General features: G+C 41.4%; 81 protein-coding genes, 6 tRNA genes and 4 pseudogenes. 55 read left to right on the top strand and 36 right to left on the bottom strand.

Annotated features, from left to right (window positions below):
• Nucleotides 1–151: 151 nt before the first annotated feature.
• Entirely contained in the window at nucleotides 152–478 is a 327-nt protein-coding gene (locus ABMY41_RS01980) for a hypothetical protein (RefSeq protein ID WP_251598695.1), read from the bottom strand.
• Between the two features lie 281 nt (nucleotides 479–759).
• Here ABMY41_RS01980 and dcd point away from each other — a divergent pair, with 281 nt between their 5' ends.
• Together dcd and ABMY41_RS01970 are read left to right on the top strand one after the other, a co-directional pair.
• The gene (gene dcd / locus ABMY41_RS01975) at nucleotides 760–1,347 is read left to right on the top strand and encodes a dCTP deaminase (protein WP_055021131.1); all 588 of its coding nucleotides are present in this window, start codon (nucleotides 760–762) and stop codon (nucleotides 1,345–1,347) included.
• 130 nt (nucleotides 1,348–1,477) lie between these two features.
• Nucleotides 1,478–3,973, top strand: coding sequence for an EAL domain-containing protein (locus ABMY41_RS01970; RefSeq protein ID WP_349274018.1), 2,496 nt, complete (start codon nucleotides 1,478–1,480; stop codon nucleotides 3,971–3,973).
• Here ABMY41_RS01970 and ABMY41_RS01965 read toward each other — a convergent pair.
• Nucleotides 3,939–4,715 (bottom strand): CLCA_X family protein, encoded by a 777-nt coding sequence (locus ABMY41_RS01965; RefSeq protein WP_332393159.1) that lies wholly within the window; start codon nucleotides 4,713–4,715, stop codon nucleotides 3,939–3,941. The two genes, ABMY41_RS01970 and ABMY41_RS01965, sit on opposite strands and share 35 nt — an antisense overlap.
• Nucleotides 4,715–5,314, bottom strand: coding sequence for a tRNA-uridine aminocarboxypropyltransferase (locus ABMY41_RS01960; protein WP_349274016.1), 600 nt, complete (start codon nucleotides 5,312–5,314; stop codon nucleotides 4,715–4,717). Before ABMY41_RS01960 ends, ABMY41_RS01965 begins: the two co-directional genes overlap by 1 nt.
• Nucleotides 5,315–5,443: 129 nt before the next feature.
• On the opposite strand from ABMY41_RS01960, the gene ABMY41_RS01955 reads away from it, so the two are divergent.
• Both ABMY41_RS01955 and ABMY41_RS01950 read left to right on the top strand, forming a co-directional pair.
• Nucleotides 5,444–5,788, top strand: a complete 345-nt coding sequence (locus ABMY41_RS01955) for an Hpt domain-containing protein (RefSeq protein ID WP_251598701.1) — start codon at nucleotides 5,444–5,446, stop codon at nucleotides 5,786–5,788.
• Nucleotides 5,789–5,881: 93 nt separating this feature from the next.
• On the top strand, nucleotides 5,882–7,099 hold the full coding sequence (locus ABMY41_RS01950) for a pyridoxal phosphate-dependent aminotransferase (protein WP_054552951.1): 1,218 nt from the start codon (nucleotides 5,882–5,884) through the stop codon (nucleotides 7,097–7,099).
• A 25-nt stretch (nucleotides 7,100–7,124) separates the two neighbouring features.
• On the opposite strand, the gene ABMY41_RS01945 is transcribed toward ABMY41_RS01950, so the two are convergent.
• From ABMY41_RS01945 to ABMY41_RS01930, 4 genes are read right to left on the bottom strand one after another with little or no spacing between them, the layout of a single operon-like run.
• Entirely contained in the window at nucleotides 7,125–7,592 is a 468-nt protein-coding gene (locus ABMY41_RS01945) for a glycine zipper 2TM domain-containing protein (RefSeq protein ID WP_055021127.1), read from the bottom strand.
• Nucleotides 7,593–7,604: 12 nt separating this feature from the next.
• Nucleotides 7,605–8,216 carry a penicillin-binding protein activator LpoB gene (lpoB, locus tag ABMY41_RS01940; RefSeq protein WP_054561262.1) on the bottom strand — a complete coding sequence of 204 codons (612 nt, stop codon included), beginning with the start codon at nucleotides 8,214–8,216 and terminating at the stop codon, nucleotides 7,605–7,607.
• 10 nt (nucleotides 8,217–8,226) lie between these two features.
• Entirely contained in the window at nucleotides 8,227–8,652 is a 426-nt protein-coding gene (locus tag ABMY41_RS01935; RefSeq protein WP_054552954.1) for a YcfL family protein, read from the bottom strand.
• A gap of 8 nt (nucleotides 8,653–8,660) precedes the next feature.
• On the bottom strand, nucleotides 8,661–10,025 hold the full coding sequence (locus ABMY41_RS01930; RefSeq protein WP_349274015.1) for an adenine DNA methylase: 1,365 nt from the start codon (nucleotides 10,023–10,025) through the stop codon (nucleotides 8,661–8,663).
• 137 nt (nucleotides 10,026–10,162) lie between these two features.
• Between ABMY41_RS01930 and ABMY41_RS01925 the strand changes: the two genes are divergently transcribed.
• Complete coding sequence (locus ABMY41_RS01925; protein WP_349274013.1) at nucleotides 10,163–11,032, top strand: DMT family transporter; 870 nt, start codon at nucleotides 10,163–10,165, stop codon at nucleotides 11,030–11,032.
• On the opposite strand, the gene ABMY41_RS01920 is transcribed toward ABMY41_RS01925, so the two are convergent.
• From ABMY41_RS01920 to ABMY41_RS01890, 7 genes are all read right to left on the bottom strand, one after another.
• On the bottom strand, nucleotides 11,019–11,699 hold the full coding sequence (locus ABMY41_RS01920) for a M15 family metallopeptidase (protein ID WP_349274012.1): 681 nt from the start codon (nucleotides 11,697–11,699) through the stop codon (nucleotides 11,019–11,021). The two genes, ABMY41_RS01925 and ABMY41_RS01920, sit on opposite strands and share 14 nt — an antisense overlap.
• Nucleotides 11,696–12,826, bottom strand: coding sequence for a succinyl-diaminopimelate desuccinylase (gene dapE, locus ABMY41_RS01915; protein WP_166340707.1), 1,131 nt, complete (start codon nucleotides 12,824–12,826; stop codon nucleotides 11,696–11,698). Before dapE ends, ABMY41_RS01920 begins: the two co-directional genes overlap by 4 nt.
• Nucleotides 12,826–13,170 carry an ArsC family reductase gene (locus ABMY41_RS01910; RefSeq protein ID WP_054561266.1) on the bottom strand — a complete coding sequence of 115 codons (345 nt, stop codon included), beginning with the start codon at nucleotides 13,168–13,170 and terminating at the stop codon, nucleotides 12,826–12,828. Before ABMY41_RS01910 ends, dapE begins: the two co-directional genes overlap by 1 nt.
• 5 nt (nucleotides 13,171–13,175) lie before the next feature.
• The gene (locus ABMY41_RS01905) at nucleotides 13,176–13,619 is read right to left on the bottom strand and encodes a PTS glucose transporter subunit IIA (RefSeq protein ID WP_244269382.1); all 444 of its coding nucleotides are present in this window, start codon (nucleotides 13,617–13,619) and stop codon (nucleotides 13,176–13,178) included.
• A gap of 57 nt (nucleotides 13,620–13,676) precedes the next feature.
• The gene (locus tag ABMY41_RS01900) at nucleotides 13,677–14,069 is read right to left on the bottom strand and encodes an ACT domain-containing protein (protein ID WP_054552960.1); all 393 of its coding nucleotides are present in this window, start codon (nucleotides 14,067–14,069) and stop codon (nucleotides 13,677–13,679) included.
• Nucleotides 14,070–14,278: 209 nt separating this feature from the next.
• The gene (gene pta / locus ABMY41_RS01895) at nucleotides 14,279–16,435 is read right to left on the bottom strand and encodes a phosphate acetyltransferase (RefSeq protein WP_349274011.1); all 2,157 of its coding nucleotides are present in this window, start codon (nucleotides 16,433–16,435) and stop codon (nucleotides 14,279–14,281) included.
• A 4-nt stretch (nucleotides 16,436–16,439) separates the two neighbouring features.
• Nucleotides 16,440–17,654: an acetate kinase gene (locus tag ABMY41_RS01890; protein ID WP_175081776.1), complete on the bottom strand. Its 1,215-nt coding sequence runs from the start codon at nucleotides 17,652–17,654 to the stop codon at nucleotides 16,440–16,442.
• A gap of 290 nt (nucleotides 17,655–17,944) precedes the next feature.
• Here ABMY41_RS01890 and yfbV point away from each other — a divergent pair, with 290 nt between their 5' ends.
• Nucleotides 17,945–18,391 (top strand): terminus macrodomain insulation protein YfbV, encoded by a 447-nt coding sequence (yfbV, locus tag ABMY41_RS01885; RefSeq protein ID WP_130166284.1) that lies wholly within the window; start codon nucleotides 17,945–17,947, stop codon nucleotides 18,389–18,391.
• On the opposite strand, the gene ABMY41_RS01880 is transcribed toward yfbV, so the two are convergent.
• The 3 genes from ABMY41_RS01880 to xthA are packed head-to-tail and all read right to left on the bottom strand — an operon-like array spanning nucleotide 18,388 to nucleotide 20,638.
• A complete protein-coding gene (locus tag ABMY41_RS01880) occupies nucleotides 18,388–19,185 on the bottom strand; it encodes a putative RNA methyltransferase (protein WP_175081777.1) in 798 nt (265 codons plus the stop codon). The two genes, yfbV and ABMY41_RS01880, sit on opposite strands and share 4 nt — an antisense overlap.
• On the bottom strand, nucleotides 19,182–19,832 hold the full coding sequence (locus tag ABMY41_RS01875; protein WP_175078162.1) for an energy-coupling factor ABC transporter permease: 651 nt from the start codon (nucleotides 19,830–19,832) through the stop codon (nucleotides 19,182–19,184). Before ABMY41_RS01875 ends, ABMY41_RS01880 begins: the two co-directional genes overlap by 4 nt.
• Nucleotides 19,829–20,638 carry an exodeoxyribonuclease III gene (gene xthA, locus ABMY41_RS01870; protein WP_054552965.1) on the bottom strand — a complete coding sequence of 270 codons (810 nt, stop codon included), beginning with the start codon at nucleotides 20,636–20,638 and terminating at the stop codon, nucleotides 19,829–19,831. Before xthA ends, ABMY41_RS01875 begins: the two co-directional genes overlap by 4 nt.
• A 243-nt stretch (nucleotides 20,639–20,881) precedes the next feature.
• Between xthA and ABMY41_RS01865 the strand changes: the two genes are divergently transcribed.
• The 4 genes from ABMY41_RS01865 to rluB all read left to right on the top strand — a co-directional run bounded on the left by ABMY41_RS01865 (nucleotide 20,882) and on the right by rluB (nucleotide 23,631).
• Nucleotides 20,882–21,313 carry a hypothetical protein gene (locus tag ABMY41_RS01865; protein ID WP_054561271.1) on the top strand — a complete coding sequence of 144 codons (432 nt, stop codon included), beginning with the start codon at nucleotides 20,882–20,884 and terminating at the stop codon, nucleotides 21,311–21,313.
• 206 nt (nucleotides 21,314–21,519) lie between these two features.
• Nucleotides 21,520–22,041 (top strand): EF-hand domain-containing protein, encoded by a 522-nt coding sequence (locus ABMY41_RS01860; RefSeq protein ID WP_349274010.1) that lies wholly within the window; start codon nucleotides 21,520–21,522, stop codon nucleotides 22,039–22,041.
• Nucleotides 22,042–22,171: 130 nt separating this feature from the next.
• Nucleotides 22,172–22,762: an SMC-Scp complex subunit ScpB gene (gene scpB / locus ABMY41_RS01855; RefSeq protein WP_251598724.1), complete on the top strand. Its 591-nt coding sequence runs from the start codon at nucleotides 22,172–22,174 to the stop codon at nucleotides 22,760–22,762.
• Nucleotides 22,759–23,631: a 23S rRNA pseudouridine(2605) synthase RluB gene (gene rluB / locus ABMY41_RS01850; protein ID WP_055198703.1), complete on the top strand. Its 873-nt coding sequence runs from the start codon at nucleotides 22,759–22,761 to the stop codon at nucleotides 23,629–23,631. Before scpB ends, rluB begins: the two co-directional genes overlap by 4 nt.
• A gap of 94 nt (nucleotides 23,632–23,725) precedes the next feature.
• On the opposite strand, the gene ald is transcribed toward rluB, so the two are convergent.
• A complete protein-coding gene (gene ald / locus ABMY41_RS01845) occupies nucleotides 23,726–24,847 on the bottom strand; it encodes an alanine dehydrogenase (protein WP_349274009.1) in 1,122 nt (373 codons plus the stop codon).
• A gap of 142 nt (nucleotides 24,848–24,989) precedes the next feature.
• Between ald and lrp the strand changes: the two genes are divergently transcribed.
• The 7 genes from lrp (at nucleotide 24,990) to ABMY41_RS01810 (ending at nucleotide 33,225) form a co-directional block, all read left to right on the top strand.
• Nucleotides 24,990–25,469, top strand: coding sequence for a leucine-responsive transcriptional regulator Lrp (gene lrp, locus ABMY41_RS01840; protein ID WP_130051721.1), 480 nt, complete (start codon nucleotides 24,990–24,992; stop codon nucleotides 25,467–25,469).
• A 141-nt stretch (nucleotides 25,470–25,610) separates the two neighbouring features.
• The gene (locus tag ABMY41_RS01835) at nucleotides 25,611–28,103 is read left to right on the top strand and encodes a DNA translocase FtsK 4TM domain-containing protein (protein ID WP_289097644.1); all 2,493 of its coding nucleotides are present in this window, start codon (nucleotides 25,611–25,613) and stop codon (nucleotides 28,101–28,103) included.
• Nucleotides 28,103–28,729 carry an outer membrane lipoprotein chaperone LolA gene (lolA, locus tag ABMY41_RS01830; RefSeq protein ID WP_349274008.1) on the top strand — a complete coding sequence of 209 codons (627 nt, stop codon included), beginning with the start codon at nucleotides 28,103–28,105 and terminating at the stop codon, nucleotides 28,727–28,729. The genes ABMY41_RS01835 and lolA overlap by 1 nt, the downstream gene beginning before the upstream one ends.
• 3 nt (nucleotides 28,730–28,732) lie before the next feature.
• Complete coding sequence (locus tag ABMY41_RS01825) at nucleotides 28,733–30,070, top strand: replication-associated recombination protein A (protein ID WP_349274007.1); 1,338 nt, start codon at nucleotides 28,733–28,735, stop codon at nucleotides 30,068–30,070.
• On the top strand, nucleotides 30,063–30,449 hold the full coding sequence (crcB, locus tag ABMY41_RS01820) for a fluoride efflux transporter CrcB (RefSeq protein WP_082389253.1): 387 nt from the start codon (nucleotides 30,063–30,065) through the stop codon (nucleotides 30,447–30,449). The genes ABMY41_RS01825 and crcB overlap by 8 nt, the downstream gene beginning before the upstream one ends.
• A 9-nt stretch (nucleotides 30,450–30,458) precedes the next feature.
• On the top strand, nucleotides 30,459–31,763 hold the full coding sequence (serS, locus tag ABMY41_RS01815; RefSeq protein ID WP_349274006.1) for a serine--tRNA ligase: 1,305 nt from the start codon (nucleotides 30,459–30,461) through the stop codon (nucleotides 31,761–31,763).
• 139 nt (nucleotides 31,764–31,902) lie between these two features.
• Nucleotides 31,903–33,225, top strand: coding sequence for an AarF/ABC1/UbiB kinase family protein (locus ABMY41_RS01810; protein WP_289097649.1), 1,323 nt, complete (start codon nucleotides 31,903–31,905; stop codon nucleotides 33,223–33,225).
• A gap of 29 nt (nucleotides 33,226–33,254) precedes the next feature.
• Here the strand turns inward: ABMY41_RS01810 and ABMY41_RS01805 are convergent.
• Together ABMY41_RS01805 and ABMY41_RS01800 are read right to left on the bottom strand one after the other, a co-directional pair.
• Nucleotides 33,255–33,331: transfer RNA gene (locus ABMY41_RS01805), tRNA-Pro, on the bottom strand.
• A gap of 105 nt (nucleotides 33,332–33,436) precedes the next feature.
• A complete protein-coding gene (locus tag ABMY41_RS01800; protein ID WP_062565175.1) occupies nucleotides 33,437–34,054 on the bottom strand; it encodes an arylesterase in 618 nt (205 codons plus the stop codon).
• Between ABMY41_RS01800 and ABMY41_RS01795 the strand changes: the two genes are divergently transcribed.
• From ABMY41_RS01795 to ABMY41_RS01705, 19 genes and pseudogenes are all read left to right on the top strand, one after another.
• Nucleotides 34,055–34,774, top strand: coding sequence for an ABC transporter ATP-binding protein (locus tag ABMY41_RS01795; protein ID WP_054561283.1), 720 nt, complete (start codon nucleotides 34,055–34,057; stop codon nucleotides 34,772–34,774). It abuts the gene before it with no gap.
• On the top strand, nucleotides 34,764–37,265 hold the full coding sequence (locus ABMY41_RS01790; protein WP_289097711.1) for an FtsX-like permease family protein: 2,502 nt from the start codon (nucleotides 34,764–34,766) through the stop codon (nucleotides 37,263–37,265). Before ABMY41_RS01795 ends, ABMY41_RS01790 begins: the two co-directional genes overlap by 11 nt.
• A 158-nt stretch (nucleotides 37,266–37,423) precedes the next feature.
• Nucleotides 37,424–37,948, top strand: coding sequence for a crossover junction endodeoxyribonuclease RuvC (gene ruvC / locus ABMY41_RS01785; RefSeq protein WP_289097713.1), 525 nt, complete (start codon nucleotides 37,424–37,426; stop codon nucleotides 37,946–37,948).
• Nucleotide 37,949: 1 nt separating this feature from the next.
• Complete coding sequence (ruvA, locus tag ABMY41_RS01780; RefSeq protein WP_175081791.1) at nucleotides 37,950–38,570, top strand: Holliday junction branch migration protein RuvA; 621 nt, start codon at nucleotides 37,950–37,952, stop codon at nucleotides 38,568–38,570.
• A gap of 7 nt (nucleotides 38,571–38,577) precedes the next feature.
• Entirely contained in the window at nucleotides 38,578–39,582 is a 1,005-nt protein-coding gene (gene ruvB, locus ABMY41_RS01775; RefSeq protein WP_054553011.1) for a Holliday junction branch migration DNA helicase RuvB, read from the top strand.
• Nucleotides 39,583–40,578: 996 nt separating this feature from the next.
• Nucleotides 40,579–41,283: a protein TolQ gene (gene tolQ, locus ABMY41_RS01770; RefSeq protein ID WP_217874263.1), complete on the top strand. Its 705-nt coding sequence runs from the start codon at nucleotides 40,579–40,581 to the stop codon at nucleotides 41,281–41,283.
• Nucleotides 41,270–41,695: a protein TolR gene (gene tolR, locus ABMY41_RS01765; protein ID WP_287244028.1), complete on the top strand. Its 426-nt coding sequence runs from the start codon at nucleotides 41,270–41,272 to the stop codon at nucleotides 41,693–41,695. Before tolQ ends, tolR begins: the two co-directional genes overlap by 14 nt.
• Before the next feature lies 1 nt (nucleotide 41,696).
• On the top strand, nucleotides 41,697–42,635 hold the full coding sequence (tolA, locus tag ABMY41_RS01760) for a cell envelope integrity protein TolA (protein ID WP_287244026.1): 939 nt from the start codon (nucleotides 41,697–41,699) through the stop codon (nucleotides 42,633–42,635).
• 9 nt (nucleotides 42,636–42,644) lie between these two features.
• Entirely contained in the window at nucleotides 42,645–44,003 is a 1,359-nt protein-coding gene (tolB, locus tag ABMY41_RS01755; protein ID WP_289097716.1) for a Tol-Pal system beta propeller repeat protein TolB, read from the top strand.
• Between the two features lie 35 nt (nucleotides 44,004–44,038).
• The gene (gene pal / locus ABMY41_RS01750; protein WP_130051703.1) at nucleotides 44,039–44,578 is read left to right on the top strand and encodes a peptidoglycan-associated lipoprotein Pal; all 540 of its coding nucleotides are present in this window, start codon (nucleotides 44,039–44,041) and stop codon (nucleotides 44,576–44,578) included.
• Nucleotides 44,579–44,590: 12 nt separating this feature from the next.
• Entirely contained in the window at nucleotides 44,591–45,352 is a 762-nt protein-coding gene (gene ybgF, locus ABMY41_RS01745) for a tol-pal system protein YbgF (RefSeq protein ID WP_289097720.1), read from the top strand.
• Between the two features lie 168 nt (nucleotides 45,353–45,520).
• A tRNA-Lys gene (locus tag ABMY41_RS01740) sits at nucleotides 45,521–45,596 on the top strand.
• 63 nt (nucleotides 45,597–45,659) lie between these two features.
• Nucleotides 45,660–45,735: transfer RNA gene (locus ABMY41_RS01735), tRNA-Lys, on the top strand.
• Nucleotides 45,736–45,791: 56 nt separating this feature from the next.
• Nucleotides 45,792–45,867, top strand: a tRNA-Lys gene (locus tag ABMY41_RS01730).
• Between the two features lie 51 nt (nucleotides 45,868–45,918).
• A tRNA-Lys gene (locus ABMY41_RS01725) sits at nucleotides 45,919–45,994 on the top strand.
• A 129-nt stretch (nucleotides 45,995–46,123) separates the two neighbouring features.
• Nucleotides 46,124–47,164, top strand: a complete 1,041-nt coding sequence (gene nadA / locus ABMY41_RS01720) for a quinolinate synthase NadA (RefSeq protein WP_054561293.1) — start codon at nucleotides 46,124–46,126, stop codon at nucleotides 47,162–47,164.
• 148 nt (nucleotides 47,165–47,312) lie between these two features.
• Nucleotides 47,313–47,400: transfer RNA gene (locus tag ABMY41_RS01715), tRNA-Ser, on the top strand.
• 589 nt (nucleotides 47,401–47,989) lie between these two features.
• A complete protein-coding gene (locus ABMY41_RS01710) occupies nucleotides 47,990–48,817 on the top strand; it encodes a hypothetical protein (RefSeq protein WP_289098743.1) in 828 nt (275 codons plus the stop codon).
• Nucleotides 48,818–48,921: 104 nt separating this feature from the next.
• A pseudogene (locus ABMY41_RS01705) lies at nucleotides 48,922–49,143 on the top strand (AraC family transcriptional regulator); the annotation flags it as partial.
• 27 nt (nucleotides 49,144–49,170) lie between these two features.
• On the opposite strand, the gene ABMY41_RS01700 reads toward ABMY41_RS01705, so the two are convergent.
• Both ABMY41_RS01700 and ABMY41_RS01695 read right to left on the bottom strand, forming a co-directional pair.
• Nucleotides 49,171–49,569 (bottom strand): DUF2750 domain-containing protein, encoded by a 399-nt coding sequence (locus ABMY41_RS01700; RefSeq protein ID WP_054561299.1) that lies wholly within the window; start codon nucleotides 49,567–49,569, stop codon nucleotides 49,171–49,173.
• 85 nt (nucleotides 49,570–49,654) lie between these two features.
• A complete protein-coding gene (locus ABMY41_RS01695) occupies nucleotides 49,655–50,236 on the bottom strand; it encodes a TetR/AcrR family transcriptional regulator (protein WP_062565206.1) in 582 nt (193 codons plus the stop codon).
• A 121-nt stretch (nucleotides 50,237–50,357) separates the two neighbouring features.
• Between ABMY41_RS01695 and ABMY41_RS01690 the strand changes: the two genes are divergently transcribed.
• The 7 genes and pseudogenes from ABMY41_RS01690 to ABMY41_RS01660 all read left to right on the top strand — a co-directional run bounded on the left by ABMY41_RS01690 (nucleotide 50,358) and on the right by ABMY41_RS01660 (nucleotide 61,611).
• Nucleotides 50,358–51,401, top strand: coding sequence for an alkene reductase (locus ABMY41_RS01690; RefSeq protein ID WP_289098746.1), 1,044 nt, complete (start codon nucleotides 50,358–50,360; stop codon nucleotides 51,399–51,401).
• Nucleotides 51,402–51,453: 52 nt separating this feature from the next.
• A pseudogene (locus tag ABMY41_RS01685) lies at nucleotides 51,454–51,560 on the top strand (alkaline phosphatase family protein); the annotation flags it as partial.
• A 268-nt stretch (nucleotides 51,561–51,828) separates the two neighbouring features.
• Nucleotides 51,829–52,041: pseudogene (locus ABMY41_RS01680) on the top strand (alkaline phosphatase family protein); the annotation flags it as partial.
• Nucleotides 52,042–52,181: 140 nt separating this feature from the next.
• Nucleotides 52,182–55,526 carry an exodeoxyribonuclease V subunit gamma gene (gene recC / locus ABMY41_RS01675; protein WP_289098747.1) on the top strand — a complete coding sequence of 1,115 codons (3,345 nt, stop codon included), beginning with the start codon at nucleotides 52,182–52,184 and terminating at the stop codon, nucleotides 55,524–55,526.
• Nucleotides 55,513–59,088 carry an exodeoxyribonuclease V subunit beta gene (gene recB, locus ABMY41_RS01670; RefSeq protein ID WP_289098749.1) on the top strand — a complete coding sequence of 1,192 codons (3,576 nt, stop codon included), beginning with the start codon at nucleotides 55,513–55,515 and terminating at the stop codon, nucleotides 59,086–59,088. The genes recC and recB overlap by 14 nt, the downstream gene beginning before the upstream one ends.
• Nucleotides 59,085–61,169, top strand: a complete 2,085-nt coding sequence (gene recD, locus ABMY41_RS01665; RefSeq protein WP_289098751.1) for an exodeoxyribonuclease V subunit alpha — start codon at nucleotides 59,085–59,087, stop codon at nucleotides 61,167–61,169. Before recB ends, recD begins: the two co-directional genes overlap by 4 nt.
• Complete coding sequence (locus ABMY41_RS01660) at nucleotides 61,156–61,611, top strand: GNAT family N-acetyltransferase (RefSeq protein ID WP_289098752.1); 456 nt, start codon at nucleotides 61,156–61,158, stop codon at nucleotides 61,609–61,611. Before recD ends, ABMY41_RS01660 begins: the two co-directional genes overlap by 14 nt.
• Here ABMY41_RS01660 and ABMY41_RS01655 read toward each other — a convergent pair.
• Together ABMY41_RS01655 and ABMY41_RS01650 are read right to left on the bottom strand one after the other, a co-directional pair.
• A complete protein-coding gene (locus ABMY41_RS01655) occupies nucleotides 61,608–62,237 on the bottom strand; it encodes a trimeric intracellular cation channel family protein (RefSeq protein WP_062565213.1) in 630 nt (209 codons plus the stop codon). The two genes, ABMY41_RS01660 and ABMY41_RS01655, sit on opposite strands and share 4 nt — an antisense overlap.
• A gap of 129 nt (nucleotides 62,238–62,366) precedes the next feature.
• Nucleotides 62,367–63,656 (bottom strand): amidohydrolase, encoded by a 1,290-nt coding sequence (locus ABMY41_RS01650; protein WP_055198688.1) that lies wholly within the window; start codon nucleotides 63,654–63,656, stop codon nucleotides 62,367–62,369.
• 54 nt (nucleotides 63,657–63,710) lie between these two features.
• Here ABMY41_RS01650 and ABMY41_RS01645 point away from each other — a divergent pair, with 54 nt between their 5' ends.
• From ABMY41_RS01645 to ABMY41_RS01625, 5 genes and pseudogenes are all read left to right on the top strand, one after another.
• The gene (locus ABMY41_RS01645) at nucleotides 63,711–64,373 is read left to right on the top strand and encodes a Crp/Fnr family transcriptional regulator (protein ID WP_289098754.1); all 663 of its coding nucleotides are present in this window, start codon (nucleotides 63,711–63,713) and stop codon (nucleotides 64,371–64,373) included.
• 88 nt (nucleotides 64,374–64,461) lie between these two features.
• The gene (locus tag ABMY41_RS01640; protein WP_175081805.1) at nucleotides 64,462–64,965 is read left to right on the top strand and encodes an Mpo1-like protein; all 504 of its coding nucleotides are present in this window, start codon (nucleotides 64,462–64,464) and stop codon (nucleotides 64,963–64,965) included.
• A 21-nt stretch (nucleotides 64,966–64,986) separates the two neighbouring features.
• Nucleotides 64,987–65,775, top strand: a complete 789-nt coding sequence (locus ABMY41_RS01635; protein WP_054561314.1) for an SDR family oxidoreductase — start codon at nucleotides 64,987–64,989, stop codon at nucleotides 65,773–65,775.
• Between the two features lie 178 nt (nucleotides 65,776–65,953).
• Nucleotides 65,954–66,955 (top strand): annotated as a pseudogene (locus ABMY41_RS01630) (branched-chain amino acid aminotransferase); the annotation flags it as partial.
• Between the two features lie 161 nt (nucleotides 66,956–67,116).
• Nucleotides 67,117–69,270 carry a prolyl oligopeptidase family serine peptidase gene (locus ABMY41_RS01625; RefSeq protein ID WP_251598798.1) on the top strand — a complete coding sequence of 718 codons (2,154 nt, stop codon included), beginning with the start codon at nucleotides 67,117–67,119 and terminating at the stop codon, nucleotides 69,268–69,270.
• 68 nt (nucleotides 69,271–69,338) lie between these two features.
• Here the strand turns inward: ABMY41_RS01625 and ABMY41_RS01620 are convergent, their stop codons facing one another.
• Nucleotides 69,339–70,430: a DUF481 domain-containing protein gene (locus ABMY41_RS01620; RefSeq protein ID WP_349274003.1), complete on the bottom strand. Its 1,092-nt coding sequence runs from the start codon at nucleotides 70,428–70,430 to the stop codon at nucleotides 69,339–69,341.
• 101 nt (nucleotides 70,431–70,531) lie between these two features.
• Nucleotides 70,532–71,827, bottom strand: a complete 1,296-nt coding sequence (locus tag ABMY41_RS01615) for an anti-phage deoxyguanosine triphosphatase (RefSeq protein ID WP_055021046.1) — start codon at nucleotides 71,825–71,827, stop codon at nucleotides 70,532–70,534.
• A gap of 214 nt (nucleotides 71,828–72,041) precedes the next feature.
• On the opposite strand from ABMY41_RS01615, the gene ABMY41_RS01610 reads away from it, so the two are divergent.
• The 6 genes from ABMY41_RS01610 to ttcA all read left to right on the top strand — a co-directional run bounded on the left by ABMY41_RS01610 (nucleotide 72,042) and on the right by ttcA (nucleotide 76,895).
• Nucleotides 72,042–72,860, top strand: coding sequence for a glucosaminidase domain-containing protein (locus tag ABMY41_RS01610; protein WP_349274001.1), 819 nt, complete (start codon nucleotides 72,042–72,044; stop codon nucleotides 72,858–72,860).
• The gene (locus ABMY41_RS01605; protein ID WP_349274000.1) at nucleotides 72,853–73,521 is read left to right on the top strand and encodes a DUF2987 domain-containing protein; all 669 of its coding nucleotides are present in this window, start codon (nucleotides 72,853–72,855) and stop codon (nucleotides 73,519–73,521) included. Before ABMY41_RS01610 ends, ABMY41_RS01605 begins: the two co-directional genes overlap by 8 nt.
• A gap of 496 nt (nucleotides 73,522–74,017) precedes the next feature.
• Nucleotides 74,018–74,911: a polyphosphate kinase 2 gene (ppk2, locus tag ABMY41_RS01600; RefSeq protein WP_082665603.1), complete on the top strand. Its 894-nt coding sequence runs from the start codon at nucleotides 74,018–74,020 to the stop codon at nucleotides 74,909–74,911.
• Between the two features lie 11 nt (nucleotides 74,912–74,922).
• Nucleotides 74,923–75,237, top strand: a complete 315-nt coding sequence (locus tag ABMY41_RS01595) for a hypothetical protein (RefSeq protein ID WP_175078211.1) — start codon at nucleotides 74,923–74,925, stop codon at nucleotides 75,235–75,237.
• A 196-nt stretch (nucleotides 75,238–75,433) separates the two neighbouring features.
• Nucleotides 75,434–75,775 carry a hypothetical protein gene (locus ABMY41_RS01590; protein WP_287244400.1) on the top strand — a complete coding sequence of 114 codons (342 nt, stop codon included), beginning with the start codon at nucleotides 75,434–75,436 and terminating at the stop codon, nucleotides 75,773–75,775.
• A 226-nt stretch (nucleotides 75,776–76,001) separates the two neighbouring features.
• Entirely contained in the window at nucleotides 76,002–76,895 is an 894-nt protein-coding gene (ttcA, locus tag ABMY41_RS01585; protein ID WP_054561325.1) for a tRNA 2-thiocytidine(32) synthetase TtcA, read from the top strand.
• A 48-nt stretch (nucleotides 76,896–76,943) separates the two neighbouring features.
• Here the strand turns inward: ttcA and uspE are convergent, their stop codons facing one another.
• The 10 genes from uspE to ccoN all read right to left on the bottom strand — a co-directional run bounded on the left by uspE (nucleotide 76,944) and on the right by ccoN (nucleotide 85,870).
• A complete protein-coding gene (uspE, locus tag ABMY41_RS01580; RefSeq protein WP_287245809.1) occupies nucleotides 76,944–77,867 on the bottom strand; it encodes a universal stress protein UspE in 924 nt (307 codons plus the stop codon).
• A 102-nt stretch (nucleotides 77,868–77,969) separates the two neighbouring features.
• A complete protein-coding gene (locus tag ABMY41_RS01575; protein ID WP_054553050.1) occupies nucleotides 77,970–78,704 on the bottom strand; it encodes an FNR family transcription factor in 735 nt (244 codons plus the stop codon).
• Between the two features lie 38 nt (nucleotides 78,705–78,742).
• A complete protein-coding gene (locus ABMY41_RS01570; protein WP_054561327.1) occupies nucleotides 78,743–79,414 on the bottom strand; it encodes a sulfite exporter TauE/SafE family protein in 672 nt (223 codons plus the stop codon).
• Entirely contained in the window at nucleotides 79,407–79,574 is a 168-nt protein-coding gene (gene ccoS, locus ABMY41_RS01565; RefSeq protein ID WP_054553052.1) for a cbb3-type cytochrome oxidase assembly protein CcoS, read from the bottom strand. The genes ABMY41_RS01570 and ccoS overlap by 8 nt, the downstream gene beginning before the upstream one ends.
• Nucleotides 79,571–81,946: a heavy metal translocating P-type ATPase gene (locus tag ABMY41_RS01560; RefSeq protein WP_349273999.1), complete on the bottom strand. Its 2,376-nt coding sequence runs from the start codon at nucleotides 81,944–81,946 to the stop codon at nucleotides 79,571–79,573. Before ABMY41_RS01560 ends, ccoS begins: the two co-directional genes overlap by 4 nt.
• Before the next feature lie 9 nt (nucleotides 81,947–81,955).
• On the bottom strand, nucleotides 81,956–82,447 hold the full coding sequence (locus ABMY41_RS01555; protein ID WP_054561329.1) for a FixH family protein: 492 nt from the start codon (nucleotides 82,445–82,447) through the stop codon (nucleotides 81,956–81,958).
• Nucleotides 82,448–82,596: 149 nt separating this feature from the next.
• On the bottom strand, nucleotides 82,597–83,562 hold the full coding sequence (ccoP, locus tag ABMY41_RS01550; RefSeq protein WP_054561330.1) for a cytochrome-c oxidase, cbb3-type subunit III: 966 nt from the start codon (nucleotides 83,560–83,562) through the stop codon (nucleotides 82,597–82,599).
• On the bottom strand, nucleotides 83,559–83,744 hold the full coding sequence (locus ABMY41_RS01545) for a cbb3-type cytochrome c oxidase subunit 3 (RefSeq protein ID WP_054561331.1): 186 nt from the start codon (nucleotides 83,742–83,744) through the stop codon (nucleotides 83,559–83,561). Before ABMY41_RS01545 ends, ccoP begins: the two co-directional genes overlap by 4 nt.
• Before the next feature lie 5 nt (nucleotides 83,745–83,749).
• Complete coding sequence (gene ccoO, locus ABMY41_RS01540) at nucleotides 83,750–84,424, bottom strand: cytochrome-c oxidase, cbb3-type subunit II (protein WP_054561332.1); 675 nt, start codon at nucleotides 84,422–84,424, stop codon at nucleotides 83,750–83,752.
• A gap of 12 nt (nucleotides 84,425–84,436) precedes the next feature.
• Complete coding sequence (gene ccoN, locus ABMY41_RS01535) at nucleotides 84,437–85,870, bottom strand: cytochrome-c oxidase, cbb3-type subunit I (RefSeq protein ID WP_036967883.1); 1,434 nt, start codon at nucleotides 85,868–85,870, stop codon at nucleotides 84,437–84,439.
• A 346-nt stretch (nucleotides 85,871–86,216) separates the two neighbouring features.
• On the opposite strand from ccoN, the gene ABMY41_RS01530 reads away from it, so the two are divergent.
• On the top strand, nucleotides 86,217–86,636 hold the full coding sequence (locus ABMY41_RS01530) for a hypothetical protein (protein WP_062565226.1): 420 nt from the start codon (nucleotides 86,217–86,219) through the stop codon (nucleotides 86,634–86,636).
• Nucleotides 86,637–86,704: the final 68 nt, after the last annotated feature.

The following is an 86,704-nucleotide window of genomic DNA, read 5'->3' as shown; positions in this document are numbered from 1 at the left end:
GACGGTATGTCAGGCACCAAGAAAAGGAAGAGGTGCAAGAGCAGGCGCAGTTAACACTGCAGTAAACAACGCCCCCTTCTAGGGGGCTAATGCAAAGCCACCTTCTTTAGAAGGTGGATCTTTTACTTTAAATCTGATAATTAAGACGTTTTTAAAGAGGCTTCTTGCGATAAAGTAAGTAGCCAAAAAAATAGCAGAAAATAGCAATGCCAGGATTAATTAATAAATTAGGCATGAACACAATATCGGTTTCACCAAAACAGTAGAAGTAAAAGGCAATAGTAAGTAATGAAGGTAGCGGGAAAAAGAACGTTTCGTTAGCAACTAAGCCCACCACCGACCAGCTAGTTAATAGTAGTGAACCGACAAAAACGAGAAAGCCATGCCATAAATCGTGCTTTTTAGCATAGTGTTTGGCTATTAAAATTGCGACAACACATGCTGGCAATGTTATTACGGATAAAATAATGTAATCCATAACAACTTATCCTCATTCTCCCTGTAATCGCGTAATTAAAACAAACCTTAGCATCTCAGTTAAATCAGAAATCACTGATCTTATAACCTGAGATGACTTACCTTATTTTGTTGAGAATAATTCGCGCAACACGCTGATGATTTGTGTAATATATGCCACACTATATCCACTCCATTTGGCTTTACTGATTCACACTCGACTTTTGTTGTGTTTCAACTAGAGCTTAGCGTGTTTTTTCAGCTTAAAATCATATGTTTAAGTTGTTTTAGGTAGAATAATAAATGAGATTATCAGATACCCATATTCAGCAGTATATTGACGAAGGCCGCATTGTTATTGAGCCAACACCGAGTAAAGAAATGATTTCAGGTGTGACGGTAGACTTGCGTTTGGGCAACAAGTTTCGAGTTTTCCAAGATCATACCGCAGCCTATGTTGACTTAAGTGGTCCAAAAGATCAGCTTAACAAGGCGATGGAATCAATTATGAGTGATGAAATTGTGCTTGCTGAAGAAGAAGCATTTTTCCTTCACCCAGGTGAATTGGCACTGGCTATCACCCACGAAAAAGTTACATTACCAGCAGATATTGTTGGTTGGTTAGATGGTCGCTCATCGTTAGCACGTCTTGGTTTGATGGTTCATGTAACAGCACATCGTATTGATCCAGGCTGGTCTGGTAATATCGTGTTAGAGTTTTATAATTCAGGCAAATTGCCATTGGCTTTACGCCCAATGATGAAAATTGGTGCTATGAGCTTTGAAACCATGACAAGTCCTGCTGAAAACCCATACAACGTTCGTAAAGACGCAAAATATAAAGATCAAAATTCGGCAGTAGCGAGCCGTATTAGTGATGACAATAAATAACTCCAGTTTATGTGGCCTTAGTGCCACATAATATATTTTCGAACTTTTTACCTAATTTAGTTCACTATAATTGGCAATTTAAGCTTATCGGTCCCATACTTTTAGCTGGTGTTAAAAGCACGGAGCTAAAATGCACATTGTTGGCAAGCAAGTTAATTGGATTATCACAAAGCTGCTCATAATATTGAGTTGTGTATTGATACACTGCACCAGTGTTTTTGCTGCCAGTGATGATTTGTCTGTTTGGTTGCTTGATTCAGAACAACCACTTGCCAAACTTAGCCAATCTCTTGAAGTATCGTTACAAAGCGCAGAAAAACTAAATGCGCTTGAAACAAGCTCGGTCCGCCTTACAGCTAAAACATCCCATTGGCTAGTCATCGATTTATACCAACTACCCGAAAATAAAAACTATGTTGTTTTTCTTGGCGAACCCAATTTAAGCTGGGCTAAGTTTTATCTTTTAGATGAAAACTTTCAGGCTACTAGTAATCAACGACTCGCTTCACTAGAAAGTTTATCGAATGTTCGTCCTCATTGGTTGATTGAGCATAGCCAAGGACATCGCTGGGCTTTAGTTAACTTTGTGCATGATAGGGCACTGACGATAGAAGTTGGGGTGGTCTCTGCTAAAACTTTTGAAACCAATTTACATCAAATAATTTTAAGCTATGGCGCAATTTTAGGCGTGCTAATTTTATGCATGTTCGTGTGCGCAGTATATTTCTTTGTCTCTCAGCAACTAAAGTATATGGTGTTAAGTGCCTACTTTTTGCTTGTTACGGTCGGATTTCTCATAGATAACGGTTTAATCAACTATCTAGTTGATGGCTTAGAATGGGAAGCAAAATGGCCGGTTAATGAATTTGCACTGTGTTTTGTTAGCTACTTTTTATATCATTTTTTAGCCATTCATACATACAAACCTCTTTTTCAAAAAGCATGGCAAGCAATGATTGCATGTTTGCTAATTGCAGCTTTACTTTCATCAATTCAACCACAGTTCAATCACCAGTGGTTATTTATCGTTTCTTGCGTTGGATTCTTGAGTTTTGCTGGTGCTCTATTTTTTAGTTTAATGGGGCGTAAAAATAGCCGAACCCACCTACGTGTTTTTATGCTTTTAACTATTGTTATTCAAGTGCTGAGTCTAGTTATTTGGAATGGATTTGGGATTGGTTATCATGGTGTCCATAACACCATATTGCTGCTCACTTCGTTGGCGATATGTTCCGTACTGTTGTTAAAAGATCGCCAGCAAATATCAGCATTTAATTATTCTATGCTGCATGATGCAGATACTAAACTGCCAAATAAGCAATTTTTGCTCGCGCAGATAGTGAAAAAAGTTTCGCAGAAACAACACTTCTCAGTTTTATTATTTAAGGCTCATGTACTTTCAAATGCCCGTTCTACCTTTGGCTTTGAACAGGCCAATATTTGTATCAATGAAAGATTAAGTATCTTAAATACTCAGTTGCAGAGTATGAATGCACTAAAACTTGAAATCCAAACCAGTAGAAGTGCTTGGCTTGCACATGTTGATGATAACACATTTGGTTGTCTAATAATGGGAGAGCTTGAACTAAGTCACATTGAGCAGTTTGCATGTTTGATCCATGGTGTGTTTGAAGAAGGGCTCACCCATGAAGAAATTAATTTAGTCGACAGTGTTGATATCGGCGTTGCTTATTACCCAATGCACGGTAATACCGCGAAACAAATTTTCCAATGTGCGATACAAGCAATGTCTGAAAAGCGTTTACAAGGTGAGCGTTGGCGCATGTTTGATTCAGAAACTGCACGCCTGTCTGAGCAAAGGTTATCGATTGCTGCTGCGCTCAAAACTGCGATTGATGAGAACCAACTCAGCTTACACTTTCAGCCACAGATTTGCTTAAAAGCAGGCAAAGTTGTTGGCTGTGAAGCATTACTGCGTTGGCAGCATCCCGTATTTGGTGCAGTAAGCCCTGATGTGTTTATTCCAATTGCAGAGTCAGCCGGTGTGATCAATCAGTTAACTGAATGGGTTGTTGAAAGAGGCATTGAGTGGCAAGCAAAGTTTTGCAAACTGATACCCGATCACGTTATTTCTATTAATATTTCAGCAAAAGATTTATTAAATAAAGACTTACCCGTGCTGTTAATCACTATTTTAAATGAGCAAAAAGTAGCGGCTGAATCTGTGATGTTGGAGCTGACAGAATCAGCCACTTTAGAAGAAAGTAAAAAAATTAAAGCGACACTTGATGACTACCGTTTAATCGGCTTAAAGCTTGCAATTGATGATTTTGGTACTGGCTACTCATCGCTTGCCTATCTGAGCCAGCTAGGCTTTGATGAAGTTAAAATAGATAAACAATTTGTGTTAAACCTGCCATTTTCAGTTAACGATCAGAGTATCTGCCGGGCTACCTGTGATATCGCCACTACTTTGGGTGCACATGTTGTTGCTGAGGGTATTGAAGATGAGCAAAGCCTAGCAATGCTGCAAAGTTATGGCTGCCAATTTGGACAAGGGTATTATTTTTCAAAACCGCTTTGTGCAGATGATTACTTAACTTGGATAAGCGAGGTGCAGAAAGTTGAAATTAGCCTTGATGCAACAGCGAACCTAACTGATTAAAGTAATTCAGCAGTGCTGAAAAGCAGCGCATTGTATGCTGCTCATCTGGGTAGATTAAGCCACTTGTCGATAACCCACTCACTAAAAAGCTATTTTTTATATCAGGGTGCATGGCAATGCACTTTTCAAAACAGCGAGCCGCTAGTTCTTCAGGCATACTCATATAAAGTTGCTTTACTTGCCTATCAAAAGCGATAGATTGCTTCACGAACGCATTTGGGTTTTCACCTGAGGAGTCTAAAAATACCTGATGATAAAACTCATTTAAGCGCTGATTAAGTGGATGGCTTAAATCCGGTGATTGTTCGAGCCACAGTGCTGAGCAAAATTGCATACTCTTTCTGCCTTTGAATAAATGCTGACAAATATGGTGATCAAACGCATGAAACCATTCATGGGCGAGAGCGCCTCCGCCGGCATTTTTTGCAAGCGCAAGGGTTTGGCTGTGAGCATTGTAATGAGCCTGCACACCTTTTTGGCCACCATGACCAAAGGCAAAATTAAGCTTACCCCTAAGGCCAATTGCCGTTGGGGGTAAAGCCAGTATTTGCGCAAGATCAGCTAAGGCATCGTAAATTAAATTCGCCGCTAATAGCCGCTCTTGCTTATTAACCCAATTGCCAACCACCATGGTACGAAAACCAAAGGTATCGCGAATATCGACAAAATCAACCTGATCATCAAAGCGATAATCTGGTCCTTGACGATGAAAACCCGCGCTAAGTCGTTTTGATACACGCATTATAGATAGCGTGCCTTAACATCATCTGGCATATGCTGGGTTTGCTTATCGACCAGTGCTGCTAATAATTTGTATAACGGTGTTACATCAAGGCTTTCAATTAATTTAAGGCTATGAGCAACAGCTTCTAAAGTTGACAAACTATCTGCTCGAGGTGCTTTACGGATGACGTATTTGTTTTGTGGTACTTGCTTAAAACTCACGGCTTGAAATGCGTGGAGGCTAGGAGTTAATTGCAGCATTTTGTAGGCTTTTTTCCATGTACCATCTATCACGATTAAATGAGTTAAAGACTGTTTGAAAGCATCTGTAGTGGCCGTGTGTTCATCTAAACATAATGCATTATCAGCAGGATAGAGTACCGCTGTTGTTTCTTTTGGCAATGTTGCAAGCTGTAAAAAGTCTTGTTCTGACTCACCCGCAAGGATCTGGCAATTATCTAAGCCTAAATTCAGTAAATTAGCGGTGTTTTTAGTAACTTTTTCCTCATTAGGGTGGCGTAATATAATGATTTTTAGTCTATTATTGATTATGCTTATTGAATCACATAAACAGGTTTTAACTGAAAAGCCACAATGTGAGCACAATTCTCTAGCCATACGAACTCAGGTGTAAATCAAAACTATGCCTAGTATACATGAGCTTAACTCGCAAAGCAGGTTTGCTTTTTAGCTATGAACGGCTAAAGTTGCGATTTATATAATTACGTTTTTGATTAAGGGATAAAGATGACGACAATCACAATTGATGAGAGTGCACTTGAAGGGATGGAATCACTTTTAGGTGACCAATTTGCCGACACCTTGACCTTTTGTTGTAGTGAATTTCAGCGTTTAGGTTCTGAAGTACTTGCAAATCTTGGTTCAGATAACGAAGCAGCTGCAAGGCATGCACACAGCTTAAAATCAAATGCGGCTCAATTTGGTGCCGCGAGTTTATCATCGCTTGCTCAAGAAATTGAACTGACCCTAAACCAAGGCGATGTATCTACTGCACAAGAAAAATCACAAACCCTTGATGAACAAGTTTCAGGTTCTGTAGAAAAATTACAAGCTTGGTTCGCTACTCGCTAAAAACTTGAATTTATTTCAGTTATAACCGCAAAAATCCTCTGGCATGGTACCCCTTTACTGGGGTAGTCTTAAGGCTAATTAGTAGAGGTAACCATGTCACAAATCAAAAAGAGTCACAAACTAGACGGTGTCTGTTATGACATACGTGGGCCTGTGCTTGCACAAGCTCGAAAAATGGAAGACGAAGGGCAAAAAGTATTAAAGCTAAACATTGGCAATCCAGCTGCCTTTGGCTTTGATATGCCTGAAGATATGCACAAAGATATCATCCGTAACTTATATTCAGCCCAAGGCTACTGTGACTCTAAAGGCCTCTACTCAGCCCGTGTGGCTGTCTATCAACACTATCAGCAACGCGGATTATTTAATCTTGATGTCGATAATATTTATATCGGCAATGGGGTCAGCGAATTAATTCAAATGACCACACAAGCATTACTTGATAATGACGATGAAGTGCTTATTCCTGCACCGGATTATCCGCTATGGACTGCATCGGTTAAATTAGCAGGGGGTAACCCTGTGCATTATCTATGTGATGAAGAACAAGATTGGTTCCCTGATATTGCTGATATTAAATCGAAGATCACCTCAAAGACCAAAGCGTTGGTGCTTATAAACCCGAATAACCCAACAGGGGCGGTGTATAGTGATGATCTGTTGATGGAACTTATCAATATTGCTCGCGAGCACAAGTTATTGTTACTGAGCGATGAAATTTACGAGAAAATCTTGTATGACGGTGTCAGCCACAGCTCGATTGGTGCGCTGTGTGATGATGTGCCAATTATCACCTTTAATGGCCTAGCAAAAACTTACCGCGCTGCGGGATTGCGTATGGGCTGGATGGTGTTAAGCGGTCGTACTAGCATGATGGACGACTTAAGCCGTGGCCTAGATATGCTGGCATCAATGCGCTTATGTGCCAATGTGCCTGCTCAGTATGCTATTCAACAAGCTTTAGGCGGTGTGCAGTCAATCGATAACTTGATAAACCCTGGTGGTCGATTGTATGTGCAGCGTGATATTGCATGGCGTGGTTTAAATGCCATTGATGGTATTAGCTGTAAAAAGCCTAAAGGGGCACTTTACGCTTTTGCGAAAGTGGATACGGCGCACTTTAACATTAAAGATGATGAGCGCATGATTTTAGATTTACTCAAAGCTGAGAAAATCTTATTAGTGCATGGTCGCGCATTTAATTGGCCTGATCCTGATCATTTCAGATTGGTATTTTTACCAAACAAAGATGATTTAACAGAAGCCATGAGTAAGATGCAGCGATTCTTCGCTGATTATCGACAAAGCTAAAAAAAGCGAGCCGAGGCTCGCTTTTTTAATAAGCTTTATCAACACGCACCGTGTTATCGGTGAGGTAGACCAAACGTACTTTATCACCTTGGTTAAACAGCATTTGGTTGTCTTTATCTTGCACAACCATAAATTGTTCGCCGCTTTCTACTTTGATCATTAATTCAACGAGCTGATACTGTATAACGCGACTGTTTTGTTGGCGGTTGTGGGCAACAGAGCCACCAATCATCGAACCTAAAATGGTTGCTACAGTGCGGCCACTGCCGCCACCAAACTGATTACCGATAACACCGCCAATTAGCGCACCACCAAACGTTTCCCAGCCGTTGGTTTTATCTCTGACCAGCTCTTGTTCAGTAATTGTTCGCACTGACTGTACTGAGCCAAACAACACCTGTTGTACAGGTACTGCTTTGTTACGCTGATAGTCAGCATAACTTGGCGAGCTAAGTAATAAACAGCTTGCTAGGATTGCTACTAGGTATTTCATAAACCCTCCTGACTACCAGCCAAAAGTTGATTTCTCACGTGTTTTACGGATTTCAGTTTCATCAGCCCACTCAACTAGGCCGCTTTTTAAATCCATTAAACGCATAGTGAATTTATAATACACATCAGCCTTGTCAGCATTTGATTTAACAATGCTCGATAAGTTGCCGTATAACATATATTGCGCACCAACTTGCTGGCCAAAGGCAATAGCGGTATTTGGATTTACAAGTGGGTCAACGTTTTGGAAATTAAGTTGCTCGCGCACAGCTTCAACGCGGGTCATATCAACAAAGCGGAACTTACCACTGCGTAATAACTGTGTTGAGATTGAATCAGTAATAGATTCAGTATCAATATGCTCGCTCGTTTTGTTTTTAATACGCTCAACAAACACGATAGGGCGGGTATTTGCTGTCATGGTGCCAACCACAGGTGAAGCAAGTAACGAGTCTGTCATTTGGCTTGCTACTTTTTGTAGATCCGTTGAGCCAAAGTTGATATCTGTGGTTTCAACAGCTTGCGCATCACCATAGCTAACAACGGCTTTATTAGCACAACCAGACAGCAATAAAGCGCTTGTCATTGCAACGGCCGCAGCCGACTTAACAGAAAGTAATTTCATTGTAGTATCCTTAATCTTCAAATTCTTGTGCTTCTGTTGACACTTCACGCACTGCAAGCGAGAAGGTGACAGCATTTGCTGTCGGGGCTAGGCCCGGTAATTGGGTCTTAGCAAATCCAAATAATGTAATAGGTTGCCAAGGTGAGTGGTTGCCGCGAATAACAAAGCCATCAGCGTCATACCAAGTAAATTGATACTGTAAGTATTGAGACTTTTTGTACTGGCTTGCCAGTGTCACAACAACATCTGTTAAGCCATTTGTTTGGCGTGTTTTTACATCTGTAATGGCTAATTTCTTGCCAAGTTCAGGGTTATTAACAATCAGTTGTTGGTTATACTGTTGTGATGCCTGCTCAACACCAATGCCAGAAGTGGTAGGGCGTGAGGAGCAAGCCGCAACAAGTAAAATGGTTAATAGTGGCACTAAGTATTTCATCATTGCTCCTAGAGTTGTACGACATGTGTGTCGTAGTAGTTATTTATAGAGGTTAGAAAAATCAAGGTTAACCCTTGCTTACTAACCGTAAAATCAATATCGCCATGCCCTGGCACGGTTAAAGCGTGCTGACCTGCTGGCATCGCGTGCTGAGCAATACTCAGTTGACTTGGTAAAGTCGACCAGCTTCGCGTATCAGCCTGCTCTGATGCAATGTTATAAATATTCGCTAAAATATTACCGACATCGCCGCCGCTTCTTGCCAATTCTGCGCGCATCTTTTCTTTTGCTACCAAACGCATTACTTGGCGGGTTATTCTGCCAGCACTTTGATCTTTTAACGTCTTTGCAGCCAACGCTTCAAGCCTAACAATGGGCGTCAGTGGCAAATTTTCCCCGCCGAGACTCACGGTTTTATCACTGCCCGCATAAGGCGCATCGCGATAAACTGGCATGGCAATACTGTAAAAGCGAGCATCACCACGGGAGGTATAAATGGGTAATCGTAAATGAAACTCTTGCCTTGCTGGTATCAACCCTTGCTCTGCAATTACAATTACTTGGCCCGTGTTTGCTTGAGTCTGCTTTAGCTTGCCAAAGCGTTTGCTAAATTCTTCAAAGTCCTGATCAAACCCTTGTTTTTTGGCAAGGCGTAACACTGTTTGCTGTAAGTAGCTATTTTCGCTATTTATTTCGAGTGCTTTTTTATAATCGATATAGGCATCATCAAACTGTTTATCTGCCTCATAAAGTAGGCCAGACAAATAAAACGTAAAGGCATTTTGAAAGCCATTTTTGACATTACCAATTAGCTCGGCCATATCAGGGTAGCCTTCGGCTGCCTTTTCTGCTTGTTCATCAAGTACAGCTTGGTTGTCTTTTAGTGCATCTTCTTGCACTTTATTAGCACGCCTAACTTCAACTAATGCAGATTCAAGTTGTTTATTAAATACATAACTCAGTGCTTTGTAGCTATGCAGCATGGTCATTTCATAGGCTGCTGGCTCATAACCAATCACTGAGTCATTGGTTAATAATGAATTTGTTTGCTCAAGGCCTGCACTTAGCTGTACTTTGGCTGCTTGGCGCTTTTTTTCCATATTTTGATAAACAGCTTCAAAGGTCTCATTGGCCTGAGAATTTTGTTTAGCCAAAAACTCAAGACGGGCCGTTTCAAGCTGATTTAACAAATAGTTACTATGGCCTCGGCTGTTACTTGGCAAAAGCTGCTGAGCACTTGCTATGTTATTTTGAGAAACAGCTTGGCGCACAGGTCTTAGCTGCGTCGCATAATCTTGGAATAGATCAGTAATACCTATGGTACTGCAACCAGATAACAGTAAAGCAGCCCCAATAAATAAACGTCGATGCACTGAACACTCCTTTTAAACAATGTACTGAGATTAGCATACGAGGCTTAACCTTCTATGATAAATTATGTAAAAAATCGTAAGTTAATTGTCTAATTTTAGGTCTTATCTTTTTTAAAACCAAAAGGATAACTCATTTGTTGAGCACCATACTGTATACCTTGATTGCACTTTGTGCGTTTGCAGCTAACTCTTTGCTGTGCCGGATGGCATTACAAAGTGGTGATATTGATCCGTTAAGTTTTACTGCTATTCGCTTAGCCAGTGGGGCATTTATGTTGCTTGGCTTACTTTTATGGCAAACAACTTTATTGAGATCAAAATCACAATCAGCACAACCTTTAACCGATAAAGGTAACAATATCAGTGCCCTTAGTTTATTTGTTTACGCGCTGTGCTTTTCAGTTGCCTATGTTGATTTAAACACAGGCACAGGCGCACTTATCTTATTTTCAGCAGTACAGTTAACCATGATAGGCCATAGTGTTTTAAATAAAGAACCACTCAGTAAAGTGCAGTGGGGGGCTTTGTTTGTTGCTTTTGCGGGTTTTATTTACTTAATGCTGCCCTCAGCCACAGTGCCTTCTTTCATACCAGCAATGCTTATGGCGTTAAGTGGCGTGGCATGGGGTATTTACAGTATTCGCGGAAAATCATGCAGCTCACCGTTGCAAGCAACCAGCTTTAACTTTCTAAGAAGTTTAATACTCGTGCCAATTTTAGTGTTTCTAGCCGTGGTTGATTGGCAAGGTATTACTGCGAGTGGGGTTTATTTAGCGATAGCCTCTGGAGCGCTTGCATCTGGGCTTGGCTATAGCATTTGGTACATTGCACTACCTAGGCTTAAAAGTAGCCAAGCAGGGGTAGTGCAGCTAACCGTGCCTGTGCTTGCCACATTAGCTGGGGTGGTGGTTTTAGATGAGCAATTAACAGCGCGTTTAGTTTTAGCCAGCGCCTTAATTCTTGGCGCTGTACTGGTGTTTTTAATGGCTAAAATTAGGACGTATTAATATTTAATACGTAGCGTTCATACAGAGTGTTAAGTTCAGCTAGTATCGCTTGCTTGCCGCTAAGCTCACTTTGTTCAATACATTGCTGTAATGTTGCAACTGACAAATGCTCCATCATCTTTGCAGATACACCAATATGGCTGATATGCCAAGGCTCAGGGGCAACCCCACCTTTGTAATCTTTATAAGGGCGATAAAAACCATACTTTTCTAGGTTATCGTCAAGCCATGCAGCAAGCTTGGCAAAAGGCCCTGTGGGTGAATACTCATCAGGCGTTAATTGCAGCTGGTAATCATCGTCAATAGGGCGGGTATCGTAAATGTCGAGGTCGGTACCAAAGTGGTGTCTGCTTGCCCCTGGAAGTGCCGAGTAAAGCATAATAGCATGGCACTTTTCAGTATCACTTAGGCTTTCTAAATCTACCGTTTGTTGCTCAAGGGTGTAAACCGGTCGAAGGCCCTGAAATTTAGCATTCCAAATAGCACTTTGACGATGAAAGTCACGAAAGCTTGAGGCAATTGTCAGATCGATACCAGCTTCTTTTGCTCCTTGCTGCAGAGCTAAAAAATCATTAACAATATCACGATGCAAGCGATGATTTTGTAGCTCAACTAAATGTGAGCTACTTAACCCCGTGGCGCATTGTTTAAGCTCGGTTTGGTTCATGTAAGCAGTTGCTCTAAAATGACTTCGTAAATATCAGCTAGTTGAATTAAATCATCCGTGCTAACACATTCATCTACTTTATGAATAGTTTCATTACGCGGACCAAGCTCAATGACCTTGGCACCCGTTTGTGCGATAAAACGACCATCAGAAGTACCGCCGGTGGTTTCAAGAGCGGTGTCGCGTCCCGTCACCTGCTTAATAGCGTGCACGGTGGCATCAACTAACGGGCCATGATCGGTTAAAAACGGCAGTCCATTGACAATCCAATTTAGCTCGTAATTCAGGTTATGTTTCTCAACAATTTCTACGACTCGCTGTTGTAGCTGTTGGTGAGTTACTTCGGTGCTAAAGCGAAAGTTAAATTGAATTTCAAGCTCACCTGGGATCACATTACCGGCACCAGTGCCACCGTTAATATTCGAAACCTGAAAGCTCGTTGCAGGGAAAAATTCGTTACCTTGATCCCACTCGGTTTGACTCAGCTCAGTTAACGCAGGAGCAGCTAAATGAATTGGGTTTTGCGCTAAATGCGGGTAAGCAACATGGCCTTGCACACCTTTAACAGTTAAAAAGCCAGTTAAAGAACCGCGACGACCATTTTTTACTACATCGCCAAGTACATCACGTGAAGATGGTTCGCCAACTAGGCATAAATCAATCTTCTCACCACGTGCTTCAAGAGTGTCGATAACACGGGTTGTGCCGTTGATAAACGGGCCTTCTTCATCAGAAGTAATTAAAAACGAAATTGACCCTTTATGATCTGGGTGTTTAGCCACAAAACGCTCTGTGGCAACCACCATAGCAGCTAAAGAGCCTTTCATATCGGCTGCGCCGCGACCATGTAACATACCGTCTTTTACCAGTGCAGAAAAAGGCGGGTGCTGCCAATTTTTTTCAGGACCTGTTGGTACAACATCAGTGTGACCAGCAAAACAAAAATGCGGTGACGCATCGCCCTTACGAGCCCAAGTATTCAAGGTATCAGTGAAAAACAGTGATTCAATATTAAAGCCTAGTTTTTCAAGGCGTTCGTTCATTAACGCTTGGCAACCAGCATCTTCAGGCGTTACTGATTCACGCTGAATAAGCGCTTGAGCAAGTTCAATAACAGGGTGAGTCATTAGGCAAAGATCTCATCGTATTGAGCTGCTTTAAAACCTAAGTGGTATTGGCCGTTATGCACAAGTACCGGGCGCTTGATCATCGCAGGTTGCTCAACCAGTAATGCTAATGCAGATTCTTTATCTAGGTTTTGCTTTTGCTCATCAGATAATTGACGGTAAGTTGTGCCGCGTTTATTAACTAAATCTTGCCAATCAATGTGCGCTGCAAATTCGTTAACTAGCTCAGCACTAATGCCGTCTTTACGGTAATCATGGAAAGTAAATTCTTGATTGTTATCAGTTAAATATTTCTTGGCTTTTTTGATTGTATCGCAATTGCTGATACCGTACATGATAGTCATAAATTCTACTTTTTAGTTACAGTGAGTAATGTGTCTACCCCAGCAGTGACCTGAGATAGTGAATAATATAGGGGTCCAAGGTGTTGGCTATTGAGAACGCACAGTGTGCCAAGCATAGGGCTGCTCAGCTCGCGTAAATCAAAATAGGCTAATCGTTCACCTTTGCTAATTTTACTGCCGTTTAATTTAGCAATATTGGTGTGATTGATATGTTCTTCAACCGATGAAAACGATAAGTTTAATAAAACTTTTAAACCGTTTTTTGCCTGTAAGATGTATTCTTTACCGGCATTTTTAACTTGTAATAGGGTGCCATCGAATGGCGCGATGATGTTGTGGCTAGTTAGTTCAACACTAATGCCTGGGCCAAGGGTGGCAAAACGAAAAAATGGCTCAGGATGCTCGTTAATGCTTTTTACACGCCCGGTAAATGGGCTTTTAATGGCCATGCAGCGCGCTTTTCTGAGGCTGCGTTCGGGTAAGTATTGAACTTCGTTAGTCATGACTTATTTAACATCACCTAGCACATGGTAACCGTCTTTTTTCAGGGCTGTAATAGCTTTTGCCATACTTTGCTTTTTCACCAATACATAATCGGTATCGTAGGTTGATAAAGCAAAAATCGAAATCGACGCTTTTGCTAGCACGCCAGAAATATTCGCCATAATACCAGTTAACGAAAAACCAAGTGGGCCAATGACTTCCAGAGCTTGCCAGTCGGTTTCTTGATCAAGACTGTCGAGTTGGAAACTACTAGGGCAGACAATAGACAGCTCATCAGCCGTTTTTGCAATAAAGAAAATAGCTTGTTGGAGTAAGGCAGGATCAATTGTCGCATCGACATCTAAACTATGAATGGTAAGTTCTTCACTATGAAGTTGTAACGTTTGTTTTGACATCTGCGATCCTATCTTTGAAGCCTTTGAATTTATAGTATAGGTAAACAAAGTTAAGATAAAGCGCAATAATTTTGATTGCTGAGGTTTTACTCAATATCGCTGTTGAGGTTGTCCACAGAATCTGTGGATAAATATGGGAATAGGTCAGTATAAAGAAGCTAATAGGCTAATTTATAAAGGTTTTATAAATTAGCCTAAATTTTGAAGGGTTAATTTTGTAAGCTTTCAACTTGCTTAGCTTGAATCGCTGTAAGGGCAATGGTGTAAACAATATCGTCTACTAATGCACCACGACTCAAGTCATTTACTGGCTTACGCATACCTTGCAGCATTGGGCCAATACTAATTAAATCGGCACTACGTTGTACGGCTTTATAAGTTGTATTACCGGTATTTAAATCTGGGAATACAAACACTGTTGCTTTACCTGCAACCGGGCTGTCAGGTGCTTTTTTAAGTGCTACGTTTTCCATAATTGCAGCATCATACTGAAGCGGGCCATCAATTACTAAATCTGGGCGCTTTTGCTGGGCAAGCTTAGTGGCTTCACGCACTTTTTCTACATCAGCACCTGAACCCGAGGTACCCGTACTGTAGCTTATCATTGCAACACGAGGTTCAATACCAAACGCGGCCGCTGAATCCGCTGATTGAATCGCGATATCGGCCAGTTGCTCTGCTGTTGGATCAGGGTTGATAGCACAGTCACCGTATACCAGAACTTGATCAGGTAACAACATAAAGAAGACTGATGATACCAACGATGAACCTGGTGCAGTTTTAATTAACTGTAGCGGTGGGCGAATCGTGTTGGCTGTAGTGTTAACAGCACCCGACACTAGGCCATCTACTTTGCCTTGCTCAAGCATCATAGTACCAAGCACCACGTTATCAAGTAATTGCTCTTGGGCAACCACTTCTGTTAAGCCTTTGTTTTTACGAATTTCGACCATAGGCGCAACGTAGTCGTTGATCACATCACCTGGCTCAATAATGGTTACATTATCGTTTAGCTCAACACCTTGTTGCTCAGCAATTCGTAAAATCTCTTCTTTGTCACCAAGTAGGATTGTTTTTGCAATGCCACGTTGACCACAAATTGCTGCGGCTTTAATCGTGCGCGGCTCATTACCTTCAGGTAAAACAACCGTTTTCTTCGCTTGACGGGCTTTATCTGTCAGTAAGAAGCGAAACGCTGGCGGAGACATTTTACGAGTACGACCAACACTTTTTGCAAGGCTGTCTAACCAGTCAGAATCAATGTTACTAGCGTTGTGATCTTTTACTTTATCGATACGTTGGTCATCATCACACGGTACTTCCATATTGAAGTTGTGCAGTAATAAAGACGTGCGCCATGTATCTTCTTGTGTTGCCAGAATCGGCAGGCCGGTATTCATAGCTTGTTCGCACAATTTCATGATGCGATCTTCAGGCTTAAAGCCACCGGTTAATAAAATAGCCCCAAGCTTGGTACCATTCATAGCCGATAAACAAGCGGCAACGAGTACATCAGAGCGATCGCCCGGAGTGACCAGTAATGCACCTGGGGTAAAGTGGCTTAAAATATTCGATACAGTACGAGCACAGAAAGTAACGCGACGTAAACGACGGTGAGCCATGTCGCCTTCGTTAATAACTTCAGCCTTTAGGTATTCACATAAATCACGCACACGTGGCGCTACTAGGTCGAAATCCCACGGGATTGAACCTAATAACTTAAATGGGTGTTTTCTGAAAATAGGCAGTGATGCTAAACGGTTTAATTCGTTTTCAAGTTGCTCAGGCTCATGGGCTTCAACAAGGTCTGCACGTGCGCGACCTTCGTCATCTAAAGGTGCATTAACTTTGTTGAAAATACAGCCTAACACGCGAGGGTGGTTAACACCGCCATAGTTGCCTGAGGCAATTTCTAAACGGTCTTCAATTTGGTCGTTGCTATCGTTACTAGGCGTTAAAACAAAAACAATATCAGCACCCAGTGTTTGCGCGATTTCACGGTTTACACGGCCTGCATAAGGCTGGCGGCGTGTTGGCACCATACCTTCGATAATAGCAATTTCGTCTTCTTTAATGGTGCTTTCAAAGCGCTCTACGATTTCTTCTAGTAAATCGTCGCCTTTACCATCACCAATCATTTGCTCTGCATAGCTAAGCTCAAATGGTGTCGGCGGATTAATTGGCGAGCCATGGGTGACAATTTGCGTCGACTTTTCAGGACCTGTATCGCCAGAGCGTGGCTGTGCAATTGGCTTGAAAAAGTTCACTTTAAGCGCTTTTTGCTCAAGCGCACGCACTAAACCAACAGATACAGATGTTAAACCAACCCCAGTCGAAATAGGGATCAACATAATTCTACGTGCCATTTACTTAACCCTCCTTTGCAATGCGGGCTGCATCGTTAGCAATAACCCATTCTTCGTTAGTCGGGATCACAAACGCTTTAGCATGCGCTTGGCCTTTTGAAATTAAGCCTTCTTTACCAAAACGTGCCGCTAAGTTTGCAGCTTCGTCACACTCAAGGCCTAAAAAGCCTAATTGAGTGATTACTTTGTCACGAATGATATCTGAGTTTTCACCAATTCCACCGGTGAAAATAAGTGCATCAAGGCGTTGTACTGGCACCAAGAATGCGGCGATTTGTTTTGCTAAGCGGTAGCAGAAAATATCGAGTGCAAGGTTCGCTTGTGGGTGGCCCTCAACGGCGGCTTCTTCAATAGTGCGACAGTCATTTGATAATTCACTAATACCTAACAAACCACTTTGCTTATTAAGTAAATCATCAATTTCTTGCACTGAATAATTTAGTTGCTGAGTTAAAAACGTGAATAAACCCGGGTCGATACTACCACTGCGGGTACCCATCACTAAGCCTTCGAGCGGTGTAAGGCCCATACTGGTATCAACACTCTTACCATCTTTAATCGCACATACAGAACAGCCATTACCTAAATGTGCACTGATCACATTGGTTTGCTCGCGCTCTTTGCCTAATAATTTTGCAGCTTCACCTGCAACATAATAATGGCTCGTGCCATGGAACCCATAACGTCTTACGCCGTGCTCTTTATAAAGCGAGTAAGGTAGGGCGTATAAGTAAGCAAGATTTGGCATGCTTTGGTGAAATGCCGTATCAAACACAGCAATTTGTGGCAGCGCTGAGAACGCTTGCTGTGCAGTACGAATGCCCAATAAGTTGGCAGGGTTATGAAGTGGTGCAAGTGCCGCTGTTTTTTCGATAGCTGCAAGTACATCATCGTCAATAAGCACAGATTCAGTGAAATGCTCACCACCGTGCACAACACGATGACCCACAGCAATTAAATTATCTGCAAGGTCTAGCTCATTAACTAGCTTCACAAGCTCAGCAATTGCTGCATCGTGGGCTTGGCCCTTTGCAAGCTCAATAAGTTGTTTTTCACCATTATATTTATATTTGATTGAAGGCGTATCTGAGCCAAGGCGCTCAGCTAAACCAGAAATAACTTCGTCAGAAGTGGCGGCATCTAAAATGGCAAATTTTAAACTTGAACTACCACAGTTAAGTACTAAAACATGTTGTGGTGAGCAAAGGGGCGTCGACATAGCTAGGTCCTAAAAGTACGATATCAGTCAGTGTATATTAAGGCTTGATAATTAGAATTCTTTGCCAGTATAGTAAATAAGTATTTTGTTGCTACACTTAACAAAGCTAGGCTGTAATTATACTAAAGTCTGGTTGACTTAAGCCGATAACATTTTATCTCATTTAGACTTTAAACGTTAGTCTCCTAACCATTAATTTGGTATTAAAACTAGGACAGGTTTTGCAGGGATTGTATCCGGGAGTGTGTTACACTCGGTTGTGAAACAAGTTGAAAACCCTAGGAGTGATGATGCAAAAAGGTGTCATGTCACAAGTGCAAACAGGTCGTCAGTACGCTAAAAAATGGCCGATGCGACAAGAGCTCGCTCCATTGTTTGCCGAATTTAGAGTGATCAAGGCCACTGAACTGGCAATTACAGTGATGCCAATATTGGCAATGCTGACCGTTTTTATGCAAGTTAATTACTTAGGTAGTGATTATTTTCCACAAGCTATCACTATCGCGCTTTTCTTTTTATCACTACCACTTCAAGGTTTGTTGTGGCTAGGCCGCCGTGCAGAAACCCGTTTAGAGCCAGCAATGCTAAGTTGGTACACAGAGCTGCACAGTAAAATGAAGGCGCATGGTTATCAGTCACAATTAACGACTGAAAAACCACGCTACACTGACTTAGCTCAATTATTAAAAGATATGTTCGAAAAAATGGATAAAGCCTTCACTAAAGAACACTTCTAATTGCGAACAAACTGGCTCACATAAAACGATAACGTTACTTTTTGTGGGCCTTGTTGCTCTATCTGCTGCCAATGCTCTGGGCGAAACTTCCACGCAAACGGCGTCATCATAATTAAATGTTTTATCTCATCGACAGACAACAGCACTTGTTGCTCTAACAAGTTTATCGACTCTTTGCTAAAGCCTGCTGGTGGTTCTATCTCTGTATGCGGTTTTACATCGGCATAAATAAACGCTTTTAACTCTTTAAGATGCCAAGGGCCAGGGCTTGCAACAATTAAACTAGCTTGCGGTTTGGCAAGGCGAGCAAGTTCTTGTGCAAATAAAGGGGCAAACACACTAACAAGCACATCAGCCTGCGCATCTGCAAAAGGGGCTTGGCTAATCGACGCGACACTAAAATGCGCATTTTCGTAACGCTTAGCGGCGTATTTTACCGCGGGCTTAGAAATATCAACACCATATACATCGGCACTCGACTGCGCTGCAATAGCTTGCGTGTAAAAGCCTTCACCACAGCCTAAATCAATCACTGAACTTGGTTCGAGAGAGGCCACTAGCTCTGCTAAAGCTTGCTGTAAAAACAAATAGTGCCCGGCACTTAAAAATGAGCGGCGTGCTTGCACCATTTCAAGGTTATCGCCCGGTTGTTTCGACTTTTTATTTTGCACGGGAAGTAAATTGACATAACCCTCTTTGGCGATATCAAAACTGTGGTTGTTGTCACAACGGTAAGTTTTGTCGTTTAGAGTAAGTTCAAGTTTGCAAAGCGGGCAGTGATAGTGAAGACTCATGAGTCTAAATAGTCCTTATCATAAAAGGTTTTAACCCAATGAGGGCGATAGGTGATCATCAAGGTAATGGCCATGCCATTGAGCATTGCTTCAGGAAACCAAATTATGGCACACAGGATCAGATAGTTTTCTGAAATCTCAATAAAACTGTAATCACCAAGCAAGTAATAAAACACACCGCTGGTAAGTATTTTAATACAGGCGATAACAGCAGCGGTTAAAAACGCGCATAAAAAGATATAAATAAAAAAGTGTCTCGGCAGGTAGCTATAGCAAAGCACAAAACACAAATAGCTCAATGTTATTGGTAAAAAAGCAGTAAACAATAAATGCACTGGCAGTATTGATACTGGCAACTGAGCGACTAATACCAAGAGTAAACTTGCAAGAAGGCTTGCAAAAATTGCCAGTCGCCAACCTAAAATTAGGGTCACTGCAGTGACCCCCAAAATATGCAATTCGAGGCCAGGTAATATCCCCGCTTTAATGCGCCACAGTACCGCAAGTACAAGGGCACATGCGAGCACACCCACTTGTCTTATCGGTGTTGCCAGCAAATGTGACAGGCTTTGTTTATCAAAGCTGAGCCAAAGTATTATAGCCACACAGCTCCACAATGGGAGCTGCCATTGCATAGTGTCTATCATGCGTTAAATGTTGACCAAATTGGCGCATGATCAGATGGTTTTTCGATACCACGCAATTCGTAATCGATACCAGACTCAACACAACGCTCAGCAAGAGCAGGGGTTGCTAAGATCACATCAATACGCAGACCGCGGTTGTCATCAAAACCTTTAGAGCGGTAATCAAACCAAGAATATTGCTCGGTTTTTTCTGGGTAAAGTTCACGGAAGGTATCTTTAAAGCCCCAGTTTAATAACGTGCTTAACCATTCACGCTCTTCAGGTTGGAAAGAACACTTACCTGTTTTTAACCAGCGCTTACGGTTTGGTTCACCAATACCAATATCGAGATCGGTTGGTGAAATATTAATATCGCCCATCACAATAACATCTTGCTCTGGCGTGTGGTTATCTTCTAAGTGAGTCATTAAATCTTTATAGAATTGACGCTTATAAGGGAATTTGGTTTCGTGGGCAATATTATCCCCTTGCGGGAAGTAGCCATTCATCACCGTTAGGTCACGACCATTTTCTTGTGTCACGGTAACACTGATCATACGACGCTGTGATTCGTCGGTATCGGTTGCAAAGCCTTTAACTACTGATTTCGGCTCTTGTTTACATAACATAGCCACGCCGTAATGCGCTTTTTGACCATGAAAATAAACGTGATAACCCATTTTTTGCACATCTTCGAGAGGGAAGGCCTCATCATGTACTTTGATTTCTTGTAAGCCAATAATATCTGGTTGATGTTTATCAATTACGGCTTGCAATTGGTGTAAACGAGCGCGCAGGCCGTTAATGTTAAATGAGATTACCTTCATGGTGCACCTATTATTTTTGTTTCAGTGTTTAGCGCAATTCTATCATCAAACTAGGGCTTATTCATGAGCTAATTACGAAAATCAAATTGGGTAAATGTTGATCAATTGCTGCTTAATTTAAAAACATTGTTAACTCACTATTAATTATTAAATTAAATAAATAATTCAGTTGATCTACTGATTTTTGTTTATATAATGCGCGCAAACCATCCGTTCATATTATGTACTATTTAAAGGTAAACCATGAAAAAACAATTAGTGATGCTTTCTCTTGCATGTATCTCATTTGGCTCATTAGCAAGCAACCCGCACTACTTTTCAGCTGATAACCGTATTGAATCAAAGTTATGTAGCTTAAGTGCGAACGAAGGGTTTACCGCTGCACGTAAAGAAGCAGCAAAGCATGGCATTTCAATGTCACGTTTTTCAAAAAGCATTTTATGTAACGGTACTGACATCCGTGAAATTGCTAAAAAAGCACAATCACAAGAAGCAGCAAAAGCAGCTGTTGAAGTGTTTGCTAAAAATGAGCAAAAAGAAACTCAACTTTGCATCACTGCACTTAAAAAAGGTTTAACACCTGTGCGTGAAAAAATTGGTAACTTAAATACGTTAAAATGTAATGGCGAAGCAGTAACAGACTTCGTTAAGCGTTACCAAAACGCAGCTATCTAATAGCAGCATTTTTGTTATTTGTAAAAAGCGCTCTTCGGAGCGCTTTTTTTATGAAAAAATTACAGTAATCCATGAAAAGCTTGCTAAATCATAGGCTTAACACCAACTTAACCAGGCTGTAAGTGCTTGATTTTAGCCAATAAGGCATTTTGGCATTCAACTTGTAACATTCGAAGTGAATCTAATCGACTACAAGGAAATGTCTTATGAACAAGTTAACTTTAGCATCAACAATTTTAGCAGCACTAAGTCTTTCAGCATGTTCTGCAAGTAACTCTTTAGCAAAAATCGACAGTGATTTTGGCAGCCTAGATAATGACAATGACGGTTATATCTCTAAGGTAGAAGCTGACGATGATGCTATTTGGGATCATTTTTCAAATATCGATACCAATATGGATGAGCAAATCAGCCGTACTGAATTTAATGCATACATGCAGCTAAATACAGGCAAAGTGGCAACTGATAGTGAGGTATCTGAATCAGCATTTAAAGCTGAAATCGCTAAATTTGACCCAATCGAAAATGACTTTAAATCGTTAGATAACGACAAAAATGGTTATGTTTCTATTGAAGAAGCCGATGACGACGGTATCGCAAATCACTTTGGCTATATGGATATCAACAAAGATAAGCGTGTAAGCCGCACTGAGTTTGTTAATTACATTAGCAAATATGGCAGCGACGTTGCCGAAGATGATGCCCTTGAAATGGTTAAAAATAGCTAATTTCAATATTCATTCATAAATATCCCCCAAAGCCAGTGTTTTACACTGGCTTTTTTACAATAATTTTTCCAACCTTGGCCGACTTCTGTCATAATAGAGCGTTAGTGATTTAAAATGACCTTTAGTAGCGATGGCCACAAAACGTATCAGTGATGAACAGTTAGTCGAAATCATAGAAGCCGCGATTTTTGTTGCTGGAAAACCTGTGTCTAAACGTCATTTAAAAGAGACAGTATTAGCTGATTTAAGCGTTTCTATGCCGCGCATTAATAATGCAATTGAACAAATTCAAACGCATTATCAAACCCGAGGCATTAAGCTTGTTGCGGTAGGCAGCGGTTACAGGTTTCAAGCCTGCGCTAGTTTAGCGCCTTGGCTGGCAAACTTATGGCAAGAGCGCGCACCTAAATACTCACGAGCACTACTAGAAACTTTATCCTTAATTGCTTATAGACAACCTATTACCCGTGGTGAAATTGAACAAGTACGGGGGGTTTCTGTTGGCTCAGGAATTATTAAAACCTTATTAGAAAGAGAGTGGGTTAGAGTTGTTGGCCATAAAGAGGTGCCTGGGCGCCCAGCGTTGTATGCCACAACATCCGCTTTCTTAGATTATTTTTCATTAGCTGGTTTAGATGAATTACCGCCGTTACCTGAACTTCAGGAGAGTAAAATCAACCAGTTATTGAGCGATCCTTCTGTGAGAGAACTATCTGAATGAGTAATGTAGAAACTGAAAAGTTACAAAAAGTATTAGCCCGTGCTGGCGTGGGTTCACGTCGTGAAATGGAAAAGTACATCGATGCCAACCGTGTGAGCGTGAATGGTAAAGTGGCACGTTTAGGCGACCGTGTTGAAGCAACCGATGTAATTCGAGTTGACGGTCACGTAGTAAAAATTGAAGACAAAGCTGACCGTATTTGTCGTGTACTTATGTATAACAAACCAGAAGGCGAGCTATGTACACGTAAAGACCCGGAAGGCCGTCGTACGGTATTTGACCGTTTACCACGTGTTGATGGCGAACGTTGGATTGCAGTTGGCCGACTAGATATAAATACCGCTGGTTTAATGCTGTTTACTAACGATGGTGAACTTGCTAACCGTTTAATGCACCCAAGCTACGAAGTAGAGCGTGAGTACTCAGCTCGTGTGTTTGGTGAAGTAACTAACGAAACGCTACGCACTTTAACAAAAGGTGTTGAGCTTGAAGATGGTCCTGCAAAATTCTTAAACATCAAACCTATGGGTGGTGAAGGTATCAACCGTTGGTTCAATGTGACTTTAACAGAAGGTCGTAACCGCGAAGTACGTCGTTTATGGCAATCACAAGATGTTGAAGTATCGCGTCTTATCCGTATTCGTTACGGTAAGTTAGAGCTTGATAAGCGCTTGCCACAAGGTGGTTGGGCTGAACTTGATTTAGACACGGTTAACTATTTACGTAAAACAGTGCAACTAGGCCGCGAAACGCAAACTAAGCTGTCGGTTATTCCTGAAAAGCGTAAAGACAAGCGTGCCAAAATTAACCAAATCCGTAAGGCGGTTAAAAAGCACAATCAACGCGCTAAACAAACTAAGCGTCGTTAATCAGAAATATAATTGTTTGCAGATAAACTAATTTATTTGCAAACAGGCATAAAAAAAGCAGCGATATCGCTGCTTTTTTGTTTCACAATGCTAATTAAGCATTTTCAACTGCTGTACGTGGGTCAACATATTCCATGTTGAAAGCTTCAGCTACTTCTTTATAAGTAACTTTACCTTTGATCACGTTTAAGCCTTTTAAGAAGTTTGCATCGTCAAGAAGCGCTTTCTTATAGCCTTTGTTAGCAAGGTTGATGATGAACGGTAATGTTGCATTGTTAAGTGCGAACGTAGAAGTACGTGGAACAGCACCAGGCATGTTAGCAACACAGTAGTGAACAACGTCATCAACGATATAAGTAGGATCAGCGTGTGTTGTCGCTTTAGAAGTTGCGATACAACCACCTTGGTCGATTGCAACGTCAACGATTGCAGAACCAGGCTTCATTGCTTTGATGTGCTCAGCTGTTACTAGTTTAGGCGCTGCTGCACCTGGGATTAGTACGCCACCGATCACAAGGTCAGCTTCTAGTACGTGTTTTTCTAGTGCGTCAGCAGTAGAGTAGATAGCTTTAACTTTATTACCGAACTGTGCGTCTAATGCACGTAGTACGTCGATGTTACGGTCAAGAACAACAACATCAGCACCTAGGCCAACAGCCATTTGCGCTGCGCTACGACCAACCATGCCGCCGCCGATAACAACAACTTTAGCTGGCTCAACACCTGGTACACCACCAAGTAACATACCACGGCCGTGGTTTGATTTTTCAAGCGCTTGTGCACCTGCTTGGATAGACATACGACCAGCAACTTCACTCATAGGAGCAAGAAGAGGTAAACCGCCACGTGAATCAGTTACTGTTTCGTAAGCGATACATACTGCGCCACTTTTAACTAGGTCTTCAGTTTGTGGAAGATCCGGTGCTAAGTGAAGGTAAGTAAATAGAATTTGGTCTTCGCGTAACATTGCACGCTCAACAGCTTGTGGCTCTTTTACTTTAACGATCATTTCAGCTTTAGCAAAAACTTCTGCTGCTGTTGGTAAAATTTCAGCACCAGCTGCAACATAATCTTCGTTAGTGAAGCCAATGCCCATACCAGCATCAGTTTCAACAAACACTTGGTGGCCATGGTTTACTAGTTCACGAACACTCGCAGGAACCATACCTACACGGTATTCATGGTTTTTGATTTCTTTAGGTACACCAATAATCATAGTTTTTCGCCTTAATAGAACGGGATAAAATTTTTGACTATTATATTCATGACCAGCCAGTGTGTCTCACCTTTTTTAAGTGGTATTCTAGTGATATAATCTAAAAATATATTTTAAACAGTGCAAAACTCTGGTTTGGCTTATGCATCAATTACTCGACAGAATAGACCGTAAAATTTTAATGGAATTACAGCACGATGGTCGGATCTCTAACGTAGAGCTGGCAAGGCGTGTAGGGCTAAGTGCCACCCCTTGTTTGGAGCGGGTAAAAAAGCTAGAAAGAGAGGGTTATATACTCGGATATAAAGCAGTAGTGGATCCTGCTAAACTTGGCCAAGGTTTGTCGGTTTATGTAGAAGTAACCATCACTAAAACCTCACCAGATGTTTTCGAAGAGTTTAACGCTGCAGTTAAAAAGCACGACGAAATAATTGAGTGCCATCTAGTGTCGGGTAATTTCGACTTTTTATTAAAAACACGTGTAAATGATATGTCGGAATATCGTAATGTACTGGGTGATATTCTACTAAAACTGCCAAATGTCAGTGAAAGCCGAACTTATGTGGTAATGGAAGAAGTAAAAGGTGAAGAAGGGGTCATTATTCGCCCATATATTGCCTAAACTGTTAAAATACATATTGAGTAACAAAAACTTGTTCATTATCAGTCCATCAAGGCTAAGATAAAGTGCATCAAACGGCATTTCCTGCTAAGGTATTTCACTGCTAATCGATCAGTAAAGAATAATAAGGAATAGGGAGCTATGCGCCTAAATGGTGTTCAAAGACTGTTAGAAACGGGGCTAATCATCAGCACCTTTGCTGCAGTATTTATTTTATGTGCATTAATCAGTTTTGATCCTGCGGACCCTTCATGGTCGCAAACCGGTGAATTTGTTAATGTTAAGAATATTACCGGCACAGCGGGAGCTTGGGTTGCAGATATCCTATTACTCACTTTTGGCTGGCTTGCTTATTTAGTGCCTGTTGCTATTCAATTGTTCGGTTATTTATTATTTAAACAACCACACCGTATTTTCCAGCTTGATTACACCACGCTTGCCTTACGTGTTATTGGCTTTGCGCTGTTTATTACTTCAGCGACCGCCATTAGCAGCATTAATTTTGATGATATTTATAACTTTTCATCTGGTGGGGTAGTGGGGGATGTTATTGCTACAGCAATGATGCCTACCTTTAATTTTACCGGCACCTCAATTTTATTACTGTGTTTTTTCTTTGCTGGTTTAACCCTATTAACCGGTATTTCGTGGGTGCAATTTGTCGATTTTGTCGGCAAGTGGGTAATGAAAGCATTCTACTTTTTACGTGAGCAATTTTCTGCTTGGTTACATCGTGAAAAAGAAGCTGTTAAAGATATCGCCACTACAGAGCCAGACGCTAACTTTGTAGAGCCAGAAAACGAGCCTGCTATTAACTTTAATGATGCAGATGAAGAAGAACCAAAGCCTACTAAGCCTAAGCAAAAGCCTGCTGAAAAAGCCGATGATGACTTTAAAGGCTTTGATGAACTAGACGATATTCTTGACCAAGAAATTGGTTTTAGTGCCCTTGATGATGAATCATTCGATACCGTATCGGCACTGAATGCGCTTGATCAGAGCCCAGTCGTTGAGCCAGAAAAACCTGTTACAACGGTTGTTTCGCCTGCGCGCCCAATGCCTAAGCCGAAACCTGCGTATCAGCCACCACCAACGGCAAAGGAAAAGTTTGAAGCACTGCTTGAAGAGCAGCCGCCTACAAACCCGTTACCATCACTTGATTTATTAGACCGCCCAGATAAAGCGAAAAACCCATTATCGCAAGAAGAGCTTGATGGTATTTCGCGTTTAGTTGAAACCAAATTACTTGATTTTAACATTCAAGCTGCAGTTGTGGGTGTGTACCCAGGTCCGGTTGTAACGCGCTTTGAGCTTGATTTAGCGCCGGGTATTAAAGTAGCTAAAATCACTGGCCTAGCGAAAGATTTAGCACGTTCACTGTCTGCGGTGAGTGTTCGTGTGGTAGAAGTTATTCCGGGTAAAACCTATGTTGGTTTAGAGCTGCCAAACAAACACCGTGAAATAGTGCGTTTAAGTGAAGTTATTAACGCGCCTAAGTTTGAATCAAACCCATCACCACTGACTATGGTATTAGGTAAAGACATTGCTGGCGAGCCGGTATGCGCTGACCTTGGCAAAATGCCACATTTACTTGTTGCGGGTACCACAGGTTCAGGTAAGTCAGTGGGCGTTAATGTAATGATATTAAGCTTACTGTACAAATCGGGCCCTGATGATGTTCGTATGATCATGATCGACCCGAAAATGCTTGAACTTTCTGTGTACGAAGGCATCCCACATTTATTATGTGAAGTTGTTACCGACATGAAAGAAGCAGCCAATGCATTGCGTTGGTGTGTAGGTGAAATGGAACGTCGTTATAAGCTTATGTCTGCACTTGGTGTGCGTAATTTAAAAGGTTACAACCAAAAAGTGTTGGATGCCAAAGAAGCGGGTCAACCGATTCTAGATCCACTGTTTAAAGACACCGACGGCATGGCCGATGGCCCTGAAGAGCTAGATAAACTACCAAGTATTGTGGTGGTCATTGACGAATTTGCCGACATGATGATGATCGTGGGTAAAAAAGTGGAAGAGTTGATTGCACGTATCGCGCAAAAAGCCCGTGCTGCAGGTATTCACTTAGTGCTAGCAACACAACGCCCATCGGTTGACGTAATTACAGGTTTGATTAAAGCGAATATTCCAACCCGTATGGCGTTCCAAGTTTCAAGTAAAATTGACTCGCGTACCATTTTAGATCAGCAAGGCGCTGAAAACTTACTTGGTATGGGTGACATGCTTTACTTACCGCCGGGTACCAGTGTACCAGTGCGTGTGCATGGCGCGTTTGTTGACGACCACGAAGTTCATGCGGTTGTAGACGATTGGAAAAAACGTGGCAAACCAAATTATATTGATGAAATTTTAAGTGGCGATGCCACAGAAGAAATTTTACTACCAGGAGAAACCAGTGAAGACGGTGATGAAGAGTCAGATCCGCTTTACGATGAAGCAGTATCATTTGTAATTGAAACCGGCAAAGTGTCGGTATCGAGTGTACAGCGTAAGCTTCGTGTAGGTTATAACCGCGCAGCACGCTTAGTTGAACAAATGGAAACATCAGGCATTGTTAGCGCACCAGGACATAACGGTGCCCGCGAAGTCTTAGTGCCAAATGGTGGAGCAAATTAATGAAAAAAATTAAATACCTAGCCCTAATTATGGGTTGTTTATTAAGCGGTCAAAGTTTTGCAGACGACAGCGAAGCGCTACAACAACAACTGGCTGCGATTAAAAGTTTTAAAGCAGAGTTTTCACAGCAGGTTACCGATTCGCAAGGCGAAGCTATCATGCAAGGTGAGGGGAATATTGCCCTTCAGCAACCTATGATGATCCGCTGGCAGCAACAAAGCCCAGACGATACTTTATTTGTATCAAATGGCGACAAAACGTATTACTTCGACAGCTTTGCAGAGCAAGTAACGATTATGAATACTCACAGCCTGATTGATTCAACACCGTTTGTATTGTTGACCTCAAAAGATCCAGAGCAGTGGGCTAAATACCAAGTTGTGGCAACTGATGCAGGTTTTAGCGTCACGCCAAACAAAGGCGTTGAGAGCCAAGTTGAAAAGTTAGACATTAGCTTTAACGCTCAAGAGCAAGGTCTAGCATCTCTGACAGTACTAGATACCTCTGGTCAGCAGTCTTTATTTACCTTTAAAGATGCTAAAGTAAACGAAGTACTTGCAACTCAAACCTTTGAATTTACTATTCCAGAAGGCGTTGAAGTTGACGACCAAAGCCAAGGTGATTAAGGCTTGAGTAATCTCGGATTTAATTTTGGTCCTGATGTGCGCCCACTTGCGGCGCGCATGCGACCAGGAACACTCAATGACTACATAGGTCAGCAGCACCTTTTAAGCCCCGATAAACCTCTTTACCAAGCGATTCTTGCAGGTCGATGCCACAGCCTCATTTTGTGGGGGCCGCCAGGCGTTGGTAAAACCACGTTAGCGCAGATTATTGCAAATCATGCCGATGCCAGCCTTATTCAAATGTCGGCAGTCACAGCGGGTGTGAAGGATATTCGTGAGGCCGTAAGCGAAGCAAAAGCAAATCTTGCAGGGCGTGGGCAGCGCACCTTATTGTTTGTTGACGAAGTACACCGTTTTAATAAATCTCAGCAAGATGCATTTTTGCCACATATTGAAGATGGTACTTTTATTTTTGTTGGCGCGACCACCGAAAACCCATCATTTGCACTTAATAACGCGATACTGTCTCGTGCCCGTGTATATGTATTAAAAGCACTTGAGCAAGCCGATTTATTCAACGTAATTGAGCGCGCCTTACGTGAAGACGTAGAGCTCCGCCAAAAACACATTGAAATTGCCGAAAACGCTAAGCAAGCCCTTTGCCAAGCAAGTGATGGCGATGCGCGTAAAGTGCTTAACCTGTTAGAACAAGCGGTTGATTTAACCACGGAGCAGCAGGGCAGATACCTTGTTGACCAACATGTTTTAAGCCAAGTTTTACCAACTCACTTAGCCAAGTACGACAAAGGCGGTGATGAGTTTTACGACTTGATTTCAGCGTTTCATAAGTCAGTACGAGGTAGTTCACCTGATGGCGCCTTATATTGGTACTGCCGTATTTTAGCCGGTGGCGGCGACCCACTTTATGTTGCAAGGCGCTTATTAGCGATTGCTACAGAAGATATTGGCAATGCCGACCCGCGAGCAATGGAAGTCGCACTCAATGCGTGGGATATTTTTCAACGTGTTGGCCCAAGTGAAGGTGAGCGCGCTATTGCACAAGCCACCATTTATTTAGCCAGTGCCCCGAAAAGTAATGCCGTGTATATGGCATTTAATCAAGCAATGCAAGATGCTAAAAATGAGCCGAGCCATCCGGTGCCAGAGCATTTACGCAATGCACCAACTAGCTTAATGAAAGACTTAGGTTATGGCGCTGAATATCGGTATGCACATAATGAGGAAGGTGCGTTTGCAGCAGGCGAAAAGTATTTTCCTGAGGCAATTAATGATCGCCAGTATTACTTCCCAACCGATCGTGGGCTTGAACAAAAAATAAAACAAAAGCTGGACTATTTAACTCAGCGCAACGAGCAAAGTGATATTAAACGTTATGAATAGTTTGAAACTTTACATGATGATTGCAATGGGGGGCGCTTCAGGGGCGTGTTTACGCTATTTTCTTAGCGAAACCATGCTAAAACTGCTCGGTAGGGGATTCCCTTTTGGCACGTTGACAGTTAATATTCTTGGTTCATTGTTAATGGGCATTTTATACGGCTTGATTGAAAAAGAAATAATCGCTGTTAGCCCCGCTAAAACCTTAATTGGTATTGGCTTTTTAGGTGCATTGACCACCTTTTCAACATTCTCAATGGATTCGTTGTTGCTCTTGCAACAAGGTCACTTTTTTAAAATGGCCCTCAATATCACCTTAAACGTGGTGGTGTGTATATTTATGGCTTGGCTGGGCCTTCAGCTGGTAATGCAAAAAGGTTAAAAATCAAACATGTTAGATTCTAAATATTTACGTCAAGATATCGAACAAGCGGCTGCACGTTTAGCATCACGCGGTTACGAACTTGATATTGCAGCGGTAACTGCACTTGAAGAAAAACGCAAAACATTACAAGTACAAACGCAAGAACTTCAAAGCGAGCGTAATGCAAGTTCCAAAGCTATCGGCCAAGCAAAAGCGAAAGGCGAGCACGAAAAAGCACAACAGCTGCTTGATTCAGTCAGTAACCTTGGTGATCAACTAGACAGCGTTAAAGCTGAGCAAGACGCAGTACTTGAAGAGCTTAAGCAAATTGCACTTGCTATTCCAAACCTACCTGATGAGTCTGTTCCTGTAGGTGAAGACGAAGATCAAAACGTTGAAATTTCAACCTGGGGTACGCCTAAGTCATACGACTTTGAAGTAAAAGATCACGTTGATGTTGGTCAAGACGTAAACGGCCTAGACTTTGAAATGGGCGTTAAAATCAGTGGCGCACGTTTTACTGTTATGCGTGGTCAAGTTGCACGTATGCACCGTGCTCTTACGCAGTTCATGCTTGATACGCACACAGAGCAAAACGGCTATACAGAAATGTATGTGCCTTACCTTGTTAATAGCGCAAGCTTATACGGTACTAGCCAATTACCTAAGTTTGCTGGTGACTTATTCCACACTTTAGGTTTAGTGGATGACGACGGTCAGCAACAACCAGGTTTTAGCTTAATTCCTACTGCTGAAGTACCACTTACGAACAGTGCTCGTGACGAAATTTACGACGAAAGCGACTTACCAATTCGTTTAACAGCACATACACCTTGTTTCCGTAGTGAAGCAGGTAGCTATGGCCGTGATACACGTGGTCTTATTCGTCAGCACCAATTCGACAAAGTTGAATTAGTACAATTAGTAAAACCAGAAGATTCAATGCAAGCGCTAGAAGAGCTAACAGGTCACGCTGAGCAAATCTTACAAGCATTAGAACTTCCATACCGTAAAGTGATTTTATGTACGGGTGATATGGGCTTTGGTGCAGCAAAAACTTACGATTTAGAAGTATGGTTACCTGCACAAAACACCTATCGTGAAATTTCATCATGTTCAAACATGGTTGATTTCCAAGCTCGTCGTATGCAAGCGCGTTTCCGTCGTCAAGGCGAGAAAAAGCCAGAGCTACTTCATACACTAAATGGTTCAGGTTTAGCGGTTGGTCGTACTCTTGTAGCAATCTTAGAGAACTACCAACAAGCTGACGGCTCGATTGTTGTACCAGAAGTATTACGCCCTTACATGGGTGGCTTAGAAGTTATTAAATAATTTTAATGCTATTCACTTTAAAGGCCGCATCGGGAATCCATGCGGCCTTTTTGTTGTCTAAAATCTATTAAAAACAAAAGTGGATCTAAAGCTGAACAACCAACGTATCCAAAGCATTAAGTTAATAGTGTGAAGTTATATGAGTAATAAACAAAAATCTGTGCCAACATCACGATTTTCACGCGCTGCTCGGCTTGGCTCTTTAGCTGGAAAGGTCGCGGGTAATATGTTGTTTGAAGGCACAAAAGCATGGGCTACGGGCAAGCAAACATCACGACAAGAGTTATTGTTACAGCCAAAAAATATTCAGCGCTTTGCAGAGCAGCTTGCAAATTTGCGTGGAGCAGCAATGAAATTGGGGCAGCTGTTATCCATGGACAGTGGCGAATTACTTACTCCTGAGCTATCTGCAATTTTAGCAAGGCTACGCTCTGAAGCGACGCCCATGCCACAAAAGCAGCTTGTTAAAGTAATGCGAGAGCATTGGGGTGATGCGTGGCTAGAGCAATTATCGCATTTTGAACTCAGACCATTTGCTGCGGCATCAATAGGGCAAGTGCATATTGCTTATCGAGAATCGGGAGAAAAGTTAGCAGTTAAAGTGCAATACCCAGGTATTGCAAAAGGCATTGCCAGTGATGTTGATAACTTAGCTTACCTTCTGAAGCTCAGTGGTTTGCTACCCAAAGAGGTAGAAATACAGCCTCTTATCGATGAAGCAAAACAACAGCTTATTAACGAAGCTAACTACGAGTTAGAAGCTAATTATTTAAAGCGCTACAGCGAGTGTTTAAAAGGTGATGACAATTACCTTATCCCTAATGTGGTAGATTCGCTTAGTTCTTCTCAAGTTTTAGTAATGAGTTTTGTTGAAGGACAAGAGCTAGATGAACTGGCAAACACAGAGCAAGCGCTACGTAATAAAGCGGTTGAACAGTTACTCAGCCTATTTTTACGTGAATTATTTAGCTTTAAACTAGTTCAAACAGATCCAAACTTTGCTAATTATCAATATCAAATCGACAATCAACGCTTAGTACTTTTAGATTTTGGCGCTACCCGCGAACTACCTCTGCATATTAGTGATGGTTACTTACAGTTATTATCTGGAGCGATTAGTAACGACAGAGCTGGCGTTGCAACAGCAGCACAGCAAATTGGCTATTTTCAACAAGGGCTCGCTCAAGAATATATAGATAATGTCGTCGATATATTTCTTCTCGCCTGCGAACCACTGCGCCACCAAGGTGAGTATGACTTTGCAAATAGCGACTTACCAAAACGCATTAAAGAACTCGGCCTTAAAATGAGCACCGCCTCAGAGCATTGGCATGCACCACCAGTAGATGCCTTATTCGTACACAGAAAACTAGCAGGCCTGTTTTTAATCGCTGCAAAGCTAAGTGCAAAAGTGAATGTGAACAGTATTTTTAAGGAGTTTGAAGTACAGAGTGATAAATAATTGAAAGGGAGTTTGGGGTAGAGAAAAAATGGTCGGCATAGCAGGATTTGAACCTGCGACCCCTGACACCCCATGACAGTGCGCTACCAAGCTGCGCTATATGCCGACGTTGCAAGTCATAGTACGGCTTTTTTTATAAAAATCAATATCTCCGCTGTTCGATTGCTTGTTAATTGTTCAGGCAATCGGTATTAAATCAATGGGCTAGAGGTTAATCTAGCCAATCGTTGATCGTTTTGTACATAAAGTCGCGTATTAATGGTTGAGCATCGGCATTAGGGTGCAGGTTATCGTTTTGCATAAGTTCTGGACGGCCTGCAATGCTAAGCATGAAAAAGGGCATGAGCTCAGAATCTGTTTCATCGGCAATGGTTTTAAAGCTATCGGTGAAAAGTTTCGTATAACGCGGGCCATAGTTTGGTGGAATTTGTACTTCCATAACGGCGGTTTTCGCCCCGATTTGTTGGCTTTTTGTTATTAAATCACGTAGGTTAGCTTGTAGGCGTTTAATAGGGAAACCTCGTAAACCATCGTTTCCGCCAAGCTCAATGAGTACATGAGTGGGTTCAAATTCGCTCAGTAACGCGTCGAGTCGTCTTAGGGCTCCGCCTGTGGTTTCACCGCTAATACTGGCGTTTACTAGGTATACAGATTGGTCTTTTTCATCGTACTTATCTTGTAACAATTTAACCCAGCCTTGCTCTTGTTTAAGACCGTAAGCGGCGCTTAAACTGTCACCTAAAATTAAAATTGTGTTGTCAGCTGCTGCCGTAAGTGGTTTGATTACTAACAGTAAAACGAATATAAAACGTAGGATTGGATGCATCATATGTCAGCGCTTTCTCAATTAAACATCATTCAAGTTAAAGGACTTTCTAAAACGGTCACCACGGTTGAGGGCGACCTGACCATCCTCAGTGACATCAGCTTTAATGTCAAGTCGGGCGACTCAGTTGCTGTAGTAGGCACTTCTGGTTCGGGTAAGTCTACTTTATTAAGTTTATTAGCAGGCCTTGACCAATCAACGGGCGGCAGTATCCATTTAGACGGAGCCGCATTACACGAATTAGATGAAGAAGCACGCGCAGCACTTCGCGCTGAAAAAGTAGGTTTTGTATTTCAGTCTTTCATGCTTGTACAAAGCTTAACAGCCCTTGAAAACGTAATGCTTCCGGCAGAACTTGCGGGTAGTAAAGATGCTAAACAACAAGCCCTTGAGTTACTTGAAAAGGTAGGCTTAAGTCATCGTGTTGGCCATTACCCGTCGCAATTATCTGGTGGTGAGCAGCAACGTGTAGCAATTGCCCGTGCATTTATTGGTACACCGAAAATCTTATTTGCCGATGAACCATCAGCAAACCTTGATAGCAAAAACGGTAAGTTAATTGAGTCTCTATTATTTGAACTAAATAAAGAGCACGGCACGACACTTATTTTAGTAACCCATGATGAGCAGCTTGCACAAAAGTGTCAGCAAATTTTACATATTGAAGCAGGGCAGTTAGTTACTGTAAAAGAAAGCGAAGGAGTGCAAGCGAATGTGGGCTAAATTAGCACTAAAACTGTTTTCACGTGAGTTTAAGCGTGGCGAATTAACAGTGATCAGTGCAGCAATAGCCTTAGCTGTACTCACTGTTTTAACACTGTCTATGGTTACCGACCGCATCGGTCAAAGTATTGAAGAAAAAAGCAGTGCCTTTATTGCCGCTGATCGCGTTTTAGCAAGTAACCATGCTTTACCTGCTGAGTTTTTAGAAAAAGCCAACCAAGATAACTTACGCACCGCTAAAATAACTTACTTCGACACCATGCTATTTGCCGGTGAAGAAATGCAGCTTGGCTCGGTTAAAGCGGTATCAAATACCTATCCGTTAAAAGGTGAGTTAAAAGTAAAAACCAGCCTGACTGGCCAACCAGAAGTAACAACCGACATTCCAAGTAGTGGTGAAGTGTGGTTAAGTGAGTCTGTGTTTTATGCGCTAAACATTAAAGTGGGCGATAAAGTAGAGCTTGGCGCTGCTACGTTTACGGCTAGTCATGTTGTAGCCGAAGAGCCAGATGCACCGTTTAATGTGTTTTCAAGCAGCCAACGAATCTTAATCAATGAAGCAGACATTGCTGTAACAGAGGTAATTCAGCCCGGCAGCCGAGTGTTTTACCGCCAACTTTATGCTGGTGACAAAGACAATTTAGATGCCTTTTATGCGTGGTTAAAACCACAAATGAAAGAAAACCAACGTTGGTATGGTGTTAAAGACCGCCAGTCACCTATTTCTAATAGTTTAAATCGTGCCGAGAGCTATTTATTGTTAGCTGGTTTGCTAGGCATTATTTTAGCTGCTGTTGCTATTGCGGTATCAGCAAAACGTTATTGTGAGCGTCAGTACGACCCAGTTGCTATGATGAAAACGCTGGGCGGTAGCCGCGCGATGATCCGTAAAATCTATTTATTACATTTGAGCCTTGTATGTTCAATGTCGGTGATTGTCGGTTTACTGATTGGTTATGGTTTACAAGCGGTTGCCACGGATTATTTGGCACAAACCATGGGCTCAGCATTGCCGAGTGCATCGGCAAAGCCTTGGATCATTGCGATTAGCACGGGTGTGATTTGTGCGGTTATGTTTTCAATTAAACCGCTACTCGATTTATTTGATATTCCGCCGCTGCGTGTACTTCGCCGTAACTTAGGCGACCGTTTATTAGTAAGTAAAGTGCACCTTACTATGTCGGCGCTTACTGTGTTTTTACTGATGTGGTTATTTAGTAACAACATAAAAATTAGTGCAATTTTGTTCCTTTCGACGGCATTTTTAATTGCCGTGTTATTTGGTTTATCAAAGGTTATTTTTGGTGGTGGCCGTAAACTTGGCTTGAGTCCGGGCAACAGTTGGTCATTGGCGATTGCGTCAATTCAAAAGCGTGCCAATGTGAATGCGGTACAATTAATTAGCTTTGCTTTGGCTATCAAGCTATTACTGTTTTTAATTGTACTTAAGAACGACATGATTTCGGACTGGCAGTCTCAGCTTCCTGAAAATGCCCCTAATTCATTTTTAGTGAACATTACTGAGCAAGAGTTAGAGCCTATTACTAACTTCTTAGCGCAAAACGATATGCCAACGTCTGATTTCTATCCGGTTGTTCGTGGCCGTGTAAACGCTGTTAATGGCGAGTTGGTTGCCCGCGAAGTATCGCAAGAAGACAACGAAAAGAAAGACGAAGAAGCCCGCTCTGGTATTGGCCGTGAGTTAAACCTAACTTGGCGTAAAGACTTGCCTAACCAAAACGAGCTTATCGACGGTGCATGGTTTAGTGAAGACTCAGTAGCTGAGGCATCGGTCGAAGAGTCGATGCTTGAACGCCTTGATGTACAAATTGGCGATACGCTTACTTTCTTAATTGGTGCGCAGTCGTTTGACGCAAAAATTACCAGTGTGCGTAAGGTTAATTGGACCACGCTTAAACCTAACTTCTTTATTATTTTAAGCCCTGACGTGCTAGCGAGCTTTCCTGCTACTTATATTTCATCAGTAAATGTTAAAGCAGAGAAAAAACGTGAGTTTAATGAGCTAATGCGTCAATACCCAACGGTTAACGTGATAGATGTTGAGAGCTTTATTAAACAAATTCGCTCAACCATTGAGCAAGTATCGTTAGCGATTGGCTTTGTACTAGCGATTGTGGTTGCCTGTGGCGCTTTAGTACTTATTTCACAAGTGCAAGCAAGTTTAGGCGAGCGAATGCAAGAGATTGTTATTTTGCGGACTTTAGGTGCGAAAGGGCGCTTAATTAAAAATGCCACCTTATATGAGTTTTTACTATTAGGCGTTACCGCAGGCTTAGTGGCAGCCATAGTCAGTGACATTGCTCTGTTAATAGTGCAAAAACAAATGTTCGATCTAGCAGGTAAGTTCCATCCTCATATTTGGGTGATTGGCCCAGCAGTCGGTGGCTTATTTGTAGCATGTTTGGGCTATTTGATGATAGCGCGAACAATGCGAAAAAATACCCAAGGCTTATTACGCTCGCTCGCGTAAATGTCTTACTTAAAGGTTGGCTATAAAATGCTCGCAATTGCGGGCATTTTTTATGAATTGCGGGCATTTTTTATGAATTGCAATTGGCTACTGGTAATTTATACAGTGCTCTGGCATTATTAACCGCAGATAATAATGATAATAGACGGTTCAGTTAGTTGGCGATTATTTTAGGGATTGATCCTGGTTCACGATTAACAGGGTACGGCGTGATTGCTCACCAAGGTGCTAAGTTCACTTATTTAGGTAGTGGCTGCATTAAATTGGCTGATCACGATTTTCCGGTACGCTTAAAAATGATTTACCAAGGGATCAGTCAATTGGTAGAGCAATTCTCACCAGACAGTTTTGCTATCGAAAAAGTGTTTATGGCACACAACCCAGACTCAGCGCTTAAACTCGGTCAAGCACGTGGCGCTGCTATCGTTGGTGCTTCAATAGCAGAGCTGCCAGTTTATGAATATTCAGCTAGGCAAATTAAGCAGGCCGTTGTAGGCAATGGCGGAGCCGATAAGTCTCAAGTACAGCATATGGTTAAAAACATTTTAAAGCTGCCAGGTACCCCTCAAGCCGATGCCGCAGATGCCTTAGCAATTGCTATTTGTCATGCTCACTCAGAACAAAATTTAATAAAACTTGCGGGCAGTGCGAGCAAAACCGTAAGAGGACGATTAAGGAAGTAATATGATTGGTCGATTAAATGGCTTACTAGTAGAAAAACAGCCGCCAGAAATTCTTATTGAAGTAAGTGGTGTAGGCTACGAAGTGCAAATGCCGATGACCTGCTTTTATGATTTACCGGCAGTGGGTGAGCAAGCGGTTATTTATACCCATTTTGTGGTGCGTGAAGATGCTCAGCTATTATTTGGCTTTAACAACAAAACCGAGCGCGCTTTATTTAGAGAGCTTTTAAAAGCCAATGGTGTTGGGCCAAAACTTGGTCTAGCTATTTTATCGGGTATGTCGGCGCAGCAATTTGTAAGCTGTGTTAATAATGAAGATGCAACAACACTGGTAAAATTGCCGGGTGTTGGTAAAAAAACGGCAGAGCGTTTAGTGCTCGAAATGAAAGATAGACTCAAAGATTGGGGTAATGACTTATTTACACCATTTAGCGATAATGCCGTCATTGAGCCATCAAGTGATGATACCCTAGTGGCAAATAATGCTGCCGATGACGCTGTATCAGCACTAGTGGCATTAGGCTATAAGCTACCGCAAGCACAAAAGGCGGTTAAAACAGTGAACAAATCAGATATGACGACCGAGGTTCTAATTAAAGAAGCTCTAAAATCAATGTTGTGAGTAAACCATGATTGAAGCAGATCGCTTAATAGATGCGAGTGAACAAAGTAATGAAGACAGTGTTGATCGTGCCATACGACCAAAGCTGTTAACCGATTACACAGGCCAGCCGCATGTTAAGCAACAAATGGAAATTTTTATCGAGGCAGCTCGCCACCGTGGCGAAGCGCTGGATCATTTATTAATATTTGGTCCACCGGGTCTTGGTAAAACTACACTTGCAAACATTGTTGCCAACGAGCTTAACGTTAATATTAAAACAACGTCGGGGCCAGTACTCGAAAAAGCAGGCGATTTAGCCGCACTTTTAACGAACCTTGAAGAAGGAGATGTACTGTTTATTGACGAAATACACCGTTTGAGCCCGCAAGTCGAAGAGATTTTGTATCCCGCAATGGAAGATTATCAGCTGGATATTATGATAGGTGAGGGCCCCGCAGCGCGCTCTATAAAGCTTGATTTGCCGCCATTTACTTTAATTGGTGCAACAACGCGTGCTGGCTCACTCACCTCACCACTTAGAGACCGTTTTGGTATTGTTCAGCGATTAGAGTTTTATTCTGTTGAAGACTTATCAAAAATTGTTGCCCGCTCAGCAAGCTTTTTAGACTTAACCATGTGTGATGAAGGTGCAACCGAAATCGCCAAGCGTTCACGCGGTACACCGCGCATAGCAAACCGTTTATTACGCCGCGTTCGTGATTACACCCAAGTGAAATCAGACGGTAAAGTGAATGCCACAGTTGCAGAACAAGCCCTTGATATGATTGATGTCGATAAAAGTGGTTTTGACTACATGGATAGAAAATACTTGCTAGCTATTATTGAAAAATTTATGGGCGGCCCAGTTGGCCTTGATAACCTAGCGGCTGCAATTGGCGAAGAAAAAGAAACCATTGAAGATGTGATAGAGCCGTTTTTAATTCAACAAGGCTTTATTCAGCGTACCCCACGCGGACGACTCGTTTCAGACATTGCTTATTTACACTTTGGGCTAACGCCAGAGAAATAGCAAAACCTGAGTTAAGTGTAATATAACAGTATCAAGCAGCTCGAGAGGGCTGCTTTTTTATTGAGGTATATACATAGGTGTATAGATTTTTACCTTTTACCTTTTACCTTTTACCTTTTACCTTTTACCTTTTACCTTTTACCTTTTACCTTTTACCGCATACCGCATACCGCATACCGCATACCGCATACCGCATACCGCATACCGCATACTCTAAGCCTCATTTAACACCTGTAATTCACATACTGTTAAGATATCGATAGGTATTCTCATGACGTTTGTGTAGGCAAAAAAAAGCCCGCATAAGGATGCGGGCAAACAACAAGTTGAAGGAAGTAATTCAGGGAACTACGGTCTACCTGAATAAGGTTTTATCCCAATAAAAGTAAACCAAGAGCAATACGAAACTTCATATTGCTAAAAACGGAGCTTGATGAAAGAAACTTTCATGAGGTTGCTAGCTCGGTATAGGTAAATAATACGCGATGATGGATTTTTCTTCAAACTAGAAAAATTTTATTTTCAGATTAAAAAAACTAATGCGAGATAAAAATTGAATTGTTTTCTTTTTGTTCACTTTGTAATTATTTTGTTTTTAAGCTTCTGAATAAAAGGGTTTTTATAAATTTTGTGATCTTTATTCAGGATTAGTTTAAGTATTCTGTAGTAGATTTGCAAAAGTGCTTTTGGGTGTTTATGCGCTATTTATGAATAAACGTCGTGTTTTTGGCTGTTTTGGTTGCTTTTGAGAGCTGTTCTAGTGACTTATTATTAAGGTGAAAATATGCGTAAATGTGTTGATAAAACCTAATATGGCTAAAAAATAACTAAGCAAATTGCTTTTTACCGTTATTTGCCGCTAATTCACAGCAAGAGCGTTGTCAGTTTATAACTGACTAGATACACTAGATGTAACTTTTGGCCATGATTGTGGTCAATAAATGCAAGTGTAAAAAATATAACAAATTACATAGAAATCTATTTTAGGAGTTTAACGTGGGATCAGGGCTTAATTTTTTAGATCTTATTCTAGAAGCCAGTGTACTTGTCCAGCTAGTAATGTTGGCATTAGTCGGTATGTCGGTAATGTCATGGGCAATTATTTTTCAGCGTAAAAAAGCGATTTCTGATGCACTTAATGGCGCTAAGCGTTTTGAACAAAAGTTTTGGTCAGGTATTGATCTAAGTAAATTATATAACGAAGTATCAGCGCGTCCTGGTGGCGCATCAGGTGTTGAAGCATTATTTGTTGCTGGTTTTAAAGAGTTTGCACGTCATAAGAAAAATTCACTACAAAGTGCAAGCATTGTTATGGAAGGCACACATCGTTCAATGCGTGTTGCTTTATCGCGCGAAGTTGAGAAACTAGAATCAAGTCTTTCGTTTTTAGCAACAGTGGGCTCTATCAGTCCTTACATCGGCCTATTTGGTACGGTATGGGGTATCATGAATGCATTTATTGCATTAGGTGAAGTTAAGCAAGCAACGTTACAAATGGTAGCGCCAGGTATTGCTGAAGCATTGATTGCAACAGCAATGGGTTTATTTGCTGCAATTCCTGCCGTTATTGCTTACAACCGTTTTGCAAATAAAGTAGAAAAGCTTGAAGGTAATTACATTAACTTCATGGAAGAGTTCGCCAATATTTTACACCGCCAAGCAGCTGCACAAATAGAGGCTAAAGCGAATGTACCAGCGTAAGAAACGTCGCCCAGTAGGTGAGATAAACGTAGTTCCTTACATTGACGTAATGTTGGTACTACTTATTATATTTATGGCAACTGCGCCACTTATTACTCATGGTGTAAAAGTTGATTTGCCGAAAATGGAAGAGTCTGATCTTGTTGATACCAAAGACACACCACCTATTATTGCGTCAATTGATGCTGAAGGTAAGTACTATGTAAGTGTTGGCACAGATCCAGAAGCGCCAATGGAAGCGCTGGATGTTGCTGCGGTGATTAAACTTCAGCTACAAAAAAATCCAGATACACCTGTGATGATCAAAGGTTCGGGCAAAGTTTCTTATCAAGAAGTACTGCTGCTTATGGACTTTTTGAAAAATGCTGGTGTGCCTTCGGTGGGTCTAATGACCGAATCATTTGAGGGTTAGTATGCGTGAGTCATTAATTAAATCGCTTCTATTGCACCTCGGTATTATTGGTTTTTTAATTGGATCAGCGAACTTTCATATGCCAGCGCCTAAGGTGATGGAAGTTACATTGAATCCAGCTATTCCTGAACCAGAAAAAGCCGTTTCTGCGGTTACTGTAGACCAACAAAAGGTTGAGCAGAAAATTGCTGAGCTAAAAAAGCAAGAAGAAGCGAAAAAACAAGCCGAAGCAAAGCGTATTCGTGATCTTGAACGTCGTGCTAATGATGCACGCAAGCAACGTGAAGCTGAAGACAGACGCCTTAAAAAGCTAGAGCAGCAACGCCGCGCGAAAGAGAAAGAAAAAGCAGAAGCAGAAGCACAAGCGAAAAAAGCTCGTGAAATTCAACAAAAAGAACGAGCTAAAGCGCAACAAGCTGAAAAGCAAAAGCAAGAGGCTGAAGCCGCAGCAAAAGCAGCCGCTGAAAAACGTAAAGCTGAAGAACAAGCGTTAAAGAAAGCTGAAGAAGAGCGCAAGCGTAAAGCTGCCGAAGCAGAAGCTGAACGTAAACGTAAAGAAGCTGAAGCAGAGCGTAAACGTCAGCAAGCATTGCAAGAGCAAATGTTGCAAGAGCAGTTAGCTGCTGAGCAAGCTGCACGTAATAAAATTCGCCAGCAACAGGTTGTAAGTGAAGTTGATAAATATAAAGCGTTAATTATGGCGCGTATTCAACAAACTTTACTTATAGATGAAAAAATGAAGAATAAGCAATGTCGCGTTAATATTCGCCTTGGCTTTAATGGTTTAGTAACGCAAGTAAAATCATTAGGTGGTGATAAATTAGTGTGTGAAGCTGCTCTTCGAGCTGTACGTATGGCTGATACATTACCAGTTTCGCCTGATAAAGATGTATTCGAGCAACTGAAAAATATTAACTTAACAATTAAGCCAGAATTCTAAAGGAATGATATGTTCAACCAGATAAAAACAGCATGTTTTATTGTATTACTGGGCTTTCATGGCATTGCCAGTGCTGCACTAGAAATTGTTATCACTGAAGGTATTGATGGTGCGCGCCCAATAGCAGTCGTACCATTTAAATACCAGGGCGTTGGCCCAATCCCTGAAAAACTAAGCACCGTTATTGCAGCTGACTTGATGCGCAGTGGTAAGTTTAAACCTGTTGATGTGACAAATATGCCACAACTACCTGGCAAAGATGCTGATGTAGATTACGGCGCTTGGGTCAATCAAGGTGTTGAAGCAGTACTTGTTGGTCAAGTAGAGCAACAACCAGGCGGGCGTTACTTAGTAAGGTATGAACTTATTGATGTGATCCGTGGCCAAATTACAGGCGGCGAAACTCAAATGATGAGCAACGGTAAGCTAGTTAAAAGCCAAGATCATGTACTAGATGCGCGTGAAAGTGTTATTTCTGAAAATGGTTTTCGCCGTTATGCGCACCGTATTAGTGATGTAGTTTATGAAGCACTTACTGGTGAAAAGGGCGCATTTTTAACGAAAATTGCTTATGTCATCGTTCGTGACGGTGAACCTAAGCCATATCAATTAGTTGTTGCTGATTATGACGGTTATAACGAACAAGTGTTACTTCGCTCTAAAGAGCCATTAATGTCACCGGCTTGGTCTCCAGATGGTACTAAGCTTGCGTATGTTACTTTTGAAAACCGCCAAAGCCAAATATACATGCAAGACTTATATACGGGTAAACGTGAATTAATCACAAGCCACCCTGGTATTAATGGTGCACCGCAGTTCTCGCCTGATGGTAAAAAGTTATTATTAGTGCTTTCTAAAGACCGTAATGGTGCAACAGAAGTTTACCTTTTAGACCTTGCAACTCGCAAAGAAAAGCGTTTAACAAATCACCGTAGTATCGATACTGAGCCTTCTTGGCACCCAAATGGGCAAGATATTGTGTTTACGTCTGAAAGGGGTGGTAATGCCCAGATTTATAAGTTAAATTTGCAAACTGGTAGATCAAAACGTATGACGTTTGATGGTGATATGAATTTAGCAGGTTCGATTTCACCTGACGGAAAAGAATTAGTGATGGTGAATCGTACTAACGGTCAATACCATCTTGCTAAAAAAGAGCTAGCTACAGGCGCGTTCCAAGTATTAACTAGAACTCGCTTAGATGAATCGCCGAGTATTGCCCCAAATGGCTCGATGATTATCTACAGCACGCTTCATAATAATAAACAGGTGTTGGCGTTAGTTTCTATGGACGGTCGCTTTAAAGCACGCTTACCTGTGCTAGATGGACAAGTTAAGGCACCGGCTTGGTCGCCTTATTTACAGTAATTTTTACTGGTTTACTCAATATAGGAATCAATTAAATGCAACTTAATAAAACTTTAAAAGGCCTGCTTATTGCTGTGCCAGTGATGACATTAGCGGCGTGTAGCTCTTCTTCAGGTGTTGACGAAGGTGCTGCAAACCAATCTAACCAAGGTATGGTTGAGCAATCAAACACTGATACTGTTGAAGTTGCAACGCTTACTCCAGAGCAACAAGCTGAAGAAGCACTTCGTGAAAAATACGAAGCGTTACGTCAAGAACAAATCATTTACTTTGGTTTTGATAATGCAAAAATCCAAAGCAAATATGCTGAGCTTTTACAAGCACACGCTGAGTTTTTAGTACAAAACCCTTCAGTGAAAGTACTAATCGAAGGTCACGCAGACGAGCGCGGTACGCCTGAGTACAACATCGCACTAGGTGAGCACCGTGGTCAAGCAGTAGAAAAATACCTACAAAGTTTAGGTGTTTCTGCTAGCCAAATGTCAGTAGTGAGCTATGGTGAAGAGAAGCCAATGGTTAAGTCTCGCACTGAAGAAGCGTTCGCGAAGAACCGTCGCGCAGTATTAGTTTACTAATAAAGAGTCATTATGAAGCCGAAAATTATTTTGGCAGCAATGATCTTAAGCGGGAGCACCCAGTTATGGGCTGCTCCCGCTCCTGTTTCAGAAGCTGCAAGCTCGCAATCGAGCATTGAGAAGCGTTTAGTCGCTTTAGAAAACATGATGAAGTCACGTAATTTATTGCAAGCTGAGCTTCAGCAGCAGCTTAATATTTTACAAGACGAAGTGAGCCAAGTACGTGGTATTACTGAAGAGCAAAGCTATAAGCTTGAAAAAGTATTACAACGTCAGCGTGAGCTTTATCAAGAGATTGAGAACCGTGTAAGCCAAGCTTATAGCCAGCCTGCTCCAACACAAACTCAACCTACTAACACTTATACGGATGTGGGTGCATCACAGGCAATCAGTTCAGACTTATCTGAAAACGAAGCCTATGAGCGTGCTGTAGCGTTAATCATGAAAGATAAACGTTATGAGCAAGCAATTCCTGAGTTCCAAACATTCTTAACTACTTATCCTAATTCAGTGTATGCATCTAATGCGCATTATTGGTTAGGCCAGCTGTTAACAATCCAAAACGATCAAGCTGGTGCAACTGAGCACTTTAAAGTTGTTGTGAATGAATACCCTAATTCTAATAAGCGCCCAGATGCGATGTTAAAGTTAGGGAACTTATTAGCGGATCAAGGTTTAGGCGAGCAAGCCCTTAAAACCTTTAATGATTTAATTAATCAGTACCCAAGTACTACCGCTGCTAAATTAGCCACAGAACGTCTGTCGCAAATGTAGATTTGACCTGATTAGACTGCTTTTTGACATAAGCGGTCTAAAATTAGGCAACTAGACATAAAAACTTAAAAAAAGAGATATTTTCTGTTGCACTCAGCATTTAAATAAGTATTATAAGCGCCCGCAGCAGGCGATTGGTAACAACAGCCAAAATGCGGAAAAAAGAGCGGGTCATTAGCTCAGTTGGTAGAGCAGTGGACTTTTAATCCATTGGTCGATGGTTCAAGTCCATCATGACCCACCATTCTCTTAGAATGGTAATCTTTAATCGACGGATTTACGTATAGCTTTTATAAGCAATTAGAGCGGGTCATTAGCTCAGTTGGTAGAGCAGTGGACTTTTAATCCATTGGTCGATGGTTCAAGTCCATCATGACCCACCATTCTTTGAATGGTTCTATATCGGCGGATTTACGCAGCTTATTTTAAGCATCAGAGCGGGTCATTAGCTCAGTTGGTAGAGCAGTGGACTTTTAATCCATTGGTCGATGGTTCGAGTCCATCATGACCCACCATTTTTCGAATGGTCTTATATCGGCGGATTTACGCAATTCAACATCCAGAGCGGGTCATTAGCTCAGTTGGTAGAGCAGTGGACTTTTAATCCATTGGTCGATGGTTCAAGTCCATCATGACCCACCATTGCTGATTTATCTTTTCTTTCTAAGTTATCCTTTATTTATCTTAACAGCTCACAGCAATACTGTTCTTTAGCTTAAGATTCTCGTATAATTCGCGCCATGAATGCACTGTGGACTAAGTGGTCGAGAAATGAGTCTAGCTGAACAAATTATGCCTGAAGATTATATCTTCCCTCCAAAGCCAGCTCCGTTATCAAAAGACGAGCAAGCCGAGTATAAGGCACGTATCAAACAATTATTAAAAGACAAGAACGCGGTTCTTGTTGCCCATTATTACACTGATCCTGAAATTCAAGCACTAGCTGAAGAAACAGGCGGTTGTGTTGCTGACTCGCTAGAAATGGCGCGTTTTGGCGCTAAGCACGACGCAGATGTAATTGTGGTAGCCGGTGTTCGCTTTATGGGCGAAACAGCAAAAATCCTAACGCCAAATAAAACAGTTGTTATGCCAACGCTTGCTGCAACGTGTTCATTAGACGTAGGTTGCCCAATTGAAGAATTCTCAGCGTTTTGTGATCAGCACCCTGATCGCAAGGTAGTAGTGTATGCAAATACATCAACAGCAGTTAAAGCGCGTGCAGATTGGATTGTTACTTCTTCATGTGCCCTAGAGATCGTTGAGCACCTTGATGAGCAAGGCGAAAAAATCATTTGGGGTCCAGATAAACACTTAGGTTCTTACATTCAAAAGAACACAGGTGCAGACATGATCATGTGGAATGGCGCCTGTATCGTTCATGACGAGTTTAAAACCAAAGCACTTAAGGATATGAAAGCCTTACACCCAGATGCGGCTGTATTGGTACACCCAGAGTCTCCTGCGGAGATTGTAGCCTTAGCTGATGCGGTTGGCTCAACAAGCCAACTAATCAAAGCAGCGCAAACAATGGACAACAAAAAGTTCATCGTAGCGACTGACCGTGGCATTTTCTACAAAATGCAGCAGTTATGCCCAGAGAAAGAATTCTTTGAAGCCCCAACAGCGGGTGAAGGCGCAACATGTAAAAGCTGCGCACATTGCCCGTGGATGGCAATGAATGGCTTAAAAGCGATTGAAGAAGCACTGACAGACCCAGAAGGTAAAGAAGTGTTTGTTGATATGGACTTACGCGAAGGCGCATTAAAGTCGCTTAACCGTATGTTAGATTTTTCAGCAACGCTTCAGCGTTAAGAACGAATTGACTATATACAAAAGGCAAGGTGTTTACCTTGCCTTTTTTGTTTGATTACTAATCACTTAACTGCACTATTTTAAAAAGCCCTTGCGTCTGTAGGGTTGTTTTCATACTATAACGCCGCGCTAAACTCTAAGCGCCTTAGGTGACGTGTCCGAGTGGCTGAAGGAGCACGCCTGGAAAGTGTGTATACGGCAACGTATCGAGAGTTCGAATCTCTCCGTCACCGCCATTTCTTAAATTTACCCTACCATAGCAAAGTGCTTTTCAAGATTACATTTGGCGCGCATGGCTATGTGGCTACTGACTTTCCTAGCAAGTTCTATTACTAATAATTCAAGCTGTTCACGGCTATAACCAAGTAATGTGCTAGTTTACTCATTTGCGTTTTTGTATTCGAAGAAAGAGATATGAGTACACTACCAAAGCGCGATTTTTTATTTCACTATCTTACTCTATCGCAACACAAAACCTTACTTATGGAGCTGATGAAATTACTGACCGAGATTTATTTTTTACCCTTAATTAAATTTTTTAGGGTGCTTTCATGTCATTAATTTATCGTTTAATCCGTTGTTTAGTTCGTTATTGGTAAGTAAGGAATTTGTAAGATTTTGCATGCTGATATATGAATTGAACTTTTAAAAACACTGTCTCAATAATGGTAACAGCTTGATTTGTAATCAATTAGTTCGTTTTACCACCAATTGATGGCTTTTATTTAAATTATCATGATTTTTTATTGATTTTAGGTTTGAATTTTGGAAAATCGACCAGCCCTTGTAAGGCATGGATAAAAAATAATAATTATTGGAGTTAAAATGAAATTAAAATTTGGTGTTGTCGCTGGTTGTTTAGCTTTAGCGTCATTATCTGGTTGTAAATCAACTGAACAAAAGATGGCGGACTCTGCTTTACTGTCGAATTGTAACTTAGTAACTTTTACAAATTATGAAGACATGGAAAGTGCACACCCAAACAAAATTCCGAATTTATCTACTGAGTATACATATTGGAAAGGTTCCTCATTACTTCCTTTTGGTTCTAGAGATGCTGCAATTGAAGAGGCTACCATTAATGTATGTAAAAATGGCGGTAAATTCGCATTAGTCAATAGAGATAAGGAGACCACTTATTCTGCACAAGAAAGATTAGTTGGTGGTGTTTATCATGAGTACTTTTTGATGCCATATGACTATATTGAAGTAAATGAGGTGAATCTTATATCTCAATTGGATGCTTGGGCATTAACAAATAATTCTAAGTTTGGGGAAGCGCATAGGAAAAGGCTTTTTGCGTTAGCAAAAGAAAATACACAGTTTACTAGTGTTACACCTATCATTGAAAAATATATTAAAAATGCTAAAGATTTCTCAAAGTCTTCATACACGACACCTTTAGGTAATTCTATTCGTTATAAAAAGTACGAAGAGCTTTATGATAACCTTGTAGAAGTTTATGTCGCTCACAATGTTGAAAAGGCGCCACTGAAATTAGAGAATTGGGTTAAGTACCATCCTGTTCCGGTAGTTAAATATATGTCTTATAAGTATTTAATTAAATTAGATGAAATGCCTGTAGTTGAAAGTTTATTAGCTGTTGAAAGCAATAAAAATCTTAAGAAAGAAGTAGGTAAATTACTTATTTAGATTTTTGCATCTTTTATTGAAAAGAGCCTAGGTTTGGCTCTTTTTTTGTTTCTAATCTAACTAAATTACCAATTTCAGATAAGTAGCTATCATCTTTCAGGCTACATTTTCGTGATGTGGTAAAGATGAGCCCATTGCAATACGTAAAAAACTTACGGTTGCAGGCGGCAATGCAATTAATGCTGAATGAGCGAATTGATGTAGGCTCTGCGGCTTTAAAAGTGGGTTACGAGAGTCCATCCCAGTTTAGCCGCGAGTACACACGCTTTTTTGGCAAGCCACCGATAAAAGATATTTCGGCACTGAGGTTACAACAAATCGCATAAAAAAGGGAACGCTTGGCTCCCTTGTATTTAAAATCGTCTTTTTGGCATTCTCAGTTGTGAGTCAAACTCATCGGGGAATAAAATTGTGCCGTCGTCTTGGTCTGTTGGGAATACAGCGATGAGTAAGTCATCTTGCTCAAGGCCAGGTGTCCAGCGACTTAACCAGTCTTTTACAGGGATGGCTTTTGGGGTGCAGTCTTGCCATTCACCGGTTGCCCAGCTTTGGGCAAATTCGCGGCTAGGCCATACAGGCACGCAGTCGTCGTCTTCGTTTGAGAGCATGACGCAGCCATGTTCATCATTGAGGATCCACACTTGTTTAAACTCTTGAACCGTTTCAAACATATAAGCGAGTCGTTTCTTAGCGCCTAAGGCGAGTACAGCATCAAATTCAGTTTCAACACGTTTAGCAGTTGCATTATTCATGACAGGCTCACTCTTTTAGTTATACACAGCTACACCTTAATCATAAGGTGATAAATTAATATGACAAGTAAAGTTAATAGCTAAATTAATTTACTAATGCAGCAAATAGATCGTCAGCAAGTTGTTGCAGAGATTTAGGGTCTTGATTTGTCAGCGCATAGGTACGAATACCGTATATGCCCATCACTAAAAAGCGCGCCAACTGTTGCGCTGACTTGCTACTTACAAATTCGTTGTTATCTAGCGCTTTTTGAAGTTGTTCGGCGAGGGCATGCTCATAAGCGTTTAAGTTACCACGCAGCACAGTGCAAATTTGTGGGTCGTTGCCTTCAACCTCAGAAATACTCTTTGTAAGCAAGCACACTTTAGCTACTTCACCTTCAATACATTCATCAACAATTACAGTTAAGTAATGTTTGAGGGTCGATAAAATTGATTGTTGGTCATTAAAAAGGGCGGTAAATTGTTGGTTTCTATCTTTTTGATACTGCTCGGTAGCGGCTAAAAACAAGCCTTTTTTGTTGCCATAAGCCGCGTAAATAGAACCCGGGTGAAGGTGAGTTACTTCTTTTAATTTTTGCATACTGGTCTTCGCATAGCCATATTGCATAAAAGCATGCATGGCTTGGCGTAGTACAAATTCAGTATCAAATTCAGCAGTTCTCATTAAAGCTCCTCACGGTATATAAACGAAGTTTACGTAATCTTGAACGGTTATTCAAAATAAACCTTGAAGTGTGTATGTTTCGCCCTTATCTTGAATGTATGTTCAAGATAAGGATAAAACCATGACAACCGATTTACTTTCTCCGTTTAAATTAAACGACAGCATAGAGCTGCAAAACCGAGTACTAATGGCACCACTTACGCGCTGTATGAGCGACGATAACCTAGTACCAACCCAAGCGATGGTTGATTATTATGCACGCCGTGCTGATGCGGGCTTAATTATTAGTGAAGCAACGATTATCCGCCCAGATGCCCAAGGTTATCCAAATACGCCGGGTTTATTTACTAGTGAACAAATACAAGGTTGGAAGAAAGTGACCGATGCTGTGCACGCCAAAGGCGGCAAAATGTTTGCTCAGCTTTGGCATGTAGGTCGTGTTGCTCATCCTCACTTTTTTGGTAGTGATGTACTGGCACCATCAGCAATTGGTATTGAAGGTTCGGTACCAAGAATGCGTGAATTAACTTACGTTACTCCAAAAGCGGCAACCATTGAAGACATTCAAGGTCTAATTGCTGACTACGCAAAAGCGGCGGAAAACGCAATTGAAGCGGGTTTTGACGGGGTTGAAATTCATGGTGCAAATGGTTACTTAATTGATCAATTCTTACACTTTGCTGCCAACCAACGTGAAGATCAATACGGTCAAACACCAGAAAACATGTCGCGTTTTGCTCTTGAAGTCGTTGATGCAGTAGTGGCTGCAATTGGTGCAGATAAAACTGCATTACGTTTATCGCCAGGGGCGTATTTTAATATGACCGAAAGTGACGGTGATAAGGCGGTATTTGATTATCTATTACCAGCCCTTGAAACGCGTAACCTTGCGTACTTACATGTTGGTATTTTTGATGACAGCATGCGCTTTGCAAGCTTAGGTGATATGTCAGCATCTGAATATATGCGCGGTGCGTACAAAGGTACCTTAGTCGGGGTAGGTAGCTATAGCTTTGAGACAGCTAATCAAGCTATCGATAATAACCAATTTGACTTAATTGCGATTGGTCGCCCATTCATTGCGAATCCAGATTACATCAGTAAAGTTAAAAATGGTGAAGCGTTAACACCATACAGCGACGAAATGCTGGCTGAGCTGATTTAAGCAAACCTAATAATATTGTCCAACCAACAAGCGCTCAGTTAATTTAACTGAGCGTTTATTTGCGCTTATTAAAAAGCATAAAGTAATGGTGTGATTATTGTCAGTGGCGATACCCACTGGGGTGAGCTGTCTAAGTATCAACAAAACCTAGATTATCCAGATACCCAAACCACCCCAAGATCTAGAATTCAGCGTTTCTCATGGGCTTAATATCAAGGCGTTACTTTGCAGGAATGGCATTCCCTTTTAAGAAGTAACAACGCAGAGAGTAAGTTCATGAGAAGCGCCCTACGGGTTGGTTTAAAAGCGATTTATCCAGCGTTATTGATTTTAACAAGGGAATAACCATTCTTTTCAATCAATGCCTTGCCTAAATCGCTTTTAATTCCAACTGAAACTCGAATCTTGGGGTGGTTTGGGTATACACGAGATGACTAGCTCGGGGCTTACAGAAAAGTGGAAAGATGTTAGCCCTAATAAACACCGTGTGGGTGATTACACTCATGAGGTTAACTACGGCGATTTAACAATCGATTGGCAAAAAGCAGACCCTACCATTCGTATTGCGCTTAAAGGTATCAAGGGTGATGAGATAATGCACACAGAGTTCGCGTTATCGACGATAAGCCCATACCAGTAGATATTGCCTGCTGTGCATATCTTTAACACATGCCCGCAAACATGGAATAAGCCTTGTTTGCGGGTATTTCTCTCTATCCCATCTAATTAAAATATCTTACACTGTGTCAATTAGTTAGTTTCAAGCAAGGACAGTGTAAAGTGCTGAATATAATTCAATCAAATCGCATGGAAGCACTGCAAGCGCGGTTTCACGCTCTTCTTAAAGTTAATCCATTAACGAGTCCCTTTAAAAAAGAAATTGTGCTTGTGCAGTCACCAGGTATGTCGCAGTGGCTAAAAATAGGTTTAAGCGAACACTTAGGGATTGCCGCTCAGGTTGATTTTCCGCTGCCTTCGAGTTTTATATGGCAGCTTTACCAACAATTGCTGCCTGATGTACCCAGTGAATCACCGTATAACAAAGCTAACCTTGCTTGGAAGCTGTTTGCGATTTTACCAAACTGCATTGATGAGCCGCTGTACTTACCGCTGAAAACCTATTTAGATGGTGACAGTGAAGGGCAAAAAACCTTTGCCTTGTGCGAGAAAATTGCCGACGTTTATGACCAATATTTAATGTATCGCCCCAATTGGATTGCCACTTGGGAGCAGGGCATCGATGAACTTGATGATGTTGATGTAGGCATTGCGCCATGGCAGCCAGATCTCTGGCGTAAGCTGGTGGCGCACAGTAAAGAGCTTGGGCAAAGCCAATATCACCGCGCCAATATGCAAGACAAACTCCTTGCAGCCCTTGAAAAAATGGACGCAAGCCTATTACCTGAGCGTATTAGCTTATTTGGTATTTCTGCAATTGCGAGTAGCCAGCTTGAAGTGTTTCAGGCCATTGCAAAAAAAACGCAGGTGTTTTTGTTTTTCTTCAACCCCAGTGAGCATTACTGGGGTGACACACTCGATGAAAAAACAGCAGCTAAGATTGCCGCTAAATATGCTAAACGCCCGCAGTTACAAGCGCTTGAAGACAGCGCTAAAAACCCTGATCACGAGTACTTTTTTATTGGTAACCCGTTACTCTCGTCGTGGGGTAAATTAGGCCGAGACTATTTTGAGCAGTTACTGCAACTAGATGCGCAGTGGCTTGACGGATTCGATAACGAGTTTGATCAAAGCTTGCTATCGCAAATTCAGTCTGAAATTTACCAATTAGCTTTTAAGGGTGAATCACTAACGCCTGATAAAGAATGGTTTATTAATGACGAAGGCAAGTTGCCAATTCAGGCAGACGATACCAGCATTGTGCTGAGCGATTGTCACACGCCACTACGCGAAGTCGAACGACTACATGATTACTTACTCAATTTATTCAATGAAAATAAAGCGCTAACACCAAAAGATATTATTGTAATGATGCCGGATGTTGGCACATACAGCCCGTATATTGAGGCGGTATTTGGTGGTGCCGAAGGGCGACGTTTTATTCCTTATGCGTTAGCCGATTTAGCCATAGAACAAGAAAAACCCGTACTTAGCTCGTTTGCTAGTTTAGCCGATTTACCTTACTCACGCTTTGGTGTGTCTGACATTCTTGATTTACTGCAAGTCACACAAATTGCCGAAAAGTTTAACCTTGAAGCTCATGAATATGAGCAAATTGGCTTTTGGCTTGAACGCGTTGGCGTTAAATGGGGCTTAGATGCCGCCCACAAAGACAGTTTTGGCTTACCCGCAATAGATTTAAATACCTGGCAACATGGCCTAAACCGCTTGTTACTTGGCGTTGCACAACGTGATGAACAATTGCCGTTTTCGGGGATTTACAGTGCCGATGAAGTTGAAGGCATGGCATTAAATACCTTAAATAAACTCATTGAATTTATTGATGTACTGGCCCGATATAAAGCTAAGCTGCAAGCTGATGCACCGCTTAATGAAAAGGCAGAAATTCTAAAAGAATTATTAAGCGATGTGTACAGCGATGAAGGTGAACAAAGCTGGGATTTATTAGTACTGCAAAAAGTGCTCGATACACTGATTAAGCATTATGATAATGGCGATTACCAACAAGCCGTTTCGCAGCGTATTGTGAGTTACTTGGTTAAACAAGGTATTCAAGAAAAAGGTGTAGGGCAGCGCTTTTTAGTGGGGCAAGTTAACTTTTGTACGTTGATGCCAATGCGTGCGGTGCCATTTAAAGTAGTGTGCATGCTAGGTTTAAATGATGCAGATTACCCACGTACCGTTCAGCCAATTGGTTTTGACTTAGTGCCTTTCTCAAAACGCCAAAAAGGCGACCGTTCTCGTAAGCTCGACGACCGTTACCTGTTTTTAGAAGCGATTTTAAGTGCTCGTGAGAATTTATACATCAGTTATATTGGCCGTTCTTGCTTTGATAACCAACCAAGAATGCCCTCAACTTTAGTGAGCGAGCTTTTGGAATACATAGCCCGTAGTTTTGAATTTGCTGATAAAGACACTCACTTAAAGCTACCTGAGGCGCTGATTAATTATCAGCACTTACAGCCATTTAACCCGGCTTATTATCTGACCACTAACAAAGAAGGTAATAAAAGCCAAACTGATGACGAGCAAAAAGCAAATAAACCACTAGCCACACAATTACACAGCTATAACCCCGTGTGGATGCCAGCTCAACCTGTTAATCCTGAGCCACAGCAAGCGCTCAGTGTTCAGCCAGAAAGCAGTGTTGAGTTAACTCAGTTTATTCGCAGTATTTGCCAGCCGCACGAGAGCTTTTATCAGCAAAGTTTGGGTTTACGCCTACCGCAATTTAACGATATCGCTAAAGATGAAGAGCCATTTAGTTTAGATGCATTACGCCGCTACTTTTACCTTGACGAAATTCTCGAAGCGAGCATTCAAGAGCTACCGCTTAATAAAGCGCAAATTATGCAGCGCGGTGAATTACCCCAAGCCCATGTTGGCGATCTTGTGTTTGAAAGTATGCAGCACCGAGTTGATGCGCTTGCTGGGCAAGTAAAAGCGCATATTCAAGGTGATGAAGCATTACCCGTTGAAGTAAATATTAAAATAGCCAACACCACTTTAGAAGGTTGGTTAAATCATATTTATGGTCAAAAACAGGTGTTTTATCGCACCGCCAGTATTAAAGCAAAAGATGTTATTCGCGGCTTTGTGCATCATTTAGCGGCGCAAATAATGGGCCAGCCGGTTGAAACCCTTATTCTTGGTTTAGACAAGCAAATTAGTTTTTCACCCTTGTCAGAAGACGATGCCCGTAGCTATTTAAATGATTGGTTTTCGCTTTATGAAACGCTTTTAACTCGCCCTGTGGCGTTTTTCCCGGTCAGTGGTTACGAGTACATAAAAACAGATAAAGACATGGTTAAAGCAAACAATAAATTCGCGCCGCAATACATAGGCATAGGTGAAGGTGAGAACCCATACATTCGCTTAACCATAAAAAGCCTTAAAGACTGTGAAGAAGAGTTTATAAAATGGAGCGAGCTGCTGTTATCGCCAATTGTTGAATTAGCACAGGAGGCAGATCATGCAAACGCTTAATCCAATGAGTATGGCGCTGTGTGGGCAAAGCCTTATTGAAGCCAGTGCCGGTACAGGTAAAACCTACACCATCACAGGTTTGTATTTGCGGTATTTGTTGGGCTTACAAAAAGCGACCGGTGAAGATGAAGCATTAAATACGCCTCTGAGTGTTGAGCAAATACTGGTGGTGACTTTCACCGAGGCCGCCACCCAAGAAATTAAAGACCGTGTGCGGGCGCGTATAATCGATGCCAGAGATGCACTGCTTGGTAAAAAGCCAGATGATGAGCTGATTGAGCAAGTAATTAACGAGATAACTGACAAACACGCCGCATTTGATTTGCTAGACGCTGCGGCAAAGTCGATGGATGAAGCCGCTATATTCACTATTCATGGCTTTTGTCAGCGAATGCTGAAACAACATGCTTTTGAATCCGGCGTGGCGTTTAACTTAGAGTTTATTCTAGATGAGCGTGAGCTTATTCAAGAAACCCTTAATGACTTTTGGCGTGCCTTTGTTTACCCACAATCAAAAGAGCGAACGCAAGCAATTACCGATATTTTCCCAGTGCCGGCGTCACTGTATTCACAGGTAGTGAGTTTACTCAATAAACAAGGGGCAACAATTACCCCTGAGTACGACCTTGACGATATATGGCAAGCGCGCGACAACTTCGTGGCAAAAGTACCGGCATTTAAAACTGCGTGCCGTGAGAGTGAGTTTATTAATGCTGTAAAAGTATCTGATTTAAGTGGTTCAAAAACCCCAGGTCGAAAAAACAGCCTTGCAGCGCTTGAAGAGTATATAAGCAATGACGAGTTGTTTTTTGTATTTGGTACCAGTAAATACTCGTTCGAAGTGTGGAGCACAGAGAATTTAAGCGACCCTGCAAATTATAAGAAAAACGGCAGTTTGCTGAGTCATGAAATGCTGGCTCAGTTTGATGAAATGGCTAAACTGAGTAGCCTTATCAATAACGGCTTGAATATTGCGATAGTGCAATACGCAGCTAAATGGGTGGCAAGTGCATTAGCTAAACGCAAGCAAGAGCAAGGCGTTATTACTCCAGATGATTTACTGAGTAACTTGCATCAGGCGCTTTTAAGTGAGCAAGGCCAAGCGTTAAGTGAAAAAATTGCGGCTTTATTTCCAGTTGCCATGATTGACGAATTCCAAGATACCGACCCAGTTCAATATGGTATTTTTAGCCGCATTTATGGCATTAAAAACACCACGCTTGCCATGATAGGCGATCCAAAACAGGCTATTTATGGCTTCCGTGGTGCAGATATTTTTACTTATATTGGCGCAAAACAAGCCGTTTCAGATGACAAGCAATACACCCTAGATACCAACTACCGCTCAAGTGAAGGGGTTGTTGATAGCGTAAACCGCTTATTTGCTAAAAATGCTAATAGCTTTATTTACAACGATGCGATTCCATTTCAAAAGGTCAATGCTAAAGGAAAACAGCAAGACAAAGCGTTTTTAATAAACGGTGAAATGCCCAGTGCGTTTGAATTTTCGGTTTTTGTTGATGAGTACGCCGAAGCCAACAACAAGCCAACCAGCAAAGGGGTAGCTCAACAGGCATTGGCTTTGCAATATACGAAAAAAATTACTGAGCTACTCAAGCAAGCTAATGCAGGCCATGCAACTATTGCAGGAAAACCACTTACTGCTGCCGATATCTGTGTGTTAGTGCGTGACCGAAACGAAGCACAGTTGATGAAAAACGCACTGGCAGAAGCCGCCATTGCCAGCGTGTATTTGTCCCGTGACAGTGTGTTTAACCAAGAGCTTAGTCATCATTTACTTAACTTTTTAACGGCATTGCATGGTCAGTATGATGAGTCATTACTGCGTGGTGTACTAGCAGGGCCATTGTTTTGTTTAAGCTACAACCGTATTTATGAGCTTCACGAAAATGAAAGTGCATGGCAAGAACATCTAAACTTTTTTGCTCAGCTTGCTCATATTTGGCATAAGCAAGGCGCAATGGCGATGCTCGAGCGTTTATTAAGCCATAATCAACTTGCAGCGCGCTGGCAAGGCTTAGGCTACAACGTTGAACGCTGGCTCACCGATTTCCGCCATTTAGGGGAGATCTTACAGCAAAAGCAAATTGAGCTTGAGGGCACCCACAGATTACTGCGTTGGTTTGCACAAAAAGTCAGTCAACAAGATGGTGAAGCGGTGCAAGTACGCTTAGAAAGCGATGCTAATTTGGTGAAAATTGTCACTATGCACGCCTCAAAAGGCTTAGAGTACCCGATTGTATTCATGCCGTTTGCCTGTGGCTACCGTGAAAGCAAAGAAGCCCTTTATCATAAAGACGGTAAGCTTATTTATGACCTTGCTAAAAGTGACGACGCAATGCAAAAAGCAGAGCAAGAGCGCTTGGCTGAAGATTTACGCTTGCTCTATGTGGCATTGACTCGTGCCGTGCATTTTTGCTCTGTGGGTATGTATAACATTGCCCAAGGTCGTAGTGCTCGCCCTGGAATTCAAAGTACCAGCATTGGCCACGTATTATTTGCAGGGTTAGAGATTAAATCGGGCGATGAATGGCGCGCGTTGTTACAACAATTTTGTGACGGCTCTGCACACATGCATTATGAGGCGTTTAGTCAAGCAGATGAGCTTGAAAAGTTAACATTTGCTGGCGCTGACAGTGAGCAAGCCTATCAAGTTAATACTGTAAAAGCAGACATTCAGCGAGATTGGCGTTCAACCAGCTTTAGTAGCTTAACGCTGAAAAAGCATACTGACCATATTGAACTTGGCCGCAGTGACGAAGACCACGAAAAAGATGAGTTTTTAGCCCAAAATGCCAATGCTTTAACACCGTACAGCTTCCCTAAAGGCGCAAAGCCGGGTAGTTGTTTGCATGAAATATTTGAGCAATTAGACTTTACTGACCCTTATGCGTTAAAGCGTCCAGCCACTGAGCAAGACGACCACGCACTTGATAAAGTGATCAAAACGTTATTCGAAAAATACCATATTGACGAAAGCTGGCAAGAAATGACCGAGCAGTGGATCCTTGCTGCACTGAATTGCCCATTAAACGATAAAGGGCTAAGTTTATCAGTACTTGAGCCTGATACCTGTTTGGTCGAAATGGAATTTAACTTACCCTTGTTATCACTCTCAAGCGATAAGCTTAACCAGGTTTTAGTTAAACATTTTAACTTACCCGGGCAGCTTGATTTTAGTGAGGTGCAAGGCTTACTAAAAGGCTTTATAGATTTAATATTTTGCTGGCAGGGTAAGTATTATATTCTTGATTATAAATCGAACTTTTTAGGCAATAGTGCGGCTGACTACCAACATGAGCAACTAGAGCAAGCCATGACTAGTCACCAGTATCATTTGCAGTATTTAATTTATACCGTGGCATTGCACCGCTTATTAAAACAACGCATTCAAGATTACGATAGCGATACGCATTTAGGCGGTGTTTACTACACCTTCTTACGTGGTATGAGCGAAGGGCAAGGGGTGTACTTTAATCAGCTTACTAAACAGCAAATAACTGAGCTTGATAGCTTATTCGCACAAGGAGCCATGCTATGAGTCAAATGACATTCGGCTTTGATGACCATGAGCCAAACGAGCCAATGAATAAGCAACCACAGCAGCCAGCACAACATACCCAAAGCGACTCAGTGTTGACTGTCACAGAGGTTAAAACGCAGCCTTTACTGAGTTATTTACTTGAGGCAAAACGTATTCGCTTAGTTGATGTTAAACTCGCAGAGCTATTGACTGGCACAGAAACAGTAGCCGGTTCACAATCGTTGATAGAGAATAACGATGCAGCGCATAATGAGGTTTTTTACCTGATTTTATTACTTGCGGCCGCGCAGCAAAGTCAGCACAGCTGTTTAGAGCTCGTGAATATAAACTGGCAAAACCCGTTTGAAATAAGAGAGCAAAGCCTAGCTGATGCCAGCATTGCAGCCCCTGAGGTTTTAACCCCGTTTGATATGGAATTTGGCCTTAATGAGGCTGTTAATAAACTAATGAATGCTGAGTGTGTCGGGGACGACAAACCACTGCTATTGTTCGCGAATAAACTTTATTTTGCCCGATTGGCAGAGTACGAAACCACACTGGCTTCGCGTTTACATCATTTAGCAACGAAAGAACTCACACTTGATGAAGCCGAATTAACGGCATTACTTGAGGTGTATTTTCCTAATAGTGAACATACAACCAACCCAAGCGATCCTATTAAAACATTAAACTGGCAAAAAGTAGCCTGTGCGATTGCCGCAACAAAAGGCTTTAGTGTGATCACTGGCGGCCCAGGTACCGGTAAAACCACCACAGTAACTAAGCTACTAGCAATATTACAATCTTTGTATGCCAGTGCACCGCTAACAATAAAGCTGGTTGCACCGACAGGTAAAGCGGCAGCGCGTTTAACCGAGTCGATTTTAGGGGCAAAGCAAAAGCTTAGTATGATCCCTGGTAATATCGCGCCACTTATTCCTGAAAGCGCGCAAACGATTCACCGTTTACTGGGCGTTATTCCGCATACCAATAAGTTTCGCCATAACAAGCGTAATCCGCTGCATTTAGATGTACTGATCATTGATGAGGCATCGATGGTAGATTTATCGCTTATGGCAAAACTAATCGAGGCACTACCGAGCCATGCAAGACTTATTTTACTGGGTGATAAAGACCAATTAGCCTCGGTTGATACGGGCAGTATTCTTAGCGACCTATGCCAAGGCTTAGAGCTTGGCAAAATGCCTGATTACAGCAGTGAAAGAGCAGCGCAGCTTAATCGCGTTTGTTTTAATAATCAGAGCGAAATACCCGCGGCGAGCAGTCATTTTGTACTTAACGATTGTATTGCGTTTTTACAGCAAAGTTATCGTTTTGATGGCAGCAGCGGCATTGGTCAATTAGCACAAGCTGTAAATACCAATAACAGTGGCTTACTGGGCTACGTTGAGCAAACGATTAATCAAGGTGGCTTTAAAGACCTTAAACTTAATTACAGCGTAATTAGTAAACCGATTGAGCAATTTGTGCAACAGGCGGCGTTGCAATATCACGATTATTTGCAGCTTATCCAGCAAGGGGCAAGTGTAGCCAGTGTGCATAAAGCATTTGCGCATTATCAGTTACTGGCTGCAGTCAGAGAGGGAGATTATGGTGTAAATAGCCTTAATCAGCGTATTGAAAAAGCACTGGCTCAACAAGGTTTAATTTCGCCATATCAAAGGCATTACGTGGGTATGCCAATTATGATCAGCCAAAACGACTACCAGCTAAAACTGTTTAATGGCGACATCGGTATTTTAATGCACGATGAGCAAGGTCAGTTAAAAGCCATGTTTGTTGATGAACAAGAAAATATTCGTGCCTTTTCGCCCGCACGTTTACCTGCTCACGACAAAGTGTATGCCATGACAATTCATAAGTCGCAAGGTTCTGAATTTGCTTACACAGCAATGATTTTACCACCAATAAAACATGCTAATCAGGGCATTAACAGGCAGTTGGTTTACACGGGTATCACCCGCGCGAAAACCACATTTGAGCTGGTGGCCGATAAAAATGTATTGCTCATGGCGATGAATAAATCAGTTACTCGTGCATCGGGTTTATACGATAGGTTAAAACATGAAGCTAGTTAAAGTAACGAGTGACCAACTAAACGAGTTAATGGGTTGGTTTAACTCAGAGGCTGAACTGCGTATTTGGTCTGGGCCATTTTTTAATTACCCATTTGATACGCAAAGCTTTAAGAATGATTTAAACCTAGATGCGCTGAATTCCTTCGCGTTGGTTAATGACGAAGGCCAGATGTTAGGGTTTGGTCAATACTATTTACGTGAAGGTCGTTGCCATTTAGGGCGGCTAGTTATCGCGCCAAGTGAACGTGGTAAAGGTCTTGCAAAAGTGTTGATAAATTTACTAGGAGAGCAGGGTAAACAGCAATTGAACTGCGCTAGCTTGTCGTTGTTTGTGTATAGCCACAATACCCTTGCTAAAACAGCCTATGAAAAACTGGGTTTTATACAAACCCAGTACCCCGCTGACATGCCACTCGATGGCTGTATTTATATGACTTGCTAAGAGCGTTTAAAGCTGCTTTTACGAAACAGATTAGGTTGCCAACCAAAGTGTATGGCGCCTAATCTTAAACAGACCGTCACAGCGAATGCGCCAAGAATGCACCAAATATAACTCACCTCTAGGGTGAATAAAGCCGCGTAAGTTAACCCGCCAGATAAGCAAGCGGTTGAATAGAGCTCTTCACCCATTACTAAAGGCACTTCTCGGCAGATCACATCACGCATCAGGCCACCAAAAATACCTGTGGTCATACCCATGGTGATGGCTACAACCATATCTGCGCCGCCGATCAGTGCCTTTTCGATACCAATAATGTTGAAAATAGCCATCCCTACGGCATCCATTAATAGCATGGTGGTGTTACTTAAATCGGGTAAGTGACGAATAGATAAAATAGAGGCGAATATGGCTATGTAAGTTGCGTACAAATAATCGGGCTGAGCTATCCAAAATACTGGTTTGTTAAGCAATATGTCTCGAAGTGTGCCACCACCCAGAGCTGTGACTGTGGCAACGACTACCACACCAAAACCACCAACACTTTTTTCATGGCCCAGCAAGGTGCCAGAAATAGCAAAAAACGCTACACCGATAATGCTTAAAAAATGAAAGTATTCTGATGTCATGGGGTTTCCTTACCTGTTTATAGTAATCTAACCCTAGCAAAATGAACTTTATTGATGCTGAACAACTAAGAAAATAGGGCGGGTAGTGATGTCACCCGCCAGAAGGGAATAGTGATTATATCAATCCGCTTATTTAAGGTAATCAACCACTAATTGCGTCATTGCATTTACGCCAAGCTGTAAAGCTTTTTCGTCTGCAAAAAAGTGTGGTGAATGGTTACTAGGTGCTGTAACTGCATCTTGACCTTTTGGTGTGACACCTAAGAAAAAGAACATGCCTGGTGTTTCTAAGGCGTAGTAACTAAAGTCTTCGGCACCTGTGATAAGTGGCGTTGTGATCAGGTTTTCTTTACCAACTACACCAGCAAGTGTTGGTGTCATTTTCTTGGTTAATTCAACATCGTTCACTGTTACTGGGTAACCATGGTCAATGTGAACATGCGCTTCTGCGCCACCTGATTCAGCTACCATCTCAGCGGTTTTAGCTAAACGTTTTTTAATGTCAGCACGCATTTCTTGGTCAAAGGTACGAATTGTGCCCACCATTTCAACTTCATCAGGGATGATGTTGTTACGCACACCGCCATTAATGGCACCAAATGAAACCACCGAAGGCGCTTTGGTTACATCAACTTGGCGTGAGGCAATGGTTTGTGTTGCCATAATAATTTGTGATGACGCCACAATTGGGTCAACCCCATTCCAAGGGCGTGAGCCGTGAGTTTGGCGACCTTTTACTGTGATAGTAAATTTGTCGGCGCTGGCCATTAGCGGCCCTTCACGAAAACCAATTTGTCCGGTATTAAGTGAGCTGGTTACGTGTAAACCAAATACGGCTTCTGGCTTTTCTTTAAATAAGCCTTCTTTAAGCATCAGCTCAGCACCGCCTTCTTCGCCATCTGGTGCACCTTCTTCAGCAGGTTGGAAGACAAACAGAATATCACCCGCTAGTTGGTCTTTAATTTTTACTAAAGACTCAGCGGCTGCCATTAAAATAGCCACATGGTTATCATGACCACAGGCATGCATTACGCCAACGGTATTGCCTTTGTACTCTGTTGTTTGAGTTGACGCGAAAGGTAAGTCTACTTGCTCTTTTACAGGTAGTGCATCCATATCTGCACGTAGCGCAATAAGCGGACCTTTTTTGCCCCCTTTAAGTTTGGCAACCACACCGGTATGAGCCACACCTGTTTGAACCTCAAGGCCTAACGAACGTAAATGCTTAGCCACGTATTTGGCTGTTTCAAACTCACGGTTACTAAGCTCTGGGTATTGGTGTAAATGACGGCGCCATTTAATGACTTTTTCGCTGACGCTTTTATTGGCAGATTTAAGTTCAGTATTAATATCACTAGCAAATGCAGGTGTAGAAATAGCACTGAGAAGTAGGCTGGTCGAAAGTAGTTTGTTTAACATCCCGTATCCTTTTATTATTTGTATACACAATAATTTAATGTAAAGTATAAACTCTTGAATGAACATGACCTTTCGGTAATTAACCAAGACAAATGGTTTAAAAATCGCACACAAATATTTAGGGACAAGCTAGTAAAAAATGCTAAATTAATCACCTTAAATGCGGGTGATGCATTGTTTTTGCGTGGTGATGAAAATACCGGTCTGTATTGTGTTATTAATGGCGTGCTTAGAGTTTCTGGGGTTAATAGCCAAGGCAAAGAAGCCGTACTCAGTTTTGTAACCGGTGCTATGTGGTTTGGTGAAGTGGCTCTGTTTGATGGCGGTAAACGCACCCACGATGTGTATGCTCAAACTGCGGTACGACTTTTACACGTACCTGAGCGGGCATTAAGCCATTTATTACAAGAGCATCCTGCTTATTGGCATGATTTTGGTCTGCTGCTTACCAATAAAGTGCGAAACCTGTTTGACTCATTAGAAGATCACGCACTCCTTACAGCAAAGCAAAAGGTGAGTAAGCGGTTGTGCATGCTTTATCAGTCGTCACTCCAAAGTTGTTTGCCGCTTACCCAGCAACAACTTGCCGATATGACCTATTTAACACGGCAAACCATTAACCAAATATTACAATCCCTGCAAGCTGATTCAATTATTAATCTTAAATATCAAACGATTGAAATTATTGATATAGATAAATTGCAATCTCAATGCTAGTTTGGAACTAAATGTCGGCTAGTTGACATTCTTGGTGGTGAATTTTCTGCTAATCTGAATTTTGAACACAGTTTTGGCAGGAAAAACAATGAAAACATTAAAACAACAACTGACAAATTACGCCCTTTATCACCGTTCTAAACGCAATATTTACACTCACTTTATTGGCATTCCATTAATTGTGTTTGCAATTATTTGTTTATTACAACGCGTCACGCTTATCTCTGAACCTGCCGTTATCTCCTTGGCAACCGTGGTGATTGCACTCACCTGCCTTTATTACTTAATGCTTAGCTTATCTATGGGGTTAATTATGGCTGTATGCTTAAGTTTGTTAAGCATTGCTGCTGAGCCTGTGGTGTCGCTTTCAACAGAGTTATGGCTAGCTGTGAGCATTGGCAGTTTCATTGTTGGTTGGGTGTTTCAGTTTATTGGTCACTATTTTGAAGGTAAAAAGCCAGCCTTTGTTGATGATTTAATTGGTTTGGTCATAGGCCCGTTATTTGTATTAGCAGAGTTCTTGATTATGCTTGGTTTTTATAAAGATATTGCTGATCATATCGAACAAAATGCAGGGCCTAACAAAGCATAACAACAATAATAAGGAACACACATGCAATTAAATGGTAAAACAGTTTGGGTAACTGGGGCATCATCTGGAATTGGTGAGGCACTTTGTGAGCAACTGGCAGCAAAAGGGGCAACGCTAGTATTGTCTGCCCGTAATGAGGAAAAACTCAACGCTCTTAATACAAGACTCGGTGGTAATCATCATGTGGTCGCTCTTGATTTGGCAAAGCCCGAAGCCTTACTTGAAGATATGCCAGCAGTGATCGAGCGAATTGGCCGCATTGATGTTCTTATCAATAACGGTGGGGTGTCGCAGCGTAGTCTATTTTTAGAAAACGAATTTACGGTTTATCGCCAACTGATGGAAGTAAACTACTTTGGTTTAATTGCTTTAACTAAGGCGGTCGTGCCACAGATGGTGAAGCAAGGTATGGGCATGGTGGTATCAATTAGCAGTGTGGCAGGTAAAGTCGGTTCAAAGTTCAGAACTGGGTATTCGGGTTCTAAGTATGCGGTCGTGGGCTTTATGGATTGCTTAAGAGCAGAACTAGCCGACAAAAATGTGAATTGCCTGACTATTTGCCCAGGTTCAATCAAAACAGCCATTGCACATAATTCGTTAGATGGCCAAGGTAAACCGCAAAATAAGCCAGAGGAATCAATCGAAAACGGCATGGATGTGGCAAAAGCGGCTGCAAAAATGATTAAAGCCATTGAAGCCGAGAAAGATGAAGTTGTTATTGGTGAAGGAATAAGTGGTTTAGCACCGACTATTAAGCGTTTTTTCCCGGGCTTTTTTAACCGCCTCACAGCAAAAATGAACTACAGATAATTTATAGTCATTTGTTAGCGAATGATTCTCAGTAAACAATGCGCAACTTGGGTTGCGCATTTTTTGTACCAAATGGTCGGATTATTATCACTTTAATCGATAAAAGGCACTAGTTTGCTATGGTTAAACGGGGATGGATTAGCATACAATGGGGTAAAAGTAGTCCAAACAAGAGAGAACAACAATGGCCGCATTTGGTACTGTATTTATGCCACAAATGATCCAAGCACGTTTTGCTGATAACTCATGGAGTGAAAGCGCGCTGGTCCCATCTGATAAAATCGAATTACATGCGGGTGCTCACGTATTACATTACTCAAGCACCTGTTTTGAAGGATTAAAAGCATTTCGTCACGAAGATGGCTCGGTCTATATCTTTCGTATGGATGCTAACATTGCTCGTATGAAACAAAGCTCTAAGTTACTAAACTTACCTGACTTTGACGAAAGCATGCTTGAGCAAATGATCAAAGACATTGTAAAAGAGTACGCAGACGAAACACCAACACCGCCGGGTTCAATGTATATTCGCCCAACCCATATTGGTACAGAAGCGGCAATCGGTAAAGCGGCTGCACCGTCAATGAGTTCCTTGCTTTATGTATTGCTTTCGCCAGTAGGTGATTATTTCTCAGGCGGTGCTACAGCATTACGTGTATTACTTGAAGAAGACGGCATGCGCTGCGCACCACACATGGGTATGGTTAAAAGTGGTGGAAACTATGCAAGTGCATTAGGTCCAATCTTAGAAGCTCGCTCAGAGCATCAAGCAGACCAAATTTTATTCTGCCCAGGTGGTGATGTACAAGAAACGGGTGCTGCAAACTTCATTTTAATTGATGGTGATGAGATCATCACAAAAGCACTTGATAGCACATTCTTACACGGTGTAACGCGTAATAGTATTTTAACGATTGCGAAAGATTTAGGTATGACAGTATCTGAGCGTAACTTCACTGTGTCTGAATTACTAGAAAGAGCCGCTAAACCAGGTACTGAAGCTGCATTATCGGGTACCGCTGCGGTACTGACGTCGGTTGGCACGCTTATTCATAACGACCAAGAGTTTAAGGTGGGCTCTGGTGAACCAGGTGAGAAAGTTGCTAAATTACGCCAAGCATTAAATGATATTCAATGGGGGAAATCAGCAGATACTCATGGCTGGTTAACAAAAGTATAATCGCTGAGCAAATACATGCTTTGAAGAGCCACGTTACTACGTGGCTTTTTTGTTTTTACATTGGTTTACAGCACTTCCAGTGTTTAACCGCAAATTACTAGACATTCTAATGCTTTAATTTTACTTTCATTTTATTAACAATAACTAAAAGTAAATTTATTATGATCAAGAAAACACTAGCATGTGCGATTGTTGTTGCATTGGCGGGCTGCGGTGAATCCACCCCAACAAAAACAGAACAAACAGTGAAAACTGCAGAGGTTAAAGCTGCTGTGAATTATCCAGAAACTAAAAAAGGCAATGTTGTTGATGAATACTTCGGTGAGAAAGTAGCCGATCCGTATCGTTGGTTAGAAGACGATATGAGCGACGAAACAGCCCAGTGGGTGAAAGCCGAAAATGACGTTACCTTTTCTTATCTAAAAAATATTCCTTATCGCGATGAGCTGAAAACTACGCTTGAAAAGCTGATGAACTATGAAAAAGTCACAGCGCCATTTAAAGAGGGTGAATACACTTATTTTTATAAAAACGATGGTCTGCAAAATCAGTACGTAGTTTATCGTAAAAAAGGCGACTCAGAAGCTGAGGTGTTCTTAGATCCAAATACCTTCAGTAGCGACGGCACAACCTCAATGTCGGGCTTAACATTCACAGAAGACGGCACACTAGCGGCTTATCAAATCTCTGAAGGTGGCAGTGACTGGCGTAAAATTATCATTATTGATACAGCGACTAAACAACCAATTGAAGAAGCATTAGTCGATGTAAAATTCAGCGGTATCTCTTGGCTTGGCAACGAAGGTTTCTATTATTCGAGCTACGATAAGCCAAAGGGTAGTGAGCTGTCTGCAAAAACAGATCAACATAAAGTTTACTACCATAAGTTAGGCACGGCACAAGCAGATGACCAATTAGTTTATGGTGGCACTGAGGCTCAGAAACATCGTTATATAGGTGCTGATGTAACCCGTGATAATCGTTATTTAATAATTGCAGCAAGTACTTCAACTTCAGGTAATAAACTGTTTATCAAAGATCTAACTAAGCCTGACAGCGAGCTAGTGACTATTTTAGATAACACTGACTCAGATACCTCAATTATTGATAATGACGGCTCGAAACTGTATTTAGTGACTAACTTAAACGCGCCAAATAAACGTGTAGTGACTGTTGATGCTGCTGATCCAAGCCCTGAAAATTGGCAAGATTTAATCCCAGAAACTGATAATGTGCTTAGCCTTTCAAAAGGCGGTGACTATTTCTTTGCTAAGTATATGGTTGATGCGATTTCGCAAGTAAAACAATACGATAAATCAGGAAAATTAGTACGCGACATCAGCCTGCCAGGTGTGGGAACTGCATATGGCTTTAGCGGTAAGCACGATGCACAAACGCTGTATTACTCATTTACAAATTACACTACACCAGGCAATACCTATTCGTTTGATGTTGAATCAGGTAAGTCTGATGTGTACCGCAAGTCGGGCGCTAAATTTAATAGCGAAGAATATATCTCTGAACAAGTGTTCTATACATCAAAAGATGGCACCAAAGTTCCGATGATAATTTCGTACAAAAAGGGCACCGAACTTAACGGTAAAAATCCGACTATTTTATATGGTTATGGTGGCTTTAACGTGAGCCTAACACCAAGCTACAGCCCTACAATTGCGGCATGGCTTGAGCACGGTGGTATCTATGCTGTAGCTAATATTCGTGGTGGTGGCGAATACGGTAAAGAATGGCATGTAAATGGTACACAGCTTAAGAAACAAAATGTATTTGATGACTTTATTGCTGCGGCTGAGTACTTAAACGAAAAACAATACAGCTCACCTGATTACCTAGCGGTACGTGGTGGCTCAAATGGTGGCTTATTAGTTGGTGCGGTTATGACACAGCGCCCTGAGCTATTTAAAGTTGCGCTTCCTGCTGTAGGTGTTTTAGATATGCTGCGTTACCACACCTTTACAGCGGGTGCTGGTTGGGCGTATGACTACGGTACGAGTGAACAAAGTAAAGAAATGTTCGAGTACTTAAAAGGCTATTCACCAGTTCACAATGTAAAAGAGGGTGTTAGCTACCCAGCAACCTTAGTAACAACAGGGGATCATGATGACCGTGTTGTGCCTGCGCATTCATTTAAGTTTGCAGCAGAGCTACAAGAAAAAGGTGCGAAACAAAATCCGTATCTTATTCGCATTGAAACAAATGCAGGTCATGGTGCAGGAACACCAACAAGTAAGATCATTGATCAATACGCTGATATTTATGGCTTTACCCTATATAACATGGGTGTTAAATCGCTATAAGATATTTTTTAACTAAAATGAAAACGCCGAGCTAAGCTCGGCGTTTTTATATCGATTGATTGAGATGTTTATAAATCGATACCCAGCGCGAAAATCATTTTGTAATCTTCTTTTTCTGGTACTATACCGTTTTCATCGGCAATCGGGTCAGCCAAATAATCCCATACTAATGACATATCAAAATCAATATCATCGGTGATCTCAAACTCAAACGCAGCCATCGCATATTGAGAATCTCCACCTGCATCACTGTTTGCAGTTAGATAGCGATAATTAAAGGTAAAATCAATTTTCTTGGTGACTTCAAGCTCGTAATTAGTGCCGACAAAATATGACCAAGATGAATTTGATTTCTCTTCACCCGTAGTGACAGTATCAAACTCAGTTCTTTGATAAGCTGGGCCTGTTGAAAAATCCCATTCTGTTTTATCGGTATCCATTACATAGTAACCAACACCGGCACCGAGAGTGTACTTGTTAGCGATATTTTGAAACGGGTCACGGTAGTATTCAAAGAAGGCTGGACGGAAATACATTTTTTGTGTGTAAAACCAGTCGAAGGTACCATTAGCGCGGATGTTGTTTTTAGTAACTTGTTCATCGCTGGTGGTGCGATAGCCTAAAAACTCTGCGAGGAAACGGCTAGACGCCGTACGGCGCTTGATATCTGCACGAGCCGAATACTCTGTTTGGTCAGTATTGCCTTTTGATATATCGGCACCTAGCGATATTTTTACAGTCCATGCACTGAGTTCGCTTTCAGCTGAAGGAGCAATAGAGACTAAATCGCGATAACGGTATTTAGCTTCTTGTTCGCCAACTTTCACATAACCACCAGAGATATTTAATGTGCCGCTTAGCTCATTACCATCGTTAAAGCGCACAGTATGGTGGCGATCTGAGATAATCATGTAGACATCTTCGCGATCAATAATTAATGTGTCGAGCACATCACTGTCGAACTCAATCTCTTTATCATACATGGAGACTAGTTCGCCTTTGAGCCATTCGCCCGAATTCAGCCGTACCCAATCGAAATGAGTGGCATCTTTTATGATTATGCCGCGTTCTTCAAGAAGCGGATCAGGAAGTGATTCTGCACTATAGCAAGCAAATGAGCTTGCTACAGCAGCACTAATAAGCAGGTATTTTTTGAGCATTATTTCAATCCATGTTAAATAAAATGCATTCAAGGGGTGAGGTTGTTATTACTATAACCTGTTTGATTTTAGAACAATTTCAACTGCTGTTCAAAAATTACTTAAGCAGATGGTAAAAACAAGCGCTGATAGGTTTTATAAGCATATTCATCACTCATCCCTGATAAGTAGTCACATATTATGCGCATAGCATTATCACCTTGCTGGTGCGCATTTAGCCACATTTCTTGGGTTGTTTCAGGTAATAAGCGCATTGGGTCGCTGGCAAAAGCACTAAATAACTCAATCAACAGGTTTTGCCCTTTAAATTCAACTTGCTGCATCTTTGGCTCGCGAATTAAACGTTTAAAAACAAAATGTTTTAGCACGTTAAGAATTTCGGCAAATTCATCCGGTAGGCTTACTGTGTACTGCAGTATTTCAGATTCGAAATCTGCGTTTTGTACAACTAACTGAGCGTTAATAATAAAGGTGTTAACCAACTCACCAATAGCGTCTTTACGCTCATACTCGTGATGAGAAAAGAGTCTGGCGGTTATTGAGCTCAAATGGGTGGTTAGCCAAGCAGAGTCAAGCTCTTGCAACTGTACAAGGGCATGGTTTTGCCAATCAGCCAGAGTTAAAACTTCTGTAGCTATGGCATCTTCTAAATCGTGAACGGCATACGCAATGTCGTCAGCTAATTCCATAATTGCTGAGTCTATCGATTTGTAATGGGTTTTAGCTCTAAACTCATCAACCTTATAATGACTACTCAGCAGCGCTTTATCGTTATTCGACAGTGGCTCAATGATCCAATCGAAAACATCTTTATCGTCTTTATATAAGCCTTTGGCTGGTCGCCAATGGTCAGCTTTAATAAAACTACGTTGCTCACTCAAAGGTGGAATGCTGTGCCACAAATCATCAATAAAGGCTGGATATTTAATAAAGCCTAATAAGGTGCGTCTGGTTAAGTTCATGCCATAGCCATTTGAATAGGGCTCAAGCTTAGACACAATTCTTAATGTTTGGGCGTTACCTTCAAAGCCACCATGCTCGCGCATCATGTAATTTAATGCTATTTCACCACCATGACCAAAAGGAGGGTGGCCAATATCATGAGCAAGGCATAATGTTTCGAGTAGGCTACCGCTCGGAAAATTCGTAAATTCAGGGTGCTGCTTTTTTAGATGACGTAATAAACCACTGCCAATTTGAGCAACTTCTAAAGAATGGGTCAGACGGGTTCGGTAAAAATCATTTAAGCCAATACCCATAATTTGGGTTTTAGCCTGTAACCGCCTAAAGGCTGCGGCGTGGATGATTCGAGAGCGGTCAACTTGCCAAGCTGAGCGGTTATCGTTTGGACGATATTTTTGCTGATCAATAATGCGAGCTTGCCAAGATTGGCACATAAAAATAACCTACCTTTTTCTCGTTTGCTTGCTTTTCAGTATACGCAAGCGCTTGAAAATTGCGAGTAAATTGGCACTAAATCACGCTATTTTGGTAAAGGTTTAGGTAATTTTCTTAGGGCAAATTCGCCAAAAATAGAGGGTTTTGGTATACTTCGCCTTTGTGTGTGCGTGACGTTACCGCACATGAGTAGTAGTTTATATGAGAGAATACATGCTTAATTACGTTTTTCGAGCTTTACTTGCTGCTTTTTTTGCATGGGCGTTGTTATCGCCATTTGTAGATAAAGAAGTAGTAGAAAGTGGGTCTGAACAATCGCAGACAACGCCAAAAGGGACCCAGCGCGTAATCAAAAAAGAAAAGCCATTACATAATGTGAAACTGCCAGATTTTGCAGCTTTTACTGATGTGAAAGAAAAGAAACATGCATTTTTTGATTTTATTCGCCCTCATGTTGAGGCCGAAAATAAAATGATTCTACAGCAACGTGCAACCCTAGAGATTGCGCGTATGATGCTGGAGTACAATGAGCCACTAAGTAGCAAGCAGCAAGCAGATATTAAAAAAATACTGACAAGCTACAAGTTGCCAACCACCATAGATACTTTGTCGCTTACCCAGGCACTACGTCGTGTTGATATCATTCCTAAAGAGCTTGCGCTAATGCAAGCAGCTAATGAATCAGCATGGGGTACATCACGCTTTGCACGCATTGGTTTAAATTTTTTCGGCCAGTGGTGTTACAAAAAGGGTTGCGGCATGGTGCCTCGTCGCCGTGCTAACGAAGCAGCCCATGAAGTGACGGCTTTTAAATCGGTACGTGCGGCTGTAAGTTCATATTTTAAAAATATTAATACCCATGCAGCGTATAAAGATTTAAGATCAATTCGTGCTGATTTACGTCGCCAGCAAAAGCCAATTGATGCAACTAAGCTAACGCAAGGCTTGTTGTCTTATTCGGAGCGCGGTGAAGCGTATATTGAAGAATTAAATAAAATGATAAATCAAAATAGAGCTTACTTTGATGAATAAACTCCTTCCATGGTTAAAAGCAGCAACCATCGCGGTTGCGCTGGGTACAGTTGCAACCAAGGCCGCTGCAACTGAATTTGTTGTTGCCTATGATGGCTTTTACGATCGTTTGAAAGTTGTTAATAAAGGCGAGTTTCAATACGCTCAAGTTAACTTTTATTTGTCTGATATTGCTAGCAACGAAGTATGCAAAATTAAATCAGGTAAAATAATTACAGAAAAACAAGAGTTTGACCTAACTTATACAGATAAGGCTCAACTACTTTTACCATTCGATAAGCAGCTTGATACAGATAAAGCCGTAATAGTTGTTCAACCAGAAAATCCAAAACATGAATGCCAATTAAAGTTACAAATTGAAGCAACGGATCTGGCTGATTTTGAACTCAGTAAAGCGAACTTATATACGTTAAATGAAGAATTTGACGAGCTGTTATCTGATTTGTCGGGCTTTTTTGTTAGCAAATTAATGTGGTTCTTACTGCCTGAACAACAGGGTGTTGTACTTAAATTTAACGGCCAAGACGCTATCTCGGCAAATGGCGTTAGCTGTAAAGAGCAGCGTTGTTCAATAAAAGTAACAGACAACTGGCAAGACGATAACACAGTGCTTAGCAGTCATGCTGAGCTTATCAGCGCCACACCGTGGATTGTTAAATAGCGACCATATATTGCTAAAAGCGTTTAAACATCGACAAAAGGGACCTTATTAGGTCCTTTTTTCGTTGTGAAGCAGATAGTTCTTATGTTTCTTTTTATTAAAATTTATCTCGGTATTTTGGTTTAGTATCAAAATCTGAAATTCATCGTAATCAGTGCAGTTACTTTGACTGTTTCTTTTATCTACATTACTCCCCTTAATTCATATCTTTTCTAACTATTTGTATTGCTGTGCATTTAAGAATTAGCGTGTTTTTAGATCTGAAAACAGTATGAAGATATGAGTTTTTACTGATTGTTTCTTGCTATAGATAAAAGGTTTAATTTTATTTTAGTATCCTTATTTTTACTTAATTATTAAGTGCTAACCTTCTATTTTTAAAGGGTTTTTTAAGAATTAAAAATATAGATTTAGATCAAGTTACTTAGCAATAACTGGCTTAAAGTAAAACTATAAAGATCTCAATATAGGTAGTTATAGTTTAAAAGGAGTCGTTATGCAGACAGTCAATGTCGAACCTGTATCAGTTAAACAACAGAAATTAGCCGAAGCCAATGCGAAGCAGGATGTGGTTTTTGATCTAAATGTTAAAAATCCAAGCTTAAAGTGGAATGCTGACGGTAAATACCCATATAAACGCAAAATGGACGTAGTTGAATACGAGCGCCATAAACACGAACTGCAAATCGAGCTTTTAAAAATGCAAGGCTGGGTAAAAGAGACCAACCAGCAAATTGTGATTTTATTTGAAGGTCGTGATGCGGCGGGTAAAGGTGGCACTATTAAGCGCTTTATGGAGCATTTAAACCCTCGTGGAGCGCACGTAGTGGCTTTAGAAAAACCATCCGCAAGAGAGCGTGATCAATGGTACTTTCAGCGTTACATTAACCACCTGCCAACAAAGGGTGAAATTATATTATTTGACCGTTCTTGGTATAACCGAGCCGGTGTTGAGAAGGTAATGGGGTTTTGTGATGATCATGAATATTTAGAGTTTATGCGTCAAACACCTCAACTTGAACGTATGTTGGTGAATAGCGGTATTAAGCTATTTAAATATTGGTTTTCGGTCAGCAGAGAAGAGCAATTTAGACGCTTTAAATCGCGCCAAAATGACCCGCTCAAACAATGGAAGCTAAGCCCAGTTGATATGGCATCATTGGCTAAATGGCATGATTATAGTGATGCCAAAGATGCCATGATGTTTCATACCCATACTAAGGATGCACCTTGGACACAAATTCGCTCTGACGATAAAAAGCGCGGGCGAATCAACTGCATGCGTCATTTCTTAAGCTGTTTGGATTACCCAGAAAAAGATCACGAAATTGTGAATCGTCTCGACCCACTTATTGTCACCGAACCTACCCGCATGTCTGCACGTCAGTAAAGGAGAATACTATGCAAAATTCACAGTCAGTATTTGAGAAACGTCTTGCTAAGCTCGAAAAAATTCTCGAAAAGAGTAAAAAAGAAGTGGCTAGAACCACTGAACTTGCAAAAGATGCAGCACTTAAAGCACAAGCAGCTGTAGAGTGCGCTAGTGAAGCAGAGAACCTAGCCGAAAATGCTAAAAAGCGCTTGAAAGCAGCTAAAAAGCAATTAAAAGAGGCCAAAGTGTTAAAAATAGCGCAGAAAAATGCGTCGAAAAAGTCGGCAATAAAACGTGCTAAACGAATGGCAAAGAATAAAAAAGCTAAAACTAAAAGCGCTTAAAGTTAACAAAGGGCACAGGGCTCATGTGCCCTTTGTTTTTTATTAAGCGTATGGCTGGACATTTTTACAATTCTCGATATGCTAAACCTTACTTTTTCAGGGACTTAAAAGCATCTTAATGAAAACTTCAGCGCCTATTTTTGTTATTTTACTGCTATGTTCAGCTTGTAGCAGTCATTCACCTATCAACTAAGAAATGCAAACTAAGTTGCAAGGCTCATGGCAGTCAACAAATAGCCCAGTTTGTGAAGCTAATTTTCATACCATAACGTTTAAAAATAAAACATTAGAAATCTCTTATGATGAGCAGGGCTATATTTCCGCGTCTGAAGCGAGAAAAACCTTCGTTTATAATATTCTCTCAGCAGAGAAAAATTTAATCCGTGTGCAGCTTGAAAATGAAACCCGCTTAGATAAAAAGGGCAAGCCTGTGGTTTGGCATCTAAAACCTCTTAGAAATGATAAATACTGTTGGGGCAGAGATGATTGGCCTGACCTTGCTTGTACAGCTTCTCGTTACAAATGCACAGTAAAATAAATCAGAAATCAGTTTACAGAGGTCAGAAAATTAGAGCTTTCAGCCTATAAATTCATAAACCTTTGAGTCTATTCCCAAAGCGCTTCGCTTTACGTAGTATCTCTACGAGTGAAGCGCTTTAATTATCCCATGCTAATCATTTCAACTGGCTCAAAAAGTCCGTATAATCCACGCCGAACTTTTTACTATGAAACATGGCTTACAAAAGCCTGTATGAGCAGAGCAAATGAATCAAACTGATACTAGAAAAGAAACTCTTGAATTTAATAAACTTCAAAAGCGTCTAAGAAGGCATGTTGGTAACGCAATTACTGATTACAACATGATCGAAGACGGTGATGTTGTTATGGCATGTATCAGTGGTGGTAAAGATTCTTTTGCAATGCTAGATATTTTGCTTAATTTACAAAAAGCAGCGCCGATTAAATTTGAAGTGATTGCAGTAAACCTTGATCAGAAGCAACCTGGTTTTCCTGAGCACATTTTGCCTGATTACTTTGAAACGCTAAATATTCCGTATTACATCGTTGATAAAGATACTTACTCAGTAGTAAAAGAAAAAGTACCAGAGGGCAAAACAACCTGTGGTCTGTGTTCACGACTTCGTCGCGGCACACTTTATTCATTTGCAGAAAAAATTGGTGCAACCAAACTAGCACTTGGTCATCACATGGATGATATCGTTGAGACGATGTTCTTAAATATGTTCCATGGTTCAAGACTAAAAGCGATGCCACCAAAATTGCGCTCTGATGATGAGCGTAACGTGGTAATCCGTCCGTTGTCATACTGCCGTGAAAAAGATTTAATTAAATACGCTGAGCACAAAGACTTCCCAATTATTCCTTGTAATTTATGTGGCTCACAAGAAAACTTACAGCGTCAATCAATCAAAGCCATGTTGACTGAGTGGGATAAGAAAACTCCAGGTCGTGTTGAGAGTATCTTTAAGTCTTTACAAAATGTTAGCCCAAGCCAGCTTGCAGACAGAAACTTATTTGATTTTGAAAATTTACCACTTGATAGAGAAGGCAATCGTGAAAGCTATGACTTTAGCGAGGCGGTGGTCTCATCAACAAACATTGATGAATCATTATTTATTGATGTAACAAATATATAAAAAGAAAAAAGCCCCAAACTGGGGCTTTTTTAATGCATATTTAAAAGGTTATTTAGCAAGTGGGCTCACATAGCCGTCTGGTTTTAGTGCTAAAACATCGCAGTCAAGGCTATCAATAACATGCTCTGCTGTGTTACCGACAAGCGCTGCACTTAAGCCAGTACGTCCAACTGTACCTATCACTACTAATTCGCTGTTGAGGCGTGCAGCCACATCAGGAATAACATCTTCTGGTAAGCCTTCTTCAATGTGGCAATGAGTTTTATCAATATCAAAGCCTTCAGCTAATGAAAGCGTTGATTCAAAGTGATGTTTTTTAACTGATTCGTTATAAACACCTGGATTGAATTCAGGGATTTCAATAGCGATATTAACTGGAGTTGCTGGGTAGGCATTCACAAGGTTAAGCGTTGCGTTGGCCAAGTCACAAATGAAACGAGCGTCATTGATAATACGCTTGTTAAGTTCAAGGTGTTGTTCATTTTCACTCACTGCGTTTACAGCAGCTAAAATATTGCCTTTTGCCGGCCACTCTTTCTCTTTAACAAGTAAAACTGGAGCAGGGCACTTACGAATGAGGTGCCAGTCAGTTGGGGTGAAAATAACAGACTTAAGTGTATCGTGTTGATGAGTGCCTTTGACAACAAGGTCAAAACCATCGTTGATCACGGTATTGATAATGGCTTCGTAAGGGCGGTTATGCCAAACCACACAGCTATCAATGGTAAGCTCTGGATAAAGTGCAATTTGTTCATTTAACCATTCTTGGCGGTCTTTTATGACGGCTTCGCGCATTGCTTCACGCTCATCAGCAGAAAGCATTGTGGTCATTTCATAAGAGAAGTCGTAGATACTGAGGAAAGCGGTGATGGTCGCGCCAGATTTTTTGGCTAGATCAATTGAGCGGCTTAAACTGTGTTGCTGCTCTTTGGTTGGGTCTATAACTGCTAAAATTCGTTTAATTGCGTCCATGTGCTGCTCCTTAACTGTTCCGCAAAAAGTAGTACTTTGAGTGTAACCTAAATTTAGAACAGTTAAAGGGGCAAACAATATAAAGTTGCGTTAAATCAAACTCTATTTACATTTAATCGCTGCTGTTGCTGCAAGCGCTTGCTGATCCAAAATGGTGATAAATTTACCTTCAACCTTAATAAAACCGGCTTTTTGGAAGCGGCTTAAAAGGCGGCTAATTGTTTCAACAGTAAGGCCTAAATAATTACCGATTTCACCACGTGTCATGGTTAAACGGAATTCTTTACGTGAGAAACCACGTTCACCAAAACGCTCTGCAAGATTATAAATAAAACTGGCTAGACGCTCTTCAGCTGACTTTTTATTGAGTAACAATAACATTTCTTGGTCATAGTTAATTTCATTACTCATTAAACGCATAATTTGTTGGCGTAGCTTAGGTAGTTTACCCGCTAATTCGTCTAGAGTATCGAATGGAATTTCACATACCATTGATGTTTCAAGGGCTTGTGAGAAGCTTTGATGAGCCATTTTGTTAATAGCATCGAAACCAACCAAATCACCAGCTAGATGAAAACCAGTAATTTGTTCATCACCTTGTTCAGACAAAGTATAAGACTTAAACGAGCCAGAGCGTACCGCATAAATGGCATTTAAGCTTTCGCCAGACTCAAATAAATAATCACCTTTATGCAGTGGTTTCTTACGTTCGATGATTTCATCGAGACGATCCATTTCTTGACCGTTTAATGAAAATGGCAAACATAGCTGGCTGATACTGCAATTATTACAGCTAATTGTGCATAAGCCTTTTGACTTGTTTTGTGAGAAGTCCATACATCAAATCCATTCAAATAAGTTAACAACCAGTAATATTAATGAATTAGCTTATCGGTTGCTATAATTAATAAGTATATACCGTACCATATTATTACGCTGCCTAGAATAACCCTAGTCCAAACATGGTTGAAAATAGTGTTTATTTTCTGGCTGACGAGTCCTACGCTTATCATCGCAGGAAAGGTGCCTAACGCGAAAAACAACATCACACCTGCACCATGTGATGCTGATGGGCTAGTCAGTGCCCAGGTTAGCGCTGAATAAACTAAGCCACAGGGCAACCAGCCCCACAAAGCGCCATAGAGTAGGGCTTTTGGGGTAGTATCGACCGGTAATAAATAACGATTAAGTTTAGCTAAATGCTGCCATACTAGGGTTTTGCCAAGTTTTTCTAGCCACTGTAGAGTTGCCGCTAAACGCATAATGTAAACCCCAACAAGGAGCATAAAAATACCACTCAAAAACGACAACGCTATCGATATAGAAGTATTTTGCGCTGCAAAGCGACTACTAATTCCAGCTACAAGAGCACCGGCAAGCATGTAACTTAGTGCGCGGCCTAGGTTATAAGCAACTGAAAAGCTCACTGCACGGTTTTTGTTGGCGGCAAGTTGTAAACTACTGGCAATGCCACCACACATCGCTAGGCAATGACCACTACCTAACAAGCCCATTATAAATGCACTAATAAACAGCGGATCAATCATTACTTTTGTTGTGCTGCTCTTTATCGTCTTCGAACAGGATACTGTGGCCCTGTTTGTTTAAATCAGAAAATTGTTCGCTTTTTACAGCCCAAAAGAATACCCCAATGGCAATTAGCACAAATAAAATGGCAATTGGGATAAGCATGTAGATGATACTCATAGTTTTAATAACCTTAATGAGTTGGTAATAACCAAAATGGAGCTTGCAGACATACCAATTACAGCCATCCAAGGAGCAACGAGCCCAAGGGCTGCCAATGGTAAAATCGAACCATTGTAAATAAGTGACAATGCCAAGTTTTGCTTAACAATACGGCGCGTCTTTTTCGAGACAGTAAGCAAATGCTCTATGGCTGTTAGATCACTATTGAGTAATACCACATCGGCACTATTTTTGGAAATATCAGCGCCGGTTTCCATCGCAATAGATAAATGGGCACTGGCAAATACTGGGCTGTCATTCACGCCATCACCCACCATAGCAACAATGGCACCTTTACTTGAAAGTGCTTCGACATGGGTTTGTTTGTCACGAGGGCTACATGCAGCATGCACGGTATCTAAATTGAGCTGTTTTGCAATTCGCTCACCACTGTTAGAGGCATCGCCCGTTAACATATGGCACTTAATTTGTTGCGAATGAAGTGTAGTAATCAATTTTTCTGCGTTATTACGTAGGCTGTCGGCTAAGTAAAAACGCGCAATGACTTGTTTATCGATATATAAGGTTGCTTGCGCATCTGCTTTTTCGGAATCAAACCAACCGCTTTTACCTATCGCAAGGTGCTGATCATTTAGTAAAGCGGTAATGCCTTTACCCGGTTCGATAGTCACATTTTCAATAGGGTTCACTGTGTCGTTGAAACCAGCGAATGCATTAGCAATAGGGTGCTCAGAGAAACTTTCAAGTTGCGCTGCTAAGCGTAATGCATCAGCTTCACTGTATTGGGTGTTAACTAGTTCAACGCGTTCAATGGTAAAGCGACCTTGCGTTAAAGTACCTGTTTTATCAAAAGCAATATCTGTTAATTGTGGTAGCGTTTCTAACACATGGGCTTGTTTAATTAAAATTCCACGTTTTGTCAGGCTGGCTACAGCGCACGTGAGAGCGGTTGGAATTGCTAAGCTAAGCGCACAAGGGCAGGTTGCAACAAGTACAGAAATAGTAACCCAAAAGGCATGCTCGGGATCTATTTGATACCAACCAATTGCTGTTATTGAGGCAAATACTAATAAGCAGGCAACAAACCACTGCGCTACTTTATCTGTTATCTCAACTAATCGCGGGCGCTTGGTTAACGCTGTGTGTTGTAACTTAATAATTTGATTAAGCAGGGTATTTTGACCGATTTTGTTGATCTCAATACTGATCACACCATCATGGTTAATCGTTCCTGCGTAAACTTGATGGCTAACAAACTTGTTAACTGGCTGGTGTTCGCCGGTCATCATGGCTTCATCAACGGTTGTTTGACCTTTTGTAACAATACCATCAGCAGGAATTGTCTCGCCTGCTTTGATTAATACAATATCACCCAGTTTTAGTTTTTTAGCCGCAATTATCGATTCTTGATTATTTTCATCAATAATACGAGCTGTAAGCGGCAGCAACTTTTGCAAGTTAGCGGTAAATTCACTGGCTTTTAAACGAGCTCTAAATTCTAAATATTTACCTAATAATAATAAGAAGGTAAACATACAGATAGATTCAAAATAAACTTCGCCAACCGACATTAATGTGGCATAACAGCTTGCCCCATAAGCACCAAAAATAGCTAATGAGACGGGTAAGTCCATATTCAGCTGTTTGGCTTTTAAACCATTAATGGCATTGGTTAAGAATGGCAGGGCACTGTAAAGAATAACTGGAGAAGCAAGTACTAAGCTTATCCAGCGAAAATACTGCTCAAAGTTCTCTTCCATGCCAGAGAACATGCCAAAGTACATGGCAAAAGCAAACATCATTACTTGCATGGTCATCAGACCGGCAACCCCTAAACGGCGAATGTAGGCTTTTGCGGCTTGTTGTTTTTGGCTTGCTTCAAGGTCTGCCTGAAACGGATAGGCTTTATAGCCGATTTCATGTAATGAGGTGATAATTTGGCTAAGCGGTGTAACCGATTTATCCCATTGGATCATGGCACGGTTGGTTGAAGTATTTACATCAACACGTTTGATTGCTTTTAAGTTAAGTAGTTGTTTTTCGATTAACCAAGCACAGGCAGCACAGGTGATGCCTTCAACCGTTAATAGTACTTCTGATAAATCATTAGTGGCTGAAATAAACTCGTCTTGAATATCTTCGTTATCGTAACTTTTAATCAACTCGAGTTGCTCTGGAACAAGTTGTTCAACTTTACCAGAGCGTACAGTTCTAAATTTATAGTAATCGGTCATGCCTTGGGCGACGATATTCTCAGCAACCGTTTGGCAACCAATACAACACATAGGTTGTGCCTTACCGTCTATTTCGACAGTCGCATTAAAGCCTTTTGGCACACTTTCAAGACAATGAAAGCAATTATCGGACATTAGAGTTTACTACTTATATTCAGGGCTAATCGAAATCGTTTTATCAGTTGGCAAAATCACATCTTCTTTAAGTTTCCAACTGTTATCGATTGGTTCAATAAACACTGTGTATGCACCGTCAACATGGGTGTCGAGTAGGGCGGTAAAATCGCCATGGGCGTTTTTCATTAGGCTTACATCAAAGTCATTGGCTTTAATAGTGCGATGATAAAAAGACATTTTTAAAGAATGAACATTGCTTGCATCACCCTTGGTGAAAGTGAAAGTTACTTTGTCGCCTGCAACATTTAAATCGCCATGTAAATAAAGTGCTTTTGCTTTATTAAATTTGCTGAGTTCAAGGTTAATTGCTTTGCCTTTTTTATAGTAATCATCTACAACCATATCTGGGCCGTTGCCAATCGCCATATAAATAAGACCAGCACAGCCGATGATGGCTGCAAGAGGAAAAGAGATTAAAAACCATGGCCAAAAGTTTTTATACCAAGGAGTGGGTTTCATAGTACTTATACCTTTAAAAACGTTGTACGCATTTTATCGGATTTAAAAGCAAAAGACTAAAAAAAAGCCTCCAGATGGAGGCTTTTTTGATCTTAATTAATCTATTGAATTAAAAGATTAATTGTTTATACATTTTATTAACCGCGAGGTTATTTATCTTGCGATAAGCTGTAAACGTACGCTGTTAATAAGTGAACTTTATCTTCACCTAAAATGTCTTTCCATGCTGGCATTACACCTGCGCGGCCATTGATTAGTGTTTCTTCAACAGCACGTTTAGAACCACCGTATAACCAGATGTTATCTGTTAGGTTAGGTGCACCAAATGGTAAGTTGTGTGCAACTGAACCTTTACCGTCAGCACCGTGACACGCAGCACACATTGCAAACTTAGCAGCACCTGCAGCAGCGTCTTTTTGGTTAACAGTACGGCCTGAAAGGCTAAGTACGTGAGCAGTCATTTCTTTAATGCCTTGCTCGCCAAGTGCATCACCCCAAGGTGGCATCGCAGCAACACGACCGTAAAGAAGTGTTTCTTTGATCTTGTCTGGTGTACCGCCGTATAACCAATCGTTATCCGTTAGGTTAGGGAAGCCTTGACCACCACGTGCATCTGAACCATGACATTGTGCACAGTTTTGTGAGAATAAACGTTGACCAATCTCAAGCGCTTTTTCATCTTTAACTAGTGTTTCAATATCTTGTTTTGCGAATGACTCAAAGATTGGGCCAAAACGCTCATCAGCAGCGATAAATTCTTGGTCTAATTGAACGTTCTCACCGTTAGCTAATGCTTGTTCAGTCGCTTCTTTAGACTCAGCTAAAGAAGTAATACCTTGGTTAGAACTTGTCCATTTACCTAAACCTTCCCAGTTACCTAAACCTGGGTAAGCAGCTAGGTAGTATACAGACCAAATGAATGTCGCGAAGAACATATAAGTCCACCATTTTGGTAGTGGGTTGTTTAGTTCTTCAATGCCGTCAAACTCGTGACCACAGCTTTCGCCTTCTTTAACACCTGTGTAGTTTTTTAAGTTCCACAGAAGTAGGCCGAAGATGATAGCAAGACACGCTAGGGTTAATACGATAACCCATATACTCCAAAAGCTAGTCATTTCTCAGACTCCTTTTCCTCGTTAGAGATTGTGTTGTTGTGTTTTTTTTCATCTTCAAATATGGCATTAGCAGCGTTATCAAATCGGCTTTTGCTACGCTTGCTGTATGCCCATACAACAATCACAATAAACAGTACTAAAATTACCAGAGTCAAAATGCCTCTGTATGTTCCGTAATCCATAATAATTACTTCAAGTGTGTGCCAAGCTGTTGTAAGTAAGCGATTAGAGCTTGCATTTCAGTTGCGCCTTCACCATTGTTCATGGCTTCGATTTTCGCAATGTCAGCTTTTAGCTCTTCGTCACTTCCGTAACCTTTACCGTCGTAACGGTCGCTTGCTTTGTCGATTCCGAAGCTATCACGGAATACTTGAAGCTTTTTAAGTGTATGGGTCGTATCGACTCTGTTTTCGTCTAACCAAGGAAACGCTGGCATGTTTGACTCAGGAACCACAGCACGTGGGTCCATTAAGTGAGCATGGTGCCAATCGTCTGAGTAACGCTCACCAACACGAGCTAGGTCAGGACCAGTACGCTTAGAACCCCATTGGAATGGGTGATCCCATACTGATTCACCAGCTACAGAGTAGTGACCGTAACGCTCAACCTCGTCACGGAAAGGACGAATCATTTGTGAGTGACAGTTGTAACAACCTTCACGCACGTAGATATCACGACCTTCCATTTCTAACGCTGTAAGAGGGCGTAAGCCATCAACAGGTTTAGTCGTATCGTCTTGGAACATTAGTGGAGTAATCTCAACTAACGCACCAAAGCTGATTGCAAAGACAGTCAAGATAGCCATTAGGCCAACGTTCTTTTCGACTATTTCGTGTTTGTTTTGTGAATTATTATTGCTCATCGTGCTACTCCATTATGCCAATTGTGCGTCAGCGTCTAATTGAAGCGAATCTTTCTTCGCTGCAATAGTACGATAAACGTTGTAAGCCATAATTAGCATACCTGTTACGATGAATACACCGCCTAGGAAACGCATGATATAGAACGGATACGAAGCTTCTAATGACTGTACAAAGCTGTACATTAACGTACCGTCTGAGTTTACTGCACGCCACATTAGACCTTGCATTACACCTGAGATCCACATTGCTACGATGTATAGAACAACACCAACAGTGTGTAACCAGAAGTGCGTGTTAACTAGTTTAACACTGTACATACGGCCTTGTGAGAATAGTGCAGGGATTAGGTGATAGATAGCACCGATAGAAATCATTGCAACCCAACCTAGTGCACCTGAGTGTACGTGACCTACAGTCCAGTCTGTGTAGTGAGAAAGCGCGTTAACTGACTTAATAGCCATCATTGGGCCTTCGAACGTAGACATACCGTAGAAAGATAGAGAAACAACTAAGAAACGAAGTACTGGGTCAGTACGTAGTTTATGCCATGCACCTGATAACGTCATGATACCGTTGATCATACCACCCCAAGATGGAACGAATAGGATAACTGACATAACCATACCTAAGCTTTGCGTCCAGTCTGGAAGCGCAGTGTAGTGTAGGTGGTGAGGACCTGCCCAGATGTATAAAGAAACAAGAGCCCAGAAGTGAACTACCGATAAACGGTAAGAATAAACAGGGCGACCTGCTTGTTTTGGTACGAAGTAGTACATCATACCTAAGAAACCAGCAGTTAATAAGAAACCAACAGCGTTGTGACCGTACCACCACTGAACCATTGCATCTACAGCACCTGCGTAGATAGAGTATGATTTAGTTAGTGAAACAGGAATTGCCATGCTGTTTACAATGTGTAAAACGGCAACAGTAATGATGAAACCAGCGTAGAACCAGTTCGCAACATAGATGTGCGATACTTTACGCTTGATTAACGTACCAAAGAATACAACTGCGTAAGTTACCCAAACAACGGCGATAAGAATATCGATTGGCCATTCAAGTTCTGCGTATTCTTTTGAGCTTGTGATACCTAAAGGTAAGGTAATCGCTGCTAGTACGATAACAAGTTGCCAACCCCAGAAGGTGAAGGCTGCTAGTTTATCTGAGAAAAGGCGCGTTTGACATGTACGTTGTACGACGTAATAAGACGTCGCAAAAAGTGCACTTGTACCAAATGCGAAAATTACTGCGTTCGTGTGTAACGGACGTAGTCGAGAGTAAGTTAACCATGGTGTATCAAAGTTAAGTGCTGGCCAAGCTAATTGGGCAGCAATCAGAACCCCAACACTCATGCCAACGATGCCCCAAATCACTGTCATAATAGCGAATTGGCGTACAACTTTATAATTGTACTCAGTTTGTGATGCTACTGTTTGGCTCATTTTCTGGCTTCCGCTGCAATAAATGCGTTTTAGAAATGAATTACCCACTTTTATTCAAAGTGGGGCCTACTATTACTTCACAAGCGTGTTACCTAAAGCCAACTTAGCGGTGCTAGCTTCAGAAAACAAACTCGAGAAACCCTTATTTTTGCGATGGAAATGATAAAATTTTTGACCTTAAAAAGATAGGTCAATTGCATAAAATTATGACATCAATCAAATTTTAGCGCTTTGTTGGTTATTTTTTGTCAGAGATTGTATTTTTATTAGCTTATTCCATCTAGCATGGTTGTCTTTTCGCGGGTAGCTCACTAGTATCCGCTTTTATTTTATACAGGCAAATAGAGTGCGAACTAGTTTTTTACCCGTTTTCCTTTTCAGTGTATTTTTAGCTGCATGTGATAGCCAAAGTATAGAAGAGGGCAGCACAAGTACAAGTTGTGAGAACAATAGTCATTGTTATTACCCTAATAATGCAGAAGTTTGGCTGAGCAACCCAGATGTCAGCCCTGAGTTGCCTTTTGCAATCAACCTAAAGCTGCCGAAAGATGCTAAAAACCTCTCTGCTAAACTTGAAGGTGTCACTATGTATATGGGGTTTATTCCTCTACAGTTTAAGCAGAAAGGGCAAGTTTGGGTTGCTGATACTATGGTTGGCGCATGCTCTGAGCCTGTAATGACCTGGAAAATGATGCTCACTTATACTACTGGTGACAATCAACCACAAACTTTGCTTTATTATTTCGATTCACTGCAAACTCGATAACATTTTCCATTATTATTATTGATCACAGTTTTTGATTATTTAAAAGCTGTGATTGTCGTCATCCATAC

It is taken from the genome of Pseudoalteromonas sp. BZA4 (assembly GCF_040104395.1).
GTDB lineage: Bacteria > Pseudomonadota > Gammaproteobacteria > Enterobacterales > Alteromonadaceae > Pseudoalteromonas.
The sequence above is the reverse complement of the archived record's forward strand: the minus strand, read 5'-3'. Positions and strand labels throughout refer to the sequence as shown.

What these genes read in the sequence shown, in the direction of transcription:
- ABMY41_RS01625 (WP_251598798.1), top strand. Translation starts at nt 67,117, where the DNA reads ATGATCAAGAAAACACTAGCATGTGCGATTGTTGTTGCATTGGCGGGC.
- ABMY41_RS01790 (WP_289097711.1), top strand. Translation starts at nt 34,764, where the DNA reads ATGTGGGCTAAATTAGCACTAAAACTGTTTTCACGTGAGTTTAAGCGT.
- ABMY41_RS01900 (WP_054552960.1), bottom strand. Translation starts at nt 14,069, where the DNA reads ATGTCAAAACAAACGTTACAACTTCATAGTGAAGAACTTACCATTCAT.
- pta (WP_349274011.1), bottom strand. Translation starts at nt 16,435, where the DNA reads ATGGCACGTAGAATTATGTTGATCCCTATTTCGACTGGGGTTGGTTTA.
- ttcA (WP_054561325.1), top strand. Translation starts at nt 76,002, where the DNA reads ATGAATCAAACTGATACTAGAAAAGAAACTCTTGAATTTAATAAACTT.
- lrp (WP_130051721.1), top strand. Translation starts at nt 24,990, where the DNA reads ATGCATCAATTACTCGACAGAATAGACCGTAAAATTTTAATGGAATTA.
- ccoO (WP_054561332.1), bottom strand. Translation starts at nt 84,424, where the DNA reads ATGAGCAATAATAATTCACAAAACAAACACGAAATAGTCGAAAAGAAC.
- recB (WP_289098749.1), top strand. Translation starts at nt 55,513, where the DNA reads ATGCAAACGCTTAATCCAATGAGTATGGCGCTGTGTGGGCAAAGCCTT.
- ABMY41_RS01980 (WP_251598695.1), bottom strand. Translation starts at nt 478, where the DNA reads ATGGATTACATTATTTTATCCGTAATAACATTGCCAGCATGTGTTGTC.
- tolR (WP_287244028.1), top strand. Translation starts at nt 41,270, where the DNA reads ATGTACCAGCGTAAGAAACGTCGCCCAGTAGGTGAGATAAACGTAGTT.
- ABMY41_RS01860 (WP_349274010.1), top strand. Translation starts at nt 21,520, where the DNA reads ATGAACAAGTTAACTTTAGCATCAACAATTTTAGCAGCACTAAGTCTT.
- ccoP (WP_054561330.1), bottom strand. Translation starts at nt 83,562, where the DNA reads ATGACTAGCTTTTGGAGTATATGGGTTATCGTATTAACCCTAGCGTGT.
- ABMY41_RS01950 (WP_054552951.1), top strand. Translation starts at nt 5,882, where the DNA reads ATGTCACAAATCAAAAAGAGTCACAAACTAGACGGTGTCTGTTATGAC.
- ABMY41_RS01810 (WP_289097649.1), top strand. Translation starts at nt 31,903, where the DNA reads ATGAGTAATAAACAAAAATCTGTGCCAACATCACGATTTTCACGCGCT.
- ABMY41_RS01545 (WP_054561331.1), bottom strand. Translation starts at nt 83,744, where the DNA reads ATGGATTACGGAACATACAGAGGCATTTTGACTCTGGTAATTTTAGTA.
- ABMY41_RS01640 (WP_175081805.1), top strand. Translation starts at nt 64,462, where the DNA reads ATGAAAACATTAAAACAACAACTGACAAATTACGCCCTTTATCACCGT.
- ABMY41_RS01865 (WP_054561271.1), top strand. Translation starts at nt 20,882, where the DNA reads ATGAAAAAACAATTAGTGATGCTTTCTCTTGCATGTATCTCATTTGGC.
- ABMY41_RS01880 (WP_175081777.1), bottom strand. Translation starts at nt 19,185, where the DNA reads ATGAGTCTTCACTATCACTGCCCGCTTTGCAAACTTGAACTTACTCTA.
- ABMY41_RS01635 (WP_054561314.1), top strand. Translation starts at nt 64,987, where the DNA reads ATGCAATTAAATGGTAAAACAGTTTGGGTAACTGGGGCATCATCTGGA.
- ABMY41_RS01590 (WP_287244400.1), top strand. Translation starts at nt 75,434, where the DNA reads ATGCAAACTAAGTTGCAAGGCTCATGGCAGTCAACAAATAGCCCAGTT.
- ABMY41_RS01620 (WP_349274003.1), bottom strand. Translation starts at nt 70,430, where the DNA reads ATGCTCAAAAAATACCTGCTTATTAGTGCTGCTGTAGCAAGCTCATTT.
- ABMY41_RS01575 (WP_054553050.1), bottom strand. Translation starts at nt 78,704, where the DNA reads ATGGACTTCTCACAAAACAAGTCAAAAGGCTTATGCACAATTAGCTGT.
- recD (WP_289098751.1), top strand. Translation starts at nt 59,085, where the DNA reads ATGAGTCAAATGACATTCGGCTTTGATGACCATGAGCCAAACGAGCCA.
- scpB (WP_251598724.1), top strand. Translation starts at nt 22,172, where the DNA reads ATGGCCACAAAACGTATCAGTGATGAACAGTTAGTCGAAATCATAGAA.
- ABMY41_RS01570 (WP_054561327.1), bottom strand. Translation starts at nt 79,414, where the DNA reads ATGATTGATCCGCTGTTTATTAGTGCATTTATAATGGGCTTGTTAGGT.
- ABMY41_RS01655 (WP_062565213.1), bottom strand. Translation starts at nt 62,237, where the DNA reads ATGACATCAGAATACTTTCATTTTTTAAGCATTATCGGTGTAGCGTTT.
- ABMY41_RS01595 (WP_175078211.1), top strand. Translation starts at nt 74,923, where the DNA reads ATGCAAAATTCACAGTCAGTATTTGAGAAACGTCTTGCTAAGCTCGAA.
- ABMY41_RS01945 (WP_055021127.1), bottom strand. Translation starts at nt 7,592, where the DNA reads ATGAAATACCTAGTAGCAATCCTAGCAAGCTGTTTATTACTTAGCTCG.
- ABMY41_RS01970 (WP_349274018.1), top strand. Translation starts at nt 1,478, where the DNA reads ATGCACATTGTTGGCAAGCAAGTTAATTGGATTATCACAAAGCTGCTC.
- ccoS (WP_054553052.1), bottom strand. Translation starts at nt 79,574, where the DNA reads ATGAGTATCATCTACATGCTTATCCCAATTGCCATTTTATTTGTGCTA.
- ABMY41_RS01660 (WP_289098752.1), top strand. Translation starts at nt 61,156, where the DNA reads ATGAAGCTAGTTAAAGTAACGAGTGACCAACTAAACGAGTTAATGGGT.
- ABMY41_RS01960 (WP_349274016.1), bottom strand. Translation starts at nt 5,314, where the DNA reads ATGGCTAGAGAATTGTGCTCACATTGTGGCTTTTCAGTTAAAACCTGT.
- dcd (WP_055021131.1), top strand. Translation starts at nt 760, where the DNA reads ATGAGATTATCAGATACCCATATTCAGCAGTATATTGACGAAGGCCGC.
- dapE (WP_166340707.1), bottom strand. Translation starts at nt 12,826, where the DNA reads ATGACTCACCCTGTTATTGAACTTGCTCAAGCGCTTATTCAGCGTGAA.
- lolA (WP_349274008.1), top strand. Translation starts at nt 28,103, where the DNA reads ATGAAAAAAATTAAATACCTAGCCCTAATTATGGGTTGTTTATTAAGC.
- ABMY41_RS01610 (WP_349274001.1), top strand. Translation starts at nt 72,042, where the DNA reads ATGCTTAATTACGTTTTTCGAGCTTTACTTGCTGCTTTTTTTGCATGG.
- ABMY41_RS01890 (WP_175081776.1), bottom strand. Translation starts at nt 17,654, where the DNA reads ATGTCGACGCCCCTTTGCTCACCACAACATGTTTTAGTACTTAACTGT.
- nadA (WP_054561293.1), top strand. Translation starts at nt 46,124, where the DNA reads ATGAGTCTAGCTGAACAAATTATGCCTGAAGATTATATCTTCCCTCCA.
- ABMY41_RS01795 (WP_054561283.1), top strand. Translation starts at nt 34,055, where the DNA reads ATGTCAGCGCTTTCTCAATTAAACATCATTCAAGTTAAAGGACTTTCT.
- ABMY41_RS01835 (WP_289097644.1), top strand. Translation starts at nt 25,611, where the DNA reads ATGCGCCTAAATGGTGTTCAAAGACTGTTAGAAACGGGGCTAATCATC.
- ABMY41_RS01920 (WP_349274012.1), bottom strand. Translation starts at nt 11,699, where the DNA reads ATGAACCAAACCGAGCTTAAACAATGCGCCACGGGGTTAAGTAGCTCA.
- uspE (WP_287245809.1), bottom strand. Translation starts at nt 77,867, where the DNA reads ATGGACGCAATTAAACGAATTTTAGCAGTTATAGACCCAACCAAAGAG.
- rluB (WP_055198703.1), top strand. Translation starts at nt 22,759, where the DNA reads ATGAGTAATGTAGAAACTGAAAAGTTACAAAAAGTATTAGCCCGTGCT.
- ABMY41_RS01965 (WP_332393159.1), bottom strand. Translation starts at nt 4,715, where the DNA reads ATGCGTGTATCAAAACGACTTAGCGCGGGTTTTCATCGTCAAGGACCA.
- ABMY41_RS01935 (WP_054552954.1), bottom strand. Translation starts at nt 8,652, where the DNA reads ATGAAATACTTAGTGCCACTATTAACCATTTTACTTGTTGCGGCTTGC.
- ppk2 (WP_082665603.1), top strand. Translation starts at nt 74,018, where the DNA reads ATGCAGACAGTCAATGTCGAACCTGTATCAGTTAAACAACAGAAATTA.
- ABMY41_RS01690 (WP_289098746.1), top strand. Translation starts at nt 50,358, where the DNA reads ATGACAACCGATTTACTTTCTCCGTTTAAATTAAACGACAGCATAGAG.
- lpoB (WP_054561262.1), bottom strand. Translation starts at nt 8,216, where the DNA reads ATGAAATTACTTTCTGTTAAGTCGGCTGCGGCCGTTGCAATGACAAGC.
- ABMY41_RS01800 (WP_062565175.1), bottom strand. Translation starts at nt 34,054, where the DNA reads ATGATGCATCCAATCCTACGTTTTATATTCGTTTTACTGTTAGTAATC.
- ccoN (WP_036967883.1), bottom strand. Translation starts at nt 85,870, where the DNA reads ATGAGCCAAACAGTAGCATCACAAACTGAGTACAATTATAAAGTTGTA.
- ABMY41_RS01560 (WP_349273999.1), bottom strand. Translation starts at nt 81,946, where the DNA reads ATGTCCGATAATTGCTTTCATTGTCTTGAAAGTGTGCCAAAAGGCTTT.
- yfbV (WP_130166284.1), top strand. Translation starts at nt 17,945, where the DNA reads ATGCAAAAAGGTGTCATGTCACAAGTGCAAACAGGTCGTCAGTACGCT.
- tolB (WP_289097716.1), top strand. Translation starts at nt 42,645, where the DNA reads ATGTTCAACCAGATAAAAACAGCATGTTTTATTGTATTACTGGGCTTT.
- crcB (WP_082389253.1), top strand. Translation starts at nt 30,063, where the DNA reads ATGAATAGTTTGAAACTTTACATGATGATTGCAATGGGGGGCGCTTCA.
- ruvA (WP_175081791.1), top strand. Translation starts at nt 37,950, where the DNA reads ATGATTGGTCGATTAAATGGCTTACTAGTAGAAAAACAGCCGCCAGAA.
- ABMY41_RS01955 (WP_251598701.1), top strand. Translation starts at nt 5,444, where the DNA reads ATGACGACAATCACAATTGATGAGAGTGCACTTGAAGGGATGGAATCA.
- ald (WP_349274009.1), bottom strand. Translation starts at nt 24,847, where the DNA reads ATGATTATTGGTGTACCTAAAGAAATCAAAAACCATGAATACCGTGTA.
- ruvB (WP_054553011.1), top strand. Translation starts at nt 38,578, where the DNA reads ATGATTGAAGCAGATCGCTTAATAGATGCGAGTGAACAAAGTAATGAA.
- ABMY41_RS01700 (WP_054561299.1), bottom strand. Translation starts at nt 49,569, where the DNA reads ATGAATAATGCAACTGCTAAACGTGTTGAAACTGAATTTGATGCTGTA.
- tolA (WP_287244026.1), top strand. Translation starts at nt 41,697, where the DNA reads ATGCGTGAGTCATTAATTAAATCGCTTCTATTGCACCTCGGTATTATT.
- ABMY41_RS01905 (WP_244269382.1), bottom strand. Translation starts at nt 13,619, where the DNA reads ATGGCCATTAAAAGCCCATTTACCGGGCGTGTAAAAAGCATTAACGAG.
- serS (WP_349274006.1), top strand. Translation starts at nt 30,459, where the DNA reads ATGTTAGATTCTAAATATTTACGTCAAGATATCGAACAAGCGGCTGCA.
- ybgF (WP_289097720.1), top strand. Translation starts at nt 44,591, where the DNA reads ATGAAGCCGAAAATTATTTTGGCAGCAATGATCTTAAGCGGGAGCACC.
- ABMY41_RS01555 (WP_054561329.1), bottom strand. Translation starts at nt 82,447, where the DNA reads ATGAAACCCACTCCTTGGTATAAAAACTTTTGGCCATGGTTTTTAATC.
- ABMY41_RS01710 (WP_289098743.1), top strand. Translation starts at nt 47,990, where the DNA reads ATGAAATTAAAATTTGGTGTTGTCGCTGGTTGTTTAGCTTTAGCGTCA.
- ABMY41_RS01650 (WP_055198688.1), bottom strand. Translation starts at nt 63,656, where the DNA reads ATGTTAAACAAACTACTTTCGACCAGCCTACTTCTCAGTGCTATTTCT.
- ABMY41_RS01875 (WP_175078162.1), bottom strand. Translation starts at nt 19,832, where the DNA reads ATGATAGACACTATGCAATGGCAGCTCCCATTGTGGAGCTGTGTGGCT.
- ABMY41_RS01615 (WP_055021046.1), bottom strand. Translation starts at nt 71,827, where the DNA reads ATGTGCCAATCTTGGCAAGCTCGCATTATTGATCAGCAAAAATATCGT.
- pal (WP_130051703.1), top strand. Translation starts at nt 44,039, where the DNA reads ATGCAACTTAATAAAACTTTAAAAGGCCTGCTTATTGCTGTGCCAGTG.
- xthA (WP_054552965.1), bottom strand. Translation starts at nt 20,638, where the DNA reads ATGAAGGTAATCTCATTTAACATTAACGGCCTGCGCGCTCGTTTACAC.
- ABMY41_RS01910 (WP_054561266.1), bottom strand. Translation starts at nt 13,170, where the DNA reads ATGACTATCATGTACGGTATCAGCAATTGCGATACAATCAAAAAAGCC.
- ABMY41_RS01695 (WP_062565206.1), bottom strand. Translation starts at nt 50,236, where the DNA reads ATGAGAACTGCTGAATTTGATACTGAATTTGTACTACGCCAAGCCATG.
- ABMY41_RS01605 (WP_349274000.1), top strand. Translation starts at nt 72,853, where the DNA reads ATGAATAAACTCCTTCCATGGTTAAAAGCAGCAACCATCGCGGTTGCG.